Source organism: Fusobacterium sp. (assembly GCF_032477075.1).
GTDB lineage: Bacteria > Fusobacteriota > Fusobacteriia > Fusobacteriales > Fusobacteriaceae > Fusobacterium_A.
Genome location: NZ_JAWDXO010000010.1, coordinates 1 through 83,728, shown reverse-complemented (window position 1 = coordinate 83,728; position 83,728 = coordinate 1). Strand labels below are relative to the sequence as shown.

Here is an 83,728-nt window from a genome sequence, read left to right as displayed (position 1 = left end):
ATTGGAAAGTATGTTGGGATTTACTCCTGAACTTACATCATTAATGATAGCCTTATACTTGACACAGGATAGTTTTGGAACTGCTTGTAATGTAACAGGAGATGGAGCAATTGCTATAATGGTTAATAAAATTGCTGGATTTAAACTTATTCCTCCTGTTAAACAAAAATAATAGGACATTCTAGCGAAATGGCTAAAATTTTAAAGTGTAGTATCATATCATTTAAATAAATATAAAAATAAATTATAGAGAGCAGAGATTATTCTGCTCTCTTTTTATATAGTATTAAATTTCAAGATGAAAACATTTTAGTTTTTATAGAATTTTATATTTATCAAAAAATGAGTAAATGTGTTATAATAGTATATAAGGGAAAGATTAGTTTTTAGAATAGGGGGTTAAAAAATGAATGATATCATATTGACAGTGGAAAATTTTGGTCTAACTATAAAAAACAGAAAAGTTCTGGAAAATATTTCTTTTGACATTGAAAGAGGAGATTATCTTGCTATTGGTGGAGTTCCAGGTTCTGGGAAAAGTAGTTTGATAAAAGGGCTGTTAGGTTTGATAAATACTGGAATAACAGGAAATATATCTTATCATAATATAGGGAAAGGTGAGGTTAGTTATATACCGCAGAATATAATGCAGATAAAGGAGGAATTTCCAGGAACTGCCAGAGAAATTGTTGCTCTTGGAATGATTTCAAGAAAAAGAGGAAGATGTTTAGAAGAAAATGATTGGGAGAAAGTAGACGAACTTTTGAAACTTTTTAATTTATATGAATTAAAAGATAAAAAAATAAGTAAACTTACACCACTTCAGCAATTAAAAATAAATGTGGCAAAGCATCTTATAACTGAACCTAAATTGATATATATAGATAATCCAAGTTCAACTCTTGATTTAAAAAGTAAGATTGATTTTTACAGTACAATAAAAAGAATATGTGATGAAAAAGAGATTACAGTTATTTTTATAACTCATAATATAAAAGAGATATCTAATTTTGCAAATAAACTTCTATTCCTGAGAAGAAAAGAGAAAACTTTCTATTTTGGTGATTGTAAGGATTTTATAAAAGACAAGGAATAATGAGGTATAAAAATGAAAAAAAAAATAATAGCTCTCTTTATGATGCTTTTTTTTATTACAACAGTATATTCAGAAGATGTAATCACATTTGTATTTCCTGATGGACTGCCAGCTCTTAGTATTGTAAAAATGATAAATGATGATAAAAAAATATCTGGAAAGAAAATAGATTATAAATTGGAAAAGATATCAGAATCTCTTGTAATGAACTTTTTAAAAAAAGAAAGTGATATTGGTATTGTTCCATCTAATCTTGCAGGGCAGTTATATAATAAAAATCTTAATTATAAAATAATCGGAACTGTAGGATGGGGCTCTTTTTATATAGTGAGCAGAGAGGATATAAAAAGTATAAAAAATTTAAAAGGAAAAAAAATATATACAATAGGTAAGGGATTAACTCCAGATATAATACTTCAAACGATACTAAAGGAAAATGGAATAATTCCAGACAAAGATTTAGAAATAAACTACTTATCTGGAGGAAATGAATTAGCTCCTATGTATCTTGCAGGAAAAATAGATACAATTATGGTTTCAGAACCTATATTAAGTAAAATAATTTCAAAAGATAGTAAAAGTAAAATAAATTTTGATATGAATGATGAGTGGAAAAAAGTATTTAAAAATGATATAGGTTTTCCTCAGTCTACTCTAATTGTAAAAGAAAGTCTTATTAAAGAAGAACCAGAATTTGTATCAGCATTTATAAATGAGTTAGAAAGTAGTATAGAATTTATCTATAGTGAAAATCCAGCAAAAGAAAAATATATAATAGAATCAAAAATAACTATTGATTTAAGTGTTTTAGACGAAATACTAAAAAGAGTAAATATAAAATTTATATCAGCTGATAACAGCAGAGAAACATATCAATTATATTTTGAAAATATTGAAAAGATAAATAGCAAAGCAATTGGAGGAAAAATTCCAGATGAAAAAATATTTATTTCAAAGTAGATGGCTGTTTATTTCTCCTTTATTATTTATGGTTATTTGGGAAATTGTATCAAGAATGATAGGAAATGATCTGATATTTCCAAGACTATTAAGCATTTTTAAAGCTTTTATAAATATAATTAAAGAAAAGAATTTTTTGTTTATAGTTTTTCATACTTTAAAAAGAACAGGAATAAGTATAGGAATATCGTTAATACTTGGAATTTTATGCAGTATTCTATCATATAAATATAAATTTTTTTATATTCTATTTTTTCCATTTTTTTCATTTTTAAAATCTATTCCTACAATAGCAGTAATAATATTAGTTTTGATTTGGAGCAATGTAGAAATTGTTCCAGTAATAACAGGAATAATGATACTTTTACCCTTAATATATGAAAATATACTTGGCGGAATAGATTCAATAGACAGAGAGTTGTTAAAAATGGCAGATATATATAAAATATCAAAAATTGATGTATTTAAAGGAATATATATTCCTGGAGTATATTATTTTTCAGCATCTGGAATTCCTGCTTTAATAGCTTTAACTTTGAAAGTGGTTGTAGCAGGAGAAGTTTTATCACAGGGCTCTCTTTCAATTGGTGGAGAAATATTTATGGGAAAAATATATTTAGAAACTTCCTCTATTTTTGCATGGGTAATTATTGTTATTTTGATAAATTTTCTTTTAGATATATTTTTAAAAAAAGTTAATAGTGAGCTTACAAAGTGGAGGAACCTGTAATGAGACTTATAAATATAGTTAAATCCTATGGAGATAAAAAAGTTTTAGATGGAATAACTTTGGATATTGAAGAAGGAAAAATTACAGCTATATTAGGAGAATCAGGTTCTGGAAAAAGTACTCTTCTCAATATAATAGCTGGAAAAATAAAGGATTATAAAGGGAAAGTAATTTTTGAAGCTGAGAATGAAAAAGGAATATCATATATTTTTCAGGAAGATACTCTTATTCCCTGGAAAACAGTTTATGGAAATCTAGAATTTGTATTGAATAAAAAAATACCAGTTGATAAAATAGAGTTAAGAATAAAAAAATATCTTAAAATGGTAGGATTAGAAGGAATAGAAAATGAGTATCCAGATGTACTTAGTGGAGGAATGAAAAGAAGAGTGGGAATAGCAAGAGCTTTCTCTTTTCCTTCAAGTTATCTTTTTATGGATGAACCATTTGAATTTTTAGATATAAAAATAAAAAATGAAATAATAGAATATTTTATAAAACTTCAAAATATGGAAAATAAAACTGTAATTTTTATAACTCACGACATAGAGTCAGCAGTTTCTTTAGGTGAAAAAATAGTGGTATTTAGCAATAAACCTACAAAAATAAAAAAAATATTTGAAAATCCTTATCCAAAAGAAAAAAATACAGAAAAAAAAGAAAAATTAAAAGATGAAATAGAAAGATTATTCTTGTAATTATTTAAAATTAAAGATATAATACAGAATAGTATTGTTTAAGGAGAGATAGAATTTATGATAAAAATAGGAAAAAGACAGAAAATGGTTATCAACAATTTCGCAAGTGTAGGTGCATATTTACATGGAGGAACAGATGATGACAAAGATAACATACTTCTTCCAAATAATGAATTAGAAGGAAGAAATCTTAAGGAAGGAGATGAAGTAGAGGTATTGATCTACATGGATTCAGAAGATAGACCAGTAGCTACATTCAGGAAAACTGAAGCTTTAGTTGGAAATTTAGCCAAATTAGAAGTAACAGATATTCATCCAACTTTAGGAGCATTTATGGATTGGGGATTAAAAAAGGAACTTCTTCTTCCAAAGAGTCAGCAAGTAGGAAAAGTAGAAATAGGGAAAAAATATCTTGTAGGTATATATGAAGACAGTAAGGGAAGACTTTCTGCTACTATGAAAATATATAAATTTCTTCTTCCATCAACAGAAATGCAAAAAAATGATGTAATAAGTGGAACTGTTTATGGAATTAATCCAGAGATAGGAGTTTTTGTTGCTGTAGAAGATAGATATTTTGGACTTATACCTAAGAATGAGTATTTTAAAGATTATAAAGTTGGAGATGTAATAGAAGCTAGAGTAATTAGAGTGAGAGAAGATGGAAAAATTGATCTGACTCCAAGGGAACTTGCTTATATTCAAATGGATAAAGATGCAGAGCTTGTATATGAAAAGATGAGACTTCTTGGAAATAGTTTTGGATTTACTGACAAAAGCACTCCAGAAGAAATCATTGATTATTTTAATATGAGTAAAAAAGCATTTAAAAGAGCAGTTGGAAATTTATTAAAGAATGAAAAAATTGAAAAAAATGATATGGGATATTTCAGAATTAAAAAAGAAAAAAAAGAGTTATAAAAATGGTAAAAAACATAAAAGAGTTTTAGGGATTTTATAATGGAAATCCTAAAATTTTTTTATTTTACAATAGTTTAGCAACTAGAAGGTTTACATATGTATATTCACAGTTGAATAAAAGAATTAAAGACATATTTTGCTGTTGATTAAATCAAAGTATAATTTATTAATTTTTTTTAATTTTTAATAATAGAAATAAAATATAATCTTATATAAAATTTTATTAATTCAGCTTTTCAGCAGCGATAGAAAACTATATGAATATTTTATATAACATGGAATAAAAAATAAAATAAAAAAATATTATGTAAATGTTTTAGAATTCAAGAATATAAATGGTTATCATATAAAAAATATATTATTCTTTTCTTTTTAGTTAGTATATAGTAATGAAGTATCAAGAACAATTTAGATTTTCAAGGAGGAAAGATGATAGGATTAATTTTAATGATTCTTGCTTTTGCAGGAATGTGGAAAACTTTTGAGAAGGCTGGAATGGAAGGATGGAAAGGAATTGTTCCTGTTTATAACATGTACCTTTTAATCACTGAAATTGCAAAAAAACCTTGGTGGTATCTATTACTATTATTTGTACCAATAGCAAATATAGTTATTATGATTATTGTAAGTATTGAAGTTGCAAAAGCATTTGGAAAAACTACAGGATTTGGAATAGGACTTGCTCTACTTTCATTTGTATTTTATCCATTATTAGGATTTGGAGATGCAGTATATCAAGGACTTGGAACTGAAGAAACTACTACTACTGTAGATTCAGATTCTGAAGATAAAAATGAAAAACTAGATTATGATCTATAGTAAACATTCTGGGGGGAATATAATATAGGTGTATGTTAAAACAGTATTAAAAATATGTTTTAACATGTATAATTATAGTTATAAAAAGAGCCTATCAAAATTGAAGTTTTTCTTCTATTTTTGATAAGGCTCTTTGAATTATATTTTATTTGGCTTTTCAATAAGAATATTTTTTTCATTTTCATAAGTCACAAACCCAGGTTTACTTCCCTTTGGTTTATTTATATATCTTTTTTTGGTATAGTCTACACTAATTTTATCACCAGCAGAGCTTTTAGAAAAATATGCTGCTACTTCAGCACCCTTTAAAAGCATTTCTTCTGTAATTTCATTTGCTTTTATAATAACATGAGAACCTGGAATATTTTTAGAATGTAACCATATATCCTCTTTATCAGCAATTTTAAAAGTTAAATTATCATTTTCAGTGTTATTTCTTCCATATAATATTTTAAAATTTTCAAATTCAATTAATCCATATCCAATTTCTTTTATCTGCTTTTTTCTGTTTCCTTTTTTCTGCTGTATTCTTATATATCCTTGTGATATTAACTCTTCCTGTATAAGTTTTAAATTATCAGTATTAGAACTGTTATCAATAAATAATTTGATACTATTTAAGTAATCTAATTCCTCATTTATTTCTATGAATCTTCTTTTGTTAGCTTCCATTCCCCTTTTTAGCTTATTGTATCTTTTATAAAGTTTTTCTAGATTTTCTTGTGGAGTTATCTGTGGATCAAGTGGTATAGAAATATCTTTATTATTATAAAAATCATAAGTTTCAAGGGAAGTCATACCTCTTTTAAGGGTATATATAGATGCAGCGAGAATATCTCCTTGTTCTTTGTATTTTATAAAATCTTGTTTTTCTATTGCTTCTTTTTCTACAAGAGAAAGTATTCTCATATTTTTTTTGATTTTTTTATTTATGTTATCAAGGAGCTGAGTTTTTAAAGTATCAAAACTGTTTGATAAATTTTCTGAATTTATATAGAAGTTTATAGAATCTTTAAAACTGTCAAAAGAAAGAATATTGTCATATTCTTTTCCCTTAGGAATAATATTAAGGACAGTTCCAAGTACTATTTTTTCTTTATTTAAGAAAATTTTTGGTTGAGATGGAGTATTTAGCAGTTGAACAAAATTATCAAAATTAGTTATATTTTGAACAGTTAATTTTCCAAGACCCTCTATGTTTTTTAATAGTGAATTTTCAGCTTTAAATTTATTAAATTCATCTTTTGTAATATTTAAAGGAGAAATTTTCTCATCAATAATAGGTTGTTCATATTTTAATCCTGGGAAAAGAGCTCTTAAACGATTTTCTTCAAGGGAAAATCGTTTAAGTAAATCAATTATTTTATCTTCTTCATCAGTAAAAATAAAGTTTGAATATTTTCCCATTATTTCAAAATATATAAAGTAATTTTTTACTTCACCAAGTTCATTTATTTTGGCAAACTTGAAACATAATATTCTATCAAATCCTAGCTGTTGAACATCAGTAAGCATAGCATTGAGCAGATGTTTTCTCATATTTGCAGCAAGGCCAGTAGAATTTTCCAAAGTACTTTCTTTAGAGTCTGCAATATAACAGATTGGAAAAGAAGGATTGCATGAAAATACAAGTTCAGTTTTTCCAAAGTAAACAGAAAGAGATACTTCAGTATTTTTGGTTATTTTATTTATTTTTTTTCCTGAAAGATTTTCCTTCAGTTCATCTTTTATTTTGCTCAATGATACACCATCAATGTAAAACATTATTTTTCTCCTATCAAACTATTATTCATTTTTTATTCCAATTAAGTTTTTTGCATCTAAGATATCTAAAACTAAAAGATCTCCATCTGTTTTTTTCAAAATGAAATTATCTTTATCATTACTTTCCATTATTTCAAGCACTGTAAAATTTTCTATTCCATGACTTGCGAAGAAATTTTGAACAATTGGAGTTCCTTTTATTTCTACTATGGAAATTTTTGTTCCTATTGGAAATTCTGTAATAAGAAGAGGTTTAAAATAATCAGTCTTCCCTCTAAGAGCATTTAATATTACTTCAAACACTTCAATGAAATGTGTAAGATCTTTATCAGCAATATCTTCAGTAATAGTAGACATTATCATTTTGTGGTAATTATTATGATAAGTCAAAGCTTTAACTCCTTTAGGTGTTAAAGATACAAAAACTTTTCTTCTGTCAGAGTTTGATCTTACTCGGGCAATAAATCCTTTTTCTGTAAGTTTTGAAACAGCTACAGTAGCAGTTCCCATAGTTATACCAATTCTTTCTGCCAGTTCATTCATGGTAAGAGAATCTTGCCCAATAGCTTCTATTAAATGAAGTTCAGTATGAGTAAGGCATTTTATACCTCTTTTAAGAGCCATATCTTCAGTTTTAAAAAATAACTTATAAAAATCTTCTAATACTTCATTAACTTTTTTTATGTTTTCATTCATAAATTAACCTCTCTTTAAAGAATTTATTCTTTCCTTATAATCTCCAGAAAAAATATATGAACCAGCAACAAAAATATTTGCACCAGCTTCAATACATTTTCCAATAGTGTCAGCTGTAATTCCGCCATCAACTTGAATATCCACATTTTTACTAAGTTTTCTTACATCTTTTATTTTATCTATTGCACTGCTGATAAATTTTTGTCCTCCAAAACCTGGGTTAACACTCATAATTAATACCATGTCTATATCATTGATAACATATTTAAGAATATCTATTGGAGTAGAAGGATTAAGAGATATTCCAGCTCTTATTCCATGAGCTTTTATTTGCTGAATAACTCTGTGAATATGTACAGTAGATTCTGCATGTACAGTAATTATATCAGCTCCAGCTTTGGCAAAATCATCAATATATCTTTCTGGTTTTTCAATCATTAAGTGTACATCAAATATAAGTTTGGTCTTATTTCTTATAGATTTTATAATAGGAGCCCCAAAAGTTATATTAGGGACAAACATTCCATCCATAACATCTATATGAACATAGTCAGCTCCAGCTTTGTCTATTGCAATTACTTCTTCTCCCAATTTACTGAAATCAGCAGAAAGAATAGAAGGAGCTATTTTAATATCATTCATACTTATTCCACCTCTCATTTTTTAATTTTTCATATGTTTTTTTGTAAAATTCATACCTTACAAGAGAAATTTCTCCACTAGTAACCATATCTTTAATTATACAATTTGGTTCGTTCAAATGCAAACAATTATAAAATTTACAATTTTTATCAGTTTGAAATTCAGGAAATAATGAAATTAACTCCTGAGCATCCTTTATGTAAGGGAGTTCTACAGATGAAAATCCAGGGGTATCTATAATAAATCCACCTCCTGGAAGAGGAAGAAGGTTAGTATCTTTAGTTGTATGTTTACCTCTTCTCAATCTTTTGCTAGTTTCTCCAGTTTCGAGAATTTTAGTATTTTGCAAAAGATTTATAATACTTGATTTTCCTACACCGCTAGGGCCGCCAAAAGCTGTTACTTTGTTTTGAATAAAAATTTTCAACTGATCTATACCAATATTTTCTTTTTCAGAAATGAGAAAATAAGGTATATCTAATTTTTTGAGAAAATCCAAATTTCTTTTAATATCTTCAATTTCCTCTTGAGAAAGGAGATCTATCTTGTTTACAACAACAACTGGAGCTATTTTATAATAAAAACTGTTAAGAATAAGAGTATTGAGTCTTTCATAATCAATAACTGGGTCTTTTCCAGCAAACTGTATAACAATATAATCTATATTTGCCACTAAAGGCCTTTCCAAAAGGTTTTTTCTTTTTTCAATTTCAGTTATAAAATTATCCTCTGAAAATTCTACAATGTCTCCCACTACACAATTATGTTTATTCTCTTTTCTTTTTAAAATTCCTCTTAACTTACATTCATATACTTTTTCATTAGATTTTACATAATAAAATCCCTGTATTTTGTTTATGACTATTCCTCTAATTTTTATTCCTCCTTAAAGCAACTTACTAGTTTTCTTTATTTACTTTTATATCAATTACTGTACCAGCAGAGACTCTTCTTCCAGCTAAAACACTTGTTTCAATAACTAAATCTTTTTCTATTTCTGGAAACGATACATAAGTTATTTTACCAATAAGAAGGGAATTTTCTGTAAGAATTTCTTTGGCTTTATTTATTTCAATACCAATAATATCAGGAACTCTTACATCCATAAGCTGTTCAGAACCATTGATAAGAAAAGATATTTTCTGTCCTCTTCTGAGAAGTGTACCAGTTGCAGGATCAGTTGATATTACTTCATTATATGCAATGTTAGCTTTTGTAGTAGCAACTCTGTCTACAATGAGCCCTTTTTGTTCAGCAATAGCCTTGGCCTCCAAAAAGTTCATTCCTTTTAATTCAGGAACCTCTACAAGGGCTTCCCCTTTGCTTATCCATACTTTGATGTTTCTATTCTTCTTTACAACATTTCCAGCTTCAGGTTCTTGAAGAAATATCTCTCCAACAGGAAGTTCAGAGAACTCTTCACCCATATTTCTGATATTCAGTTCATTACTTTCCAACATTTTTTCAGCTTCAGCTACAGTCAGAGTTTTTAAGTCTGGAACAGAATAGAAAGTTTCATTAAAATATATTTTTTCAAATATCTTAAATGAAAAGAAAGCGATTAAAATGATAGCCATTAAAGTAAGAAAAGAGAAACATATTGACTTTTTATTCATTATTCCTCCCTGAAAATTTAATCTTATAATAATACATATAGATACTATTTGATAATAACATAAGAAGCATAAAATATCAATAATTACTTGATAAATGCTGGAGTAAATGTTAAAATACAGTGAATGATTTTGTTTTAAAGTATATGTTTTAAGCATATAATTTTAGGAGGAGAGATAATTGGATTATACAATAGAAACGTTGATACCAAGAAAAGCAGTAGAAAAAAGAATAAAGGAACTTGCTGCTGAAATAGAAAAAGATTATAAGGGTAGAGAGGTAATAGTTTTAGGATTATTAAAAGGCTCTGTCATTTTTATGAGTGATCTTATAAAAGAGATAGATGTACCTTTAGTAATTGATTTTATGAGTGTATCAAGCTATGGAAATGGAACTGACAGTACTGGGATAGTAAAAATATTAAAAGATACTGATTTTGATTTAAAAGACAAAGAAGTACTTATCATTGAAGATATAATTGATACAGGACTTACTTTAAAATATGTGAGAGAATTTATAGAATCTAAAGGAACAAAAAATGTAGCAATATGCACACTTTTGGATAAACCAAGCAGAAGAAAAGTTGATATTAAAGGAAATTATGTTGGTTTTGAAATTCCTGATGAATTTGTAGTGGGGTATGGGTTAGACTATGCTCAGTATCATAGAAATCTGCCATATGTAGGAATGGTAGTAAAAAAATAGGTGGAGGAAAGAATGTCCTTTAAACATAAAAAAAAATTTGGTCAGAATTTTCTTACTGACCAAAAAGAAGTTTTAAAAAAAATAATGGAGGTATCATCTGTAAATGAAAATGATACTGTTCTGGAAATAGGACCTGGAGAAGGGGCATTGACAGCACTTCTTTTGGATAGAGCTCAAAAAGTAGTTACTGTTGAGATAGACAGAGATTTAGAAAAAATATTGAGAAAAAAATTTAATGAAAATCCTAAATATACTCTTGTAATGAATGATGTTTTAGAAACTGATTTAAAAAAATATATAACAACAGGAACAAAAGTTGTTGCTAACATTCCATATTATATAACTTCACCAATTATAAATAAGCTAATTGAAAATAGAGATGTAATAGATGAAATATATATAATGGTACAAAAAGAAGTTGCTGAAAGAATATGTGCTAGAAAAGGTAAGGAAAGAAGTGTTCTCACTCTAGCAGTAGAATATTTTGGTAAAGCTGAGTATCTGTTTACCATACCTAAAGAAGCTTTCATACCTATTCCTAAGGTAGATTCAGCTTTTATGTCTATAAAACTTTATAAAGATGATAAGTACAAAAAACTTGTAGCTGAAGATAAATTTTTTAAATATGTAAAAGCTGCTTTTGCTAATAAGAGAAAAAATCTGTTAAATAATTTTACAGCTTTAGAAATATCTAAAGATGAACTAAGAAAAATTTTAGATGAAGTTGGTATAAAAGAAACAGAGAGGGCTGAAAATCTTACTATAGAAAATTTTATAGACTTGATAGCTGTATTTGAAAAAAATAAAGTAAGGTTAAAATGAGGGCAGATTAAGAGTTATAAAATAATAAAAGCTTGCCCTCATTTTAGTTTTAAATTGGAGGAAAAATGTTAGGAAGTTATGAATATCTTATTCAAAGCAGAAAAGAAGATATAGACTTTATTAATAAAATAATGGAAGCTTACGAAGGAGCTGGAGTAGTGAGAACTGTAGATCCTCATAAAGGTCTTATTAATATAATTACTACTTATGATTTTAAAGATTTTGTAAAAGAGATTATTGAAGATTTGGATAAGAAGGAAGTAGTTGCTAAAATAGTGGAAGAAGGTCCTTGGAAAGGATCATTATATATCAATAAATGAATATAAAATGGAGGATAGAGAATGGAAAAATTAGAAAAACTTATAAGTTACATCATAAAAGAATTAGTAGATACTAAAGAAGAAGTAAGAATTGACTATGATGTTATAGATGATACAATCATCTTTAAAGTAAGTGTAGCTAAAGGTGAAATGGGAAAAATAATTGGTAAAAATGGACTTACAGCTAATGCAATAAGAGGAGTTATGCAAGCTGCTGGAGTAAAAGATAAATTAAATGTGAATGTAGAATTTTTGGATTAGGAGGGATAATGGAACTTTTAACAGTTGGTAAGATTTCTGGAACACATCACTTAAAAGGAGCAGTTAAAATAATAGCTAATATAGGAGATGCTGAAATTCTTGAAGGGAATAGAGTAATAGTAGAACTTCCTCAGGGGGAACAGAAAATATTTACTGTAATAAGTGTAAATCCTTTAGTAGGAAATAAATGGGTAGCTGAATTTCAAGAAATAACTAATAAAACTGAAGCTGGGAAATTAAAAAATTCACTCATTAAAATAAGAAGAGAACTTTTTGGAATAGGTGAAGATGAGTATCTTTTAAATGATCTGTTGGATATGAAAGCTGTGGATGCTGATAGTGGAGAAATTCTTGGAAAAATAACTGATATATTTGAAACAGCAGCTCATGATATTTTGGTTATTGAGGGAACAAATACTGAAATAATGGTACCAGATGTAGATGAATTTATAAAAAAAATAGATTTTGATAAGAGAGAAATTTTTGTTCATCTTATAGAAGGAATGAAAGAAATAAAAGGTCGAAAATTAAAACAAGATGATGGAATAGAAGAAGAATTTGAGGAAAATGAGGAGAAATAAATGAAAATCAATATTTTGACTTTATTTCCTGAGATGTTTTCTGGATTTAAAAGTGAAAGTATAATAAGAAGGGCTATTGAAAAAGGCAGTCTTGAAGTAAATATAATAGATATCAGAGATTTTTGTTATGATAAACATAAACAGGCTGATGATACTCCTTTTGGAGGAGGGGCAGGAATGGTAATGAAGCCTGAACCTCTTATAGAAGCATTAAAAACAATAACTGGAAAAGTAATATATACTTCTCCACAGGGAGTAAAGTTTAATCAACAGTTAGCTGTGGAACTTGCTCAGGAAAAAGAAGTTACAATAATTGCTGGACATTATGAAGGGATAGATGAGAGAGTAATAGAAAATAATGTTGATTTGGAAATATCCATAGGAGATTTTGTTCTTACAGGAGGAGAATTACCTGCAATGGTAATGACTGATTGTATTGCAAGACTTATTCCAGGGGTTATAAAAAAAGAATCTTATGAAAATGATTCTTTTTTCAATGGACTGTTGGACTATCCTCATTATACAAGACCTGCTGAATATGAAGGAATGAAAGTTCCAGAGGTACTGCTGTCAGGACATCATAAAAATATAGAACTTTGGAGGCTTAAAGAGAGTCTGAAAAGAACATATTTAAGAAGAAAGGATTTGCTTGAAAAAAGAAAATTCAATAAAACAGAGAAGAAACTTTTAGCTGAAATAAAAGCAGAACTTGGAAAGGAGCAGAAATGATATACAAATTAAACAATCTTATTCCTAAGATAGGAAAAAATAATTATATAGCAGATACTGCAAGTATCATTGGAGATGTAGAAACTGGAGATAATGTTTCTATATGGTTTTCTGCTGTATTAAGAGGAGATATGAGTAAAATAACTATTGGAGATAACTCTAATGTTCAAGATAATTCAACTCTTCATGGAGACTCAGAGTTTCCCACAACTATTGGAAAAGGTGTTACTATTGGACATAATTGTGTAGTTCATGGGTGTACAGTTGGAGATAATTCTATAATAGGAATGGGAAGTCAAATACTTAATGGAAGTATCATTCCAAAGAATTGTATTGTATCAGCTGGTGCAGTGGTAAATAGCAAATTAATAGCTGAAGAAGGAGATCTTATAGCTGGTTCACCAGCTAAAGTTATAAAAAAATTATCTGAAAAACTTTGGAACTATTTAAGTTATACAAGGGATTCATATCTTGTAGAAATAAAAAAATATTCAGAAGAATTGGAAGAAATAAATATAAATGAAATAGACTAGATTTTAATTAGAAAGTTAGGAAAAGAGGATTGAGTAGGAAATGAGAGAAAAAATTTATCTAGGATTAGTTCATTATCCTGTATATAATAAAAATAATGATGTAGTGTGTACTTCAGTTACAAATTTTGATATCCATGATATATCTAGAAGCTGCAGAACTTATGATATAAAAGGATATCGTTTGATAGTTCCGGTAGATGCTCAAAAAATGCTTACAGAAAGAATAATTGGATATTGGCAGGAAGGGACTGGAGGTCAATATAATAAAGATAGAGAAAATGCTTTTGCCATAACAAGAGTAATGAATAGCATAGAAAAAACTATTGAGGAAATAGAGGAAAAAGAAGGACAAAAACCAGTTATAATAACTACATCTGCAAGGATTTTTTCTAATACAATAGGGTATAATGCACTTTCAGAAAAAATATTTGAAGACAATAAACCTTATCTTTTATTATTTGGAACAGGATGGGGGCTTACAGATGAAATAATGGATATGTCAAATTATATTCTGGAGCCAATAAGAGGAAATACAAAATATAATCATCTTTCTGTAAGAGCAGCAGTAGCTATTATTTTAGATAGATTATTTGGAGAAAATTAATAGATAAATTCTGGAGGTAAGATGAATAGAAATGAGATCAGAATAAAACCTCAGGACAGCATTTTCAGGCAGATGGGAATAAACTCTGTGGACATTAAAGAGATAGTTTTCAGTGAAAGAAATAAGAAAATGAAGTTTATGTGTTCCGTTCCATGTGTAAAAGACCTCTGTGAACTTGATATAATCTATGAAAATATAAAAAAGAATTTTGGAAAAGAGTTAGAGGTAGATTTTAGAGTAGAGTATACAGAGAAAGAAATGATGAAGGAAGAGCTTATAATAATAGTGGAAAGAGCTATAATCAGGCTTAAAGCAAGAAACGCTATTTCAAAATCATTTCTTTATTTTTATAGAATAAAAATAGAGAAAGAGGCTGTAAATATTGAACTTAATGAAAAAACAGCTATAGAAATTCTTATAAATTCTGAAATAGATGATAAACTTGAAGAAATACTGGAAAATTATGGAATATATAATTTTAAAGTTAAATTTATACTTGGAGATTTCTCTAAAGAGTTGACAGAAGTAGAAAAGCAGAAACAGAAAGAAATAATAACTTTATCTGCTAAAATAGATTCTGATAATTCGAAAGCAGCAGCATCTAAACCTCAAAAATCAAATGAGGTTTTTGTTAAGCAAGGCTTTTCAAAGCAGAGTTATACAAGCAATAAAACAAAAGAAATAAAGGGAAATTCTATTTCAATAGAGGAATTTGGAGAACTTTATGAAGATGAAATCTGTATAGTTGAAGGAGAAATCTTTTCTCTTGAAAGCAGAGATGTCAAAAATGATAAAGTTTTAATGACAATAAGAATAACTGATGAAAGAAGTTCTCTAACAACAAAAGTATTTCTTGATAAAAATAAAAAATTAGAAGTATTTGTCGGAGATTTTATTAAAGTAAGTGGAAAAAAACAAGTTGATAAGTTTTCTGATAATGAAGAAATAATAATGATAAATTCTATTAATAAACTTGATAAAGTAAAAACTCAAAAAATTGATAATGCTCCAGAAAAAATGGTAGAGCTTCATACACACAGTAAAATGAGTGAAATGGTTGGAGTAGAAGATATATCAGACCTCATAAAACAAGCGATAGCCTATGGACATAAAGCAATGGCTATAACTGACTATGCTGTAGTACATTCTTTCCCATTTGCTTACAAGGCAGCTAAAGGAAAAGATTTTAAAGCTATTTTGGGATGTGAAATGTATATGGTAAATGATACTGCTGAAATGATAAGAAGCAGTAAAAATATACCAATAGAGGAAGAAAGTTTTGTGGTATTTGACTTGGAGACTATGGGACTTAATTCCCATGAACATGAGATAATAGAAATAGGAGCTGTAAAACTTCAGGGAACAAGAATAGTGGAAAGATATTCACAACTAGTTAATCCTAAAAAAATTATTCCTAAAAAGATACAAGAACTTACAAATATATCTCAAGATATGGTTGATAATATGCCTACAATAGAAGAAGTACTTCCTAAATTTATGGAATTTGTAGGAGATTCTACAATGGTAGCACATAATGCTCCATTTGATATGGGATTTATAAGAAGAGATGTTAAAAAAATTATGGGATATGACTATAAACCAGCAGTAATAGATACATTACAAATGGCAAGAGATTTATATCCTGATCTTAAAGCATATGGATTAAAAAATCTGAATAAAGTATTAGGATTATCACTGGATAATCACCATAGAGCTGTAGATGACTCACAGGCAACAGCTAATATGTTTATTATTTTCATCGAAAAATATATGGAAATGGGAATAATTAATCTTGGTGAAATAACAGGGGCACTTCCAATAAATGTAAAAAAACAGGAGACATCTAATATAACAGTATTAGTAAAAAATCTTCAAGGACTTCAGAATATGTATAGATTGGTTTCAGAAGCTCATGTTGAGTATTATGGAAATAAAAAACCAAGAGTATTAAAGTCTCATGTAGAAAAGTATAGAGAAGGGCTGATTATAGGAAGTTCTCTTTCTTCACATTTTATGAATGATGGAGAATTATCTAATTATTATATGAGATATGATTATGAAAAAATAGAAAAAAATATAGATTTTTATGATTATATAGAACTTCTTCCAAAAGGGGCATATTCAGAGTTATATGAAGATGATGGAACTGGAACCATTTCATCTTTTTCAATGATTGAAGATATGAATAAATATTTTTACAATCTAGGTAAAGAGAGAAAGAAATTAGTAACAGCGAGTTCTAATGTACACTATATAAATGAAACTGATAGTAAAATAAGAAGTATTCTTCTTTATGGAAGTGGAAGTGTATATAGAGAGAACCAATATAAGACAGATAATAAATTTTATTTTAGAACAACAGAGGAACTTTTGGATGAATTTGACTACATGGGTAAAGATATTGCAAAGGAAATAGTAATATCAGGAACTAATGCCATAGCAGATATGATAGAAGTTATAAAACCAGTACCAGATGGATTTTATCCTCCTAAAATAGATAATGCTGAAAATATAGTAAAAGAGATGACATATGAAAAGGCATATAGAATATATGGAAATCCTCTTCCAGAAATAGTAAAAGCAAGATTAGAAAGAGAGTTGGGAGCTATCATAGGGAATGGCTTTTCAGTACTTTATCTTTCAGCTCAAAAACTTGTTAAAAAATCTCTAGATAATGGATATCTAGTTGGTTCCAGAGGATCAGTAGGTTCTTCTTTAGTTGCCTATATGATGGATATCACAGAAGTTAATGCTCTTTACCCACATTATATATGTACAAATCCAGAATGTAAAAATGCTGAATTTATAGAAAGAGAAGGAGTAGGGATTGACCTTCCAGAAAAGGTATGTCCAAAGTGTGGACAGCCTTATAAAAGAGATGGATATTCAATACCATTTGAGGTATTTATGGGATTTAATGGAGAAAAGGTACCAGATATTGATCTTAACTTCTCAGGAGAATATCAATCAGAGATACATAGATATTGTGAACAGCTTTTTGGTAAAGAAAATGTATTTAAAGCTGGAACTATATCTACACTGGCAGAAAAAAATGCTGAAGGTTACGTAAGGAAATATTTTGAAGAACATGAGATGAAAGGGAACAGAGCTGAAATAATCAGGCTTGCCAAAAAATGTGAAGGAGCTAAGAAAACTACAGGACAGCATCCTGGAGGAATGGTTGTAGTTCCAAGAGATCATTCTATTTATGAATTTTGCCCTGTACAGAAACCTGCAAATGATGAAAAGAATGATTCTATTACAACACATTTTGATTATCATGTAATGGATGAACAGTTAGTAAAATTAGATATACTTGGACATGATGATCCCACTACCATAAAGATGCTTCAGGAATATACAGGAGTAGATATTTATACTATTCCCATTGCTGATTCAGAAACATTAAAAATATTTTCTGGAACTGAATCATTAGGAATTACTCCAGAAGATATAAACTCAGTGGTTGGAACTTTTGGAGTACCAGAATTTGGAACACCATTTGTAAGACAAATGCTTATAGATACTATGCCAAAAACTTTTGCTGAGCTTGTAAGAATATCAGGGTTATCACATGGTACGGATGTTTGGCTGAACAATGCTCAGGAGTTTATAAGACAGAAAAAAGCAACTCTATCTCAAGTAATAACAGTGCGTGATGACATAATGAACTATCTTATTGATCAGGGACTTGAAAAAGGGACAGCATTTAAAATAATGGAGTTTGTAAGAAAAGGAAGACCTTCAAAAGACACAGAAGGATGGGAAAAATTCTCAAATGAAATGAAAGAACATGATGTTGCTGAATGGTATATAGAATCTTGCAGAAGAATAAAATATATGTTTCCTAAGGGACATGCGGTTGCTTATGTTATGATGGCCATGAGAATAGCTTATTTTAAAGTACACTATCCTTTAGCTTTTTATGCAGCATATTTATCAAGAAAGGCAGAAGACTTTGACTACGAGATAATGAGTGATCCTAAAACAGCAAAAGAGCACTTAGCAGTATTGAGTAAAGAACCTAAACTTGATGTAAAGAAAAAAGCTGAGATGGCGATATGTGAAATTATAGTAGAAATGTATGCCAGAGGGTATGAATTTCTTCCAATAGATGTATATACATCTGCAGGGTTTAAATTTACAATAGAGGATGGAAAAATAAGAATACCTCTCATAGCCCTTAATGGACTAGGTGGAGCAGTAATAGAAAATTTAATAAAAGAAAGAGATGGAAGTAAATTTTTATCATATGAAGATCTTAAGAGAAGAACAAAGATATCACAAACAATAATAGAAAAACTTAAATCAATAAATGCAGTAGATTCTTTGAGTGAAACAAATCAGATATCGTTATTTTAGGAGGAAAAATGTTGAATGAAAAAAATAAAACCATGGGTGCTATGCTGGTATGTCTAGCAGCTACACTTTGGGGTTTTGATTCCATAGTGCTGACACCAAGATTATTTAAACTTAGTGTTCCTTATGTGGTTTTTATGGTACATCTTCTTCCCTTTATAGGAATGACTTTGATATTTGGAAAAGATGAAATAAAAAATATAAAAAAATTGGATAAGAAAGATTTGATATTTTTCTTTTTAGTAGCATTATTTGGAGGAAGTCTAGGAACACTTTCAATTGTAAAAGCATTATTTTTAGTAAATTTTCATCATCTTACAGTAGTTACGCTTTTACAAAAATTACAGCCTGTATTTGCTATTCTCTTAGCAAGGGTAATATTAAAAGAGCGGGAAGGGAAAGGATTTTTATTTTGGGCAGTAATGGCCCTTATTGGAGGATATCTCCTCACCTTCCAATTTAATATGCCGCAGATGGTATATAATGGAAATATGCTATTAGCTTGTTTTTATGCACTTTTAGCAGCATTTTCTTTTGGGAGTGCTACTGTGTTTGGAAAAAGAATTTTAAAAAATGCTTCTTTCAGAACAGCATTATATCTTAGATATGGGTTAACAACTTTTATAATGCTGTTTATAGCTTCTTTTAGTGGAAGTCTTCGTTATATAAGACATACAACTCCACTTCAATGGATAATATTTATTATAATAGGTCTTACAAGTGGAAGTGGAGCAATACTTTTATATTATAAAGGACTTAGGTATATTAAAGCAAATGTAGCAACAATGTGCGAACTCTGTTTTCCTGTATCAAGCATATTATTTGATTATATATTCAATGGAAATGTTTTATCAATAGTTCAAATGTTGAGTGCAGTATTAATGCTGTATTCTATCTATAAAATAACTAAAAATAGAGTAAATGAGTAAAAAAATATAAAATGATTTGTAAATTTTTAAAAGTTATGGTATAAAGAATATAGCTAAAAAATTAAGGAGGAATAGTGATGACTAAAAAAGAGTTTATTGATTTATATTTTGAAAAGGGAGAATTTGCAACTAAAATTGATGCTGAAAAAAAAGCTGCAGCTTTTTTAGCAGTTATTGAAGATGGATTAGTAGGTGGAGAAGACATTACTTTTCTAGGATTTGGAAAATTTGAAGTTGCTGATAGAGCTGCTAGAACTTGCAGAAATCCACAAACTGGTGAAGAAATGAAAGTTGAAGCTAAGAAAGTAGTAAAATTCAAAGCTGGAAAAGGGTTATCTGAAAAAGTAAATCAATAATTCTGAAATTAATTTAAATATAAGAGTGGGGATCTTGAAAATCAGTATTTCCACTTTTTTTATTTTCTATAATAGTAAAAAATATAATATTTTTATATTAAAAATGTTGAAAATTCGAAAATTAAAATCTATTATATGGATATAAAGATATGATTGGTTATTATTTTAAAAATGGAAATAAAAGAGATTATCACTATAAAACTTATAATGTGGAATTAGAAATAACAATACAATGATAAATGTGTAGAAATGTAGTAATAACTAAGATTAAAGAAGATGGATATAAAATTTATTACTACCCAAAAATAGTTAGTATTGAAAAAAAATGATAATTGAAGTAGAATATCTATTATGAAGTTGTTTGGAGGAGAAAGATGAAAAAGATAATAGGAGTATTAATGATTCTTATATTTTCTGTTTCTTATGGGAAATATGAGTATCCTTTTCAAAATCCATATATGGCAACTATACTAGGAAGTTCTACTTTAATGAAGGATGGAGTAAGTGAATCTGTTCCAACTAAAGTATACAAAATTAAGCTTCCTGGCAGTAGAGAGGTGCCAGAGAATTTATGGTATAATAGCAAATTTGAGTTTTCTCTAGTTTCACAAAAAGAAAAAGCACCATTGATATTTCTTTTAGCAGGAACAGGATCAGATTATCATGCAGCAAGAATGGTATTATTTCAAAGAATATTTTATGATGCTGGATATAGTGTAATATCAATTACGTCACCAATGCATCCAAATTTTATTATTAATGCATCTAGCAATAGGATGCCAGGAATGATAATGGATGATGGAAAAGATATTTATAATGTCATGAAAGAAGCATATAAAATAGTCAAAGATAAAATAGAAGTCTCTGATTTTTATGTTGTTGGATATAGTTTAGGTGCTACTGAATCAGCAGTAGTTTCTTATATTGATGAAAGCGAAAAAGCATTTAACTTTAAAAGAGTATTTATGATTAATCCAGCAGTAGACATTTATGAGTCAGCAGTAAGACTTGATAAAGTTTTAGATTTACCCACAGAAGGAAAAGTTGAAAATTTAGAGAAACTTATTAATAAAGTTTTTAATAAACTTTCAAATTCCTTAAAAGATGGTTATACAGAAATAACAGAAGAACTCATTTATAGTATGTTTGCAAAAGATCAAATGTCAGATGAAGAAATGGGAGAATTAATAGGTATAGTATTTAGATTAATGGCCATTGATATTAATTATGTAACTGATTTAATAAATGACAGAAAAGTTTATGTAGATAAACCAGTTGGAAAATTTACAAATATGTTTCCATATTTTGAAAAAATAAATTTTGCTGGTTTTGAAGATTATATGTATAAGATTGCTTATCCATATTTTGATGAAAAAATGGGTGGAGGGGTAAGCCTTGAAGAACTTTTACAGCATACTAAACTCCAGCAGATAGAGGATTATTTAAAAAATACAGATAAAATAGCAGTAGTAACAAATAGAGATGAAATTATACTGAGAGAAGAAGATTTCAAATTTTTAGAAAATACTTTTAATGAAAGATTGATAATATATCCTTATGGAGGTCATTGCGGAAATATGTATTATAAAACTAATGTGGATATAATGCTTAAATTTCTAAAGGAGGGAGTACTTGATTATGAGAACTAATAGAAAATTTATTATACTCCTTATGATATTTTTAGTTTTTACATTTTCAATTTCTAATACAAATGAAAAAGCAGAAATTAAAAGTGAAGAGAGTGAGATAGCAGAATATTTTGGTGTATATGATCCATGGGAACCATTAAACAGAAGAATATATTATTTTAACTATACTTTTGATAAATATATATTTTTACCAGTGGTAGATGCTTATAATCTTATAACACCTACTTTCGTACAAAAAGGAGTGAAGAATTTTTTTAGAAATACACAAAATATTACTATAACTGGAAATTCTTTGTTGCAATTTAAAATAAAAAAGGCAATGAGAGCAATAGGAAGGTTTTCAATTAATACTACATTGGGAGCAGGAGGAGTATTTGATACAGCTTCCTCTTTAGGAATGCCAAAACCATATGAAGATTTTGGACTAACCTTAGCACATTATGGAGTAGGAGAGGGACCATATTTAATTTTGCCTTTTTTAGGGCCAAGTAATTTAAGAGACGCAGTGGGAACAGGGGTAAATACTTTAGCTCTTGGAGCATTAGATCCTTATGAAGCAGCGGATTTATTTGATATAGACAGTCCAGAAGTATTTGCAGTTAATGCAGTGGATAAAAGAAAAAATACAAAATTTAGATATTATGAAAGCGGATCACCATTTGAATATGAATACCTAAGATTTTTCTACAAAAAATATAGAAAGCTACAATCAGAAACAGGAGTACAAGTTTTTTAAAAAAGAAAAATGGAGGATATTAAATGGATTTACAAAAAAAAGTGTTGGATTATAAAGATGAAGTTATAAAAGGAATACAGTGTGCTGTACAAATAAAAAGTGTTCAGGAACCTGCAAAAGAAGGAAAACCTTTTGGAGATGGACCAGCAGAAGCTTTGCAATACTTCTTAAAATTAGGAAAAGAATTAGGATTTAAAGTTGAAAATTTTGATAATTATGCTGGTACTATAGAATTTGGTGAAGGCGATGAAACAGTTGGAATATTAGGACATGTAGATGTAGTACCTGAAGGTGATGGATGGATTTACCCTCCATATAGTGCAACTATAGCAGATGGAAAAATCTTTGGAAGAGGTACTTTAGATGACAAAGGTCCTTCTATGGCTTGTCTTTATGCTATGAAGGCAATAAAGGATTCTGGAGTTAAATTAAGCAGAAAAATTAGAATGATAATAGGAGCTAATGAAGAAACTGGAAGTCTTTGCATGGAGCATTATTTTAATACATTAAAAAAGCCACAACCTACACTGGCATTTACTCCTGATTCAAGTTTTCCAGTGACATTTGCTGAAAAAGGTATAGTTCGTGTAAAACTTTCAAATAATTATAAAACTTTAAATGATGTAATTGTAAAGGGAGGAAATGCATATAATTCTGTTCCAGATAAAGCAGAAGCAGTTCTTCCAATAGGATATGGAGATGAGCTTGCAGAGAAAGCTACTTCTTTCAATGAAGGAAAAGAATACAAGATAGAAATTGAAGTAAAGGATGGAAAATACTATATTACTTCTTTAGGAAAATCTTCTCATGCAGCTAGACCAACAGAAGGATATAATTCTATCAGTGCACTATTTGCATTTTTGGGAACTGTGAATATTAAAAATGAGGAGTTAAGTTCATTAGTAGAATTTTTTAGAGAATATATTAAGATGGAGAATAATGGAGCTTCTTTTGGAATAGACTTTAAAGATGAGGAAAGTGGAAGTCTTACTCTTAATCTTGGAAAGATGGCACTTGAAAATGGAAAATTAGAATTATGTATAGATATGAGATGTCCAGTTCTTGTCCCTAATACTAAAGTTATTGAAACTTTAAAGGAAAAAACTGCTGGAAAAATGGAACTTGAAGTTACTGGGAACTCAGCACCTTTATATGTGGCTAAAGATAGTTTCCTTGTATCTACACTTATGGATATTTATAAGGAAATAACTGGGGATATAAATGCACAGCCAGTAGCTATTGGGGGAGGAACTTATGCAAGAGAAGTAGCTAATGGAGTTGCATTTGGAGCCCTTTTATCATCACAAGAAAATAATATGCATCAAAAAAATGAATATCTTGAAATAGATAAAATAGATACATGGTTAAAGATATATGTAGAGGCTATTTACAGATTGGCAAAATAAAAAAGGAAAAAGACTGGTAAAAAAGTATATTTTCTAGTATGATATTATGGTAGCAAAATATAATATAGACTAAGGAGATATACAAATTATGGACTGGAAAAAATTGACCATTGAAGACAAGGAAATAATAGATAATTTTACCAAAGGAAAATTTAAAACTTGTGATTATAATTTCACTAATCTTTTTTTGTGGAGTCAGGGTGAAAACCTTTATTATAAAATAGAGAATGATGTGTTGATTATACATGGAACATTTGTAGGTGATGAATACAGCTTTATGCCTATTCCTAAAGATGAAAATGCAATAGGTGCAATGAAAGGAATAATAAAAGATTTACTTCAAAATAATAAAAAGATAGTGCTTGTTCCTGAAGAATGGAAAGAAAAACTTGAAGATACTTTTATTCTTGAAGAGAGAAGAGATAGTTTTGATTATGTTTATTCTATAGAAAGCTTAGCTTATTTAAAAGGAAGAAAGTATGCTAAAAAGAAAAATAGAGTGCATAATTTCATGAAAAGCTATAACTATAGTTATGAATCTGTGACTTCTGAAAATGTAAAGAAGGTTATAGATTTTCAAACTAACTGGTGCCATGATAAAGAGTGTGAAATCATTCCAGTATTAAGAAATGAAAATATGGGGATATTGAATCTTCTTCATAATTTTGATGTACTTGGAATAAAAGGTGGTATATTAAAAGTAGATGGCAAGATAGTGGCTTATACATTAGGGGAAGCAATAAGTGACGAATATGTAGTTATACATATTGAAAAAGGTTTAAATGACTATGTAGGAAGCTATCAGATGATAAATAGGACTTTTCTTGAAAAAGAATTTACTGATTATAAATATGTAAATAGAGAAGATGACTTTGGAGATGAGGGATTAAGAGAAGCAAAAGAATCTTATCATCCATTGGAATTGTTAAAAAAATATGAAATAACTGGAATAAAATAAAATATCGGCTGAGACTTAGAAATAAGTCTCAGTTTTTATATTTTTATAAAAATATAAAAAATTTAAGAGTAAAAGATACTGTTAAATATGATATAATATAAGCAATTATTGAAGGAGGGTTTTATGGAACAAAAATATGAATTGGAATTTTTAAATGAAAATGATATAAACCTTTTAATAAAAGAATCTGAAAAAAAAGCCAGAGATGAAAATTTAGTAAAAGAGATATTGAAAAAAGCTGTAGAAGCAAAAGGTATAACTGATAAAGAGGCAGCTATTTTACTTAATATAAATAATACTGAACTTCTTGAAGAAATGTTTGAAACTGCAAGAAAAATAAAAGAAAAAATATATGGGAAGAGAATAGTAATGTTTGCTCCTTTATATGTGAGTAATTACTGTGTAAATAATTGCGAATACTGTGGATATAAAAATAATAATGAAGAATTAAGCAGAAAAAAATTGAATAAGGAAGAACTTATAGAAGAAGTTAAATCTTTAGAAAAACTTGGGCATAAAAGAATAGCTCTAGAAGCTGGAGAAGACTCTCTCAACTGTTCTTTGGATTATATATTAGAATGTATAAAAAATATATACTCAATTAAATTTAAAAATGGAAGTATAAGAAGAATAAATGTAAATATTGCTGCAACAACAATTGAAAATTATAAGAGATTGAAAGATGCAGAGATAGGTACATATATATTATTTCAAGAAACATATCATAAAGCAACTTATGAGAAAGTGCATTTAAATGGACCTAAAAAAGATTATGAATATCATACGAGTGCCATGTTTAGAGCACGAAAAGCAGGAATAGATGATGTAGGAATAGGTGTCTTATATGGTTTATATGATTTTAAATATGAAACTATATCTATGATAAGATATGCAGATGCTCTTGAAAAGATAACAGGAGTAGGACCTCATACAATATCAGTTCCAAGACTAAGAGCAGCAGAAAATGTATCATTGGAAGATTATCCATATCTTGTATCAGATGAAGACTTTAAAAAAATAGTGGCAGTATTAAGACTTGCTGTTCCATATACAGGACTTATTTTATCTACTAGAGAGGAAGCTGAACTTAGAGATGAAGCAATAAAATTGGGAATATCTCAGGTTAGCAGTGGATCATGTACAGGAGTAGGGGGATATTCTCAGAGAGAGAAAGATAGAAAAGAAAAACCACAATTTGAACTTGGTGATAGCAGGTCACCTTTAGAAATGATAGAAAGTTTAATGAAAGGAGGATATGTACCAAGTTATTGTACAGCTTGCTACAGAAATGGGCGTACAGGAGATAGATTTATGGAAATAGCAAAAAGTGGGCAAATAAATGTAATGTGTGAAGCTAATGCATTGATGACACTTAAAGAATTTCTAATTGATTATGCTGATAATAGGTTGAGAAAAATAGGTGATGAAGTCATCATGAAAACTTTAAATAAAATGTCTGATGAAAATTTTAAAAATAAAATAAAAGAAAATTTGAAAGCTATAGAAAATGGAGCTAGAGATATAAATGTATAAATAAAATAAAGGCTGGGTAAAAGATAATTTTTATCTTTTATCCAGCTTCATTTTTTAATCTCATATTTTTAAGAATAAACTAGTATGGTATTAAAATTTTTCTAACAGAAAATTTGTAAATTGATTAAGATTCTCAGTACTTTCTGTAGAAGCATAAGCCAGACTTCCAAGAGTATTCCACTCAGAAGGACTAAGTTTAATCTCTTTATTTTTAGCTTTCTCATCAATTAAACTAAAGAAAGAATTTAGATTCTCTTTAAGTTCTTTATCGAGTTCTTGCCTTTTTTTTAAATTCTCAAATAGATTTTGAATTTCTTTTTTTAGTAAGTATCCTTGCACTTTAACCTCTCCTTTTTTTGTTTTACATAACATTATCATATTTTTTCATAGATATGTCAATAGGATTTTTAGTATCAATAAATTTGCTTTAATATTTTTCAATTTTTTATTTAATTAAATAAGAATAATTTATTTTTTTAAATAAAAATTCTATAAATTTGAAGAAAGTTTTAGGAAATGAGTTTTAATTTATCATTGACTAATAAAATTTAATTATATATGATATAAAATAAGCAAAGGTATTGGGGGAATTTCATGAAAAGATTTTTTGATATGTTTGTGTTAAAGCTGGGGATATGTGTAAATATAATAGGAATAATATTTGTACTAATTGTTCTTAATGAAAAATCAAGTACTTCTATGCTTATAGTGACATATGTGTCATGTTTAAGAAATATATTAATATTTATTAGGTGGATAGAGGATGATAGATTTGTATTGAAATATTATATTCCTTGTGTTATAGCTGACTTTTCTTTGGAAATATTTATTAGATTATTTATGGAAATTTTTCTGGTTAATAAAGATATGAAAGAAGCTGTGGGGATAGTTATAATAATGGGAATAGGAATGTCTTTTGCAGGTTCATATCTATATCAGTTTTTTAAATTAAAATCTTATAAACATAATTAATTTATATAATAAAAAATACATCAAATACTTCACTTTGATGTATTTTTATATATTTATAGTAAAATCATAAGTTGTTCAACAACAAGTTCACCATTTGTATATATTCCTTTCCATTTTAAATTGCCATTTTCATAGTAAGTTTTCCATTCACCAGTGCCAATACCATTATTATATTCTTTTTCAGATTCAAGTTCACCATTAGAATAGTAACTTTTCCATTCACCATGAAGTTTTCCATCTTTATATTCACCTTTTAAAGCTAGTTTTCCATTAAGATGATATTTTAAAAATAAATTATTAGGGAGACCATTTTTAAATTCAGTATCAATATTTAAATTGCCATTTTGATAGTAAGTTTTAAATATACCATCTTCTATATTGTTTTTATAATTTCCTTCTAATTTTATTTTTCCATTCTGATAATAAATCTTTTCTAGACCATTTTTTGTACCATCTTTATAACATGTAACTTTTTTTAATTGACCATTATTATATTTTTCTGTAAGTATACCAGAAAAATGTTTACTGATTCCCAAAACACTTTCTTTTTCATAAAATGATGTGGGGTTTTGAGATATTGTTGTATTATTTTTTTCATTATTACAACTCAATAATAGAAATATTACAAAAAATAGTAATATATTTTTTTTCATGTATTCTTCCTCCACAATTTTTTAATACTTCATTTAATTATAACATAAATTTGAAAAAAATCGTAAAAATAAATAAATATATTAGAATTTTAGACGTAAAAAGATGAAAAATAAAATTTATTTTTACTTTTTATCAATATATTTTGGTATCAATTTAGATAACAAATAAATTTTCTTTAACTAAATCTTTTTATAATACTTATGAGAATAATTTGACAAAAAAATAAAAAAATTATATCATAAAAGTATATATTTTTATAAAATTAATTATTAAAAAAATAAAATTAGGAGGAAAAATGAATAAAATATTATTTTTATCTGTAATTTTATTATTACTAAGTTCTTGTGCTAATGTAGATGAAAGAGGCTTTTATACTGAAGGGAAAAATATAAGAAAACATAAAGTAACAGGAACATACTATGACTCCAACGGATATGATATAGACAATCATGATATAGATGGTTATAATTCAGAGGGGTATGATTATGATGGATATACAAGGGAAGATTATAAAAAGATATTAAAATACAAAAAAAAATAAAAAAAATTAATGAGAGGAGAGAAATCTCCTCTTAAATTTTTTATGAATTGTTAAAAAAGATAATAAGATATTTAATAGTATAATATAAACAGAAAATTAAAAAATATGAAAGAATTAAGAATGAACTGGAGAAAGGAGTATAAAATTATGATAGAAACAGGGAATGTAGTAATAGCTTTTGTCCTCACATTGTTAGCTGGACTTGCAATGGGAGTTGGGAGTATTATATCTTTTATAGGAAAAAAAACAAATAAAAAGTTTCTTTCTGCTTCATTAGGATTTGCAAGTGGTGTAATGATATATGTAGCATTTGTAGAAATATTTATGGAATCAAGAGAATCATTAGTTGAAACTTATGGAGGAAGTAAGGGATTATGGATAGCAGTTATTTCATTTTTTATAGGAATGGTTTTTATGATTTTTACAGAAAAATTTTGTCTGAAAGAAAATGAAGAAAAAAGTGAAGAGAAATCTGTATATCGAATGGGTGTAATGACTGCTGTTGCAATAGGAATACATAATTTTCCAGAAGGAATGGCGATATTTGCATCAGTATTGAAAACACCAGCTTTAGGTTTTTCTGTGGCTACAGCAATAGCTATACATAATATATCAGTAGGAATAGCTGTATCTGCACCAATATATTATGCAACAGGAAGTCGAAAAAAAGCGTTTACCTTTTCTCTTATTTCTGGATTAGTAGAACCACTGGGAGCTTTAGTGGGGTACATTCTTCTCAAAGATTATTTAAATGAAAAAATATTTGGAATGTTACTAGCAGCAGTAGCAGGTATTATGGTTTATATAGCTTTAGATGAACTTCTTCCATCAGCACAGAATGATGGAAATCATCATATTGCTACTTATAGTATGATATTGGGAATGATGGTAATGGCAGTAAGTTTAATGATAATTTGAGCATTTATTAAGAAAGAAATAATATAGTAAAAAAGACAGAGTGAGTAAATTTCTCTGTTTTTTTATTATATAAAATTGAAATAATATGTTAATATATAAGAGATGGGATAAAATATATTTTTATAGAATAATATATTAACAAAAATAATATTCTTATTTTTAAGATATTAAAATATTAAAAAATAACAGGAGGGAAAGAAAATATGGCAAGAAGGATATCAATTTATAATTATAAAGAGAAAATAGGAAAAAGTACTTCAGCATATTATATGGCAAAAGCTCTTTCAGAAGAAGGAAAGAAAGTATTAATGATAGATGCAGATCCACAATGCAGCTTAACAAAATTATCTTTGACTTTAAATAATGACAGCCTAAAAGAAACAGTTGTTGATTTGCATAAAGCAGTTTTAAAAGCATTTGAAGGTCAACCTATTCCCATAACTGCTGAAGTTCCTCAAAAACTTTCTGATAGACTGTTTTTAACTCCTGGAAGCAGTGAGATATTAAAGTTGGAAATTACACTTTCTTTTGCCCATAAAAAAGATAATAATATGAAAATATTTGGAAATATAGCAGGAGCATTTAATGAATTTTTTAATAAAATGGAAGAGGAGTATGATTTAGATTATATTATAATAGATTTTCCATCTACTATGAAAGAAATAAGCAAAAATTTATTGATGGTATCAGATTATATAGCTATCCCCACAATAATTGATTTGTTTATGAATGATACTTTTATACTTTTAATAAAAGAGTTCCATGATCTAAATGAATTAAGAAATAATATGCTTAGTAAATATAATGATTCATATTATTCTTTTCCAGATAAACAGCCTAAATTTATTGGATTTCTAAAACAAGACTACTTGTTTGATAAAAAAATAGAAAATAAAAATATAAAAGATATAAGTATGTTTACAAGAAATATAAAAATAATTGGAATGTTATTGGATAATGAAAAATTAAGAGCCAATGACTATATTTTATCTCAAATTCCAAATTTAAATAAAAACAAAGAATTATTTAATATTTTTATAAAAGAAATGGCAGAAAGAATAATAGGACTGGAATAAAAATATCTAATTAAAATTTAGTATTTAGAAATGGAAAAACTCTCTTAATCTTAACTTAATAAAAAATTTCTTGTTAATTAAGTGTCAAGAGAGTTTTTTTATTATATTAATCAAATAATTTTTTTAATTTATTATAGTCATCAAATAAAATTTCTGGATTTTCATTAAAATCATATTCTAATACAATATTTGCAGTAGGAGTATATGTTTTTATTAATTCAATTAAAGGGAAATAATCAAATTTTCCATTAAAAATAGGTTTATGTTCATCATGTATTCCATTGTTATTGTGAAAATGGAATCCAAGGATATTATTCTTTAATTTTTTTACTAATTCATTAATATCCCATTTATTGAGATAAGCATGTCCAACATCAATCAAACATTTATAATTATTTTTTAATATCATATTTTCATATTCTTTTTGAGAAAATATCATATTTTTACCTATTCCAACATTTTCAATAACTATATCAATATCATACTTATTACCTAGTTTTACTAATAAATTAATCTTCTGTGAAATTTTATTTCTCAATTCCTTATCTATTTTTTGAGAAAGAATTCCTTCATTACTATGGAGAACCATAAAATGAGGATTATATTTTTTTGAAAGTTTTAAACTTTCTTCATAACTATATAAAGTTTTTTTCCATGAATCTTTTGACATATCTGCCAGATTACATTTTCTAAAAGGACCGTGAAAAGAAATTGATTTAAGTTGATATTTTTCAAGTATTTCTATCATTTTTTTTGTATATTCTTCATCTAATGGTTCTATGAAGAGTTCTAGATTTTTTATTTTATTTTTTTCTAAAAATTCCAGTATCTCTTTAGCACTTTTTTTATAAAATATCAAATCACTGATATATACTAAATTTTTATTCAATATTTTTTCCTCCTTAATTTTTAGATTAACTCAATAAATTTGGTAAAAACAGTACTATATCAGGGATATAAGTTAATATAAATAATACCAGCAGAAGAGCAACAATGAAAGGAGTTATTTCTTTCATGAATTCTTCTAGTTTGATATTCAATAATGAACATGTGAGGAACATCATTGATCCAAATGGGGGAGTAACTCCACCAATCATAATGTTTACTACCATTACTATTCCAAGATGCAGTGGGTCAATTCCTAACTTTAAAGCAGCAGGGATTAATAAAGGTGCTAAAATTATCATAGCTGCTCCTCCATCAATGAACATTCCTACAAAAAGAAGTATTAAATTGATTAATAATAATAAAGACCATGGACTAGTACTGAATTCTAATAAAATATTAGTTAATTTAAAAGGAATTCTTTCCCAGCTTAAATAAGCTCCAAATACATTTGCTGCAATTATAATAAACATTACTGTACTTGTACCATAAACTGTTTCTTTTAAAATGTCTATGAATTTTGCTAATTTTAATTCTTTATATATAAAAATTCCAATTAATGTAGTAATTACTACTGCTATTGCTCCAGCTTCAGTAGGAGTGAAAATTCCAATTCTCATACCTAATATTATTACAAAAGGAAGAATCAATGCCCATATAGATTCTTTAAATTGTTTGAAAATTTCTTGAAGAGACGCTCTTTTTTCTCTTACAGGAACATACTTCCTTTTTTTAGATATAATAGCAACAGTTATCATAAGAGAAATTGCTATTAATACACCTGGAACATAACCAGCTATAAACATTTTTGTAACAGAAACATTGGAAAGTAAAGCATAGATTATTAATACAATTCCTGGAGGAATAATTGGACTTACTATAGAAGAGGCAGCAGTTATTGCTGCTGAAAATCCTTTTGAATAGCCTCTATTTACCATTTCAGGAACTAGAACTTTACATTGCATAGCTGCATCAGCATTAGCAGAACCAGAAATTCCTCCCATTAAAACGCTTAGCAGTATATTAACCTGAGCAAGCCCTCCAGTTAAGTGCCCAGTTAAAACTTCTGCCATTCCCATTAGCCTTTTACTTATGCCAGAATAGTTCATGATTGATCCAGCCATTATAAAAAACGGAATTGCTAATAAAGGGAATGATTCAGCACTTCTTATAAAATGCTGCATTATTAAATCTAAATCCATACTTGTATCTAAAAATCCAAAAAAGAATAATGTAGCTCCCATTAAAGCAAAACATATTGGAATATTTAAAAAAAAGAAAATAAATAAAATTAAAATAGGTAAAAAGCTATACATTTTCATCTCCTTTTTTTCCTAACATTATTTTTATAGTTTTTAAAATTTCTAGAATTGAATATATGAATATTAATCCAAATCCTACAATTAAAGAAGAATTAACATACATAGATGAAATTCCTAATACAGCAGTAGGTTTTACTCTAGAAATTATTGTAAATTTCAAGCTCAATAAGAAAAAAGCTCCATTCATTGACATTACTATTATATTAATTAATAACTCAACATAATTTTTAAATTTTTTAGGTAATGATTGAGTTAATATATCAATTCCCATATGCATTTTTTTTCTATAGCAACTAGCTCCTCCTACAAATACAGACCAGATAAAACATATTGTTGCTATCTCTTCAGCGCTTTTTATTGGAGAATTGAAAAAGTATCTCATTCCAACATTCAAAATTACTATAATTATAGTAAAACTTAAGAATGTACAAGATATAAAATCATCTATATAAATCTTTTTCATATAATTCTCCTATATTATTTTTTTATTTCATTTTGAATTTTCTCATATATATCTGGAGAAAATCCAGGAAACTCATCAAAAACTTTTTTAGCTCTTTTTTGGAATTCTTCTAAATTAACTTCATTTAAAATCATACCATTTTTCACTATATCTTTTTTGAAGTCTTCATCTAGTTCATACATTTTTTTATTGTTATCTATAGCAGCTTGCGTAATTTCTTCCTGAATAACTTGTCTTTGTTCATCTGTAAAAGAATTCCAAACTTTAGTTGAAATATATACTCCACCAGTTCCTAAAAAGTGTCCACTTAAAGCAACATTTTTTCTTAAATCATAAAGTTTACTATTTGACATGAAAGAAAAAGTAGTTTCAGTTCCATCAATAACTTTTTGCTGTAACGCACTTACAGTTTCACTCCATGGCATTGCTACTGGATTAGCTCCTAGAGCATTAAATGTATCTATCCATAATTTACTTGCAGGAACTCTAAGTTTTAGACCTTTTAAATCCTCAGGATTAGTTATAACTTTGTCAGTAACTATGTGTCTGAATCCAAAAATGAAATCTAAAGATAATACTTTAATTCCTTTATCTTCAGCTTGTTTTTCTAATTGTTTTACAAAATCACTGCTTGTAACATTTGTATAATCTTCATATGTAGTATAAAGCATTGGTCCTACTAATGCTGTGAAATCAGGAACATAATCACCAATATAACTAGGATCAACTACAGAGATAAAGTCACTTCCTCTTAAAACTTGTTCAATAGCATCTTTATATGAAGGTAATTCTCCATTTGGATAAACTTGTAATTCTATTTGTCCCTTTAATCTTTCATTAATTTTGTCTGCAGCTTGTGAAATATAAATATGTGTAGGTTCATTAGTTTGAAAAACATGACTGACCTTTATAACTCTAACTTTGTTTTCTTCTTTTTTTCCACATCCCACCAATAAAAATAAAATTCCTAACATTAAAAAAAGTGCTGATTTAAAAATAGTTTTATTTCCTTTCATGTAACCCTCCTAAAGTATTTTATTTATTTTAAGCCTGTTAATATTAATTTTTAACAGACTATAGAATATTTATTTAGTTTTTATATTTAAAACACTCCCTCGTTCTACAACTCTAATTTCAGTATCTTCTATAACTCCCTGTTCCCCTTTTAAAATTTCCATTAATTTTATTAATGCTTTTTCAGCAATAAAATCATCTAAATGATTTATACTGGTTATTTTTGGAGTAGTATATTCACAGAGTTCCATATTATCATAACCAATTATTGAAACTTTTTGAGGTACTTCAATTCCATGTTTTGACAAGGCTCTCATAGCACCTAAGGCTATATAGTCATTTCCAGCAAAGATAGCAGAATAATCAAATTTCTTATTTTTTTCAATATACTCATCTATAATTTTGTATGAGCTTTCTTGAGTAAATTTTCCAGATATTATTTTCTGCTTTTCTATGTTATTGTCTTTTAAACATTTTAAATAACCTCGAGCTCTTTTAATTGAAGTTTTTCTTTTTATTTCTCCTGTAAGATGCAAAATATTTTTATGACCATTTTCAATTAAATATTGAGTAGCCTTATATCCACCTTTAAAGTGATCAGGATTAATTGCAGAAACAGTTTGATTAGCTACATTTTTTTCATAGTCTAAAAGAACTATCTTGTTTTTGGAATTTATAAGGTTTTCTATTTCTCTAAATTTTTTCCCCCCAGAAATAACAAGAGCGCCATCTATAATTCCATTAGCAAATATTTTTTCCCAAGTAGTTCCTTTTTTATTGATATATGATACTAATACTAGATAACCTAAATTTTCTGCTGCATCAATAATTTTTGATATTAGCTCTGAATAGTATAAAGATTCAGAGATTTTCTTATAATTTTTTTCATTTGTACTAGATTTTCCAGTATAAACAAATAATCCAATAATTCCAGATTTTTTACCAGCCAGTTTTTGTGCAGATAAATTTGGATAATATCCATTTTCTTCTATAACTTTCAAAACTTTTTCTTTTGTTTCAGGTGAAATATCTGGATAATTATTTATAACTCTTGATACTGTACTTCTAGAAACTCCTGCAAGTTTGGCTATAACTTTACTATTAATTTTTTTCACCTCTTAAATTATTTATTTATAATAAATTTACTAACACGCGTTCGGAACTTTGTATTCAAACTATATAATTTTTTTTACTGTTAGTCAATTTTAAAAATTATATCTTAATAATATTTTTTATATATTTTTATGGTGTTTGATATCGAAAATATACATTAAAATCGTTTCTAGAATATCTATATTTGAAAAAATAAAATAAATTGAAAAGAGAAAGGGGGTATTGTAAATTTAAAATAACTCAATTACTAAAAAAGTTAACCTGAAGTTTTTCTTTTTAAAAAATAAAAGAGGCAGTACAAATCACTAATTTGCAACAGCCTCTTCTATTAAAAAAACTCATTAAATTTAAATTTGTTTAAAGCTATTTCCTCTAACATCTACAGGAATACTTTTTAATACCTCATCATCTTTTATGACTGTATAGTAACTACATAAATTAGCTGTAGAACATGAATGATTTGGAATAATTTCTATTTTATCTCCTACTTTTAAATTAGTTTCTCCATGAATGTGCAGCTTTCCAACTTCTTCTGATAGAGAAGCAACAATAGCTTCTGGATGTCCAATTACAGTTCCAAATCCTACAATAGAACTATTTCCATGTGCTCCTTGATCTAAGCCTAAGCATTTAGCACCAGCATCACATATAAATAAGTCTTCTTTAGGATGAGAAATTATTGTGGTATAAACAGTCAAAGCACAATCTTTTATTTCAGCTCTTTTTATAGATAACTGAATAGTGTCTAAAAATACATAATTTCCTGGATGAAATATATTTATATTCTTATCTTTTACAGCTTCACTAAATGTAGGAGTTGAACCACTTGTTATATATTCTAATTCATAACCAGCATCATTCATATATTTTTTAGCAGTATCCAAAGTCTGACATTCATCGATAACATATTTATGAACTTCATTTTCACAAGCTACAGAATATACATGACCAGGATGAGTAGAAATTCCTCTTAGTTTCAACCCTTTCATAGCTTTTAACTGATCTGCAAATTCAACAATTTTATTTACAGGTAATCCAAAACGGTGTAAACCACTATCGACTATAATGGTATAATTTATAACTATGTTAGCTGCAACTGCCATATCATTTATCATTTCAGCAGCTTCTAAATTATCAAGCCTTATTATAAAGTCACTTTTTTTAGTTAATTCTATTACTCTTTCTATACTTTCCTTGCTTGCCACTGGGTAGGCATACATTATTTTTTTTAACCCTATTCTGCAGCAAGCCTCAGCTTCATCTAATGTTCCACATAAAGCTCCAGTTGCTCCAGCTTCTAGCTGCAGTTTTAAAAGCTCCATACTTTTATGTGTTTTTATCATAGGCCACAATTTTTTTCCATTATCACTGCACATTTTTTGGTATGTTTTAATATTATTTTCTAATGCATCTAAATTTAGTAGAATTGCTGGAGTTTTAAGATTTTCTTTTTTCATAATTTAATCCCCCTTATTTTAAATGAGTTTCTAAAAATTTTTCCATATCTTCTTTTGGAACCATTCTTCCACCAGTTGCCCAACAGATATGATAAGCATTGTCTATATTTTTTCCAATTCTCTGTTCAATATATATTTTTGTTTCTTCATACTTTAATAAAGATACTGGACCTTCAAAAGCAGCACATGATGATGGTTCTATTTTTATATTTTCTGATTCATTTAGGCATCTTAAATAGTCATAAAGTTTATAATCTTCCAAAGTAAATTCTCCACTTAGAATAGAATCCATCATTCTTCCTACAAGACCAGAAGGTCTTGCAACTGCGAGCCCATCAGCATGAGTTATTCCATTTATTCCAATGTCACGAACACTGATTTTTTCATGAAGTCCACTTTCCATTCCTAAAAGCATGCAAGGGGCTAAAGTAGGTTCAATAAAGAAAATATAGACATTTTCTTTAAAAATTCTTTTTAAACCATAAGCAACCCCACCTGGAGCACCTCCTACTCCACATGGAATATATACTAATAAAGGATGTTCATTATCAATGAAAATATTTTTCTCATCTAATTGTTTCTTTAATCTTGAAGCTGCAACAGTATATCCTAAAAATAAATTTAATGATTTTTCATCATCTACAAAATAGCTTCTAGGGTCTGCATCTGAATTTTTTCTTCCTTCTTCAACTGCTTTTCCATAGTCATCTGCATATTCGACAACTTTTACTCCTTTTGATCTTAACATATCTTTTTTCCATTGCTTAGCATCAGCTGACATATGAACAATAACTTCAAATCCTAGAGCAGCACTTGTTATACCTATGCTTAAACCTAGATTTCCAGTTGAACCTACTTGAATTTTATAAGAAGAAAAGAATTCTTTAAATTTCTCATCTGCTAAAACTGAATAATCATCATCAATAGATAATATTTCAGCTTCAATAGCCAATTCTTCTGCATGCTTTAAAACTTCATATACTCCACCTCTAGATTTTATAGACCCAGCTACAGGAAGATGGCTATCCATTTTTAGATATAATTTTCCAGGAATTTTAGTATTATATTTTTTTTCAAGATTTTCCTGCATAGAAAATATTGCTTCTAATGGAGATTCAATTATTCCATTTGTTTCTTCTGTTTCAGGAAAAGATTTTTTTATAAATGGAACAAATCTTTTTAGACGTTCTTCAGCATCTTTTAAATCCCCATCAGAAAGAGGAAGGATTTTTTCATATTCAGCATAAGGAATTTCCTTTTTATTAATCCATCCTATTTCAATTTTATCAGCTAGTTTTTTAATAACAGCATCATTTTTTATCAGTTCTTCAATGTTCATTTTATACTCCTTTATCATTAGATATATTTTAATTTATTGTTTATTTTATAAGAAAATCATTTTTAATATTATAACACAAATAAGTGCTGTAACAGATTGAAAAACACTTATTACAGGAAATACTTTATAGGCTGTTTCTGGTTTTATTCTTGATGTAGAAGCAACTACCCAGAAGAAATCATCTATTAAAAGATGTTGCTGAGAAATGTGAAATATCTTCATCTATGCTTAGCCAAATTGAAAAAGGAAATGCTAATCCTTCTTTAAATACAATAAAATCAATTGCACAAGCTTTAGAAATTCCCTTGTTTAAATTTTTTATAGAACCTGAAAAAGAAGATATAAGTATTAATATTTTAAAAAAAGAAGATAGAAAAATAATAAATACTAAAAAGATAAGATATGAGCTTATATCTCCAGAAGGGCCCACTAATATTGAATGTATGAAAATGATTTTTACTGAAAAAAATGCTGAAACTTCAATAGAACTAATGGCACACAAAGGAGAAGAGATAGCTCTTCTTTTAAGTGGAAAAGTAGAAATAACTATAGGTGATCAGTCTTGTGAGATGAAACCAGGAGATTCAGTTTATATACCTGCATTAAAGCCTCATAAATGGACTAATTTAAATACAGGAGAAAGTGTTGTAATTTTTTCTGTAACACCACCTGAATTTTAGAATTTTATGAAAGATGAAAGTATTAGGTAAAAAATATAATATAAAACAAAAAAGGAGCTTCCACTTACAAGCTCCTTTTTCTATATATTATAAACATCTTGGGGAAAGATTTTACATTATGTATATTTTTGATTATTTTAATATTCCTTTTTTATTTTTTAATAAATAAAAATAAAGAAAAAATCCTTGTTTTTTAGTAGGAATATTATTATATTTTTTCAAATAAAAAAATTAATCTTCTGTTATTATTTTTATAGGAGAAGTTTTCCCACCATTACAGTCGCTTTCAGAAACACTACAAGCTGCTATGCCTAAAGAAACATTCATTAATGCTTTTAAAATTACTTTATCTCCTGCTTTTGAAAGAGGTTTTTTTACTATGATACTTCCATCTGTATTAATTTTTGTGTACATAAAGAAATTAACAGGATGAATAAGAGCTCTTTTATTTTTTAAATTCATATTTATATTATCTAAGCAGTTTGAATGATTTGCACCATTATGATAAAAAAAATCATACATTTCAGGTCTACAGCAAGGATGTAGTAAATCCTGTTCTTTTACATCATCTGCTAAAATCTTAAACATAGGTTGATAAAGGTTACTATAAATTATATCTCCTATTTTCAACTTTAAAGATTCATTGCAATCAATTGTAACTCCTGTAGATAAAAATTCATCTGGATTTTCACTTGCTTCAGCAAAGAAATCAACAACCTGACTTCCTTCAATATCAATAATAGTTATTAATTGATCTTTTTTTACTTCTATTTTTTTTCCATTGCATGCTTCTATAATGTATTCTTTTTTCATAAAATCCTCCTTAGAATTTTTTATATTATATATTTTATAGAAAATTAAGTCAATAAAAGTAATTTTACAAAATTGATATTAGAGAACTTTAAAAGGATAAGATTATATATACCTATTTAATAAAAAAAAGAGAAGATTAATTTCTTCTCTTTAATTATTTTAAATTATTACCATTTTATTACCAGAAGATTTTTTAATTTTCTAAAAGTATTTATTTAAAAGGCTTTATAAAGATTATAATATTATTCCCACTCTATAGTTGCAGGTGGTTTTGATGAAATATCATAAGTTAATCTATTGATTCCTTTAACCTCATTTAAAATTCTGTTAGAAACTCTTTCTAAAAACTCAAATGGAAGGTGTGACCAAGTAGCAGTCATAAAGTCAATAGTATTGGCAGATCTCAATACAGCAGTATATTCATAAGTTCTTTCATCTCCCATAACACCAACAGATTTAACAGGAAGAAGAACAACAAATGCTTGACTTACTTTAGTATAAAGGTCAGCAGCTCTTAATTCTTCAATAAATATATCATCAGCTTCTCTTAGGATATCAGCTTTTTCTTTATCTACTTCTCCAAGAATTCTGATTCCAAGTCCTGGACCTGGGAATGGATGTCTATCAATCATGTAATCAGGAATTCCAAGTTCTCTACCTACTTTTCTTACTTCATCTTTGAAAAGTTCTCTTAAAGGTTCAAGAAGTTTAAATTTCATATCTTCTGGAAGTCCTCCAACATTGTGGTGAGATTTAATAGTCATTGAAGGTCCTTTTACTGACATAGATTCAATAACATCTGGATATATAGTTCCTTGAGCAAGGAATTCTACATCTTTAAGTTTTTTAGCTTCTTCATCAAATACTTCAATAAATTCTTTCCCAATTATTTTTCTTTTAGTTTCTGGATCTGATACACCAGCTAATTTTGTAAGAAATCTATCTTCTGCATTAATACATTTGATATTCATATGAAAATTTTCTCCATATACTTCCATTACTTTTTTAGCTTCATCTTTTCTTAATAGTCCAGTATCAACAAAGATACAAGTAAGCTGATCTCCAATAGCTTTGTGGATAAGAGTAGCAGCAACTGATGAGTCTACTCCACCTGAAAGGCCAAGAAGGACTTTCTTATCTCCAACAGTTTCTTTAATATTTTTTACAGTTTCTTCAATGTAGTTACCCATAGACCAATTTTGTTCACATTTAGCAACATTGAAAACAAAGTTTTTAAGTATTTGCGTTCCATACTCTGAATGAGTAACTTCAGCATGGAATTGGATACAATAACTATTGATTTCAGGAACATGTACAGCAGCTACACATGAATCAGTGTGACCAATTTGAACAAATCCAGGAGCCATTTTAGTAACATGATCATTGTGGCTCATCCATACTTTTGAGTTGTTAGGAATATCTTGGAAAAGTGGACTATCAGTAGAATCAATTAAAAGTTCAGCTTTACCAAATTCCTGTTTATCAGCCCTAGCAACTTCTCCTCCCATTAAGTGAGTAGTAAGCTGCATACCATAACAGATACCTAATACAGGAATACCCTTATAGAATAATTCTTTGTCTATAGTTGGAGCTCCTTCTGCATATACAGAGGAAGGTCCCCCAGAAAGGATTATTCCTTTAGGCTTTCTAGCAAGTATTTTTTCTAAAGGTTCAAAATAAGGAACAACTTCAGCATAAACACCCATTTCTCTGACTCTTCTAGCAATCAGTTGATTGTATTGAGAACCAAAGTCCAGTATTACAATACTATTTTCTTTCATAAAAACCTCCAAATTTAAAATAAAAGGAGCGAAAAGCTCCTTGTTAAACAACTTGAAAACAAATATCTACTTGTACACGATATTTATTGATTATAGAATTCTACCATAAAATCAAAACAGTGTCAAAAGAAAAATTTCTTTAAAAATTTCGCAACACCATTATTATCATTTGTATCAGTGATGTAATTAACTCTTGATTTTACTTCATGAGGAGCATTACCCATAGCAACACCATATTTTACTATTGTGAGCATTTCAATATCATTAATGGCATCACCAAAAGCTGCACATTCTTCAGGAGATATACCATAAGTCTTAAGCGTTTTTTCAAGTACCAGTCCTTTATTTACTTCTCTATTCAAGACTTCATACAAAGTATCCATAGATTTAGCTTTGTATACTTTATTACCCAATACTTTTTCTACTTCTCTATTCACTTTATCAAGGATATCAGGGGTACCCATAAATACAGTTTTAGTCATTTCGTAATTATCAAAACTGTAAAAATCTTTTTCAATAGGGATAAGATCTCTTTCTCTTGCATACTCTAAAACTTCCTTTTTGCTGGAATCTTCTACATACCATTTATTATCTTGATAAAGATTAAGAGGAACTCCCATTTTTCTAGCTATTCTTATGACTTCTTTTACATACTCCTCTTGTAAAGGCAACTCAAAGATAACTTTATCGTTTTTGTATTCAACAACTTTAGCTCCATTGTATGAAATTACAACACCTCCAAGATTTAGGTATTCTGCATAGGGTTTGGCAGCATGGTAAGTTCTTCCTGTAACTATAAATACTTTTACACCTTGTTGTTCTAATTCTCTAAGAACATCTCTATTAATATCTGAAATTTTTTTATCAGTTGTTAAAAGTGTTCCGTCTAAATCCAAAGCAATTGCTTTTATTTTCATTTTATCACCTCAATTGAATAAAAATATTGCTAAACTAATATGCATAGATTATAATACAGATTAAGGAAAATATCAAATTTAAAAAGAGGTCTAAAATGATAAAAAATATTATATTTGATTTAGGAAATGTACTTATTAGGTATACTCCAGAAAATTTTTTGGAAAAAAATATAGAAAAAAATAGGCAGGAAAAATTTGTAGAGACTATTTTTAAAAGTAAAGAATGGCTGGAACTAGATAAAGGAACTTTATCATATAAAAATGCAATAGAAAAATTTGCAGAAATAATCCCAGAAGAAAGGGAAAATATAGAGAAACTTTTTAAAAATAATATAATGGATTGTTTAATGCCAATAGAAGAAAATATCCAGATATTAAAAAAACTAAAAAAGAAAGGATACAATTTATTTATTCTTTCAAATTTTCACAGACCTGCATTTGAACAGGTACAAAATGAGTGGGAATTTTTTAATGAATTTGATGGAGGAGTTATATCTTGTTATTGTCATCTTTTAAAACCAAACCAAAGAATATATGAGTTATTATTAGCTAAATATGGACTTGTTCCTGAGGAAACATTATTTATAGATGATGCAAAAATTAATGTAGAGGGAGCAGAAAAAATAGGAATAACTGGAATTCATCTTGATTTTCCAGAAATGTTAGAGAAACTATTAAAAAATAAAGGGATAGAGCTATAAAATTAATAAATGCTGTTGACTAAAGAGAAAGTGATTATCTTCTTGAAGATTAATAAAAATAAGATTAAACATTGAAAATAAGGAGAAAGACATATAAACAAAGAAGAATTAGATAAAATAATTTAAAATTTATCATATATGAATTAATTAAATACTTTTTTTAATTACTTAAATATCTTTTATTGCTGTTATTATTGGATATACTTTTAAATTTTTTTAAAAAAATGAAATTTTTGATACACAAATAAGAAAATTTGTAGTATAATACGAGAAAGTCATAGAGTGTATTTAAAAACCAGGAATAAAGTTGGTTTTTTGATATGGTGTTTTTTATAACCAATAAACAGACAAAAGGGGGAAAAGAAAATGTTTTTGTCACCAGAAGAAAAATTGTTAACATTCAGAAAGAAGCATAAAATAACTCAAGGAGAATTAGTGGGGGATGATATTACTAGAGTTTTTTTAGGTATGATTGAAATAGGGAAAAGATCACTGACAGAAAAAACAGCTAAATTACTTTGTAAAAATTTTACTAAAATATTAACTGAAAGAGGAATAAAAGATTCCATAAAATTGAGCGATCTTATGAAAACAAAAGAGGAGCAAGCTTTAGAATATTTAGAAAGTATAACTAAAAATACAAATTCAGATCTTAAAGAAAATATCTGGGAAATAGAAGAAGCTCTTTTTGAATTGAATGACAATGATAGAAGTGACTATTGTATGAGACTTTTTGCGAGATTTGAAAATGAAAAGAATTATTTGAATGCAAGAGATTATATTTTAAAATCTCTTCATGGTATTAGAAAAATAGTTGATCTTAAAGAAAAGCTATCAGAAATTATGAAGCTTAATAAAATATTAGGAGATTATAAAAATAGTGTATTTATTTATAGAAAGTTTGAAGACAGACTTTCAAAAGAAAAATGGAATAAAGAATATGAAATGCTTCAATATAAATACGCAGAAGCTTTGGTAGAGACAGAAGGATACACAGAAGCTTTGACTATCTTAAAATTTTTATTTAAAAAGTCTAAAAATGAGGATTTTTTATTTGAAGTAAGAAAAATGATAGCAAAAACATATAAAAATATGGCTGATTATGAAGAAGCATCTAAAGAATATGTATCTTTAGCTAAAGGAAGAAGTTCTGAAGAAAAAGCAGAAGCATATAGTAAACTTATTGAGATAGGAATAATTACTGGAGATAAAGTATTCTTAAAAAAATTCTATGAAAAATGTAAAGACAATTATGAAATAAATGGAATAAAAGAAGAATGCGATAACTTCAATGTACTTGTTCTATTAGCAAAAGGTGCAAAAGAATTGGGTAAAACAAAAGACAGCAGATCTTTTTATATGGAAGCCTTGATGGTAGGAAAGAATTCTGGATGTGAAATAGAAGAAAGAATGGAAATAATAACTGAATTATTTCAAATGTTTGAAAAAAGTGATTTCTATTCTGTACAAAGTATAGAAAATGAATATGTTAATTTATTAGAATTAAAGAAAGACTATAAACCAGCTATAAAAATACTTGAATATTATCAAAAAAATATGCCAAGTGAAGTTTTAAAAAAATTTGAAATATTTTAATAATAGCAGCTCTCTCCTTTTATAGTATGGAGGGAGTTTTTTTATATAAAAAACCACTGCTTTAAAGCAGTGGTTAATAATTAACTATTTTTTAATTGTACTCTCATTAAAAGGTCTCCAACTTTTACATCTTTACCTTTAGATACAACATCAATTTTCTCTACCATATCCATATTATTTATAATAACAGGAGTTTTTACTGAAGGTACCTTGCTTTTGATAAATTCAAGATCATATTCAACCAACTTATCTCCAACTTTAACTTGGTTTCCAGAAGCTACTCTTTTAAACCCTTCACCTTTTAAAGTAACAGTATCTATTCCAAAATGAACTATCATTTCAAGTCCATTAGGAGTTTCAAAACTTACTGCATGATTAGTTTCAAAAATATCTATTTCACCATCTACTGGAGCGCAAACAACTCCTTCAACAGGTTCAATAGCACATCCATCCCCTACCATTTTTTGAGCAAAAGCCTCATCAGGAACTTCTGATAAATCTATAACTTTTCCATTAAGTGGAGAATATATATCAAACCATTCCTCTTCCTTCTTTTTCTTAAACATGTCAAATAACCCCATATTTCCCTCCCTATTTTTTAAGATTTAGAAATTATAAACAATGTATATAAGATATTATTTCACACTTTTCTAAATAAATCAAATTATTATTTGAAAAATTTTAAACCATAAACAGTAATATTTCTAAACTACAAAATTGATATAAGAAAAAGATAAATAAAAAGGAAAAATTTTAACAAAGGGTATAATATAATATATTAAAGAAAAATAATTTTTAAACTGACTAATAAAATTTGTAGTGAAAAAAGAATAAAAAAAATATTGTTTTAAAACAGTTGACAAAATAAAAAAAGTGTTCTATAATCAAAATAAATAAGATAATAGTTGCAAATAATTAGTTAATAACATATTTAAAATAATAAAGGAGGTTGGTTATATGAATCCAAATAAATTTACAGAGAATTCATTACTAGCTTTAAATGAAGCACAAGCTCTCACAATGAGAGCTAAACAGCAAACAATAAAACCTGAATTTCTGGCATTGGCACTTTTAAAAAATACTGAAGGTCTTATTCCAAGAATCATGGAAAAGCTAGAGTTGAATCTCAATTATATTATAGGGCAGATAGAAAATGAAGTGAATAAATTTCCTAGAATAGAAGGAAGCAGTTTGGGAGATGTCACTTTGGATCAATCTACTCATAGAGTTTTAATAGAAGCAGAAAATATAATGGAAAAGATGGGGGATTCTTATGTTAGTGTTGAGCATATCTTTTGGGCATTAATAAAAGAAATGCCTCTATTAAAAAAAATAGGAATAGATGAAAAAAAATATGAAGCAGCAGTAAAAGATGTAAGAGGAAATCAAAAGGTAGATTCTCAAAATCCAGAAGCAACATATGAGGTACTTGAAAAATATTCAAGAGATCTTGTTGAATTGGCAAGGCAAGGTAAAATAGATCCAATTATAGGAAGAGACAGCGAAATAAGAAGAACTATACAAATAATTTCAAGAAGGACGAAAAATAATCCTATATTAATAGGAGAACCTGGAGTAGGAAAAACTGCTATAGCAGAGGGTCTTGCTCAGAGAATACTTAATGGTGATGTTCCAGAATCATTAAAAGGAAAGAAACTTTATTCATTAGATATGGGAGCTTTGATAGCTGGGGCAAAATTCAGAGGAGAATTTGAAGAGAGGCTCAAAGGTGTACTAAAAGAAGTAGAAAGCTCAAATGGAAATATAATATTATTTATAGATGAAATACATACTATAGTTGGTGCAGGAAAAACTGATGGAGCAATGGATGCAGGAAATATTTTGAAACCTATGCTTGCCAGAGGAGAAGTAAGAGTAATTGGTGCCACTACTATAGATGAATATAGAAAATATATTGAAAAAGATGCTGCTCTTGAAAGAAGATTTCAGATAGTAATGGTTGATGAACCTACTGTTGAGGATACTATATCTATTTTGAGAGGACTTAAAGAAAAATTTGAACTGTATCATGGAGTAAGAATATCTGACTCAGCAATAGTTACAGCAGCTACTTTGAGTAACAGATATATAGCAGATAGACAGCTTCCTGATAAAGCTATTGATCTTATAGATGAAGCAGCAGCCATGATAAGAACAGAAATTGATTCTATGCCAGCAGAACTAGATGAGTTAACTAGAAAAAGCATGCAGCTGGAAATAGAAAAAGAAGCTTTGAAAAAAGAAACAGATCAAGGCTCAAAAGATAGATTAGAGATACTTGAAAAAGAACTTGCAGAAATGAATGCTAAAAAATCTTTATTAAAATCTCAATGGGAATTAGAAAAAAGAGATATAACTAAAGTTAAACAACTTAAAGAAGAAGCAGAAAAAATTAAACTTGAAATGGAACAAGCTGAAAGAAATTATGATTTAAGTAGATTGTCAGAATTAAAATATGGAAAATTAGCAGGTATTGAAAAAGAAATAGAGGAACAGCAGGAAAAATTAGATGCAACTTATGGAAATAGTGGATTATTAAAGCAAGAAGTTACTGCTGATGAAATTGCAGATATTGTTTCTAAATGGACAGGTATTCCAGTATCTAAATTAGCTGAAACTGAAAAAGAAAAAATACTTAACTTAGAAAATACTTTAAAAAATAAGGTAAAGGGACAAGATGAAGCTGTAAAAGCAGTAGCAGATACTATGATAAGGTCAAGAGCTGGATTAAAAGATAAAAATAGACCTATGGGTTCATTTATATTCTTAGGACCAACAGGAGTTGGGAAAACTTATCTTGCTAAATCCTTAGCTTATAATTTATTTGATAATGAAGATAATGTTATAAGAATAGATATGAGTGAATATATGGATAAATTCTCAACTACTAGATTGATAGGAGCACCTCCAGGATATGTAGGATATGAAGAAGGAGGACAGCTTACAGAAGCAGTAAGAACTAAACCATATTCAGTAATTCTATTTGATGAAATAGAAAAAGCCCATCCAGATGTATTTAATATTCTTCTTCAAGTACTTGATGATGGTAGGCTTACAGATGGACAAGGTAGAATGATAGATTTTAAAAATACTCTGATAATTATGACTTCTAATATAGGAAGCCATTTAATACTTGAAGATATCAATTTAAAAGAAGAGACAAAAGAAAAAGTACTAGATCAGCTAAAAGCTAATTTTAGACCAGAGTTTTTAAATAGGGTAGATGAAATTATTATATTTAAAGCATTGGATTTAACTTCAATAAAAGATATTGTAAGATTATCATTGGAATCTGTACAGGAAAAAGTAAAAGACAGATACATTGAGCTGCATTTTACAGAACCAGTTGTTGAATTTCTGGCAACTAATGCTTATGACCCACAATATGGAGCAAGACCACTTAGACGTTATATTCAAAAACAACTTGAAACATCACTTGCAAAAATGATACTTTCTAATAAGATTAAAGAAAGAGATAAAGTAGATGTGGAACTTGCAAATGGACAAATAGAATTTAAAGTAAAAGAGAAATAAAATAAAAAAAGAGATTGATTAAAAAGTAGAGATATATTTTAGAAATTAAAAAGGTTTGTGATTAATCACAAACCTTTTTTATTAGAAAAAATCTATGTTTCTTATGTTTCAATCTCTTTTTTTATTTTATAAAAATTCATTATTTAGAATTTTTTACAAAATCAGCAGCAGTTTCACCAGCTATTTTACCAAAAACTGTGATATCAGTTACTGCATTTCCGCCAATTCTGTTTCCTCCATGTACTCCACCAGTAATTTCACCAGCAGCATATAATCCAGGGATAATTTTTCCCTCTGGAGTAAGAACTTGAGTATTAGTATTGATACGAACTCCTCCCATAGTATGGTGAATAGCAGGAGATACTTCAATAGCATAGAATGGAGCTTTTACAAGTTCTCTTGGAAGTCCTTTTTTACCAAAGTCTTTATCTTCACCAGCTTTAACATATCCATTATAAGTATTAATAGTTTCAACAAAAGTTTTTGATTCTATTCCTACTTTTTTAGCTAATTCTTCTAAAGTAGGAGCTTCTACTGCAAATCCTTGTTTAACATATCCATTTATAGTAGAAAGATTTTCTCTTGTACCTTGATCAAATACCAGGAAAGCACTTGCACCTTTTTGAGCAAGCTCAGCTTTAGATACAACATCTCTAGTTTCAAGTTCATTGATAAATCTTTTACCATCTCTATTGATTAAGATTGCTCCTTCCCCTCTTACACTTTCAGTGATCATCGCAGTATTGTTATGAACAACAGTAGGATGAGTTTGAATTTCAGGCATATCAACAAGGTCAGCCCCAGCAGCTTTAACCATTTTGATACCTTCACCAGTAATAGCAGGACTGTTAGTAGAACCAAATCCCTTAAGAGCAGGATTATATTCCTCTATCATAGCAGGATTAGCTCCAAATCCACCTGTAGCCATAATTACAGCTTTAGCAGAAATAACATAAGTTTTTCCTTTATGTTTAACTTCTACACCAGTGACTTTATCTCCAGTTTTTATTAATTTAGTAACTTCACTTTCAGTTCTGATTTCAATACCTAATTTATCAGCAGTATCACTAAGAGCAACTACTACAACAGGTCCTACAGCCTTACCACCAGTTGGTCTGTGAATTCTTTTTACACTTTGACCACCAGAGAAAGAAACTTCTGTAAGGTCAGTTCCTTTTGAAATAAGCCAATCAATAATATGTTTAGATTCTTCAGTCATCTTTTTAAGAAGTTCAGGATTATTTTTATTTTTTCCACCTTTCATAGTATCATTGTAGAAAAGTTCTTCTGAATCTTCAATACCTAATTTTTTTTGAAGAGAAGTATTAGCAGCATTTATACCACCAGTTGCATAGTTAGTATTTCCTCCCAACATAGCCATTTTTTCTAAAAGGATAACATTAACTCCTTTTTCTTTTGCAGCAATAGCAGCAGTAAGTCCAGCACCTCCACCACCAACTACAACAATATCAGTAGATATATCAGTCAGAACTACATCAGCTTTTTTAGCAGGTGTTTTACTTACTAACTTGATACCAGCTTGAACTACAGCAGAACCTACAGCTTCTTTTATTCCCTCAGAAGTATAAGTAGCTCCAGCTACATTATCTACTTCTATACTTTGATTCTCTACAATTTCTTTAGTAACTTGTTCCATAGCTTTTTTAGTAAAAGCAGTTTCTTCATGTTTAAGTATTTCTACTCCTTTGATTTCATTTCCCTCATAAGTAACATTAACTTTAATGTCTCCTTTATAACCTGCTCCAACACCTTCAATAGTTTTAGCATCAGCTATAGAAAATGTCATGATAGTTAAAGCAGACAGTAAACATAACAGTTTTTTTCTCATTTTTCACCCCTCATTAAAATATATAGTGTGTTTTTTATGCATAAAATGATGCATACCATTACCATTATATTATATATTATCTATAAAAAGAATGTCAAACATTTATTTTAAAAAACTATTTTTAGGTTTTGAAGATAATAAAAGAGTGGCTAAAAAAGTCACTCTTAAAATTAATATTAATTATTTAAAATTATTTGGAATTTTTTACGAAATCAATATTATGTGAACTGAGCATAATATTCTCACTAATAGCCAATTTTTAACTGAACACAACTCCATTCATAATGATGTAATTGTATAGTTGTAAACAGCTATAATTTTTTAAAACATTCTATATTTATATTTTTTATCAAATATTAAAAAGTGTTTCTTTCTAGAGATAGTCTTTTTTTAATATATTAATTAATAGTTCTAAAATTTTCTATAATGAATTTGGCTAAATATTGAGAAGATACTATTGTCAGTTTGATTAGATAAACTTTTTCATATCTCAAGCTCCATTAAATTTTTATTTAAGACCAAATTTTACTAAATCATTTTCTACATCAGATATTCCTGCAAGCCCAAATATATTTACTAATACATTTAAAACATTAGGAGAAAGGAATGCTGGGAGAGTTGGACCAATATGAATATTTTTTACTCCAAGAGATAATAAAGCAAGAAGTACAATTACAGCTTTTTGTTCATACCATGCAATATTATAAACTATTGGAAGTTTATTAATATCATCAAGTCCAAAGATTTCTTTTAATTTTAAAGCTATAACAGCTAATGAATAAGAGTCATTACATTGTCCAGCATCAAGAACTCTAGGAATACCATTTATATCTCCAAGAGGTAATTTGTTATATTTATATTTTGCACATCCAGCAGTAAGAATAACTGTATCTTTAGGAAGAGACTTTGCAAAATCAGTATAGTAATTTCTGTTAGGCATTCTTCCATCACATCCACCCATAACTATAAATTTTTTAATAGCTCCAGATTTTACAGCTTCTACTACTTTATCAGCAAGAGTAAATACTTGATTATGTGCAAAACCACCAATGATTTCACCTTTTTCTATTTCAGTAGGAGCTTTGCATTTTTTAGCAAGTGCTATTACTTCAGAAAAATCTTTTTTACCATCTTTTCCAACAGGAATTCTTTTCCAGCCTGGGAATCCAGCAGCATTTGTAGTGAATATTCTGTCATTATAAGTAGCTTTTTCTAATGGAGGAACAATACAGTTAGTAGTAAAAACAACAGGTCCATTAAAAGTTTCAAATTCTTCTTTTTGTTTCCACCATGCATTTCCATAGTTACCAAAGAAATGAGAATATTTTTTTAATTTTGGGTAGTAATGTCCTGGGAGCATTTCAGAATGAGAATAAATATCTACTCCACTGTCTTTACTTTGTTCAAGCAATTGTTCTAAGTCATTAAGATCATGTCCACTTATTAATATACCAGGTCTGTTACCTACTCCTATATTTACTTTTGTTGTTTCAGGATTTCCAAATGCTGAAGTATTAGCTTCATCAAGGAGTGCCATTGTTTTAACTCCAAATGATCCACATTCAAGAACTAAAGCAGTTAATTCATCTCCAGAAAGAGTATCATCTAAAGTTGCTAAAAGTGCATTTTCCATAAAAGTAAATATTTCTTCATTAGTTTTATTGAGATTCATTGCATGCTCTGCATATGCAGCCATACCTTTTAATCCATAAGTTAATAATTCTCTTAGTGATCTGACATCTTCATTTTCAGTTCTTAAAACTCCAATATCATCATGTTTAGAAAATTCTATTAATTGATCATCTGATGTATAAGACCATGCAGTAAGCTGAATATTTTCAAATTTTGGATTTAGAGCAATATTATTTTTTATAAGAATATTTTTAACATCATTTCTTAATTTTAATCCATGTTTGATTTCACCAATAATAGCTTCATTATCAAAGTTTGCATTTGTAATAGTCATAAATAAAGAGTTTATAAGATATTTATCTGTAGTTTTTAATATTTCATTTGTATTGACTGCTTTTCTTAATTGAGAACTGTAAACAGCAACCCCTTTAATAGTATATATAAGTAAATCCTGTAAAGAAGCAGTAGCAGGCTGTTTACCACACACACCAGCTATTGTACATCCAGTTCCTTTCATTGTTTCCTGACATTGAAAACAAAACATTTTATTACACATTTTAATTCCTCCTTTTTAAAGTAAATCATTTTCATCATAGGTTAATAATACAATATTTTTTTTAGAGAAACAGTAACATATGTTACATTAAAAAATTTTCTCCTATATTATTTTACAAAGGGAAGGAATATTTCTTTTTTCTTTAAATTAAAATTTTTATAAAAAAAACTGATCCAATTGGAAGATCAGTTTTAAGTTATAAATTTAGATAAATATTTCAGGTTCTTTTCTTTTGCTGCATTTTGTTTCAAGAAATCCAATAATATCCTTTAAAGGATTACCAGGTATTTCTCTTCCATTAAATGTACAAACTTTTACACAAGCATAGCAATGAATACATTTTTCAACATCTACCAATTCAGGATCTTTTTTGTCTATTGCTCCTACTGGACAAACTATATAACATTTTCTGCAGTAAATACAATTTTTATTTGCCATAGGAGAAAATATCTTCGCTGGCATATCTTCTCTATAAGGAAAATTACCTTTGACTTTAATATTTTTTGCATAAGTGTCAGTATCTATTTTTTTTCTGATTTCTTTCCCAAAAGCTGTAGCCTTTGCAATATCTTCATCATCAGGTCTTTTAGTACCTACTTTTCTAGTGTAAGAATGTTCTCCAATAAATGCTCCACCAGCAATAACTGAGAATCCATTCTCTGACAGAATATCTTTTAGTTCAAGTAAGGCATCATCGTAATCTCTGTTTCCATAAACTGCTACAGCCACAGCTAAACTATCATTTCCATGTATCTTTTTTAACATATTTCTTGTAATAACAGGAGTTCTTCCAGCATAAACAGGAATCCCTACAATGGCGATCTCATCTTTCTGAAGGAAAAATTCTTCTTCACTCTCAAATGAAAAAGTAAGATCATGTTCTGTAAAGCCAGCTCCTAAACCTTCAGCAATAGCTTTTGCAGTTTTTTTAGTAGTATAAGTAGGACTGAAATAAAATAGATGAACATTTTTAATAATCATAAGCATTTCCTCCTAAATTATGTATTTTATATTATAAACCCACTTCCAAGGACTTTGTGGTCTTTATCATAAAAAACTACTCCTTGTCCTGGAGTTACAGCTCTTACTTGATTTTCTATGAAATTTACTTTAATGTTTCCATTAGAAAGGACTTCAAGTCTGCATTTATGAAGTTGATCTCTTGAACGTGTTTTTGCCCAGCATTCCATATTATCTAGTTCTTCTATATTATTAAGAGATATAAGATTGATATTATCAGCAACAAGGTTGTTTTTAAAAAGCATTTCATTTGGACCTACTACTATACAATTTTTTTTGCTGTCTAATTCAATAACATAAAGAGGATTTTCTTGAGCTATTCCTAAGCCTTTTCTTTGACCAATTGTATAAAAAGAAAGTCCATTATGTTTACCAAGTACTTTTCCATTTGTATCAATTATATCTCCTGGTTTTCCAGCTTTTCCTTTGCTCATTTCCATTAGAAATTCCTTAAGTTTTCCATCTTCAACAAAGCATATTTCTTGAGAATCTTTTTTAGCATACACCCTTACTTCAAGAAGTTGAGCTAATTCTCTAACTTTTGGTTTTTCAAGATTACCAATAGGAAATTTAAGATATTTTAAATTATCTTTTTTCATTTGAGAAAGAAAATATACTTGATCTTTATTGGGATCATTCCCCATAGAAAGAATACCATCTTTCATTTGAGTATAATGACCAGTTGCCATAAAATCTGCACCTTTAGAACGTACAAAATCTATAAGCGATCCTAATTTTATATGTTTGTTACATACCATACACGGATTTGGAGTTTTACCATTAAGATATTCATTCACAAAATAATCCATCACTTTTTCTTTAAATTCTTTAGTTACATCTAAAATATAGTGTGAAATCCCTAAATCCTCACACACTTTTTTAGCATCAGAATCTTCAGGTTTACAAGTTTTCATTGTGACTCCAAAGACATTGTAACCTTGTTTTTTTAATAAGTAAGCAACAGTAGAACTGTCAACTCCACCACTCATAGCAACAGCTATTGTTATATTTTTATTATTTTCATTGTATGTGAGATATTTTGAAAATTCATCATTTATTATATTCATGAAAACCACCTTTATTATTGTAAATTAATATTTAAAAGAAAATTTTGTTAAAAGAATGGAATAAAGTAATTATTCCAAATATAAATATAAGGCCACCTGATATTCTTGATATTTTAATTAGATTTTCTTCAGTGATTGTCCTTCTCCAATGAGAAAGAAGAAAAGTAGTGAAGAACCATTCAGAAGCTCCTCCTAAAAATATCCCACAAGCAACTTGAAAAGGAACTAAATGTCCTTCAGACTCAAATATCCTCAAAGTAGTGAAGATAACTATTATAGTAAAGATACTTGAAACATTTGCTAAAGCAACAAAAAATGTAGTGAAATAATTCTGAATAATTCCAGCAGGGCTAAGCTCTATTTTTTTTACTTTGATTTTTCTACTCATTTTTTTTAAACCAACAACAAGCAAGAAAATACTAATACTAATTTCAAGGAAACACTCATATTTTATAATAAAGTCATCTATTTTACTGATAAAGAGCAGTGCTGTCAAACCATAGATAACATCTACAGTGACCATTCCAAGAGAAGATACATAACCCTCTTTTTGTCCCTCTACCAAAGTTTTTTCCATACAATAAATTCCTACTGGACCAAAAGGAAGTGATAAAATAAGACCAGTAATCATTCCTTTGAAAAATGTTAAATCCAAAATAATACCTCCAATAAATCAATATTAAAGTTTTTTACCACAGTTTGGGCAGAAAAAAAGCTTTTGTCTGTAAATGATATTTCAATACAGGTATATTCTTTTTTCTACTAAATATAGATTCAATGTCATCATAAGTGGCAGCTTTTCTTCTATAAACTTTTATTGCAGAGTCATCTTTTATTTCATAAACACTGTTATATCTTGACAGTGAATTGTGTGATCTACTTTTTTATATTTATAAATTAGGAAGGGAAAAAAACAAAAATATTTTCACAGATATACAACTTTTCCTTATTGATTATATCACATATTACATTGAATTTCTATTTATAAAACAAAATAATTTTCTATATTAAATATTTCAAAGTTGTACAATATGAGGTATAATATATAAAGTACTAAAAACAAAGAAAAATCAAATACTTGGATGAAGGGAGAAACTATTGAAAAAAGTCTTGACTGAAAAAGAAATAGAAATTCAAATGGAGAAAGCTTTAAATAAAATACCATTTGAAATAATAAAAATAAAGTTTGCTCTTGGAGTAATAAAAAGAATAAAAAAAATAAAAATGATTTTTAAATTTAAATAGGGGGAATAATGATATCAGAAAAATTAATAAAAAGAATAGGAACTCTATCAAAAGAATTTCAAAAATTAGGATATAATTTAGAAGAAGATTTATTAGAATTAGTGGAAATGAGAGAAGATATAGCTGAAAGATTAGAAAATACTAAATATAAAAAAATAGAATTTTATAAAGATGAAGAGTTACATTCTGTAGGAATGACTTTAGAAGATGTTCAAATAGAATTTTTTATAACTGAAGGAGAAGATGAAGAAGGACCTTGGTATGAAGCTGAAGCTGAAATAATATTTTTTTAAAAATAAATTTAGAAACAAGGGGGGATAAAAAATGAAAATATTTGATGGACATGCAGATATTTGGTTTGATGTTTCTGCAAAAAGAAAGAATGGAGAAGAACATATTGTAAAAAAACATCACCTTGATAGATTTAAAACAGGAAATATTATGGGAGGAATATTCATAGCATATCTTGATGAAAATGCAGTAGATGAAGAAAGAGAAATGATGTGGATGATAAATTCAACTATGCATGAAATTCAAAAAAATGAAGAACTTTATAATATCATAAAAAGCTCAGGAGATTTCAACAAAGGAATAATAAATGAAAAGCTAAATGTTCTTATGGGAATAGAAGGACTTAGAGCAATAAAGAAAAATTTAGATTGGCTGGATACTTTTTATCAATTAGGGTTTAGACATGCATCTCTGACTTGGAATGAAGAAAATGATCTAGGGACAGGAGCAAAGGGAGATGAAAATAGAGGAATAACAAAAACTGGTAAAGCAGCAATAAAAAAAATGAATGAACTAGGGATGATAGTAGACGTATCTCATGCAAATGAAAAAACTTTTTGGGGTATTTATGAAGTAAGCAATAAACCTATAATTGCTTCTCACTCAAATGCCAGAAGTCTCTGTGATCATGTAAGAAATTTAACTGATAAGCAGATTAGAGCAGTTGCAGAAAGTGGAGGATTAGTAGGTGCTGTTGCATATAAAGGTTTTGTAGATTTAGAAAAAGACAGACAGACAATAGAAAGATATGTAGATCATATAGATCATATGGTATCACTGGGAGGAATTAAACATGTAGGTTTAGGATTTGATTTTTGCGAATATCTTTATACTGGGAGAACAGGAAAAGATATGAATCCAAAAGGTTTAGAAGACGCTTCTTATGCACAGAATGTCATAGAAGAATTGAGAAAGAGAAAATATTCAGAAGAAGATATAAGAAAAATAGCATATGAAAATTTTATGAGGGTAATAGAAATAACTTTGGAAAAATAATCTTAAACTGAAAGGATGGAATATGGAAAGGAAATTATTGATATACGATTCATTTACAACGGAACTTTTTAAAGGAAATCCAGCTGGAGTTTTATTGGGAGCAGAAGGATTAGGAAACAAAGAAATGCAGAGTATAGCCAAAGAACTTGGTTATCCTGAAACTGTATTTTTATTTTTAAATGAATATGGAAAAATAAAAGTAAAATTTTTTACTCCAAAAGAAGAGATAGATTTATGTGGTCATGCAACTATAGCTTATGGAACAGCGCTTGTAGAGTGCGGAATAATAAAAGCTGAAGAAGGGGAAAATCAAATAAATATAGAAACTAATTTAGGAATTCTCCCTATTGTTATAAAAATAAAAAATACAAAAATAGAAAACATAATGATGTATCAAGCTTCTCCTAAAATAGATAGAAATTTCACTGTAAATAAAATCGAATTGGCAGAAGCACTGAACATGTCTTCTGATAGTTTTGCAGATGATATAGAAATAGTAAAAGCATATACAGGTGTTTGGGATTTAATGATACCATTAAAAAGAAAGGAAATATTAAATGAAATAGTTGGAAATATGGAAAAAATAAAAAAGATAAGCAAGGAATTAAATATAATATCTCTTCATCCATTTTATATAGAAAAAATAGAGGATAAAATAAACCTCTATGCCAGAAATTTTGCTCCAATAGTTGATATAGATGAAGAAGCTGCAACAGGAACATCAAATGGAGCATTAATTTATTATTTGTATACAATAGGAAAAATAAAGGCTGATGAAATTGTTACTGTTACACAAGGAGAAAAATTAGGTAGAAAGAGCGAAATAATGGGAAAAATTCAAATTAAAGAAGAAAAAATAGATGTGCTCATTGGTGGAACAGCAATAAAATTTGTAGAGGGGAAAATAGAAATATAATATTATTAAAAAAGATGACAAAGAAAATTTATATATTCTATTGTCATCTTTATTTTTGTTAAAGTTTATATTATTCTGCAATCACAATCATCTTCTACAACCATAAGATTATCAAGATTTTTTCTAGATAGATATAAAATACTTCCCATTACAAAGAGTATCACAGAAAGAGAAAAGAAAATAGTAAGAAATCCCGTATCTTGGGTAAAACCAGCAACTTTACCAGAAATAATACTTGCAAAAAACATAGTCATGTACCACAATCCCATAAAAAATGTAGAGTATCTTTTGGGAGAAAGACAGTTGAACATAGCAATACCAATAGGAGCTATACATAGTTCAGATAAAGTATTAAATATATAAGCTAAAATAATAAAAATCATATTAGCTTTTATATCACCAGATATTAGAACAGAAACAGTCATAAAAGCAAAAGCTATACCCATAGAGAATATACCAAAGGAAATTTTTACAGGTATAGTTATGTTTTTTTTGCGAAGCTGACTCCATAATAATGCCAATATTGGAGAAAAAATGATTCCAAATATAGCATTTAATGCAGCGAACCAAGGAACGGGAACTATGAATCCAAAAAGGCTTCTGTTAACATAATCTCTTGCATATAAAGTAATAGAACTAAAAGATTGATAAAAAGATGTCCAAAATAGAATAACAAATATTGAGATTATTCCCATAGCCTTTATTCTTTTCTTTTCTTTTTCACTAAAAGTGAAAGAAAAAATTGATTTTTTTTCAGTCTTATGTGTATAGCATGGTAATTTTCCAGTATTTTTTAAATATTTAGGAGCAAGATAAAAAAAGGAAATAGTCCAAGTAATACCTATAACACTGCAAATAAGAAACATAGGTTTATAACCATAATGAATAATTTCTCCAGTGGCATTCCTTACAGCAAAGAATTTGTCAGCTATCAATCCAGCTGTAAAAGGTGCAAGAAAAGAACCTAAATTTATAAACATATAAAAAAGACTATAAGCAACTTCTTTTTCAAGAGTGCTTTTATCTGAATAAATATTACCTACAAGATTAGTACCGTTTGCTTTAAAAAATCCATTTCCTATGATAATTGAAAGAAGGCTGAAATATAATTGATAAATATCTGAGCTTGTAAATAAAAGAAAATTTCCGAAAGAGATAAAAAATCCTCCTAAAATAATAGATTTTTGTTGTCCTAAATATCTATCAGATAGCCATCCTCCAGCAAGTGGGGTAAGATGTAATATTCCTACATAAAATCCATAAAGAGAAGTAGCTTCTTTGGGAGAAAGACCAATTCCCCCTTTAGTTACAGAAGCAGTAAAATAAAGAACAAGTATTGTTGAGATTCCATGATATGAAAATCTTTCCCAAGTAATAGTAAAACACATAAGCCAAAAAGAACTAGGGTATTTTTTTTTGAGATTATTTATAAAATCTAACAACATAAAAATCCTCCAAAATCTCCAATAATAATTATTTATTATGCTATTATATAGCATTTTTTTCAAATTACAAAGTAAAATAAAAAATGGCATAGAAATACTCTATGCCATAGAAATTTAGAATTAATATTTAAATTTTCTGAATGCATGTTTGTCAGCACCACAAGGAGGGCAAGTCCAATCTTCTGGAAGACTATTAAAAGGAGTTCCAGCTTTGATACCATGATCTGCATCACCAACAGCAGGATCATAAACATATCCACAAACTTCACACATAAATTTCTCAATTTCATTAGTATCATGTTCTTTAAGTTCAGAAAATGCATGTTTGTCAGCACCACAAGGAGGACAGGTCCAATCTTCTGGAAGATCATTAAAAGAAGTTCCAGCTTTGATACCGTGATCTGCATCACCAACAGCAGGATCATAAACATATCCACAAACTTCACATATATATTTTTTCATAGGTAAACCTCCAATAAATTTTTCTCAACAACCTATAAGGATTATATCATGATTTTTATAAAGGGTAAATATTGAATTATGAAATTGAATTATGAAATTTTGAATTTTCTTCTAGTGCTTTAATGAGATGTTTATCAATGAGATAAAGTCTTCTGCATACTTCTCTTGATATGTTTAAAAGAAATTTATTAAATAACATTATATTAGTTTTAGATAGTTTATGCAGTGATATTTTAGAGAATTGTAACACTGATAATTCACTTATAGCAACAGCAGTTCCAATGTATGGAAGTATACCAATAAGTGCAACTTCTCCAAAACAATTTCCAGTAGTAAAAGTTCCGATATCAAAATCAATTTCATCTTTTCGATGAAAAAGCTTAACAATACCATTTTCAATTATATAAATATTATTAGGAGAACTATCTTGCTTAAAGATAACTTCTCCTTTCTTATAGTTTTTTAGAGTCATCAATGAAAGCATTTCTTTTATTTCTTCTTTACTAAGAGCACTGAATAGAGGGGTTTTTTCAATAACTTTAAATATAGTAGAGTATTCATCCATAAACTGATCTTTCATAAAAATTTCCCTCCTTTATAAAATTATTTAATTTTAAGCAAAAATAATTATGTATATTATTATAATATACCAAATAGAGTTTAAAAATCCTTTAAAAAAGAAAAGCAGTTTAGTAGATATAGTTATTTTGCTGAAAATTAAAGGGATTGTTTTAAGTTTAAAAAAAATTTTAGAATTTCTATTGACTTTTAAAAAAAGTCAAAGTATACTTATATTGAAAGAAGTGTGTTATATTTTTAGAAAAAGCTTATATATATATCATGAATATAGTTTATCTAGGAGTAATATGACATAGCAAGCGTATAAGACAATTGAATATTTATATAAAATAGAGGTGCATTTATGGAGGTAGTATGGAGATGCTAAGAGAAAAAGCTCTCAATGCTTCATACAAAGGACATAGTTGCCGAAAGGGAAAAGATTGCTTATGGTCTTTTTTCTTGGGGGTTGCAGGAATATGCAACAACTGTCACATTTATTGTGGAGAGCTATTTTGATTTTAGTAAAATCAAGATCAAATCATGCTTACAGTTTAACTATGTCTATTACCACATGCATCTTTTTTAATTTTTTGAAAATTTAAATTGAAGAAATTTAGGAGGAAAAATTATGAAATCAATGATCAGACTAAGAATGAGTTCTCATGATGCACATTATGGAGGAAATTTAGTTGATGGTGCTAGAATGTTGCAGTTATTTGGAGATGTTGCTACTGAACTTTTAATTCAAATGGATGGAGATGAAGGGTTATTTAAAGCATATGATAGTGTAGAGTTTATGGCTCCTGTGTTTGCTGGAGATTTTATAGAAGCTGTTGGTGAAATAGTAAATTCTGGAAACAGTTCAAGAAAAATGGTTTTTGAAGCTAGAAAAGTTATAGTTCCTAGACCAGATATCAATGATTCAGCTGCAGATGTTTTAGAGGAACCAATCATTGTATGCAGAGCTAGTGGAACTTGTGTAACTCCTAAAGACAAACAAAGAAAAAAATAGAAATAAATTACTGAATTGTAAAGGAGATGAAAATGGAAAAATTAATAATTACAGCGGCTATATGCGGAGCTGAAGTAACTAAAGAACAAAATCCAGCGGTTCCTTATACTGTAGAAGAGATAGTGAGAGAAGCATATGGAGCATATAAAGCAGGGGCTTCAATAATTCACCTGCATGTAAGAGAAGATGATGGGACTCCTACTCAGTCTAAAGAAAGATTCAGAGAATGTATGGATGCAATAAGAGAAAAATGTCCAGATGCAATAATCCAACCATCTACTGGTGGAGCAGTTGGAATGACAGATCTTGAAAGATTACAACCTACTGAATTAAAACCTGAAATGGCAACTTTAGATTGCGGAACTTGTAATTTTGGTGGAGATGAAGTTTTCACTAATACTGAAAATACTATTAAAAACTTTGGAAAAATAATGATTGAAAGAGGAGTGAAACCTGAAATTGAAGTTTTTGACAAAGGAATGGTAGATTATGCTATAAAATATGCAAAACAAGGATTTATCAAAAAACCTATGCATTTTGACTTTGTTTTAGGAGTTCAAATGGCAGCAAGTGCAAGAGATCTTGTATTTATCAGTGAAAGTATTCCAGAAGGCTCTACATGGACAGTAGCTGGAATAGGAAGACATGAATTTCCAATGGCAGCAATGGCAATTGCTATGGGAGGACATGTGAGAGTTGGATTTGAAGATAATGTATACATTGAGAAAGGTGTACTTGCTAAATCAAATGGAGAACTTGTAGAAAAAGTTGTAAGATTGGCTAAAGAATTAGGAAGAGAAGTTGCTACTCCTGATGAGGCTAGAAAAATTTTAGGATTAAAAAAATAATTTAACTTGAATATTAGGAGCTAAAATATAATTTAAGGAGGAGATTTTAAATGAAAAAAGGATGCAAATATGGAACACATAGAGTTATTGAACCACAAGGAGTTTTACCACAACCAGCTTTAAAAATAAATAATGATATGAATATATATTCAAATGAAATATTAATAGATGTAATAGCACTAAATGTTGATTCAGCTTCATTCACTCAAATTGAAGAAGAAGCTGGACATGATGTAGAAAAAATTAAAGCTAAAATAAAAGAAATTGTTGGTGAAAGAGGAAAAATGCAAAATCCTGTAACTGGATCAGGAGGAATGCTTATTGGAACAATTGAAAAAATTGGAGATGATCTGATTGGGAAAACTGATCTTAAGGTTGGAGATAAAATAGCTACTTTAGTTTCTTTGTCTCTTACTCCATTAAGGATAGATGAAATTGTCGATGTAAAACCAGACATTGATAGAGTAGAAATTAAAGGTAAAGCAATACTTTTTGAAAGTGGAATCTATGCAGTATTACCTGATGATATGCCTGAAACTTTAGCACTTGCTGCTCTAGATGTAGCTGGAGCACCAGCACAAGTAGCTAAATTAGCTAGACCTTGTCAATCAGTTGTTATTCTTGGATCAGCTGGAAAATCAGGAATGCTTTGTGCATATGAAGCAGTAAAAAGAGTGGGACCTACTGGAACAGTAATTGGATTAGTAAGAAATGAAAAAGAAGCTGCTCTATTAGCTAGAGTAAGTGATAAAATAAAAATAGTTATTGCTGATGCAACAAAACCAATTGAAGTATTAAATGCTGTGTTAGCTGCTAATGATGGTAAGGAAGTAGATATTGCTATTAACTGTGTAAATGTACAAAATACAGAAATGTCAACAATTTTACCAGTTAAAGATTTAGGAATAGCTTATTTCTTCTCTATGGCAACTTCATTCACTAAAGCTGCTCTAGGAGCTGAAGGTGTAGGAAAAGATGTTACTATGATAGTAGGAAATGGATATACTAAAGACCACGCTGCAATTACTTTAGAAGAATTGAGAGAAAGCGCTGTATTGAGAGAAATATTTAACGAATTATATGTTTAATCTTTTTGCCTTAAAAAATAATTTAAAACTAAGACATGAAATTAAAATTTAGAGGAGATGATAAAATGAACACAGTTAACACTAGAGCCAAATTTTTTCCAAATGTAACAGATGAGCAATGGAATGACTGGCATTGGCAAGTAAAAAATAGAATAGAGAGTTTAGAAGACCTTAAAAAATATATAACTTTAAGTGCAGAGGAAGAAGAAGGAGTTAAGAAAACTCTTGAAACTTTAAGAATGGCTGTTACTCCATATTATTTTTCATTGATAGATAATAATGATCCTAACTGTCCAGTTAGAAAACAGGCTATTCCTTCAATAAAAGAGATTCATCAAGCTGAAGCTGATCTTTTAGATCCATTACATGAAGATGAAGATTCTCCAGTTCCTGGATTAACTCACAGATATCCAGACAGAGTACTTTTATTAATAACTGATATGTGTTCAATGTATTGCAGACACTGCACTCGTAGAAGATTCGCTGGGGCAAGTGATGATGCAATGCCTATGGATAGAATAGATAAAGCTATTGAATATATAGCTAAGACTCCACAAGTAAGGGATGTCTTACTATCAGGAGGAGATGCTTTACTAGTTTCTGACGAAACTTTAGAATATATTATCAGCAAATTGAGAGCTATCCCTCATGTTGAAATAGTAAGAATTGGATCAAGAACTCCAGTTGTTCTTCCTCAAAGAATAACTCCTGAATTAGTTGAAATGTTGAAAAAGTATCATCCAATTTGGTTAAATACACATTTCAATCATCCAAAAGAAGTAACACCAGAATCTAAAAAAGCTTGTGAATTATTAGCTAATGCTGGAATTCCATTAGGGAATCAATCAGTTCTTTTAAGAGGAATAAATGATTGTGTGCATGTAATGAAGAGATTAGTTCATGATCTAGTAAAAATGAGAGTAAGACCTTATTACATTTATCAATGTGACCTTTCAATGGGGTTAGAGCATTTCAGAACTCCAGTTTCTAAAGGAATTGAAATTATTGAAGGATTAAGAGGACATACATCAGGATATGCTGTACCTACATTTGTAGTTGATGCACCTGGTGGTGGAGGAAAAACTCCAGTAATGCCTCAATATGTAATTTCTCAAGCTCCACATAAAGTTGTATTAAGAAATTTTGAAGGAGTTATTACTACTTATACTGAGCCAGTGGAATATCATGATGAATGTCAATGTGAAGATTGTAAAGCTGATAAAACAAATACTGGAGTATCAAAACTTCTTAGTGGTGGAGCTATGGCAATAGAACCAAAGGAACTTGACAGACATAAAAGAAATGAAAAATAATTGATTATATGAGGTAATGATATGATGGATACTTATGATCTACTAAAAGATTATAAAAGGGTGTCAATAATAGGAATGGAAAAAAATGTAGGAAAAACAACTGTTCTTAATCAATTGATAGAAGATATAGGTACAAAAAAAGTAGTAGGGCTTACTTCTATTGGAAGAGATGGAGAAGATACAGATGTTGTGACTAATACTCATAAACCCAGAATATATGTTTTTCCAGGAACATTAATAGCTACTGCAAGAGATTGTTTGAGAAACTGTGATATTACAAGAGAAATCTTATATACCACAGATTTCTCAACCCCTATGGGGAATATTGTAATAATGAGAGCAATTTCAGCAGGTCATGTAGACATAGCAGGTCCTTCTTATAATACTCAAATTAAAAAAATTTTAGACATAATGGAAAACTTTGGAAGTGATTTGTCTTTGGTTGATGGAGCTTTAAGCAGAAAAGGAAGTGCGGTAGGTGATGTGACAGAAGCTACTATATTAGCAACTGGTGCAGCATTATCTCTCGATATGGGAAAAGTTATTGAAGAAACTGCTAATACTGTGTCACTTCTTACTTTGCCTAGCTTGGAAGATAAAGAGTTAAAGGATAAAATTAATGAAATTTTTCAAAATGCTAGAGTTGGAATAATATATAATGATGGTGAAGTAAAGACTCTGGAAGGCATGGGTCCTCTTGAGTCAAATGATGAGATAAAGAATTACTTTAATGATAGAATACAGGTAATAGCCGTTAGGGGAGCTATTACGAAGAAATTCATTGAGATTCTGATCAAAAATAGAGGTAATTTTAAAAATATAAAATTGATAGCAAAAGATGGAACAAAAATTTTTATAGATTTTCTAACTCAAAAGAAATTAGAGGCCAGTGGTGTGGAACTAAAGGTCATGAATACTATAAATCTTCTTTTTGTAACATGTAATCCACGTTCTCCTCTTGGATATGAATTTCCAAAGGACAAATTTAAGAAGTTTTTAGAAGAAAAAATAAAATATAAAGTCATAGATGTAGTAGGTGAGCGTAATGAGATTTATAGATGACAAAAGTCTTGAGAGATTAGGATTTAGAAAACTTTTAACAAGAACTGAAACTCTTTCTCCTTATGGTAAAACTAAGTTGAAAAAACTTAAAAATTATTTAAAAGGAGAGGAACAACTTCTTGAAGAAGAATTTATAAAAATGGAAGTTTTTATAAATTTTTCTGAAGAAAATAAAAATCTGATAAGAGATATTGAAGGAATAATACATAGATTAAAAGATATCAAAGCGGTTATAAATAACTGTTTAAAGGAAAATATATTAGATGATATAGATCTTTTTGAAATAAAAGTACAGGCTCTTTTAATGGAAGAATTAAATCTTTTGTTAAAAAAATTGCCAGAAGAATTAAAGAACTTTGATCTGGAAAGCATGAAAGAGATGATTGACGCTCTAGATCCAGATAAAGATAGATTACCTACTTTTTATGTTTATGACAGTTATTCACCTGCACTTAAAATGGTGAGAAATAAGAAAAAAGATGTAGAAAAAAAAATATTTGCTGCAAAAAGTTTTGAAGAAGTATCACAACTAAAAGAAGAGAGATTAGAGATACTTGTAGAAGAAGAAAGAGAAGAGCTGGAAGTGAGAAGACAGCTTACATCTATCTTATTAAAAAAAGCAGAGGGATTTTTAAAAAATATAGATAAAATAGGGAATCTAGATTTTTTAATGGCTAAAGTCAGATTTGCAAAAACTTATGGAGGTATCAGGCCTGAAATATCTATGGATAATGAAATAGATGTTACTGGACTGGTAAATATAGAAGTAAGAGAATTGTTAGAAGCTAAAAGCAAAACTTTTACTCCAATTGATGTGAAATTAAAGTCAGGAGTTACTATAATAACAGGAGCAAATATGGGAGGTAAGAGTGTCGCATTAAAATCAATAACAGAAAATCTTTTACTTTTTCATATGGGGTTCTTTGTTATTGCTGAGAAAGCAAAATTTCCACTTGTAGATTTCGTATTTTTTATATCAGATGACATGCAAGATATCTCTAAAGGATTAAGTACTTTTGGAGCTGAAATAATGAAGCTTAAAGAAGTAAATATATTTTTAGATTTAGGAACAGGCTTTGTAGTTTTTGATGAGTTTGCTAGAGGAACTAATCCAAAAGAGGGACAAAAGTTCGTAGAAGCTTTGGCTAAATATTTAAATGATAGACCTACCATATCACTTATGACCACACATTTTGATGGAATTGTAAGAGATAATATGAATCACTATCAAGTAGTAGGGTTAAAAAATGTAGATTTTGAAAATTTAAGAAGAAAAATAGAATTGAGTAAAAATTCTATGGAACTTATTCAAGAGTATATGGACTTCAGACTTGAAAAGGCGGACAAGGCGGAAGTACCTAAAGATGCTTTGAATATAGCAAAATTAATAGGAATAGATAAAAGATTTACAAAAATAATACTTGAAGAGTATATTAAGGAGGATTAAAAGAGATGAATAGCAAACTAAATCTTAATTGGAATTTAGTAGATGAAGCTCGTAAGTCAGCTAAAAAAATTGCTGCTGACGCACAAATGTTTGTTGATGCCCACAGTACTGTTACTGTTGAAAGAACAATATGCAGATTATTAGGAATAGATGGTATTGATGAATTTGAAGTACCATTGCCAAATGTGGTGGTAGATTTTGTCAAAGAAAATGGGAACATTTCTTTAGGAGTTGCCAAATATTTAGGTAATGCAATACTTGAAACTGGATTAAAACCACAAGAAATAGCTGAAAGAGTAGCTAGAAAAGAATTAGATATAACAAAAATGAAATGGCATGATGACTTTGAAATTAAATTAGCTCTTAAAGAAATTGCAGAATCTAATGTAGAAAGAATAAGATCTAACAGAGCAAAAAGAGAAGAATACTTAAATGTATATGGAGATAAAAAAGGTCCTTACATTTATGTAATAGTTGCTACTGGAAATATCTATGAAGACGTTACACAAGCTGTAGCTGCTGCTAGACAAGGTGCAGATGTTATAGCAGTTATCAGAACTACTGGACAATCTCTATTAGATTATGTTCCATATGGAGCTACAACTGAAGGATTCGGAGGAACAATGGCTACTCAAGAAAACTTTAGAATCATGAGAAAAGCTCTTGATGAAGTTGGAGTAGAATTAAAAAGATACATAAGACTTTGTAACTATTGTTCAGGGCTTTGTATGCCTGAAATAGCTGCAATGGGAGCACTTGAAAGATTGGATATGATGCTGAATGATGCATTGTACGGAATTTTATTTAGAGACATCAATATGAAAAGAACTCTAGTAGACCAATTCTTCTCAAGAGTTATCAATGGATTTGCTGGAGTTATAATTAATACAGGAGAAGATAACTATTTAACTACAGCTGATGCTATTGAAGAAGCTCATACAGTTTTAGCTTCTCAATTTATTAATGAACAGTTTGCACTAGTTGCTGGATTGCCAGAAGAGCAAATGGGATTAGGACATGCATTTGAAATACATCCAGATACTAAAAATGGATTTTTACTTGAACTAGCTCAAGCTCAAATGGCTAGAGAAATATTCCCTAAAGCACCATTGAAATATATGCCACCTACAAAATTTATGACAGGAAATATTTTTAAAGGACACGTACAAGATGCTTTATTCAATATGGTAACTATCATGACTAATCAAAAAGTACATTTATTAGGAATGCTTACAGAAGCTATTCATACTCCATTTATGTCAGATAGGGCGCTTTCTATAGAAAATGCTAAGTATATATTTAATAACATGGAAGATTTTGGTAATGATATTGAATTCAAAAAAGATGGTATAATGGTAAATAGGGCTAAAGAGGTTCTTGAAAAAGCTGCTGAACTATTAAAAACTATAGAAGGAATTGGAATATTCAAGACTCTTGAAGGTGGAATTTTTGCTGGTATAAAAAGACCATTAGATGGAGGAAAGGGACTAGCTGGAGTATTTGAAAAAGATTCTAGTTACTTTAATCCATTTATAGAATTAATGCTTGGAGGTAATAGATAATGTCTGGAGGTTTATATTCTACTGATAAAAAAGAATTTGATAAAACACTTGATCTTACACAGTTAAGACCATATGGAGATACAATGAATGATGGTAAGGTTCAAATGAGCTTTACTCTTCCAGTACCTAATAATGAAAAAGGTGTGGAAGCTGCTATACAATTAGCTAAAAAAATGGGATTCATAGATCCAGCTGTTTCTTTTTCAGAAGCATTAGATAAAGAATTTTCATTTTATGTAGTATATGGAGCTACATCATATAATGTAGACTATACTAATATAAAAGTACAAGCTTTAGAAATAGATACAATGGATATGCATGAATGTGAGGAATATATTGTTGAGAATATTGGAAGAAATGTAGTGATGATAGGAGCAAGTACTGGAACAGATGCTCATACAGTAGGAATTGATGCTATCATGAATATGAAAGGATATGCAGGACATTATGGACTTGAAAGATATAAAGGAGTAGAAGCTTACAATCTTGGAAGTCAGGTTACAAATGAAGAATTTATACAAAAAGCTATTGAATTAAAAGCTGATGCTTTGATAGTATCACAAACTGTAACTCAAAAAGATGTTCATATTCATAACTTAACTAACTTGGTTGAACTGCTAGAAGCTGAAGGGCTAAGAGATAAAGTTATCTTAATAGCTGGAGGAGCTAGAATTACTAATGAATTAGCAAAAGAGTTAGGATATGATGCTGGATTTGGTCCAGGAAAATATGCTGATGATGTTGCAACTTATATAGTAAAAGAAATGGTTCAAAGAGGGATGGTTAAGAAATAAAATAAAACAGTTTTAAGATTTAAGAAGCTCTGAATGAAAATTTGCTTGAATCACTTGTGATTTAATGTTAAAATATCATTCAGGGCTCTCTTTAATTTACGAGAGAATAATGAAAAGAGTGAGGGAGAAAATGAGACTTTTAAAAACAGCGTTGATTTCATTATTTATGATTGGAACTGCAGCTTTTTCCTTTGAAGGAGATGCCAGTTGGACTACAGTTGCAATATATGACAATGAGATGCCAGAGAACATTATTTTAAATGAAAAATATAATGGAGGTCATCCAAAAGTTTTGGACTATGTTTTTGTAAGAACAAGAACAGCAAATTTAAGAGATCTGCCAAGTACAAAAGGTAAAATTATAAAAAAGTTTAATTATGATGCTAAATTGAAAGCTTTAGAAAAAATATATGATTATGGAAATTATTGGTATAAAGTAGAAACTAATAATGGAGAAACAGGATATATTTCTTCTATGGTTGTAAGAAAAAGAATGTTTAGATTTGAAAAAGCTTTAGATAAAATAAATGAGCTTGAGAATTTTATTACAAAAGAGATGGAAGAGGGAAGAGAAATAGTCAGCACAAATTCTTATGTACCTAATCCTAATAATGTAGACTTCAAAAGAGAAAAAGATAAATATGGAACTTCTCTTGACCAAAATATAGTTGGTTGGCATGGAAAAGAGAGAATATTTGTTCCAGATAGATCAATACTTTCCATTGTAGAACAGGGAGATAAAACTTCAAAAGTACATGTTGCTTCAATAAAGGAACCTTTAGTTGTTGAAAATAGAAGAATATCTAGAAATCCTAAAATAGACAAAGATTTTAGAAAGGTTATAGCTATAGATATAGAAAATCAAAATCTTATAATTTTTGAAAAAAATGAAGATGAAAAATGGGAAATAGTATCATATGTATATAGCAAAACAGGAATAGAAAGTGAATTAGGATTTGAAACTCCAAAAGGATTTTTTGTAGCTCCAATGGCAAAATATATAATGCCATATAATAGTGAAGTAGGAGAAAAACAAGGGTATGCAAGATATGCTATTAGATTTTCTGGTGGAGGATATCTTCATGGAACACCTATAAATTATGAGGAAGATGCTAATAGAGAATTTTTTATGAGGCAGAAAGAAAAAACTTTAGGAACATTTACAGGGACTAGAAAATGTGTAAGAACTACAGAACCTCATGCAAAATATCTTTTTGAATGGATGGTAAAAAGTCCAAATAAAAGCAGAAATGAACAGGTTCCTAGTGAAAATGTGATGTTTGTTATTTTCTAAAATAATTTTAAGGAGGAAAAATGAAAAAAGTATTATTTGTATTATCAATTTCATTTATTATTATTCTGACTGGATGTTCTTCTGTAGATAAACAACCTTTGAAAGAACTTGTTATTGAAGAAACTGAGAATGAATTTGTAATGGAAGATATAGATGTTTCTAAAAAAACTCTTGAAGAAATTATAGTATTTAACGAAAAAGGTGTTACAATCAGAAGAGAAGGAAACAACTTAGTTCTTTCTATGCCTGAACTTGTACTTTTTGATTTCAATAAATATGAAGTAAAAAATAAAGTTAAGGGAAGTCTAAACGCATTAGCAAAAGCATTAGAAGAGAATCCAGATATCAGAATTAAAATAGATGGATATACTGATTTTATAGGAAGTGAAGGATATAATCTTGAACTTTCTGTAAAGAGAGCAGATGCTATAAAAGATTATCTTGCTGATAGAGGAGTAAAACTCTCTAATATTTCTATTGAGGGATATGGAAAGCAAAATCCTATTGCTTCTAATCAAACTGAAACTGGGAGAGCAAAAAATAGAAGAGTTGAATTTATAATTTCAAGAGATAAATTTTAGTTAAAAAATAATTACAATGTCTTATAGTTCAGTTACAATGATTTTAGAAGAATATAAAACATTGAAAATTAATATATAAACAACATAAAAATCCATGAGAGAAAGATAATAAAAGTAAGGTTTTTAAGAAACTTTATTTTGTTGTCTTCTCTTTTTTTATTACTTGGAGAGATACTGTAATTATTTCAATATATTAAATATGTAATTTTAGATATATAAATCAGAGAAAAATTAAGGTATAATTATTATATACAATTATTACAAGAAGGGGAAAAATTATGAGAGTATTAATAACTGGTGCAACAGGAGGAATAGGAAAAGCCTTAATTGATATATTTTATATAAATGGGTGGGAAATACTAGCTGTAGGGAGAAACCAAGATATTCTTAGAGAATTAAAGAAAAAATATAAAGAAAAACTAAATATATATTCTGTGGATTTAGAAAATGAAAAAAATATAGATAAATTTTTTAAAGAAATAGAAGAACAAGGTATAAATCTTTTAATAAATGGAGCAGGTATTGGAGAAATAGGTTATTTTGAAGATATAACTTATGAAGATGAAAAAAAGATGGTAGATATAAATATTATTTCACTTATTAAATTTACAAAATATTTTTATAATAAAGCAGATGGCATAATAAATATATCTTCAACTGCTGGATTTCAATATGGTGGACCATTAATGACTGGATATTATGCTACAAAATCTTTTGTAAATAGTTTTACCTTTGGACTAATGGGAGAAGATGGCAAAACAAAGATGATGTTATTGTGTCCAGGTCCTACCCTTACAAATTTTAAAGGAGTAAATAAAGATCTTAAGGGAATGGCAAAATTTTATGTTACAACTCCAGAAGAGGTAGCAGAAAAGTGTTATTCTGATTATTTAAGGAAAAAAAGGGTTTCTATACCAGGAAAAATAAATAAAATATTATATTTTTTTAATAAAATAATGCCTACTATATGCCAATTAAAGATGATAAAAAAAATACAAGAGAAAAAAATAAAAAAATAGTTTTATTTTATGGGAAAAATGGTATAATAATTTCTAATGTGAGGGGGATACAAATGAAGAAAAAACTTATACATCTGGTTATAATCACAATTCTTTTTACAGGATGTACATATTTTAAAGTAAGAGAAGCATTTAAAGAAGCAGATAAAGGTGAATATACAAAATCCTTATATAATTTAGCAGATATATTAAAAACTAATACTGGAGATAGAAGAACTCTTGATGCTTTTGAGCTAATATATCCAATGGGAGAAAAAGAATATTATGATAAACTTGACATGACGAGAAACAGAGATCTTGTAGGATATACAAAAGCCCTTTTAAATCTTTTAAGAGTACAGGAAATATATTATTCTTTACCAGAAGAAAGTCGAAATTCAATAGCTGTTATAACTCCACCACCAGCAGAAAGGAATAAAGTAAAACAAGAAAGTGCAGAAAGTTTTTTTAAACTGGGAAATGAATTTAAAGCTGAAACTATAGAAGATAAACTTAGAAAATTTGGATTTTATTCAGAAGCCCAGAAATATGATATAGACAATAGAAAAGATATAGCTAAAAAGTATTCAGAAAGCATGGAAAATGCAAGAGTAAGATTTAATTTAACAGTAAATACATTAACTGGAAGAAAAAATTTTAGTGATGATTTTAAAAAGTATACAATCAGCAATATAGGAATTTACCCTCTTTTTACAGTAAATGATAAAAGTAAAGCCAATGTAGATTTAGATATATCATTAAATAATTTTTATTATTTGCCCCCTTCAGTAAATGTAATAAGTGGAATAGACAGTTATTTCGAAACTAGAATAAGAAGAGTAATGAAAAAAGTGGTTACTACTGAAATGGTAAATGAAAAAGCTGTGGAAAGAGTAAAATATGTGCCAGTAGATGAAGAATATGAAGTTGAAATATTCTATAAATATGAAAAATATATAAAAACGACATATGCAGAATATGATTTGTCATATGTTTTAAAAGATAAAAAAGATGGCAGAATAATGGCTAGAAATAGTGAAAGAATAAGGTATACTGATGAGGCAGTATGGATGAGATTCTATCCAATAACACATGTAAGAGGAGGATATCATAGATTCCCTATAAGTGAAAATGAAAAATATGTGTTAGATGAGGCAACTATTGTGAGAAGAGCAATGTTAAAAGGAACAGAAATGATAAACTTGGAATTAAAATCACTGGATTCTAATAGAATAATTGGGTGGTAATATTTTAAATAAGCAGTATAGGAGGAAAATTTATGTTAGCAAAAGGAATGGAGAAGAGAAACTTAGTAGATAAGGTATTTAGTGTAGCTAAAAAAGCTAAAGAAGCAGCTGAAAAGTATGGAGATGAAAAAGTAGTAAATGCAACAATAGGATCACTTTATGATGAAAATGGGAAATTAGTTGTATTAAAATCAGTGACAGAAACATATAAAGAGCTGCCACCTGAAGAAATAGCAGGTTATGCTTCAGCGTTTACAGGAAGCCCTGAGTATAAAGAAAGTGTGAAAAAAGCTATTCTTGGTGATAATTATGCTGAAGAGTTTAAAAATCATTATATGGAAGTAATAGGAACTCCTGGTGGAACTGGAGCAGTGAGTAATAGTGTAAAAAATTATCTTAATGAAGGAGATACACTTCTTATTCCAAAATGGTTATGGAGCCCATATATCCTTATGGCTTCTGAAAGAAAAGGAAATTGTGAATATTATACAATTTTTGACGAAAATGGTGAATTTGATCTCAATAATTTTTCTGAAAAAGTATTTCAGCTTGCAGAAAAGCAAGATAATGTAGTAGTTATCATAAATGATCCATGCCAAAATCCAACTGGATATAAACTAACTATTGATGAATGGAAAAAAGTTCTGGAGATATTTAAAAAAGCCACAGAAAAAGCCAATATAATTTTAATAAATGATATAGCATATATAGATTTTGATGATAGAAATGAAGAAGAAAAAAAAGAATATAGAGAACTTTTTAAAAATCTTCCATCAAAAATTCTTGTTATATTTGCTTTCAGTATTTCTAAATCATTAACTAGTTATGGATTAAGAGTAGGAGCTCAGTTAGCTCTTTCAGTGGATAAGAAGGTTATAGATGAATTTGAAAAAGCTAATTCATATTCTTGTCGTTCAACATGGTCAAATATCTCTAGAGGAGGTATGAAAATGTTTAGTGACATTATACTCAATAAAGAAAAATATAAGCTTCTAAAAAAAGAAAGAGAAACATATAGATTACTTATAAAGGAAAGAGCAGATATTTTTTTAAAAGAAGCAGAAGAGTGTAATTTAAAACTTTTGCCTTATAAAACTGGATTTTTTCTGACAATACCTACAGGAAATTTGACAGATAAAGTTGCTGAGATACTAGAGAGAGAGAATATATATACAGTTGTACTAGATGAAGGGATAAGGATTGCAGTATGCAGTGTACCAAAGAAAAAAATAACAGGATTGGCTGAAAGAATAAAAAAAGCTGTAGGAGAAGCTTCTAAATAAACTTAAATAAAAGTTATATTTAATATTTATAAAATATATTTAAAGAGAAGTTAACATTTTAAATTTCTATCACAAAGACTATTCAATAATTGGATAATATGTGGTATTATCTTATTATAGAAACATAAAGTTGTACCTTTTAAAATACTCAAGGAAGGGTGATAGATGATGAAAGAACTAGATTTAAGAAAAGTAACTGATGAAGTAGAAAGAATGTGTATAGAAGGAAACTACTTTATTGGGAAAGAAGTTTTAGACAAAATTAAAGAAGCTTATGCTAAAGAAGAATCAGAGGTTGGAAAAAATATTCTTGGTCAAATTATTGAAAATGATGAAATAGCAGCAAATGAACAAGTTCCTATGTGTCAAGATACAGGAATTGTAGTAGTATTCTTAGAAATAGGAACTGAAGTAAAGATTTCTGGAGACATCTATGAAGCTATTAATGAGGGAATAAGAAGAGGATATGAAAAAGGATATTTAAGAAAATCAGTTGTAAAAGATCCTTTAGACAGAGTAAATACTAAAGATAATACACCTGCTATTATTCATACTACTCTTATCCCTGGATCTGATAAAGTTAAAATAATTGTAGCTCCTAAAGGTGGAGGCTCTGAAAATATGAGTGTTTTAAAAATGCTTAAACCATCTGATGGAATAGAAGGAATCAAAAAATTAGTTATTGAAACTATTAAAAATGCTGGTGGAAATCCATGTCCACCTATAATAGTGGGAGTAGGAATAGGAGGAAATTTCGAAAAATCAGCAATTCTTGCTAAAAAAGCTGTATTGAGAGATATTAATGATAAGAGCAGCAGTCCTATCAATGCTAAATTAGAAGAAGAATTACTAGAACTTATAAATAAAACTGGAGTTGGACCACTAGGATTAGGAGGAAGAACTACAGCTTTAGCAGTTAAAGTTGAAACTTATCCATGTCATATAGCAGCTCTTCCAGTTGCTATTAATCTTAACTGCCACGCAGCTAGACATAAGGAAGTAGAGCTATAATTTTAAGTTTAAGCTGAATAACAATAAATATAAGTTTTAGGAGGGATTGATAATGGAATATAAAATCACTACACCATTAAAAGAAGAGGATATAGTAAAATTAAATGCTGGAGATACAGTAAAAATTACTGGAGTTATATATACAGCAAGAGATGCAGCTCATGCTAGACTTGTAAAATTACTTGAAGAAGGAAAAGAACTTCCAATAGATGTAAAGGGACAAATAATATATTATGTAGGACCTACACCTGCCAAACCAGGAAAACCAATTGGGAGTGCAGGACCAACTACAAGTTACAGAATGGATGCTTATGCACCTAGACTTATAAAAGAAGGATTAAAAGGAATGATAGGAAAAGGAGCTAGATCTGAAGAAGTTAAAAAAGCTATTGTTTCTGAAAAAGCTGTATATTTTGCAGCAGTGGGAGGAGCAGCAGCTCTCATAGCAAAATCTATTAAAAAAGCTGAAATTGTTACTTATGAAGACTTAGGAGCAGAAGCATTAAGAAGATTAGAAGTTGTGGATTTTCCAGCTATAGTTATTAACGATATCTATGGAGGAGATTTATATAAAGAAGGACAAGAACAATGGAATGAATTAGACAAATAATTCTGATTGAAAAATTTAAGACTCTCTGACTATGGAGAGTCTTTTTTTAATTCTTTATATATTTATAAATTTTTTTTATAAAATTTTCTTTTTTCTCAGTTCCAGTTATTTTTTCTATTTCTTTTTTAAAATATTTTTTATTTTTATTATTAGGGCAGACACCACATATTTTACTTCTGCATAAGTAGCAATTTTTTTCTATTTTTTCAAGCTTTTTTATATAGAGTTCTAATTTTTCCATTTTCTACTCCTTTAAATATCATTATTTATTATACCATAGGTATTACATTATGTTTGAATAAATAATATTTTATAAGTTCAGAAAAGAAAAAAAATTTTTTACTTGTATGTGAATATAATAATTTCTAGTAAAAATATGTATTAAAATAATATTTTTTATTTTAAATATTAAAATATAATATTTTTTATTGTCAAATTCTTATTAATATAGTATTATTTTAAATAAAAGAGAAATTAGGTGATTGAGATGAAAATCAGAGAAGTTTTAGAGAGGAATCCTGTTATTCCAGCAGTTAAAAATGATATATATTTAGAAGAAGCTAAAAATAGCAGTAGTGAAATAGTTTTTGTTATAATATCAAACCTTCTTAATGTAGCAGATATAGTTGCAGAATTAAAAAAAGTAGGCAAAATAGTTTTTGTTCATGTAGATATGATTGAAGGTCTGTCAAGTTCAGCATATGGAGTGGAATATATAATAAAGAATACAGGGTTGGATGGGATAATAACTACTAAACATAATGTTGTGAGTCTTGCAAATAAAAATGAAATTCCTGTTATACAGAGATTTTTTGTACTTGATTCTTTTTCTTTTAAAAATACAATAGCCCATATTCGTGAAAATAAACCTAGTGCTGTAGAAATTTTACCTGGGATAATGCCTAAAATAATAAAAAAAATAAAAAATATTTTGAATGTTCCAATAATAGCAGGAGGGCTTATAGATGAAAAGGAAGATGTAATTAATGCCTTAAAAGCAGGAGCAGAAGGAATATCTACTACAGACAAGAATTTATGGGAAAGTTAGTACTGAAATAGCACTTAATGAAAAAAAGTAGTTGACAAAGTATTAAAAGTGAAGTAACATTATATTAAGTTAATAAAGCTTGGAGAAATGAGAAGCTTAAAATAATTATCTTTCTAAAAAAGAAGGGTAAGTATTTTAAGCTTTTTTTATTACAAGTTCTATTTAAAAATAAAGTTAACAACAAGGAGGATTTTATGACACCAAGTTCAATGTATCTAGCAGAATTTATTGGAACAGCTTCGTTACTGCTTTTAGGGAATGGAATCAATATGACTCTTAGTTTAAGAAAAAGTTTTGGAAAAGGTGGCGGATGGATGGTAACTTGTTTTGGATGGGGACTTGCTGTAACTATGTCAGCATATCTTACAGGTTGGGTAAGTGGAGCCCATCTTAATCCAGCATTATCTATATCTCTTGCACTTAGTGGAAGATTACCTTTTAATCTTTTACCAGGATATATAATTGCTCAATTATTAGGAGCAATGGCAGGAGCTACTCTGGCATATCTTACTAATAAAGATCTTATGGATGATGAACCAGATGCTGGAACTAAATTAGGAGTATTTGCAACTGGACCAGCCATTGAGAATAAACCTTGGAATTTAGTAACAGAAATAGTTGGAACAACTATTTTGGTAGTGGGAATTCTTGCAATAGGATATGGAAGCAATGAAGTTGGGTCAGGAATGGGACCTTTTTTAGTAGGAATGCTAATTTGTGTAATTGGTATGGCAACTGGTGGAGCAACAGGATTTGCTATTAATCCAGCAAGAGATTTTGGACCTAGAGTAGCTCATGCGTTTCTACCTATTAAAGGTAAAGGTGGTTCAAATTGGCAATATGCTTGGGTTCCAATTGTAGGGCCAATAATTGGTGCAGTTATAGGAGTATTATTTTTTGATGCTTTTGTTGGTAAATGCATAGCTTGTATAATATAATTGAGATGTAAGTAATTTGGTTTAGGTATATAGTTTATAGGAGGTTATTTCATGGGAAAAAAATATATTGTAGCTTTAGATCAAGGAACAACAAGTTCAAGAGCAGTTGTATTTGACAGTGATCAAAAAATAGTAGGTGTAGCACAAAAAGAATTTACTCAGATATATCCAAAAGAAGGATGGGTAGAACATGATCCAATGGAGATATGGTCAAGCCAAAGTGGAACTCTTGCAGAAGTAATAGCTAAAGAAGGAATATCACAGCATGACATAATTGGTATTGGAATAACGAATCAAAGAGAAACTACAATAGTTTGGGATAAAAATACTGGAAAACCTGTATATAATGCAATAGTGTGGCAATGCAGAAGAACAGCTAAAATATGTGATGATCTTAGAAAAATTGAAGGACTGGAAGAGTATATTAAGGAAAATACTGGACTTGTACTTGATGCTTATTTTTCTGGTACTAAAATTAAATGGATTCTTGACAATGTAGAGGGTACGAGAGAAAAGGCTGAAAAAGGAGATCTTTTATTCGGAACAGTAGATACATGGCTTATATGGAAACTTACTAATGGAAAAGTACATGCTACTGATTATACAAATGCATCTAGAACTATGATATACAATATAAAAGAATTGAAATGGGATAAAAAACTTCTTGATATTTTAGGAATTCCTGAATCAATGCTGCCAATAGTAAAAGATAGCAGTGGAACATTTGGATATGCAAATCTTGGAGGAGCAGGAGGACACAGAATACCAATTGCAGGGGTAGCAGGAGATCAGCAGTCAGCTCTGTTTGGACAAGCTTGTTTTGAAAAGGGAGATTCAAAAAATACATACGGAACAGGATGTTTTCTTCTTATGAATACAGGAGAAGAAATGGTAAAAAGTCATAATGGACTTATAACTACTATTGCTATCGGATTTGGAGGAAAAGTTGAATATGCTCTTGAAGGAAGTATATTTATGGGTGGAGCAAGTGTTCAATGGTTAAGAGATGAATTGAAACTTGTAGGAGAGTCAAAGGATACAGAATACTTTGCAAGAAAAGTAAAAGATAATGGTGGAGTATATGTAGTTCCAGCATTCGTTGGATTAGGAGCACCATATTGGGATATGTATGCAAGGGGAGCTATATTAGGCCTTACTCGTGGAGCAAATAAAAATCATATAATCAGAGCAACACTTGAATCAATAGCATATCAAACAAGAGATGTAATAGAAGCTATGCAGGAAGATTCAGGAATCAAATTGAATCATTTGAAAGTAGATGGAGGTGCTGCAGCTAATAATTTCTTGATGGAATTCCAAGCTGAAATATTAGGAACATCTGTGAGAAGGCCAGTAATACTTGAAACAACAGCATTAGGAGCTGCTTATCTTGCAGGGCTTGCAGTAGGTATATGGGAATCTAAAGAAGAAATTAAAAAACAATGGATATTAGATGAGGAATTTACTTGTAAAATGCCAGATGATGAGAGAGAAAATAAATATAAGGGATGGAAGAAAGCTGTAGGCAGAGCTATGAAATGGGAAGAAGAAGAACAGTAAAAAGCTTGACAAAATTCTAAAAATGAGAGATAATTAAGAAAAAAGAAAATATTGACTAGAGATGATAGTGGGTCAAGCATATAGTGGGAAATAATCCTACTTATTTGCTTGACCCCTTTTTTCTTAAAAAATGGGAGGGTACAATGGTAGATGTTGTTGTAATAGGAAGTGGAATAATGGGAGCAGCAGTGGCTCGTGAATTATCTAAATATAACTTAGATGTAATAGTTTTAGAAAAAGAGCATGATGTATCTAATGGAACAACTAAAGCGAATTCAGCTATCATTCATGCTGGATATGATGCACAAAATGGCACACTTATGGCAAAGTATAATGCATTAGGGAATGCTATGTTTGATGACCTTTGTAAAGAAATCGATGCACCTTTTAAAAGATGTGGATCTTTTGTTCTTGCTTTTTCAGAAGAACAAAGAGAGCATTTAAAAGTTTTATATGATAGAGGGAGCAAAAATGGGATTCCAGGAATCGAAATATTGGAGAAAGAAGAGATATTAAAAAGAGAACCTAATATAAATAGAGAAGTAGTTGCAGCTCTTTATGCTCCAACAGCAGGTGTAATAGGACCTTGGGAATTTACTATAAAACTGCTGGAAAATGCTGCTGAAAATGGTGTTGACATACAGACAGACAGTAAAGTTTTGGATATCAAAAAACTAAAAAATGGTTATCTTGTAAAACTTGAGGATAGAGAAATACTTACAAGAACTGTTATTAATGCTTCAGGGGTATTTGCTGATGAATTAAATGCAATGGTAAGCAATGATAAATTTAAAATAATACCAAGAAAAGGAGAATATTTTCTTTTAGATAAAGTTCAAGGAACTCTAATAAATAGTGTAATATTTCAATGCCCTACAGCTTTAGGAAAAGGAGTGCTGGTAGCTCAAACTATTCATGGAAATCTTATAACTGGACCTACAGCTTTAGATATAGATGATAAGGAAGATGTATCAAACACTATAGTAGAAATGGATAACATAAAAAAGCAATCTATAAAAAGTATACCTGAAATAAATTTTAGAGATAATATAAGAAATTTTGCAGGACTTAGAGCAGAAAGTGATAGAGGGGATTTCATAATCGGAGAGGCCTCAGATTCAGAAGGATTTTTCAATATAGCAGGAACAAAATCTCCAGGATTGTCATCAGCACCAGCGATAGCATTGGATATAGCCTCACAGGTATTAAATAGATTAGAAAATGTAACAAAAAAAGAAGTGTTTAAGCAAAATAGACCTCAAATACATTTTATGGAATTGTCTCCAGAAGAAAAAGCTATAGTTATTGCTAAAGACCCTAGATATGGAAGAATAATATGTAGATGTGAAAACATTACTGAAGGAGAAATAGTAGATGTAATTCATAGAATGGTAGGAGCCAAAACTGTAGATGGTATTAAAAAAAGATGCAGACCTGGTTCAGGAAGATGTCAAGGAGGATTCTGTGGTCCAAGGGTACAGGAAATACTAGCTAGAGAACTTAAAACAGAGCTTGATAAAATAGTATTAGATAAAAAAGGTGCATATATTCTGACAGGAAAGACAAAATAGGGAGGAAATGCAGATATGAAATATGATTTGGTTATTATAGGTGGAGGTCCAGGAGGACTTGCAGCGGCAGTAGAAGCTAGAAAAAGTGGAATAGAAAGCATATTAGTTATAGAAAGAGACAAAGAGCTTGGGGGAATACTTCAGCAATGTATTCATAATGGATTTGGATTGCATGAATTTAAAGAAGAGCTTACAGGTCCTGAATATGCCCAAAGATTTATAGAAAAACTTTATGAAATGAATGTTGAATATAAATTAGATACAATGGTATTAGATCTTACAAAAGATAAAAAAATTCATGCAGTTAATACTAAAGATGGTTATATGATAATAGAAGCTAAAGCTGTTATTTTGGCAATGGGGTGCAGAGAAAGAACAAGAGGAGCTATTTCTATACCAGGGGATAGACCATCAGGAATATTTACAGCAGGAGCAGCTCAAAGATTTATTAATATGGAAGGATATATGGTAGGAAAGAAAGTGCTTATTTTAGGTTCTGGAGATATTGGGCTCATTATGGCTAGAAGGCTTACATTAGAAGGAGCAGAAGTTAAGGCAGTAGTTGAACTTATGCCCTTTTCTGGAGGATTAACTAGAAATATAGTTCAATGTTTAGATGATTATAATATTCCATTATATCTAAGCCATACAGTTGTAGATATTATAGGAAAGAAAAGATTAGAAAAAGTAATAATAGCAAAAGTTGATGAGAATAGAAGACCAATACCTGGAACTGAAATGACATATGAATGTGATACACTTCTTCTTTCAGTAGGGCTTATTCCAGAAAATGATATTTCAAGAAAAACTGGACTAGAAATAGATAGAAGAACAAATGGGCTTATAGTAAATGAAATGATGGAAACTAGTGCAGAAGGAATATTTGCTTGTGGAAATGTTGTTCATGTACATGACTTAGTAGATTTTGTAAGTGCAGAAGCCAGAAGAGCTGGAAAAGCGGCAGCAAAATATATAAAAAATGAAACAAAAAATGGAGACTACAGAGAAATAAAAAATGGAAAGGGAATAGTATACACTGTTCCGCAAAAATTTAGAGCTGAAAATATTGATAAAGCTCTTGAATTATTTATGAGAGTAAATAACATATATAAAAATGTAAAACTTGAAATAAAAGATGAAAATAAAGTCCTTGTTAGTCTAAAGAAGCAACATATGGCTCCAGGAGAAATGGAAAAAATAATGATACCTAAAAAAATACTTGATAATACAGAAGGGAAGACATTGACTGTGGAAATAACAGGTGGTGAGCAATAATGGAAAAAAATATGATATGTATAGTTTGTCCTTTGGGATGTCATCTTACAGTGGATACAGAAACTCTAGAAGTGTCTGGAAATAGTTGTCCAAGGGGAGAAAAGTATGGAAAAGAAGAACTTACAGCTCCTAAAAGAGTAATAACTTCTACAGTAAAAATAACTGGAGGAATACACAATAGAGTTCCTGTAAAAACAAATGATTCTATTCCAAAAGGATTAAATTTTAAATGTATGGAACTCTTGAAAGATATTGAATTAAAATCGCCAGTAAAAAAAGGAGATATAGTTATAAAAAATATATTTAATACAGGTGTAGATGTAGTTGTAACAAGAGATATGTAAAAATAATAAGATTGAATAGTTAAAGATCAGTTTATGAAATAATAAACTGGTCTTTTTAAATTTATAAAAAATTAATATCACTTTAATATCTTCAAATGTATTAAATTAATACTGGATTTAAATTATATATTTATTATAAAACAAATTTATGGTATAATTTCCTCGAAATGGTCTTTTTTGTTCTTTTATAAAACGAATTTTATTGTACGTTAAAGCTGTTATAATTTTGAAATATAGAATAAAAACGATTTTTTTGTATGCTAAAAAAAGGAGGAAAATTGCCAAAAATAGATTTTCTAATCAACAAAAGAGTGGATTAAAATAAAAATATTTATAAAAATAGTATCTAGGGACCAAAGTATAAATATATACTTAATAATACTAGAAAAAATTACTAACATTTAAATTTTGGGGGGATACCTATGAGAAAAGAAAAAATTGAAAAATCTTTGAAAAAATTTTTAAAAAGAAAAGTCAGTTATTCATTTTCGTTATTAATAACTTTTATGATAACTGGAGGAATATCTTTAAGTGCAGGAATAACAGCAGAAGATATTCAGGAAACAAAAAGTGATCTTTTAACTAGAATACAGCTGGAAAGAGAA

General features: G+C 28.7%; 84 protein-coding genes, 1 pseudogene and 1 riboswitch. Of the genes and pseudogenes, 57 read left to right on the top strand and 28 right to left on the bottom strand.

All coding sequences use genetic code 11. The annotated features are described in order from the left end of the window. The 7 genes from E6771_RS06200 to E6771_RS06170 all read left to right on the top strand — a co-directional run. A partial coding sequence (locus tag E6771_RS06200; protein ID WP_316090338.1) for a cation:dicarboxylate symporter family transporter occupies nt 1-172 on the top strand: 172 nt, incomplete at its 5' end. Between the two features lie 234 nt (nt 173-406). Further along, nucleotides 407-1,096, top strand: a complete 690-nt coding sequence (locus tag E6771_RS06195; RefSeq protein ID WP_316090335.1) for an ATP-binding cassette domain-containing protein — start codon at nt 407-409, stop codon at nt 1,094-1,096. Nucleotides 1,097-1,108: 12 nt separating this feature from the next. Continuing rightward, nucleotides 1,109-2,056 carry an ABC transporter substrate-binding protein gene (locus tag E6771_RS06190; RefSeq protein ID WP_316090334.1) on the top strand — a complete coding sequence of 316 codons (948 nt, stop codon included), beginning with the start codon at nt 1,109-1,111 and terminating at the stop codon, nt 2,054-2,056. Beyond that, a complete protein-coding gene (locus E6771_RS06185) occupies nt 2,031-2,786 on the top strand; it encodes an ABC transporter permease (protein WP_316090333.1) in 756 nt (251 codons plus the stop codon). Before E6771_RS06190 ends, E6771_RS06185 begins: the two co-directional genes overlap by 26 nt. Further along, nucleotides 2,786-3,484, top strand: a complete 699-nt coding sequence (locus tag E6771_RS06180; RefSeq protein WP_316090332.1) for an ABC transporter ATP-binding protein — start codon at nt 2,786-2,788, stop codon at nt 3,482-3,484. Before E6771_RS06185 ends, E6771_RS06180 begins: the two co-directional genes overlap by 1 nt. A gap of 57 nt (nt 3,485-3,541) precedes the next feature. Next, nucleotides 3,542-4,405 (top strand): S1 RNA-binding domain-containing protein, encoded by an 864-nt coding sequence (locus E6771_RS06175; RefSeq protein WP_316090330.1) that lies wholly within the window; start codon nt 3,542-3,544, stop codon nt 4,403-4,405. A 429-nt stretch (nt 4,406-4,834) separates the two neighbouring features. Further along, nucleotides 4,835-5,224, top strand: coding sequence for a DUF5684 domain-containing protein (locus tag E6771_RS06170; protein ID WP_316090329.1), 390 nt, complete (start codon nt 4,835-4,837; stop codon nt 5,222-5,224). A gap of 138 nt (nt 5,225-5,362) precedes the next feature. On the opposite strand, the gene E6771_RS06165 is transcribed toward E6771_RS06170, so the two are convergent. Genes E6771_RS06165 through E6771_RS06145 form a run of 5 tightly spaced genes read right to left on the bottom strand, consistent with a single transcriptional unit; the run spans nt 5,363 to nt 9,942 of the window. Further along, entirely contained in the window at nt 5,363-6,988 is a 1,626-nt protein-coding gene (locus E6771_RS06165; RefSeq protein WP_316090328.1) for an NFACT family protein, read from the bottom strand. Nucleotides 6,989-7,009: 21 nt separating this feature from the next. Continuing rightward, nucleotides 7,010-7,684, bottom strand: coding sequence for a MarR family winged helix-turn-helix transcriptional regulator (locus tag E6771_RS06160; RefSeq protein ID WP_316090327.1), 675 nt, complete (start codon nt 7,682-7,684; stop codon nt 7,010-7,012). Between the two features lie 3 nt (nt 7,685-7,687). Next, a complete protein-coding gene (rpe, locus tag E6771_RS06155; protein WP_316090326.1) occupies nt 7,688-8,326 on the bottom strand; it encodes a ribulose-phosphate 3-epimerase in 639 nt (212 codons plus the stop codon). Further along, nucleotides 8,319-9,185 carry a ribosome small subunit-dependent GTPase A gene (gene rsgA, locus E6771_RS06150; protein ID WP_316090337.1) on the bottom strand — a complete coding sequence of 289 codons (867 nt, stop codon included), beginning with the start codon at nt 9,183-9,185 and terminating at the stop codon, nt 8,319-8,321. The genes rpe and rsgA overlap by 8 nt, the downstream gene beginning before the upstream one ends. 40 nt (nt 9,186-9,225) lie before the next feature. Further along, on the bottom strand, nt 9,226-9,942 hold the full coding sequence (locus tag E6771_RS06145; RefSeq protein WP_316090325.1) for a PASTA domain-containing protein: 717 nt from the start codon (nt 9,940-9,942) through the stop codon (nt 9,226-9,228). Between the two features lie 178 nt (nt 9,943-10,120). Between E6771_RS06145 and hpt the strand changes: the two genes are divergently transcribed. The 16 genes from hpt (at nt 10,121) to hydG (ending at nt 26,421) form a co-directional block, all read left to right on the top strand. Next, a complete protein-coding gene (gene hpt / locus E6771_RS06140; protein WP_316090324.1) occupies nt 10,121-10,645 on the top strand; it encodes a hypoxanthine phosphoribosyltransferase in 525 nt (174 codons plus the stop codon). 12 nt (nt 10,646-10,657) lie between these two features. Beyond that, nucleotides 10,658-11,467 (top strand): 16S rRNA (adenine(1518)-N(6)/adenine(1519)-N(6))-dimethyltransferase RsmA, encoded by an 810-nt coding sequence (rsmA, locus tag E6771_RS06135; protein WP_316090323.1) that lies wholly within the window; start codon nt 10,658-10,660, stop codon nt 11,465-11,467. Between the two features lie 65 nt (nt 11,468-11,532). Further along, nucleotides 11,533-11,787 carry a DUF4911 domain-containing protein gene (locus E6771_RS06130; protein WP_005951556.1) on the top strand — a complete coding sequence of 85 codons (255 nt, stop codon included), beginning with the start codon at nt 11,533-11,535 and terminating at the stop codon, nt 11,785-11,787. Nucleotides 11,788-11,808: 21 nt separating this feature from the next. Next, the gene (locus E6771_RS06125) at nt 11,809-12,048 is read left to right on the top strand and encodes a KH domain-containing protein (RefSeq protein ID WP_316090322.1); all 240 of its coding nucleotides are present in this window, start codon (nt 11,809-11,811) and stop codon (nt 12,046-12,048) included. A gap of 8 nt (nt 12,049-12,056) precedes the next feature. After that, nucleotides 12,057-12,629 carry a ribosome maturation factor RimM gene (gene rimM, locus E6771_RS06120; protein WP_316090321.1) on the top strand — a complete coding sequence of 191 codons (573 nt, stop codon included), beginning with the start codon at nt 12,057-12,059 and terminating at the stop codon, nt 12,627-12,629. After that, entirely contained in the window at nt 12,630-13,358 is a 729-nt protein-coding gene (gene trmD / locus E6771_RS06115; protein ID WP_316090320.1) for a tRNA (guanosine(37)-N1)-methyltransferase TrmD, read from the top strand. Continuing rightward, nucleotides 13,355-13,891, top strand: a complete 537-nt coding sequence (locus E6771_RS06110) for a gamma carbonic anhydrase family protein (protein WP_316090319.1) — start codon at nt 13,355-13,357, stop codon at nt 13,889-13,891. Before trmD ends, E6771_RS06110 begins: the two co-directional genes overlap by 4 nt. Before the next feature lie 40 nt (nt 13,892-13,931). After that, nucleotides 13,932-14,495, top strand: coding sequence for an RNA methyltransferase (locus E6771_RS06105; protein ID WP_316090318.1), 564 nt, complete (start codon nt 13,932-13,934; stop codon nt 14,493-14,495). Between the two features lie 21 nt (nt 14,496-14,516). Further along, nucleotides 14,517-18,857: a PolC-type DNA polymerase III gene (locus E6771_RS06100; protein WP_316090317.1), complete on the top strand. Its 4,341-nt coding sequence runs from the start codon at nt 14,517-14,519 to the stop codon at nt 18,855-18,857. Between the two features lie 8 nt (nt 18,858-18,865). Further along, on the top strand, nt 18,866-19,783 hold the full coding sequence (locus tag E6771_RS06095; RefSeq protein WP_316090316.1) for a DMT family transporter: 918 nt from the start codon (nt 18,866-18,868) through the stop codon (nt 19,781-19,783). A 77-nt stretch (nt 19,784-19,860) separates the two neighbouring features. Then, a complete protein-coding gene (locus tag E6771_RS06090; RefSeq protein WP_316090313.1) occupies nt 19,861-20,139 on the top strand; it encodes an HU family DNA-binding protein in 279 nt (92 codons plus the stop codon). 374 nt (nt 20,140-20,513) lie between these two features. Beyond that, nucleotides 20,514-21,788, top strand: a complete 1,275-nt coding sequence (locus tag E6771_RS06085) for a serine/threonine protein kinase (RefSeq protein ID WP_316090311.1) — start codon at nt 20,514-20,516, stop codon at nt 21,786-21,788. Continuing rightward, the gene (locus tag E6771_RS06080) at nt 21,778-22,524 is read left to right on the top strand and encodes a VacJ family lipoprotein (protein WP_316090309.1); all 747 of its coding nucleotides are present in this window, start codon (nt 21,778-21,780) and stop codon (nt 22,522-22,524) included. Before E6771_RS06085 ends, E6771_RS06080 begins: the two co-directional genes overlap by 11 nt. A gap of 23 nt (nt 22,525-22,547) precedes the next feature. Then, nucleotides 22,548-23,930: a dipeptidase PepV gene (gene pepV / locus E6771_RS06075; RefSeq protein ID WP_316090308.1), complete on the top strand. Its 1,383-nt coding sequence runs from the start codon at nt 22,548-22,550 to the stop codon at nt 23,928-23,930. An 88-nt stretch (nt 23,931-24,018) separates the two neighbouring features. After that, entirely contained in the window at nt 24,019-24,888 is an 870-nt protein-coding gene (locus tag E6771_RS06070) for a DUF2156 domain-containing protein (RefSeq protein WP_316090306.1), read from the top strand. A 123-nt stretch (nt 24,889-25,011) separates the two neighbouring features. After that, complete coding sequence (gene hydG / locus E6771_RS06065; protein ID WP_316090305.1) at nt 25,012-26,421, top strand: [FeFe] hydrogenase H-cluster radical SAM maturase HydG; 1,410 nt, start codon at nt 25,012-25,014, stop codon at nt 26,419-26,421. A 90-nt stretch (nt 26,422-26,511) separates the two neighbouring features. Here the strand turns inward: hydG and E6771_RS06060 are convergent, their stop codons facing one another. Then, nucleotides 26,512-26,760: a hypothetical protein gene (locus E6771_RS06060; protein WP_316090302.1), complete on the bottom strand. Its 249-nt coding sequence runs from the start codon at nt 26,758-26,760 to the stop codon at nt 26,512-26,514. Between the two features lie 255 nt (nt 26,761-27,015). Between E6771_RS06060 and E6771_RS06055 the strand changes: the two genes are divergently transcribed. Further along, entirely contained in the window at nt 27,016-27,393 is a 378-nt protein-coding gene (locus E6771_RS06055; RefSeq protein ID WP_316090300.1) for a hypothetical protein, read from the top strand. 53 nt (nt 27,394-27,446) lie between these two features. On the opposite strand, the gene E6771_RS06050 is transcribed toward E6771_RS06055, so the two are convergent. After that, nucleotides 27,447-28,046 carry a toxin-antitoxin system YwqK family antitoxin gene (locus E6771_RS06050; protein WP_316090298.1) on the bottom strand — a complete coding sequence of 200 codons (600 nt, stop codon included), beginning with the start codon at nt 28,044-28,046 and terminating at the stop codon, nt 27,447-27,449. A gap of 296 nt (nt 28,047-28,342) precedes the next feature. Here E6771_RS06050 and E6771_RS06045 point away from each other — a divergent pair, with 296 nt between their 5' ends. The 3 genes from E6771_RS06045 to E6771_RS06035 all read left to right on the top strand — a co-directional run bounded on the left by E6771_RS06045 (nt 28,343) and on the right by E6771_RS06035 (nt 30,582). Continuing rightward, nucleotides 28,343-28,588, top strand: coding sequence for a hypothetical protein (locus tag E6771_RS06045; RefSeq protein WP_316090297.1), 246 nt, complete (start codon nt 28,343-28,345; stop codon nt 28,586-28,588). A 147-nt stretch (nt 28,589-28,735) separates the two neighbouring features. Continuing rightward, nucleotides 28,736-29,506 carry a zinc transporter ZupT gene (zupT, locus tag E6771_RS06040; RefSeq protein WP_316090294.1) on the top strand — a complete coding sequence of 257 codons (771 nt, stop codon included), beginning with the start codon at nt 28,736-28,738 and terminating at the stop codon, nt 29,504-29,506. Nucleotides 29,507-29,709: 203 nt separating this feature from the next. Continuing rightward, a complete protein-coding gene (locus E6771_RS06035) occupies nt 29,710-30,582 on the top strand; it encodes a ParA family protein (protein WP_316090293.1) in 873 nt (290 codons plus the stop codon). A 106-nt stretch (nt 30,583-30,688) separates the two neighbouring features. Here E6771_RS06035 and E6771_RS06030 read toward each other — a convergent pair whose 3' ends face one another. From E6771_RS06030 to E6771_RS05995, 8 genes and pseudogenes are all read right to left on the bottom strand, one after another. Further along, nucleotides 30,689-31,471, bottom strand: a complete 783-nt coding sequence (locus E6771_RS06030) for a sugar phosphate isomerase/epimerase (protein ID WP_316090291.1) — start codon at nt 31,469-31,471, stop codon at nt 30,689-30,691. A gap of 25 nt (nt 31,472-31,496) precedes the next feature. After that, nucleotides 31,497-32,783 (bottom strand): TRAP transporter large permease, encoded by a 1,287-nt coding sequence (locus E6771_RS06025; protein ID WP_316090289.1) that lies wholly within the window; start codon nt 32,781-32,783, stop codon nt 31,497-31,499. Continuing rightward, entirely contained in the window at nt 32,776-33,252 is a 477-nt protein-coding gene (locus tag E6771_RS06020; RefSeq protein WP_316090288.1) for a TRAP transporter small permease, read from the bottom strand. Before E6771_RS06020 ends, E6771_RS06025 begins: the two co-directional genes overlap by 8 nt. A gap of 14 nt (nt 33,253-33,266) precedes the next feature. Beyond that, complete coding sequence (locus E6771_RS06015) at nt 33,267-34,268, bottom strand: C4-dicarboxylate TRAP transporter substrate-binding protein (RefSeq protein ID WP_316090286.1); 1,002 nt, start codon at nt 34,266-34,268, stop codon at nt 33,267-33,269. A 69-nt stretch (nt 34,269-34,337) separates the two neighbouring features. Next, nucleotides 34,338-35,381, bottom strand: coding sequence for a LacI family DNA-binding transcriptional regulator (locus E6771_RS06010; RefSeq protein ID WP_316090285.1), 1,044 nt, complete (start codon nt 35,379-35,381; stop codon nt 34,338-34,340). Nucleotides 35,382-35,726: 345 nt separating this feature from the next. Beyond that, on the bottom strand, nt 35,727-36,836 hold the full coding sequence (locus tag E6771_RS06005; protein ID WP_316090284.1) for an alanine racemase: 1,110 nt from the start codon (nt 36,834-36,836) through the stop codon (nt 35,727-35,729). Nucleotides 36,837-36,849: 13 nt separating this feature from the next. Further along, nucleotides 36,850-38,175 (bottom strand): D-serine ammonia-lyase, encoded by a 1,326-nt coding sequence (dsdA, locus tag E6771_RS06000; protein ID WP_316090283.1) that lies wholly within the window; start codon nt 38,173-38,175, stop codon nt 36,850-36,852. Nucleotides 38,176-38,220: 45 nt separating this feature from the next. Then, a pseudogene (locus tag E6771_RS05995) lies at nt 38,221-38,358 on the bottom strand (GntP family permease); the annotation flags it as partial. Between the two features lie 41 nt (nt 38,359-38,399). Between E6771_RS05995 and E6771_RS05990 the strand changes: the two are divergent. Then, nucleotides 38,400-38,855: a helix-turn-helix domain-containing protein gene (locus E6771_RS05990; RefSeq protein ID WP_316090282.1), complete on the top strand. Its 456-nt coding sequence runs from the start codon at nt 38,400-38,402 to the stop codon at nt 38,853-38,855. Between the two features lie 231 nt (nt 38,856-39,086). Here E6771_RS05990 and E6771_RS05985 read toward each other — a convergent pair whose 3' ends face one another. The 3 genes from E6771_RS05985 to E6771_RS05975 form a co-directional block, all read right to left on the bottom strand. Continuing rightward, nucleotides 39,087-39,668 carry an urea carboxylase-associated family protein gene (locus E6771_RS05985; protein WP_316090281.1) on the bottom strand — a complete coding sequence of 194 codons (582 nt, stop codon included), beginning with the start codon at nt 39,666-39,668 and terminating at the stop codon, nt 39,087-39,089. Between the two features lie 242 nt (nt 39,669-39,910). Beyond that, nucleotides 39,911-41,449, bottom strand: a complete 1,539-nt coding sequence (gene guaA, locus E6771_RS05980; protein WP_316090279.1) for a glutamine-hydrolyzing GMP synthase — start codon at nt 41,447-41,449, stop codon at nt 39,911-39,913. Between the two features lie 122 nt (nt 41,450-41,571). Further along, on the bottom strand, nt 41,572-42,366 hold the full coding sequence (locus E6771_RS05975) for a Cof-type HAD-IIB family hydrolase (RefSeq protein ID WP_316090277.1): 795 nt from the start codon (nt 42,364-42,366) through the stop codon (nt 41,572-41,574). A 95-nt stretch (nt 42,367-42,461) separates the two neighbouring features. Between E6771_RS05975 and E6771_RS05970 the strand changes: the two genes are divergently transcribed. Together E6771_RS05970 and E6771_RS05965 are read left to right on the top strand one after the other, a co-directional pair. Beyond that, a complete protein-coding gene (locus E6771_RS05970; protein ID WP_316090276.1) occupies nt 42,462-43,067 on the top strand; it encodes an HAD family phosphatase in 606 nt (201 codons plus the stop codon). 366 nt (nt 43,068-43,433) lie between these two features. Then, the gene (locus tag E6771_RS05965) at nt 43,434-44,663 is read left to right on the top strand and encodes a hypothetical protein (protein WP_316090275.1); all 1,230 of its coding nucleotides are present in this window, start codon (nt 43,434-43,436) and stop codon (nt 44,661-44,663) included. 80 nt (nt 44,664-44,743) lie between these two features. Here the strand turns inward: E6771_RS05965 and E6771_RS05960 are convergent, their stop codons facing one another. After that, the gene (locus tag E6771_RS05960; RefSeq protein ID WP_316090274.1) at nt 44,744-45,244 is read right to left on the bottom strand and encodes a PTS glucose transporter subunit IIA; all 501 of its coding nucleotides are present in this window, start codon (nt 45,242-45,244) and stop codon (nt 44,744-44,746) included. Nucleotides 45,245-45,620: 376 nt separating this feature from the next. Between E6771_RS05960 and clpB the strand changes: the two genes are divergently transcribed. Then, nucleotides 45,621-48,197, top strand: coding sequence for an ATP-dependent chaperone ClpB (clpB, locus tag E6771_RS05955; RefSeq protein WP_316090272.1), 2,577 nt, complete (start codon nt 45,621-45,623; stop codon nt 48,195-48,197). Nucleotides 48,198-48,336: 139 nt separating this feature from the next. On the opposite strand, the gene E6771_RS05950 is transcribed toward clpB, so the two are convergent. The 5 genes from E6771_RS05950 to E6771_RS05930 all read right to left on the bottom strand — a co-directional run bounded on the left by E6771_RS05950 (nt 48,337) and on the right by E6771_RS05930 (nt 54,976). Further along, the gene (locus E6771_RS05950) at nt 48,337-50,046 is read right to left on the bottom strand and encodes a flavocytochrome c (protein WP_316090270.1); all 1,710 of its coding nucleotides are present in this window, start codon (nt 50,044-50,046) and stop codon (nt 48,337-48,339) included. Between the two features lie 508 nt (nt 50,047-50,554). Continuing rightward, the gene (hcp, locus tag E6771_RS05945; RefSeq protein ID WP_316090269.1) at nt 50,555-52,234 is read right to left on the bottom strand and encodes a hydroxylamine reductase; all 1,680 of its coding nucleotides are present in this window, start codon (nt 52,232-52,234) and stop codon (nt 50,555-50,557) included. A 204-nt stretch (nt 52,235-52,438) separates the two neighbouring features. Beyond that, nucleotides 52,439-53,215: an EFR1 family ferrodoxin gene (locus E6771_RS05940; protein WP_316090268.1), complete on the bottom strand. Its 777-nt coding sequence runs from the start codon at nt 53,213-53,215 to the stop codon at nt 52,439-52,441. 26 nt (nt 53,216-53,241) lie between these two features. After that, nucleotides 53,242-54,330, bottom strand: coding sequence for a tRNA 2-thiouridine(34) synthase MnmA (gene mnmA, locus E6771_RS05935; RefSeq protein WP_410054668.1), 1,089 nt, complete (start codon nt 54,328-54,330; stop codon nt 53,242-53,244). Between the two features lie 22 nt (nt 54,331-54,352). Further along, nucleotides 54,353-54,976, bottom strand: coding sequence for a LysE family transporter (locus E6771_RS05930; RefSeq protein WP_316090266.1), 624 nt, complete (start codon nt 54,974-54,976; stop codon nt 54,353-54,355). 443 nt (nt 54,977-55,419) lie between these two features. Between E6771_RS05930 and E6771_RS05925 the strand changes: the two genes are divergently transcribed. The 4 genes from E6771_RS05925 to E6771_RS05910 are packed head-to-tail and all read left to right on the top strand — an operon-like array spanning nt 55,420 to nt 57,769. Then, a complete protein-coding gene (locus E6771_RS05925) occupies nt 55,420-55,566 on the top strand; it encodes a hypothetical protein (protein WP_316090339.1) in 147 nt (48 codons plus the stop codon). A gap of 8 nt (nt 55,567-55,574) precedes the next feature. Then, nucleotides 55,575-55,859, top strand: a complete 285-nt coding sequence (locus E6771_RS05920) for a hypothetical protein (RefSeq protein WP_316090265.1) — start codon at nt 55,575-55,577, stop codon at nt 55,857-55,859. 31 nt (nt 55,860-55,890) lie between these two features. Continuing rightward, entirely contained in the window at nt 55,891-56,853 is a 963-nt protein-coding gene (locus E6771_RS05915) for a dipeptidase (RefSeq protein ID WP_316090264.1), read from the top strand. 22 nt (nt 56,854-56,875) lie between these two features. After that, nucleotides 56,876-57,769: a PhzF family phenazine biosynthesis protein gene (locus tag E6771_RS05910; RefSeq protein WP_316090263.1), complete on the top strand. Its 894-nt coding sequence runs from the start codon at nt 56,876-56,878 to the stop codon at nt 57,767-57,769. A 65-nt stretch (nt 57,770-57,834) separates the two neighbouring features. Here E6771_RS05910 and E6771_RS05905 read toward each other — a convergent pair whose 3' ends face one another. From E6771_RS05905 to E6771_RS05895, 3 genes are all read right to left on the bottom strand, one after another. Continuing rightward, nucleotides 57,835-59,214 (bottom strand): peptide MFS transporter, encoded by a 1,380-nt coding sequence (locus E6771_RS05905; protein ID WP_316090262.1) that lies wholly within the window; start codon nt 59,212-59,214, stop codon nt 57,835-57,837. Between the two features lie 120 nt (nt 59,215-59,334). Next, nucleotides 59,335-59,676: a rubredoxin gene (gene rd, locus E6771_RS05900; protein ID WP_316090261.1), complete on the bottom strand. Its 342-nt coding sequence runs from the start codon at nt 59,674-59,676 to the stop codon at nt 59,335-59,337. 76 nt (nt 59,677-59,752) lie between these two features. Then, entirely contained in the window at nt 59,753-60,256 is a 504-nt protein-coding gene (locus E6771_RS05895; protein ID WP_316090260.1) for a cyclic nucleotide-binding domain-containing protein, read from the bottom strand. A 321-nt stretch (nt 60,257-60,577) separates the two neighbouring features. Beyond that, a riboswitch (Lysine riboswitch) is annotated at nt 60,578-60,755 on the top strand. A 110-nt stretch (nt 60,756-60,865) separates the two neighbouring features. On the opposite strand from E6771_RS05895, the gene kal reads away from it, so the two are divergent. The 15 genes from kal to E6771_RS05820 all read left to right on the top strand — a co-directional run bounded on the left by kal (nt 60,866) and on the right by E6771_RS05820 (nt 76,387). Then, entirely contained in the window at nt 60,866-61,249 is a 384-nt protein-coding gene (gene kal, locus E6771_RS05890) for a 3-aminobutyryl-CoA ammonia lyase (protein WP_316090259.1), read from the top strand. 32 nt (nt 61,250-61,281) lie between these two features. Continuing rightward, the gene (gene kce / locus E6771_RS05885; RefSeq protein WP_316090258.1) at nt 61,282-62,097 is read left to right on the top strand and encodes a 3-keto-5-aminohexanoate cleavage protein; all 816 of its coding nucleotides are present in this window, start codon (nt 61,282-61,284) and stop codon (nt 62,095-62,097) included. A gap of 50 nt (nt 62,098-62,147) precedes the next feature. Next, complete coding sequence (gene kdd / locus E6771_RS05880) at nt 62,148-63,185, top strand: L-erythro-3,5-diaminohexanoate dehydrogenase (protein WP_316090257.1); 1,038 nt, start codon at nt 62,148-62,150, stop codon at nt 63,183-63,185. A 65-nt stretch (nt 63,186-63,250) separates the two neighbouring features. After that, nucleotides 63,251-64,498: an L-lysine 2,3-aminomutase gene (gene kamA / locus E6771_RS05875; protein ID WP_316090256.1), complete on the top strand. Its 1,248-nt coding sequence runs from the start codon at nt 63,251-63,253 to the stop codon at nt 64,496-64,498. Between the two features lie 21 nt (nt 64,499-64,519). Continuing rightward, nucleotides 64,520-65,560 carry a hypothetical protein gene (locus E6771_RS05870; RefSeq protein ID WP_316090255.1) on the top strand — a complete coding sequence of 347 codons (1,041 nt, stop codon included), beginning with the start codon at nt 64,520-64,522 and terminating at the stop codon, nt 65,558-65,560. After that, nucleotides 65,544-67,007 carry a MutS-related protein gene (locus tag E6771_RS05865; protein ID WP_316090254.1) on the top strand — a complete coding sequence of 488 codons (1,464 nt, stop codon included), beginning with the start codon at nt 65,544-65,546 and terminating at the stop codon, nt 67,005-67,007. Before E6771_RS05870 ends, E6771_RS05865 begins: the two co-directional genes overlap by 17 nt. A gap of 5 nt (nt 67,008-67,012) precedes the next feature. Continuing rightward, nucleotides 67,013-68,569 carry a lysine 5,6-aminomutase subunit alpha gene (gene kamD, locus E6771_RS05860; RefSeq protein WP_316090253.1) on the top strand — a complete coding sequence of 519 codons (1,557 nt, stop codon included), beginning with the start codon at nt 67,013-67,015 and terminating at the stop codon, nt 68,567-68,569. Then, a complete protein-coding gene (gene kamE, locus E6771_RS05855) occupies nt 68,569-69,363 on the top strand; it encodes a lysine 5,6-aminomutase subunit beta (RefSeq protein ID WP_316090252.1) in 795 nt (264 codons plus the stop codon). Before kamD ends, kamE begins: the two co-directional genes overlap by 1 nt. Nucleotides 69,364-69,493: 130 nt before the next feature. Beyond that, complete coding sequence (locus E6771_RS05850; protein ID WP_316090251.1) at nt 69,494-70,657, top strand: SH3 domain-containing protein; 1,164 nt, start codon at nt 69,494-69,496, stop codon at nt 70,655-70,657. Between the two features lie 20 nt (nt 70,658-70,677). Then, on the top strand, nt 70,678-71,238 hold the full coding sequence (locus tag E6771_RS05845) for an OmpA family protein (RefSeq protein WP_316090249.1): 561 nt from the start codon (nt 70,678-70,680) through the stop codon (nt 71,236-71,238). 278 nt (nt 71,239-71,516) lie between these two features. Further along, the gene (locus E6771_RS05840) at nt 71,517-72,257 is read left to right on the top strand and encodes an SDR family NAD(P)-dependent oxidoreductase (RefSeq protein WP_316090248.1); all 741 of its coding nucleotides are present in this window, start codon (nt 71,517-71,519) and stop codon (nt 72,255-72,257) included. A 53-nt stretch (nt 72,258-72,310) separates the two neighbouring features. Beyond that, on the top strand, nt 72,311-73,483 hold the full coding sequence (locus tag E6771_RS05835; RefSeq protein ID WP_316090246.1) for a hypothetical protein: 1,173 nt from the start codon (nt 72,311-72,313) through the stop codon (nt 73,481-73,483). Between the two features lie 32 nt (nt 73,484-73,515). Next, the gene (locus E6771_RS05830) at nt 73,516-74,766 is read left to right on the top strand and encodes an aminotransferase class I/II-fold pyridoxal phosphate-dependent enzyme (protein ID WP_316090245.1); all 1,251 of its coding nucleotides are present in this window, start codon (nt 73,516-73,518) and stop codon (nt 74,764-74,766) included. Nucleotides 74,767-74,934: 168 nt separating this feature from the next. Next, nucleotides 74,935-75,777, top strand: coding sequence for a fumarate hydratase (locus tag E6771_RS05825; RefSeq protein WP_316090336.1), 843 nt, complete (start codon nt 74,935-74,937; stop codon nt 75,775-75,777). A 52-nt stretch (nt 75,778-75,829) separates the two neighbouring features. Continuing rightward, nucleotides 75,830-76,387: a Fe-S-containing hydro-lyase gene (locus tag E6771_RS05820; protein ID WP_316090244.1), complete on the top strand. Its 558-nt coding sequence runs from the start codon at nt 75,830-75,832 to the stop codon at nt 76,385-76,387. Nucleotides 76,388-76,433: 46 nt separating this feature from the next. On the opposite strand, the gene E6771_RS05815 is transcribed toward E6771_RS05820, so the two are convergent. Beyond that, entirely contained in the window at nt 76,434-76,628 is a 195-nt protein-coding gene (locus E6771_RS05815; protein WP_316090243.1) for a hypothetical protein, read from the bottom strand. Between the two features lie 246 nt (nt 76,629-76,874). Between E6771_RS05815 and E6771_RS05810 the strand changes: the two genes are divergently transcribed. From E6771_RS05810 to E6771_RS05780, 7 genes are all read left to right on the top strand, one after another. Continuing rightward, nucleotides 76,875-77,435, top strand: a complete 561-nt coding sequence (locus tag E6771_RS05810) for a glycerol-3-phosphate responsive antiterminator (RefSeq protein ID WP_316090240.1) — start codon at nt 76,875-76,877, stop codon at nt 77,433-77,435. A gap of 194 nt (nt 77,436-77,629) precedes the next feature. Beyond that, nucleotides 77,630-78,373, top strand: a complete 744-nt coding sequence (locus tag E6771_RS05805; protein ID WP_316090239.1) for an MIP/aquaporin family protein — start codon at nt 77,630-77,632, stop codon at nt 78,371-78,373. A 51-nt stretch (nt 78,374-78,424) separates the two neighbouring features. Beyond that, a complete protein-coding gene (gene glpK, locus E6771_RS05800; protein WP_316090237.1) occupies nt 78,425-79,933 on the top strand; it encodes a glycerol kinase GlpK in 1,509 nt (502 codons plus the stop codon). A gap of 143 nt (nt 79,934-80,076) precedes the next feature. Then, on the top strand, nt 80,077-81,504 hold the full coding sequence (locus tag E6771_RS05795) for an NAD(P)/FAD-dependent oxidoreductase (protein WP_316090236.1): 1,428 nt from the start codon (nt 80,077-80,079) through the stop codon (nt 81,502-81,504). Between the two features lie 15 nt (nt 81,505-81,519). After that, entirely contained in the window at nt 81,520-82,779 is a 1,260-nt protein-coding gene (locus E6771_RS05790) for an NAD(P)/FAD-dependent oxidoreductase (RefSeq protein ID WP_316090235.1), read from the top strand. After that, on the top strand, nt 82,779-83,123 hold the full coding sequence (locus E6771_RS05785; protein WP_316090233.1) for a DUF1667 domain-containing protein: 345 nt from the start codon (nt 82,779-82,781) through the stop codon (nt 83,121-83,123). The genes E6771_RS05790 and E6771_RS05785 overlap by 1 nt, the downstream gene beginning before the upstream one ends. A 422-nt stretch (nt 83,124-83,545) precedes the next feature. Then, on the top strand, nt 83,546-83,728 hold a 183-nt coding region (locus E6771_RS05780; protein WP_316090231.1), incomplete at its 3' end, for a hypothetical protein.

What these genes read in the sequence shown, in the direction of transcription:
- E6771_RS06195 (WP_316090335.1), top strand. Translation starts at nt 407, where the DNA reads ATGAATGATATCATATTGACAGTGGAAAATTTTGGTCTAACTATAAAA.
- E6771_RS06190 (WP_316090334.1), top strand. Translation starts at nt 1,109, where the DNA reads ATGAAAAAAAAAATAATAGCTCTCTTTATGATGCTTTTTTTTATTACA.
- E6771_RS06185 (WP_316090333.1), top strand. Translation starts at nt 2,031, where the DNA reads ATGAAAAAATATTTATTTCAAAGTAGATGGCTGTTTATTTCTCCTTTA.
- E6771_RS06180 (WP_316090332.1), top strand. Translation starts at nt 2,786, where the DNA reads ATGAGACTTATAAATATAGTTAAATCCTATGGAGATAAAAAAGTTTTA.
- E6771_RS06175 (WP_316090330.1), top strand. Translation starts at nt 3,542, where the DNA reads ATGATAAAAATAGGAAAAAGACAGAAAATGGTTATCAACAATTTCGCA.
- E6771_RS06170 (WP_316090329.1), top strand. Translation starts at nt 4,835, where the DNA reads ATGATAGGATTAATTTTAATGATTCTTGCTTTTGCAGGAATGTGGAAA.
- E6771_RS06165 (WP_316090328.1), bottom strand. Translation starts at nt 6,988, where the DNA reads ATGTTTTACATTGATGGTGTATCATTGAGCAAAATAAAAGATGAACTG.
- E6771_RS06160 (WP_316090327.1), bottom strand. Translation starts at nt 7,684, where the DNA reads ATGAATGAAAACATAAAAAAAGTTAATGAAGTATTAGAAGATTTTTAT.
- rpe (WP_316090326.1), bottom strand. Translation starts at nt 8,326, where the DNA reads ATGAATGATATTAAAATAGCTCCTTCTATTCTTTCTGCTGATTTCAGT.
- E6771_RS06145 (WP_316090325.1), bottom strand. Translation starts at nt 9,942, where the DNA reads ATGAATAAAAAGTCAATATGTTTCTCTTTTCTTACTTTAATGGCTATC.
- rsmA (WP_316090323.1), top strand. Translation starts at nt 10,658, where the DNA reads ATGTCCTTTAAACATAAAAAAAAATTTGGTCAGAATTTTCTTACTGAC.
- E6771_RS06130 (WP_005951556.1), top strand. Translation starts at nt 11,533, where the DNA reads ATGTTAGGAAGTTATGAATATCTTATTCAAAGCAGAAAAGAAGATATA.
- E6771_RS06125 (WP_316090322.1), top strand. Translation starts at nt 11,809, where the DNA reads ATGGAAAAATTAGAAAAACTTATAAGTTACATCATAAAAGAATTAGTA.
- rimM (WP_316090321.1), top strand. Translation starts at nt 12,057, where the DNA reads ATGGAACTTTTAACAGTTGGTAAGATTTCTGGAACACATCACTTAAAA.
- trmD (WP_316090320.1), top strand. Translation starts at nt 12,630, where the DNA reads ATGAAAATCAATATTTTGACTTTATTTCCTGAGATGTTTTCTGGATTT.
- E6771_RS06110 (WP_316090319.1), top strand. Translation starts at nt 13,355, where the DNA reads ATGATATACAAATTAAACAATCTTATTCCTAAGATAGGAAAAAATAAT.
- E6771_RS06105 (WP_316090318.1), top strand. Translation starts at nt 13,932, where the DNA reads ATGAGAGAAAAAATTTATCTAGGATTAGTTCATTATCCTGTATATAAT.
- E6771_RS06100 (WP_316090317.1), top strand. Translation starts at nt 14,517, where the DNA reads ATGAATAGAAATGAGATCAGAATAAAACCTCAGGACAGCATTTTCAGG.
- E6771_RS06095 (WP_316090316.1), top strand. Translation starts at nt 18,866, where the DNA reads ATGTTGAATGAAAAAAATAAAACCATGGGTGCTATGCTGGTATGTCTA.
- E6771_RS06090 (WP_316090313.1), top strand. Translation starts at nt 19,861, where the DNA reads ATGACTAAAAAAGAGTTTATTGATTTATATTTTGAAAAGGGAGAATTT.
- E6771_RS06085 (WP_316090311.1), top strand. Translation starts at nt 20,514, where the DNA reads ATGAAAAAGATAATAGGAGTATTAATGATTCTTATATTTTCTGTTTCT.
- E6771_RS06080 (WP_316090309.1), top strand. Translation starts at nt 21,778, where the DNA reads ATGAGAACTAATAGAAAATTTATTATACTCCTTATGATATTTTTAGTT.
- pepV (WP_316090308.1), top strand. Translation starts at nt 22,548, where the DNA reads ATGGATTTACAAAAAAAAGTGTTGGATTATAAAGATGAAGTTATAAAA.
- E6771_RS06070 (WP_316090306.1), top strand. Translation starts at nt 24,019, where the DNA reads ATGGACTGGAAAAAATTGACCATTGAAGACAAGGAAATAATAGATAAT.
- hydG (WP_316090305.1), top strand. Translation starts at nt 25,012, where the DNA reads ATGGAACAAAAATATGAATTGGAATTTTTAAATGAAAATGATATAAAC.
- E6771_RS06055 (WP_316090300.1), top strand. Translation starts at nt 27,016, where the DNA reads ATGAAAAGATTTTTTGATATGTTTGTGTTAAAGCTGGGGATATGTGTA.
- E6771_RS06050 (WP_316090298.1), bottom strand. Translation starts at nt 28,046, where the DNA reads ATGAAAAAAAATATATTACTATTTTTTGTAATATTTCTATTATTGAGT.
- E6771_RS06045 (WP_316090297.1), top strand. Translation starts at nt 28,343, where the DNA reads ATGAATAAAATATTATTTTTATCTGTAATTTTATTATTACTAAGTTCT.
- zupT (WP_316090294.1), top strand. Translation starts at nt 28,736, where the DNA reads ATGATAGAAACAGGGAATGTAGTAATAGCTTTTGTCCTCACATTGTTA.
- E6771_RS06035 (WP_316090293.1), top strand. Translation starts at nt 29,710, where the DNA reads ATGGCAAGAAGGATATCAATTTATAATTATAAAGAGAAAATAGGAAAA.
- E6771_RS06025 (WP_316090289.1), bottom strand. Translation starts at nt 32,783, where the DNA reads ATGTATAGCTTTTTACCTATTTTAATTTTATTTATTTTCTTTTTTTTA.
- E6771_RS06020 (WP_316090288.1), bottom strand. Translation starts at nt 33,252, where the DNA reads ATGAAAAAGATTTATATAGATGATTTTATATCTTGTACATTCTTAAGT.
- E6771_RS06015 (WP_316090286.1), bottom strand. Translation starts at nt 34,268, where the DNA reads ATGAAAGGAAATAAAACTATTTTTAAATCAGCACTTTTTTTAATGTTA.
- E6771_RS06005 (WP_316090284.1), bottom strand. Translation starts at nt 36,836, where the DNA reads ATGAAAAAAGAAAATCTTAAAACTCCAGCAATTCTACTAAATTTAGAT.
- dsdA (WP_316090283.1), bottom strand. Translation starts at nt 38,175, where the DNA reads ATGAACATTGAAGAACTGATAAAAAATGATGCTGTTATTAAAAAACTA.
- E6771_RS05990 (WP_316090282.1), top strand. Translation starts at nt 38,400, where the DNA reads ATGCTTAGCCAAATTGAAAAAGGAAATGCTAATCCTTCTTTAAATACA.
- E6771_RS05985 (WP_316090281.1), bottom strand. Translation starts at nt 39,668, where the DNA reads ATGAAAAAAGAATACATTATAGAAGCATGCAATGGAAAAAAAATAGAA.
- guaA (WP_316090279.1), bottom strand. Translation starts at nt 41,449, where the DNA reads ATGAAAGAAAATAGTATTGTAATACTGGACTTTGGTTCTCAATACAAT.
- E6771_RS05975 (WP_316090277.1), bottom strand. Translation starts at nt 42,366, where the DNA reads ATGAAAATAAAAGCAATTGCTTTGGATTTAGACGGAACACTTTTAACA.
- E6771_RS05970 (WP_316090276.1), top strand. Translation starts at nt 42,462, where the DNA reads ATGATAAAAAATATTATATTTGATTTAGGAAATGTACTTATTAGGTAT.
- E6771_RS05965 (WP_316090275.1), top strand. Translation starts at nt 43,434, where the DNA reads ATGTTTTTGTCACCAGAAGAAAAATTGTTAACATTCAGAAAGAAGCAT.
- E6771_RS05960 (WP_316090274.1), bottom strand. Translation starts at nt 45,244, where the DNA reads ATGGGGTTATTTGACATGTTTAAGAAAAAGAAGGAAGAGGAATGGTTT.
- clpB (WP_316090272.1), top strand. Translation starts at nt 45,621, where the DNA reads ATGAATCCAAATAAATTTACAGAGAATTCATTACTAGCTTTAAATGAA.
- E6771_RS05950 (WP_316090270.1), bottom strand. Translation starts at nt 50,046, where the DNA reads ATGAGAAAAAAACTGTTATGTTTACTGTCTGCTTTAACTATCATGACA.
- hcp (WP_316090269.1), bottom strand. Translation starts at nt 52,234, where the DNA reads ATGTGTAATAAAATGTTTTGTTTTCAATGTCAGGAAACAATGAAAGGA.
- E6771_RS05940 (WP_316090268.1), bottom strand. Translation starts at nt 53,215, where the DNA reads ATGATTATTAAAAATGTTCATCTATTTTATTTCAGTCCTACTTATACT.
- E6771_RS05920 (WP_316090265.1), top strand. Translation starts at nt 55,575, where the DNA reads ATGATATCAGAAAAATTAATAAAAAGAATAGGAACTCTATCAAAAGAA.
- E6771_RS05915 (WP_316090264.1), top strand. Translation starts at nt 55,891, where the DNA reads ATGAAAATATTTGATGGACATGCAGATATTTGGTTTGATGTTTCTGCA.
- E6771_RS05910 (WP_316090263.1), top strand. Translation starts at nt 56,876, where the DNA reads ATGGAAAGGAAATTATTGATATACGATTCATTTACAACGGAACTTTTT.
- E6771_RS05905 (WP_316090262.1), bottom strand. Translation starts at nt 59,214, where the DNA reads ATGTTGTTAGATTTTATAAATAATCTCAAAAAAAAATACCCTAGTTCT.
- rd (WP_316090261.1), bottom strand. Translation starts at nt 59,676, where the DNA reads ATGAAAAAATATATATGTGAAGTTTGTGGATATGTTTATGATCCTGCT.
- E6771_RS05895 (WP_316090260.1), bottom strand. Translation starts at nt 60,256, where the DNA reads ATGAAAGATCAGTTTATGGATGAATACTCTACTATATTTAAAGTTATT.
- kal (WP_316090259.1), top strand. Translation starts at nt 60,866, where the DNA reads ATGAAATCAATGATCAGACTAAGAATGAGTTCTCATGATGCACATTAT.
- kce (WP_316090258.1), top strand. Translation starts at nt 61,282, where the DNA reads ATGGAAAAATTAATAATTACAGCGGCTATATGCGGAGCTGAAGTAACT.
- kdd (WP_316090257.1), top strand. Translation starts at nt 62,148, where the DNA reads ATGAAAAAAGGATGCAAATATGGAACACATAGAGTTATTGAACCACAA.
- kamA (WP_316090256.1), top strand. Translation starts at nt 63,251, where the DNA reads ATGAACACAGTTAACACTAGAGCCAAATTTTTTCCAAATGTAACAGAT.
- E6771_RS05870 (WP_316090255.1), top strand. Translation starts at nt 64,520, where the DNA reads ATGATGGATACTTATGATCTACTAAAAGATTATAAAAGGGTGTCAATA.
- E6771_RS05865 (WP_316090254.1), top strand. Translation starts at nt 65,544, where the DNA reads ATGAGATTTATAGATGACAAAAGTCTTGAGAGATTAGGATTTAGAAAA.
- kamD (WP_316090253.1), top strand. Translation starts at nt 67,013, where the DNA reads ATGAATAGCAAACTAAATCTTAATTGGAATTTAGTAGATGAAGCTCGT.
- kamE (WP_316090252.1), top strand. Translation starts at nt 68,569, where the DNA reads ATGTCTGGAGGTTTATATTCTACTGATAAAAAAGAATTTGATAAAACA.
- E6771_RS05850 (WP_316090251.1), top strand. Translation starts at nt 69,494, where the DNA reads ATGAGACTTTTAAAAACAGCGTTGATTTCATTATTTATGATTGGAACT.
- E6771_RS05845 (WP_316090249.1), top strand. Translation starts at nt 70,678, where the DNA reads ATGAAAAAAGTATTATTTGTATTATCAATTTCATTTATTATTATTCTG.
- E6771_RS05840 (WP_316090248.1), top strand. Translation starts at nt 71,517, where the DNA reads ATGAGAGTATTAATAACTGGTGCAACAGGAGGAATAGGAAAAGCCTTA.
- E6771_RS05835 (WP_316090246.1), top strand. Translation starts at nt 72,311, where the DNA reads ATGAAGAAAAAACTTATACATCTGGTTATAATCACAATTCTTTTTACA.
- E6771_RS05830 (WP_316090245.1), top strand. Translation starts at nt 73,516, where the DNA reads ATGTTAGCAAAAGGAATGGAGAAGAGAAACTTAGTAGATAAGGTATTT.
- E6771_RS05825 (WP_316090336.1), top strand. Translation starts at nt 74,935, where the DNA reads ATGAAAGAACTAGATTTAAGAAAAGTAACTGATGAAGTAGAAAGAATG.
- E6771_RS05820 (WP_316090244.1), top strand. Translation starts at nt 75,830, where the DNA reads ATGGAATATAAAATCACTACACCATTAAAAGAAGAGGATATAGTAAAA.
- E6771_RS05815 (WP_316090243.1), bottom strand. Translation starts at nt 76,628, where the DNA reads ATGGAAAAATTAGAACTCTATATAAAAAAGCTTGAAAAAATAGAAAAA.
- E6771_RS05810 (WP_316090240.1), top strand. Translation starts at nt 76,875, where the DNA reads ATGAAAATCAGAGAAGTTTTAGAGAGGAATCCTGTTATTCCAGCAGTT.
- E6771_RS05805 (WP_316090239.1), top strand. Translation starts at nt 77,630, where the DNA reads ATGACACCAAGTTCAATGTATCTAGCAGAATTTATTGGAACAGCTTCG.
- glpK (WP_316090237.1), top strand. Translation starts at nt 78,425, where the DNA reads ATGGGAAAAAAATATATTGTAGCTTTAGATCAAGGAACAACAAGTTCA.
- E6771_RS05795 (WP_316090236.1), top strand. Translation starts at nt 80,077, where the DNA reads ATGGTAGATGTTGTTGTAATAGGAAGTGGAATAATGGGAGCAGCAGTG.
- E6771_RS05790 (WP_316090235.1), top strand. Translation starts at nt 81,520, where the DNA reads ATGAAATATGATTTGGTTATTATAGGTGGAGGTCCAGGAGGACTTGCA.
- E6771_RS05785 (WP_316090233.1), top strand. Translation starts at nt 82,779, where the DNA reads ATGGAAAAAAATATGATATGTATAGTTTGTCCTTTGGGATGTCATCTT.